Annotated in this window: 78 protein-coding genes and 1 pseudogene; 53 read left to right on the plus strand and 26 right to left on the minus strand. The window is 70.3% G+C overall.

The genetic code is table 11. From position 1 onward, the window contains the following. Window positions 1-116 precede the first annotated feature (116 nt). Complete coding sequence (locus ACFXC1_RS24745; protein WP_381245883.1) at window positions 117-1,133, minus strand: LacI family DNA-binding transcriptional regulator; 1,017 nt, start codon at window positions 1,131-1,133, stop codon at window positions 117-119. Between the two features lie 103 nt (window positions 1,134-1,236). Between ACFXC1_RS24745 and ACFXC1_RS24750 the strand changes: the two genes are divergently transcribed. The 11 genes from ACFXC1_RS24750 to ACFXC1_RS24800 all read left to right on the plus strand — a co-directional run bounded on the left by ACFXC1_RS24750 (window position 1,237) and on the right by ACFXC1_RS24800 (window position 12,621). Next, entirely contained in the window at window positions 1,237-2,490 is a 1,254-nt protein-coding gene (locus ACFXC1_RS24750) for an MFS transporter (protein WP_381245884.1), read from the plus strand. Between the two features lie 9 nt (window positions 2,491-2,499). Further along, the gene (gene pafA / locus ACFXC1_RS24755; protein WP_019066118.1) at window positions 2,500-3,861 is read left to right on the plus strand and encodes a Pup--protein ligase; all 1,362 of its coding nucleotides are present in this window, start codon (window positions 2,500-2,502) and stop codon (window positions 3,859-3,861) included. 142 nt (window positions 3,862-4,003) lie between these two features. Then, the gene (locus tag ACFXC1_RS24760; protein ID WP_381245886.1) at window positions 4,004-5,011 is read left to right on the plus strand and encodes an FKBP-type peptidyl-prolyl cis-trans isomerase; all 1,008 of its coding nucleotides are present in this window, start codon (window positions 4,004-4,006) and stop codon (window positions 5,009-5,011) included. 92 nt (window positions 5,012-5,103) lie between these two features. Next, complete coding sequence (locus tag ACFXC1_RS24765) at window positions 5,104-5,475, plus strand: FKBP-type peptidyl-prolyl cis-trans isomerase (protein WP_019066120.1); 372 nt, start codon at window positions 5,104-5,106, stop codon at window positions 5,473-5,475. Between the two features lie 130 nt (window positions 5,476-5,605). Continuing rightward, window positions 5,606-6,559 (plus strand): helix-turn-helix transcriptional regulator, encoded by a 954-nt coding sequence (locus tag ACFXC1_RS24770; protein WP_381245888.1) that lies wholly within the window; start codon window positions 5,606-5,608, stop codon window positions 6,557-6,559. 19 nt (window positions 6,560-6,578) lie between these two features. Further along, on the plus strand, window positions 6,579-7,604 hold the full coding sequence (locus ACFXC1_RS24775) for a helix-turn-helix transcriptional regulator (RefSeq protein ID WP_381245889.1): 1,026 nt from the start codon (window positions 6,579-6,581) through the stop codon (window positions 7,602-7,604). Continuing rightward, window positions 7,601-7,903 (plus strand): hypothetical protein, encoded by a 303-nt coding sequence (locus tag ACFXC1_RS24780; RefSeq protein WP_381245891.1) that lies wholly within the window; start codon window positions 7,601-7,603, stop codon window positions 7,901-7,903. The genes ACFXC1_RS24775 and ACFXC1_RS24780 overlap by 4 nt, the downstream gene beginning before the upstream one ends. Before the next feature lie 19 nt (window positions 7,904-7,922). Further along, on the plus strand, window positions 7,923-8,117 hold the full coding sequence (locus ACFXC1_RS24785) for a hypothetical protein (RefSeq protein WP_381245892.1): 195 nt from the start codon (window positions 7,923-7,925) through the stop codon (window positions 8,115-8,117). A gap of 260 nt (window positions 8,118-8,377) precedes the next feature. After that, window positions 8,378-8,659 carry a Sec-independent protein translocase subunit TatA gene (gene tatA / locus ACFXC1_RS24790; RefSeq protein ID WP_200680138.1) on the plus strand — a complete coding sequence of 94 codons (282 nt, stop codon included), beginning with the start codon at window positions 8,378-8,380 and terminating at the stop codon, window positions 8,657-8,659. Window positions 8,660-8,707: 48 nt separating this feature from the next. Then, on the plus strand, window positions 8,708-9,670 hold the full coding sequence (gene tatC / locus ACFXC1_RS24795; protein WP_381245894.1) for a twin-arginine translocase subunit TatC: 963 nt from the start codon (window positions 8,708-8,710) through the stop codon (window positions 9,668-9,670). 86 nt (window positions 9,671-9,756) lie between these two features. Then, the gene (locus tag ACFXC1_RS24800) at window positions 9,757-12,621 is read left to right on the plus strand and encodes a DEAD/DEAH box helicase (RefSeq protein ID WP_381245895.1); all 2,865 of its coding nucleotides are present in this window, start codon (window positions 9,757-9,759) and stop codon (window positions 12,619-12,621) included. Between the two features lie 64 nt (window positions 12,622-12,685). On the opposite strand, the gene atzF is transcribed toward ACFXC1_RS24800, so the two are convergent. The 4 genes from atzF to ACFXC1_RS24820 are packed head-to-tail and all read right to left on the minus strand — an operon-like array spanning window position 12,686 to window position 19,297. Beyond that, window positions 12,686-14,374: an allophanate hydrolase gene (gene atzF, locus ACFXC1_RS24805; protein WP_381246126.1), complete on the minus strand. Its 1,689-nt coding sequence runs from the start codon at window positions 14,372-14,374 to the stop codon at window positions 12,686-12,688. Continuing rightward, complete coding sequence (locus ACFXC1_RS24810; RefSeq protein WP_381245896.1) at window positions 14,371-17,880, minus strand: 5-oxoprolinase/urea amidolyase family protein; 3,510 nt, start codon at window positions 17,878-17,880, stop codon at window positions 14,371-14,373. The genes atzF and ACFXC1_RS24810 overlap by 4 nt, the downstream gene beginning before the upstream one ends. Continuing rightward, on the minus strand, window positions 17,877-18,476 hold the full coding sequence (locus ACFXC1_RS24815) for an urea amidolyase associated protein UAAP2 (RefSeq protein WP_381245898.1): 600 nt from the start codon (window positions 18,474-18,476) through the stop codon (window positions 17,877-17,879). The genes ACFXC1_RS24810 and ACFXC1_RS24815 overlap by 4 nt, the downstream gene beginning before the upstream one ends. After that, complete coding sequence (locus tag ACFXC1_RS24820) at window positions 18,473-19,297, minus strand: urea amidolyase associated protein UAAP1 (RefSeq protein WP_381245900.1); 825 nt, start codon at window positions 19,295-19,297, stop codon at window positions 18,473-18,475. The genes ACFXC1_RS24815 and ACFXC1_RS24820 overlap by 4 nt, the downstream gene beginning before the upstream one ends. 174 nt (window positions 19,298-19,471) lie before the next feature. Between ACFXC1_RS24820 and ACFXC1_RS24825 the strand changes: the two genes are divergently transcribed. From ACFXC1_RS24825 to ACFXC1_RS24850, 6 genes are all read left to right on the plus strand, one after another. After that, complete coding sequence (locus ACFXC1_RS24825) at window positions 19,472-20,098, plus strand: TetR/AcrR family transcriptional regulator (protein ID WP_381245901.1); 627 nt, start codon at window positions 19,472-19,474, stop codon at window positions 20,096-20,098. Window positions 20,099-20,436: 338 nt separating this feature from the next. Beyond that, a complete protein-coding gene (locus ACFXC1_RS24830; protein WP_381245903.1) occupies window positions 20,437-22,026 on the plus strand; it encodes a sensor histidine kinase in 1,590 nt (529 codons plus the stop codon). Further along, window positions 22,023-22,430 (plus strand): roadblock/LC7 domain-containing protein, encoded by a 408-nt coding sequence (locus ACFXC1_RS24835; RefSeq protein WP_019066134.1) that lies wholly within the window; start codon window positions 22,023-22,025, stop codon window positions 22,428-22,430. The genes ACFXC1_RS24830 and ACFXC1_RS24835 overlap by 4 nt, the downstream gene beginning before the upstream one ends. Further along, a complete protein-coding gene (locus ACFXC1_RS24840) occupies window positions 22,427-22,825 on the plus strand; it encodes a DUF742 domain-containing protein (RefSeq protein WP_359608371.1) in 399 nt (132 codons plus the stop codon). The genes ACFXC1_RS24835 and ACFXC1_RS24840 overlap by 4 nt, the downstream gene beginning before the upstream one ends. After that, window positions 22,806-23,429 (plus strand): GTP-binding protein, encoded by a 624-nt coding sequence (locus ACFXC1_RS24845; RefSeq protein WP_019066136.1) that lies wholly within the window; start codon window positions 22,806-22,808, stop codon window positions 23,427-23,429. The genes ACFXC1_RS24840 and ACFXC1_RS24845 overlap by 20 nt, the downstream gene beginning before the upstream one ends. Before the next feature lie 53 nt (window positions 23,430-23,482). After that, entirely contained in the window at window positions 23,483-24,961 is a 1,479-nt protein-coding gene (locus ACFXC1_RS24850) for a cytochrome P450 (protein ID WP_381245906.1), read from the plus strand. Window positions 24,962-24,987: 26 nt separating this feature from the next. On the opposite strand, the gene ACFXC1_RS24855 is transcribed toward ACFXC1_RS24850, so the two are convergent. The 3 genes from ACFXC1_RS24855 to ACFXC1_RS24865 form a co-directional block, all read right to left on the minus strand. Then, window positions 24,988-25,920, minus strand: coding sequence for an RluA family pseudouridine synthase (locus tag ACFXC1_RS24855; protein ID WP_381245908.1), 933 nt, complete (start codon window positions 25,918-25,920; stop codon window positions 24,988-24,990). Between the two features lie 76 nt (window positions 25,921-25,996). Continuing rightward, window positions 25,997-27,112, minus strand: a complete 1,116-nt coding sequence (locus tag ACFXC1_RS24860; RefSeq protein WP_381245909.1) for a terpene synthase family protein — start codon at window positions 27,110-27,112, stop codon at window positions 25,997-25,999. 375 nt (window positions 27,113-27,487) lie between these two features. Next, window positions 27,488-29,020: an amino acid permease gene (locus tag ACFXC1_RS24865; protein WP_381245911.1), complete on the minus strand. Its 1,533-nt coding sequence runs from the start codon at window positions 29,018-29,020 to the stop codon at window positions 27,488-27,490. 233 nt (window positions 29,021-29,253) lie between these two features. Here ACFXC1_RS24865 and ACFXC1_RS24870 point away from each other — a divergent pair, with 233 nt between their 5' ends. From ACFXC1_RS24870 to ACFXC1_RS24880, 3 genes are all read left to right on the plus strand, one after another. Then, the gene (locus ACFXC1_RS24870; RefSeq protein ID WP_381245912.1) at window positions 29,254-29,874 is read left to right on the plus strand and encodes a PadR family transcriptional regulator; all 621 of its coding nucleotides are present in this window, start codon (window positions 29,254-29,256) and stop codon (window positions 29,872-29,874) included. 182 nt (window positions 29,875-30,056) lie between these two features. Beyond that, window positions 30,057-31,079, plus strand: coding sequence for an ATP-binding cassette domain-containing protein (locus tag ACFXC1_RS24875; protein WP_381245914.1), 1,023 nt, complete (start codon window positions 30,057-30,059; stop codon window positions 31,077-31,079). Beyond that, window positions 31,076-31,852, plus strand: a complete 777-nt coding sequence (locus ACFXC1_RS24880; RefSeq protein ID WP_381245916.1) for an ABC transporter permease — start codon at window positions 31,076-31,078, stop codon at window positions 31,850-31,852. The genes ACFXC1_RS24875 and ACFXC1_RS24880 overlap by 4 nt, the downstream gene beginning before the upstream one ends. A gap of 66 nt (window positions 31,853-31,918) precedes the next feature. Here ACFXC1_RS24880 and ACFXC1_RS24885 read toward each other — a convergent pair whose 3' ends face one another. Both ACFXC1_RS24885 and ACFXC1_RS24890 read right to left on the minus strand, forming a co-directional pair. Then, window positions 31,919-32,773 (minus strand): siderophore-interacting protein, encoded by an 855-nt coding sequence (locus ACFXC1_RS24885; protein ID WP_381245918.1) that lies wholly within the window; start codon window positions 32,771-32,773, stop codon window positions 31,919-31,921. Window positions 32,774-32,862: 89 nt separating this feature from the next. Next, entirely contained in the window at window positions 32,863-33,792 is a 930-nt protein-coding gene (locus ACFXC1_RS24890) for a 5'-3' exonuclease (protein WP_381246128.1), read from the minus strand. 190 nt (window positions 33,793-33,982) lie between these two features. Here ACFXC1_RS24890 and ACFXC1_RS24895 point away from each other — a divergent pair, with 190 nt between their 5' ends. The 4 genes from ACFXC1_RS24895 (at window position 33,983) to ACFXC1_RS24910 (ending at window position 38,626) form a co-directional block, all read left to right on the plus strand. Next, window positions 33,983-35,038: a quaternary amine ABC transporter ATP-binding protein gene (locus tag ACFXC1_RS24895; RefSeq protein ID WP_381245920.1), complete on the plus strand. Its 1,056-nt coding sequence runs from the start codon at window positions 33,983-33,985 to the stop codon at window positions 35,036-35,038. Then, a complete protein-coding gene (locus tag ACFXC1_RS24900) occupies window positions 35,031-36,851 on the plus strand; it encodes an ABC transporter permease/substrate binding protein (protein ID WP_381245921.1) in 1,821 nt (606 codons plus the stop codon). The genes ACFXC1_RS24895 and ACFXC1_RS24900 overlap by 8 nt, the downstream gene beginning before the upstream one ends. A 492-nt stretch (window positions 36,852-37,343) precedes the next feature. Then, complete coding sequence (locus ACFXC1_RS24905; RefSeq protein ID WP_019066149.1) at window positions 37,344-37,907, plus strand: helix-turn-helix domain-containing protein; 564 nt, start codon at window positions 37,344-37,346, stop codon at window positions 37,905-37,907. Next, window positions 37,907-38,626 (plus strand): helical backbone metal receptor, encoded by a 720-nt coding sequence (locus tag ACFXC1_RS24910; RefSeq protein ID WP_381245923.1) that lies wholly within the window; start codon window positions 37,907-37,909, stop codon window positions 38,624-38,626. The genes ACFXC1_RS24905 and ACFXC1_RS24910 overlap by 1 nt, the downstream gene beginning before the upstream one ends. Here the strand turns inward: ACFXC1_RS24910 and ACFXC1_RS24915 are convergent. Continuing rightward, window positions 38,538-39,662 (minus strand): TDT family transporter, encoded by a 1,125-nt coding sequence (locus ACFXC1_RS24915; protein WP_381245925.1) that lies wholly within the window; start codon window positions 39,660-39,662, stop codon window positions 38,538-38,540. The two genes, ACFXC1_RS24910 and ACFXC1_RS24915, sit on opposite strands and share 89 nt — an antisense overlap. 70 nt (window positions 39,663-39,732) lie before the next feature. Here ACFXC1_RS24915 and ACFXC1_RS24920 point away from each other — a divergent pair, with 70 nt between their 5' ends. Continuing rightward, window positions 39,733-40,656, plus strand: coding sequence for a LysR family transcriptional regulator (locus ACFXC1_RS24920; protein WP_381245927.1), 924 nt, complete (start codon window positions 39,733-39,735; stop codon window positions 40,654-40,656). Window positions 40,657-40,815: 159 nt separating this feature from the next. Next, window positions 40,816-41,784 (plus strand): phosphotransferase, encoded by a 969-nt coding sequence (locus ACFXC1_RS24925; protein WP_381245929.1) that lies wholly within the window; start codon window positions 40,816-40,818, stop codon window positions 41,782-41,784. Here ACFXC1_RS24925 and ACFXC1_RS24930 read toward each other — a convergent pair. Together ACFXC1_RS24930 and ACFXC1_RS24935 are read right to left on the minus strand one after the other, a co-directional pair. Continuing rightward, window positions 41,756-42,469 carry a gamma-glutamyl-gamma-aminobutyrate hydrolase family protein gene (locus ACFXC1_RS24930; protein WP_381245930.1) on the minus strand — a complete coding sequence of 238 codons (714 nt, stop codon included), beginning with the start codon at window positions 42,467-42,469 and terminating at the stop codon, window positions 41,756-41,758. The two genes, ACFXC1_RS24925 and ACFXC1_RS24930, sit on opposite strands and share 29 nt — an antisense overlap. Window positions 42,470-42,533: 64 nt before the next feature. After that, window positions 42,534-43,268 carry a FadR/GntR family transcriptional regulator gene (locus ACFXC1_RS24935; protein ID WP_381245932.1) on the minus strand — a complete coding sequence of 245 codons (735 nt, stop codon included), beginning with the start codon at window positions 43,266-43,268 and terminating at the stop codon, window positions 42,534-42,536. Between the two features lie 96 nt (window positions 43,269-43,364). On the opposite strand from ACFXC1_RS24935, the gene ACFXC1_RS24940 reads away from it, so the two are divergent. Genes ACFXC1_RS24940 through ACFXC1_RS24950 form a run of 3 tightly spaced genes read left to right on the plus strand, consistent with a single transcriptional unit; the run spans window position 43,365 to window position 46,985 of the window. After that, the gene (locus ACFXC1_RS24940; protein WP_381245934.1) at window positions 43,365-44,735 is read left to right on the plus strand and encodes a glutamine synthetase family protein; all 1,371 of its coding nucleotides are present in this window, start codon (window positions 43,365-43,367) and stop codon (window positions 44,733-44,735) included. 46 nt (window positions 44,736-44,781) lie between these two features. Then, a complete protein-coding gene (locus tag ACFXC1_RS24945) occupies window positions 44,782-46,206 on the plus strand; it encodes an aldehyde dehydrogenase family protein (protein WP_381245936.1) in 1,425 nt (474 codons plus the stop codon). Beyond that, window positions 46,203-46,985 carry a 3-oxoacyl-ACP reductase gene (locus tag ACFXC1_RS24950; RefSeq protein ID WP_381245938.1) on the plus strand — a complete coding sequence of 261 codons (783 nt, stop codon included), beginning with the start codon at window positions 46,203-46,205 and terminating at the stop codon, window positions 46,983-46,985. Before ACFXC1_RS24945 ends, ACFXC1_RS24950 begins: the two co-directional genes overlap by 4 nt. A 54-nt stretch (window positions 46,986-47,039) precedes the next feature. On the opposite strand, the gene ACFXC1_RS24955 is transcribed toward ACFXC1_RS24950, so the two are convergent. Further along, a complete protein-coding gene (locus tag ACFXC1_RS24955) occupies window positions 47,040-48,242 on the minus strand; it encodes an amino acid deaminase/aldolase (RefSeq protein WP_381245939.1) in 1,203 nt (400 codons plus the stop codon). 2,529 nt (window positions 48,243-50,771) lie between these two features. Here ACFXC1_RS24955 and ACFXC1_RS24960 point away from each other — a divergent pair. Together ACFXC1_RS24960 and mycP are read left to right on the plus strand one after the other, a co-directional pair. Then, on the plus strand, window positions 50,772-51,644 hold the full coding sequence (locus tag ACFXC1_RS24960) for a hypothetical protein (RefSeq protein WP_381245941.1): 873 nt from the start codon (window positions 50,772-50,774) through the stop codon (window positions 51,642-51,644). Then, window positions 51,641-52,816, plus strand: coding sequence for a type VII secretion-associated serine protease mycosin (gene mycP / locus ACFXC1_RS24965; RefSeq protein WP_381245943.1), 1,176 nt, complete (start codon window positions 51,641-51,643; stop codon window positions 52,814-52,816). The genes ACFXC1_RS24960 and mycP overlap by 4 nt, the downstream gene beginning before the upstream one ends. A gap of 12 nt (window positions 52,817-52,828) precedes the next feature. Here the strand turns inward: mycP and ACFXC1_RS24970 are convergent, their stop codons facing one another. Next, entirely contained in the window at window positions 52,829-53,827 is a 999-nt protein-coding gene (locus ACFXC1_RS24970; protein ID WP_381245945.1) for a serine hydrolase, read from the minus strand. Window positions 53,828-53,977: 150 nt separating this feature from the next. On the opposite strand from ACFXC1_RS24970, the gene ACFXC1_RS24975 reads away from it, so the two are divergent. Beyond that, window positions 53,978-54,709 carry an SseB family protein gene (locus ACFXC1_RS24975; RefSeq protein ID WP_381245946.1) on the plus strand — a complete coding sequence of 244 codons (732 nt, stop codon included), beginning with the start codon at window positions 53,978-53,980 and terminating at the stop codon, window positions 54,707-54,709. Window position 54,710: 1 nt separating this feature from the next. Here ACFXC1_RS24975 and ACFXC1_RS24980 read toward each other — a convergent pair whose 3' ends face one another. Then, complete coding sequence (locus ACFXC1_RS24980) at window positions 54,711-55,082, minus strand: DUF1844 domain-containing protein (RefSeq protein WP_381245948.1); 372 nt, start codon at window positions 55,080-55,082, stop codon at window positions 54,711-54,713. A 339-nt stretch (window positions 55,083-55,421) separates the two neighbouring features. Between ACFXC1_RS24980 and infC the strand changes: the two are divergent. From infC to ACFXC1_RS25030, 10 genes and pseudogenes are all read left to right on the plus strand, one after another. Continuing rightward, window positions 55,422-56,133 (plus strand): annotated as a pseudogene (gene infC / locus ACFXC1_RS24985) (translation initiation factor IF-3). Between the two features lie 107 nt (window positions 56,134-56,240). Beyond that, the gene (gene rpmI, locus ACFXC1_RS24990) at window positions 56,241-56,435 is read left to right on the plus strand and encodes a 50S ribosomal protein L35 (RefSeq protein ID WP_019065473.1); all 195 of its coding nucleotides are present in this window, start codon (window positions 56,241-56,243) and stop codon (window positions 56,433-56,435) included. A 102-nt stretch (window positions 56,436-56,537) separates the two neighbouring features. After that, the gene (rplT, locus tag ACFXC1_RS24995) at window positions 56,538-56,921 is read left to right on the plus strand and encodes a 50S ribosomal protein L20 (RefSeq protein WP_019066261.1); all 384 of its coding nucleotides are present in this window, start codon (window positions 56,538-56,540) and stop codon (window positions 56,919-56,921) included. 160 nt (window positions 56,922-57,081) lie between these two features. Further along, window positions 57,082-57,930 (plus strand): TrmH family RNA methyltransferase, encoded by an 849-nt coding sequence (locus tag ACFXC1_RS25000; protein ID WP_381245950.1) that lies wholly within the window; start codon window positions 57,082-57,084, stop codon window positions 57,928-57,930. 56 nt (window positions 57,931-57,986) lie between these two features. Beyond that, on the plus strand, window positions 57,987-59,123 hold the full coding sequence (locus ACFXC1_RS25005) for a sensor histidine kinase (protein WP_381245952.1): 1,137 nt from the start codon (window positions 57,987-57,989) through the stop codon (window positions 59,121-59,123). A gap of 146 nt (window positions 59,124-59,269) precedes the next feature. Next, on the plus strand, window positions 59,270-60,397 hold the full coding sequence (gene pheS / locus ACFXC1_RS25010) for a phenylalanine--tRNA ligase subunit alpha (RefSeq protein ID WP_019066264.1): 1,128 nt from the start codon (window positions 59,270-59,272) through the stop codon (window positions 60,395-60,397). Beyond that, window positions 60,397-62,901, plus strand: coding sequence for a phenylalanine--tRNA ligase subunit beta (gene pheT, locus ACFXC1_RS25015; RefSeq protein WP_381245954.1), 2,505 nt, complete (start codon window positions 60,397-60,399; stop codon window positions 62,899-62,901). Before pheS ends, pheT begins: the two co-directional genes overlap by 1 nt. 192 nt (window positions 62,902-63,093) lie before the next feature. Then, complete coding sequence (locus ACFXC1_RS25020) at window positions 63,094-64,248, plus strand: PP2C family protein-serine/threonine phosphatase (protein ID WP_381245955.1); 1,155 nt, start codon at window positions 63,094-63,096, stop codon at window positions 64,246-64,248. A gap of 207 nt (window positions 64,249-64,455) precedes the next feature. Beyond that, window positions 64,456-65,796: a transcriptional regulator gene (locus ACFXC1_RS25025; RefSeq protein WP_200714455.1), complete on the plus strand. Its 1,341-nt coding sequence runs from the start codon at window positions 64,456-64,458 to the stop codon at window positions 65,794-65,796. 69 nt (window positions 65,797-65,865) lie between these two features. Next, entirely contained in the window at window positions 65,866-66,435 is a 570-nt protein-coding gene (locus tag ACFXC1_RS25030) for an NUDIX hydrolase (protein WP_026178159.1), read from the plus strand. Here ACFXC1_RS25030 and ACFXC1_RS25035 read toward each other — a convergent pair. Both ACFXC1_RS25035 and ACFXC1_RS25040 read right to left on the minus strand, forming a co-directional pair. After that, window positions 66,432-66,689, minus strand: coding sequence for a hypothetical protein (locus ACFXC1_RS25035; protein ID WP_381245957.1), 258 nt, complete (start codon window positions 66,687-66,689; stop codon window positions 66,432-66,434). The two genes, ACFXC1_RS25030 and ACFXC1_RS25035, sit on opposite strands and share 4 nt — an antisense overlap. A gap of 204 nt (window positions 66,690-66,893) precedes the next feature. Further along, entirely contained in the window at window positions 66,894-67,769 is an 876-nt protein-coding gene (locus ACFXC1_RS25040; protein ID WP_381245959.1) for a 3-hydroxybutyryl-CoA dehydrogenase, read from the minus strand. Between the two features lie 170 nt (window positions 67,770-67,939). Between ACFXC1_RS25040 and ACFXC1_RS25045 the strand changes: the two genes are divergently transcribed. Next, window positions 67,940-69,184: a glycoside hydrolase family 10-like protein gene (locus ACFXC1_RS25045; RefSeq protein ID WP_381245960.1), complete on the plus strand. Its 1,245-nt coding sequence runs from the start codon at window positions 67,940-67,942 to the stop codon at window positions 69,182-69,184. A 1-nt stretch (window position 69,185) separates the two neighbouring features. On the opposite strand, the gene ACFXC1_RS25050 is transcribed toward ACFXC1_RS25045, so the two are convergent. Both ACFXC1_RS25050 and ACFXC1_RS25055 read right to left on the minus strand, forming a co-directional pair. Then, the gene (locus tag ACFXC1_RS25050; protein WP_381246129.1) at window positions 69,186-69,380 is read right to left on the minus strand and encodes a DUF1918 domain-containing protein; all 195 of its coding nucleotides are present in this window, start codon (window positions 69,378-69,380) and stop codon (window positions 69,186-69,188) included. Between the two features lie 91 nt (window positions 69,381-69,471). Further along, window positions 69,472-70,416, minus strand: a complete 945-nt coding sequence (locus tag ACFXC1_RS25055) for a DMT family transporter (protein ID WP_381245962.1) — start codon at window positions 70,414-70,416, stop codon at window positions 69,472-69,474. Between ACFXC1_RS25055 and ACFXC1_RS25060 the strand changes: the two genes are divergently transcribed. The 3 genes from ACFXC1_RS25060 to ACFXC1_RS25070 all read left to right on the plus strand — a co-directional run bounded on the left by ACFXC1_RS25060 (window position 70,415) and on the right by ACFXC1_RS25070 (window position 73,105). Next, a complete protein-coding gene (locus ACFXC1_RS25060; RefSeq protein ID WP_381245964.1) occupies window positions 70,415-71,845 on the plus strand; it encodes an aminotransferase-like domain-containing protein in 1,431 nt (476 codons plus the stop codon). The genes ACFXC1_RS25055 and ACFXC1_RS25060 overlap by 2 nt on opposite strands. 125 nt (window positions 71,846-71,970) lie before the next feature. Continuing rightward, window positions 71,971-72,408 (plus strand): GNAT family N-acetyltransferase, encoded by a 438-nt coding sequence (locus ACFXC1_RS25065; RefSeq protein WP_381245966.1) that lies wholly within the window; start codon window positions 71,971-71,973, stop codon window positions 72,406-72,408. Window positions 72,409-72,511: 103 nt separating this feature from the next. Further along, window positions 72,512-73,105: a histidine phosphatase family protein gene (locus tag ACFXC1_RS25070; RefSeq protein ID WP_381245968.1), complete on the plus strand. Its 594-nt coding sequence runs from the start codon at window positions 72,512-72,514 to the stop codon at window positions 73,103-73,105. 19 nt (window positions 73,106-73,124) lie between these two features. Here the strand turns inward: ACFXC1_RS25070 and ACFXC1_RS25075 are convergent, their stop codons facing one another. Beyond that, on the minus strand, window positions 73,125-73,568 hold the full coding sequence (locus ACFXC1_RS25075) for a DUF6314 family protein (RefSeq protein ID WP_381245970.1): 444 nt from the start codon (window positions 73,566-73,568) through the stop codon (window positions 73,125-73,127). Between the two features lie 2 nt (window positions 73,569-73,570). Further along, the gene (locus ACFXC1_RS25080) at window positions 73,571-73,822 is read right to left on the minus strand and encodes a hypothetical protein (RefSeq protein ID WP_381245971.1); all 252 of its coding nucleotides are present in this window, start codon (window positions 73,820-73,822) and stop codon (window positions 73,571-73,573) included. 151 nt (window positions 73,823-73,973) lie between these two features. Here ACFXC1_RS25080 and ACFXC1_RS25085 point away from each other — a divergent pair, with 151 nt between their 5' ends. Further along, window positions 73,974-76,460: an alpha-L-arabinofuranosidase C-terminal domain-containing protein gene (locus ACFXC1_RS25085; RefSeq protein WP_381245973.1), complete on the plus strand. Its 2,487-nt coding sequence runs from the start codon at window positions 73,974-73,976 to the stop codon at window positions 76,458-76,460. Here ACFXC1_RS25085 and ACFXC1_RS25090 read toward each other — a convergent pair. From ACFXC1_RS25090 to ACFXC1_RS25105, 4 genes are read right to left on the minus strand one after another with little or no spacing between them, the layout of a single operon-like run. Beyond that, window positions 76,447-76,887: a carboxymuconolactone decarboxylase family protein gene (locus tag ACFXC1_RS25090; RefSeq protein ID WP_381245974.1), complete on the minus strand. Its 441-nt coding sequence runs from the start codon at window positions 76,885-76,887 to the stop codon at window positions 76,447-76,449. The two genes, ACFXC1_RS25085 and ACFXC1_RS25090, sit on opposite strands and share 14 nt — an antisense overlap. Then, entirely contained in the window at window positions 76,884-77,336 is a 453-nt protein-coding gene (locus tag ACFXC1_RS25095; RefSeq protein WP_381245976.1) for a MerR family transcriptional regulator, read from the minus strand. The genes ACFXC1_RS25090 and ACFXC1_RS25095 overlap by 4 nt, the downstream gene beginning before the upstream one ends. 50 nt (window positions 77,337-77,386) lie before the next feature. Beyond that, the gene (locus ACFXC1_RS25100; RefSeq protein ID WP_381245978.1) at window positions 77,387-77,920 is read right to left on the minus strand and encodes an aminotransferase class V-fold PLP-dependent enzyme; all 534 of its coding nucleotides are present in this window, start codon (window positions 77,918-77,920) and stop codon (window positions 77,387-77,389) included. Then, window positions 77,917-78,555 carry a TMEM175 family protein gene (locus ACFXC1_RS25105; protein ID WP_381245980.1) on the minus strand — a complete coding sequence of 213 codons (639 nt, stop codon included), beginning with the start codon at window positions 78,553-78,555 and terminating at the stop codon, window positions 77,917-77,919. The genes ACFXC1_RS25100 and ACFXC1_RS25105 overlap by 4 nt, the downstream gene beginning before the upstream one ends. Window positions 78,556-78,649: 94 nt before the next feature. On the opposite strand from ACFXC1_RS25105, the gene ACFXC1_RS25110 reads away from it, so the two are divergent. The 6 genes from ACFXC1_RS25110 to ACFXC1_RS25135 all read left to right on the plus strand — a co-directional run bounded on the left by ACFXC1_RS25110 (window position 78,650) and on the right by ACFXC1_RS25135 (window position 84,484). Further along, entirely contained in the window at window positions 78,650-79,516 is an 867-nt protein-coding gene (locus ACFXC1_RS25110) for a hypothetical protein (protein WP_381246130.1), read from the plus strand. A 116-nt stretch (window positions 79,517-79,632) separates the two neighbouring features. Further along, complete coding sequence (argC, locus tag ACFXC1_RS25115) at window positions 79,633-80,661, plus strand: N-acetyl-gamma-glutamyl-phosphate reductase (RefSeq protein ID WP_381245982.1); 1,029 nt, start codon at window positions 79,633-79,635, stop codon at window positions 80,659-80,661. Beyond that, on the plus strand, window positions 80,658-81,812 hold the full coding sequence (gene argJ, locus ACFXC1_RS25120; protein WP_381245984.1) for a bifunctional glutamate N-acetyltransferase/amino-acid acetyltransferase ArgJ: 1,155 nt from the start codon (window positions 80,658-80,660) through the stop codon (window positions 81,810-81,812). The genes argC and argJ overlap by 4 nt, the downstream gene beginning before the upstream one ends. Then, window positions 81,809-82,729: an acetylglutamate kinase gene (gene argB / locus ACFXC1_RS25125; RefSeq protein ID WP_381245986.1), complete on the plus strand. Its 921-nt coding sequence runs from the start codon at window positions 81,809-81,811 to the stop codon at window positions 82,727-82,729. The genes argJ and argB overlap by 4 nt, the downstream gene beginning before the upstream one ends. Continuing rightward, on the plus strand, window positions 82,726-83,925 hold the full coding sequence (locus ACFXC1_RS25130) for an acetylornithine transaminase (RefSeq protein WP_381245988.1): 1,200 nt from the start codon (window positions 82,726-82,728) through the stop codon (window positions 83,923-83,925). The genes argB and ACFXC1_RS25130 overlap by 4 nt, the downstream gene beginning before the upstream one ends. A gap of 19 nt (window positions 83,926-83,944) precedes the next feature. Continuing rightward, a complete protein-coding gene (locus tag ACFXC1_RS25135; RefSeq protein ID WP_381245990.1) occupies window positions 83,945-84,484 on the plus strand; it encodes an arginine repressor in 540 nt (179 codons plus the stop codon). Window positions 84,485-84,627 lie beyond the last annotated feature (143 nt).

Here is an 84,627-nt window from a genome sequence, read left to right on the forward strand (position 1 = left end):
CGCCCCCGCTCCCGCGGCGGGCGCCCGCTGATTAGCCCGCGTGCGTTCCCACACCTCCACCGCCGCCGGCCCCCCCCCCCCCCCCCGCCCGCCCCCCCCACGGGCGTAGCGGGGCGTCAGGGGCCGCCAGGGGGCGCCGTGGAACCGCGTACGACCAGTTCCACCGGGATGTCCCCCTCCTCCGGCACGCGGCCGTCCAGGACCGCCAGGAGGGCGCGCATGCCGTGTTCCCCGAAGAGTTCGGCGTCGAGACGGACCGTGGTGAGTTCCGGGTCGATGGCGGTGGCCAGGGCGAGGTCGTCCAGGCCGGTGATCGACACGTCCTCCGGGATGCGCAGGCCGAGGCGGCGGGCGGCCTTGTAGGCGCCGGCGGCGAGTTTGTCGTCGTCGCAGACCAGGGCGGTGGGCCGGGGTCCCGGTGCCGAGAGGGCGGCCCCGGCGGCGGTCAGGGCGCCCTCGATCGAGATGGGGGCGCGGGTCGTACGTACCGAGGTGCCTGCCACGGAGCCCACCCGTGCGGCCAGTTCACGCGCGCGTACCTCGAAGGTCCAGGACGGGATGTCCGCGGCGAGGTGCAGGAAGCGGCGGTGGCCCAGGGCCAGCAGGTGGTCGGCGACCTGGCGGACGCCGTCGGCGATGTCCAGGTTGACGGTCGCGGCGCCGAGGCTGCCCTCCGGGTCGCTGTCGAGCATCACCAGAGGCAGCTGGTCGCCGCGGATCGCGGTGAGGGCGTCGGCGGCCATGGAGGAGGCGATGACGCCGTCCAGGGCGGCCTGTGCGGAGGCGAAGGGGTCGCGGGCGGGGCCGATGCCCTCGGGGGAGGGGTAGAGGACCACGCCGAAGCCGTGTTCGGCGGCGACCCGGGCGGCGCCGGTGTAGACGCCGGCGAAGAACTCCGTGGTCAGCGCGGGGACGACCAGAAGGACGGTACGGGTACGTCCCAGCCTGAGATTGCGGGCCGCGAGGTTGGGGCGGTACCCCAGGTCGCGTGCGGCCTCCCGGACGCGTTCGGCGGTGGTCTCCGAGACGCGGCCCCGCCACTTGTCGCCGAGCACCAGCGAGACGGCGGCCTGCGACACCCCGGCTACCTGGGCGACGTCGCGGCTGGTGGGGCGGGTGCTGCCTGGTGCCACCGCGCCTGCTCCTTCGGCTGTGCTTCGTCTGGACTCGTGAACAGGGCACATGGTACGTATGACAGTGGAAGTTATACGTAAAACGTGAGGGTGGGGCAGAGCCGTGGGATATCTGGAGATCCTCAGGGCGAGACACGCCACTCGCCTGCTCATAGGCACGCTGGTCGGCCGGCTGCCGAACGCCACCGCCGCGATCGCGATCGTGCTGTTCATCCGCGCCGAGGGCGGCACCTACAGCCTCGCCGGGGCCCTGGCGGCCGTCTACGGCATCGCCAACGCCGTAGGGCAGCCCCTCCTCGGCCGGCTGGTGGACGTCCACGGACAGCCGCGGGTGCAGCTCCCCGCCGCGGTCCTCTCCGCCCTCGCGATGACCGTCTTCGCCTGCTGGGGCACCGATCCGCTCCCGCTCGCCTACGTCGCCGTGGCCGCCGCCGGCCTCTTCGCGCCGCCCCTGGAGGGCGGTCTGCGCGCCCTGTGGCCGAACGTGCTGCGCCGGGAGGAGCAGGTGCACACGGCGTACGCCATGGACGCCGTGGCGCAGGAAGTCATGTTCACCGTGGGCCCGTTGCTCGTGACGGTGTTCGTGTCGCTGTGGTCCGCCCCGGTGGCGCTGCTCGTGCTGAACGTCATCGGGGTGCTGGGCGCCCTCTCCGTAGTGGTGTCGCCGCCCTCGCGCGCGTGGCGGTCGGCTCCGCGTGCCGCGCACTGGCTGGGTGCCCTGCGCTCGCCGGGGCTGCTGGCGCTGCTGGGCGCCTTCCTGTTCGTCGGGATGGCGCTCGGGTCCATCACGGTCGCCTCAGTGCCGTACGCGGACGGGCACGGCGGTGACGTGGTGTACGGGTGGCTCATGGCGGCGATCGGTCTCGGCGCGCTGCTGGGCGGGACGGTCTACGGGGCGCGGCAGTGGACCGGGGTGCCCGAGCGCCGACTGCGGGTCCTGGTGGGGCTGCTGGCGGTGTGTTATCTGCCGCTGATGCTCATGCCGGGCGCGGTCGCCATGGTGCTGCTGACCGTGCTCGCCGGAGTGTTCCTCGCGCCCGCTCTCGCCTGTGCGTTCATCATCGTGGACCGGCATGCCCCGAAAGGGACGGTCACCGAGGCTTTCTCCTGGCTTGTGACGACGTTCACCGTGGGAGCGTCGGTCGGAACGGGCGTCGCGGGACCGGTCGTAGAGGCCGGTGGGCCGCTGTGGGGGTTCGCCGTGCCGGGGGCCGCCGGGGCGGTGTCGTTGCTGGTCCTGCTGGCCACCGGGCGGGTCCTCGCAGCTCCCGCCGGGGGAGCGGTCGTTGCGGCTTCATCGGAAAATGATCCAAACCGTGCGGTCGAACCCCGTTTCAGCACAGGGGATCGGGCGTAATGTTCACTCATGGACCGCCGCATTTTCGGGCTGGAGAACGAGTACGGCGTCACGTGTACGTTCAGGGGACAGCGGCGTCTGTCTCCCGACGAGGTGGCTCGGTACCTCTTCCGCCGTGTCGTGTCATGGGGCCGCAGCAGCAATGTCTTTCTGCGAAACGGCGCCCGGCTCTATCTCGACGTGGGCTCACATCCGGAATACGCGACCCCCGAATGTGACAACGTGACCGAACTGGTCACCCACGACAAAGCCGGCGAGCGCATTCTCGAAGGACTCCTGGTGGACGCCGAACGACGCCTGCACGAGGAAGGAATCGCGGGCGACGTCTACCTCTTCAAGAACAACACCGACTCGGCGGGCAACTCGTACGGCTGCCACGAGAACTATCTGGTGGCACGGCACGGCGAGTTCTCCCGGCTCGCGGACATCCTCATCCCGTTCCTGGTCACGCGTCAGCTGCTGTGCGGCGCGGGCAAGGTACTGCAGACCCCGCGCGGCGCCGTGTACTGCGTCAGCCAGCGCGCCGAACACATCTGGGAGGGTGTCTCCTCGGCGACGACGCGTTCCCGGCCCATCATCAACACCCGCGACGAACCGCACGCGGACGCCGAGCGCTACCGCCGTCTCCACGTCATCGTGGGCGACTCGAACATGTCCGAGACGACCATGCTGCTCAAGGTCGGCGCCACCGACCTGGTGCTGCGCATGATCGAGGCGGGCACGGTGATGCGTGACCTGACCCTGGAGAACCCGATCCGGGCGATCCGTGAGGTGAGCCACGACATCACGGGCCGGCGCAAGGTGCGTCTGGCCAGCGGCCGTGAGGCCTCCGCGCTGGAGGTGCAGCGCGAGTACTACGAGAAGGCCGTGGACTTCTGCGAGCGCCGCGGCATCCGCACCGGCACCGTCGAGCAGGTCCTCGAACTCTGGGGCCGGGTCCTGGACTCGATCGAGGCCGAGGACCTCGACCGGATCGGCACCGAGATCGACTGGGTCATGAAGTACCAGCTGATCGAGCGGTACCGGGCCAAGCACAACATGACCATGTCCCACCCGCGGGTCGCCCAGATCGACCTCGCCTACCACGACATCCACCGTCGCCGAGGGCTCTACTACCTCCTCGAGAGGAAGGGCCAAGCCGCCCGGATCTGCAACGACTTGAAGATCTTCGAGGGCAAGTCCGTTCCGCCGCAGACCACTCGGGCACGGCTGCGCGGCGACTTCATCCGCAGGGCCCAGGAACAGCGGCGGGACTTCACCGTCGACTGGGTGCATCTCAAGCTCAACGACCAGGCGCAGCGCACCGTGTTGTGCAAGGACCCGTTCCGTTCCGTGGACGACCGGGTGGAGAAACTGATCGCCGGAATGTAGGGCAAAAGCGTCCGGACACCGACGTCCGGATACATATTCGGTACGCCACACGGGCCCCGTACGTTTCACGTACGGGGCCCGTGCCACGCCGTAGAGTTGCGCGCACGCCATCAACAAGATCGACCGATACGAGGCCTTCACCGTGCGCCGACGCTCCCTTCTCATCGCTGTTCCCGCAGGACTCGTGACGCTCGCGGGGTGCGGTGACAGCGATTCCTCCTCAAGCAAGGCCAGCGCGTCGCCGTCGCCGTCCGCCTCGGCCTCGACCGCTCCGCCGCCGAAGGTGGTCGACGGTCCGGTGCCGGCGATCACCGCGGGCACGAAGTTCGACGAGAAGCCGACCGTCGCCAAGGGCACCGGTGATCCGTCGAAGAACCTCGCGGTCAAGACGGTCATCGCGGGCAGCGGCAAGGCCGTCGCGGAGGGCGACTTCGTCCAGGTCAACTACCTGGGCCAGATCTGGTCGACGGCCAAGGTCTTCGACAACTCCTACGACCGCAAGACCCCGTTGGTCATCCAGCTCGCCCAGGGCAGCATCATCGACGGCTGGCGCTACGGCCTGGCGGGCCGGAAGGTCGGCAGCCGCGTCGAGATGGCCATCCCGCCGACCTGGGGATACGGCACGACGGGCAACAGCCAGGCCGGCATCAAGGGCACCGACACGCTTGTCTTCGTGATCGACGTGCAGGACGCCTTCAACATCAAGAGCTCCGCCAAGGGCAAGGCCGTCGCCCAGTCCGACTCCGCGCTGCCCAAGGTCGGGACGAACACCGACGGCAAGGCCCCCTCGGTGACCGTCCCCAAGGTGGACCCGCCGAAGAAGCTGGTGTCGAACTACGTCCTGGAGGGCGACGGAGCCGTCGTCAAGGCGTCCCAGACGATCCTGTGCCAGTTCGAGGGCGTGGTCTGGTCCACCGGCAAGCAGTTCGAATCGACGTACTCCCAGGGCCGGTTGAGCCAGTTCGCGATCTCGCAGATGGAGTCCGTCGTCAAGGGCCTGGCCCAGGGCGTCACCGGCAAGAAGGTCGGCAGCCGCGTCCTGATCGTCGCGCCCCCGGACCTGGCCTACGGCGACACCCCGCCGACCGGCGGCACCATCAAGAAGGGCGAGACCCTGGTGTTCTCGGTCGACATCCTGGCGGCGATGTAGTCCCGCGGGTGAGTGCCTGGCCGACGCACGAGCGCGGCCGGGATGCGAGACTGTCCGAGTTGTCTTGTCGTACACAAGCAGGAGCTAGAGACGTGAGCATCGAGAAGCCCGAGATCGACTTCCCTGAGGGCGCACCCCCGGCCGACCTGGAGATCAAGGACCTCTGGGAGGGCGAGGGCGAGGTCGCCAAGGCGGGCCAGAACGTCACCGTCCACTACGTGGGCGTGGCCTTCAGCACCGGCGAGGAGTTCGACGCCAGCTGGAACCGCGGCACCCCGTTCAAGTTCCCGCTCGGTGGCGGCCGTGTCATCAAGGGCTGGGACCAGGGCGTGCAGGGCATGAAGGTCGGCGGCCGCCGCCAGCTGACCATCCCGGCGCACCTCGCCTACGGCAACCAGAGCCCGACCCCGGCGATCAAGCCGGGCGAGACCCTGATTTTCGTGGTCGACCTCGTCGCCGTCTGATCACCGGATCCGACCGGTCCCGATCACCTGGGGCCCATGCCTGCTCGGGCATGGGCCCTCGGCTTTTGCCGGGCCGTCGTGGGGCGGTACGGTCATCGTTCGTAAGTACAGAGGAAGGCGAAGGGCGTCGATGGCCATTGCCAAGGCCGAGCGGCTGATGAACCTCGCGCTGTGTCTGCTCGGGACGCGGCGGCCGCTCAGCAAGCGTGAGCTGCGCGAGTCCATCGAGGCCTACCTCGAAGCGGGCAGCGACGACTCCTTCAACCGGATGTTCGAGCGCGACAAGGACGATCTGCGCGAACTCGGGCTGGTCATCGAGACGGTGGAGAACCTGGACGGCGAGGTCGGCTATCTCGCCCGCCGCGACAGCAACCGCCTCCCGCCCATCACCCTCGACGCCGAGGAGGCCGCCGCGCTCGGTCTCGCCGCGAAGGTGTGGCAGCAGGCCCGGCTCGCCGGCGCGGCCAGCGGAGCACTGCAGAAACTGCGCGCCGCCGGAATGCCCGAGGACCTCGACCCGTACGAGCCGCACGGCGCCCTGGAGCCGCGCATTCCGGTGCACGAGGCGTCGTTCGAGCCGCTGATGCTGGCCTGCCGCGACCGCCGGCCGGTCGTGTTCGAGTACCGCAAGGCCACCGCCGCCCGCCCCGAGACCCGCAGCGTCGAGCCGTGGGCCCTGGAGTGCTGGCGCGGCCACTGGTACCTCGCCGGCTGGGACCGGGACCGGGGTGCCGAACGCGTCTTCCGGCTCTCCCGGATCACCGGCAAGGTGCGCTCCCGCAACGGGCGGTTCACCGCGGACGTCCCCGATGTCGTCACCGTGCGCGAGACCGTCGCGAGCTGGGCGGGGGAGACCGCCGACCGCTCCGCCCTGATCCGGCTGCGCACCGGCTCCGGATACCCCCTGCGGGCGAAAGCCACGGCGGTTCGGGAACTCGGGGACGGCTGGGACGAGTTGGAGATTCCGTACGGCCACGGACTGGACGCCTGGCTGGTCGAGTTCGGGCCGGACGTGGTCGTCCTGGAGCCCGCCGAGCTGCGGGCCGACGTGGTGGACCGGCTGCGTGCCGTGGCCAAGGGCTGAGGGGGAGCGGAAGAGAACTGTGGCAGGAAAACCGGTCAGGCCCGTCAACGCCATCGACCAGACCCGGCGGATGCTCTCCCTGGTGACCTATCTGAGGGAGCGCCCCGGAGCACGCGTCGAGGACGTCGCGCGCGCCTTCGGGATCACCGAGGACGAGCTCGTCTCCGACCTCGACATCCTGCCCATGTGCGGGACCAGTTTCCGCGGCGGCGACCTGCTCGACATCGACACCGACGGCGACCGCATCTGGTGGCACAACCCGGACGACGTCGCCGAGCCGCTCCGGCTCGCCGCCGACGAGGCGACCGCGCTGCTGGTCGCCGCCCGGGCCGTATCGACCCTGCCGGGCCTGCGGGAGAGCGACCGGCAGGCGCTGCTGCGCGCCAACGCCAAGCTGGAGGCGGCGGCCGGTGAGGCGGCCGGGGCCAGCGCCCGCCTTTCGGTGACCTTCGAGTCAGAGGGCGGTGTCTTCGCGGACGTCGACCGCGCGATCTCGGAGCGCCGCCGCCTGTGGATCCGCTACTACTCACCCGCCCGCGACGAGCTGTCCGAGCGCGAGATCGACCCCATCCGGCTGGTCAGCGTCGGGCACACCTACGTCGAGGCCTGGTGCCGGCGCTCCGAGGCGCGCCGCACCTTCCGCCTCGACCGGGTCGCCGAGATCAAGATCCTCGACGAGCCGTCCGCACCGCCCGAGATCGAACTGCGGGACCTGTCGGAGGCGCTGGTGCAGCCCGCCGCCGAGGACCCGGAGGTCGTCGTCGAGGTCGGCCCGGGCGGGCGCTGGGTCGCCGAGTACTACCCGCACGACAGTGCCGATGAGCTTCCCGACGGCGGGCTGCGTATTACCTTGCGCACCCCCGACCCGACGTCCCTGAGACGCCTGGCCCTGCGGCTCGGGCGCGACGGCCGGATCGTCTCCCCTGGCGACCTCGCCGACAGCGCCCGCCGCGCGGCCCGCGAGGCACTGGCGGCGTACGACGGACCGCAGAGCGTGGTTGACGGTGTGCATGGTGTTGGCGAGAGGCAGGAGCAGGGGCTGTGAGCGAGTCGACGATGTCGGGTGTCTCAGGTGTCCAGGAGATGACGGTGGCCGCCGCGTTCGCCGGGATGAAGAACGTGATGCCCGTCGTGTTCAGAGCGGGCTGCCCGGACTGCCGGGGCAACTTCGAACTGGCGGCGAGCGCCCTGCGCCTCGCCATCGGCGCCACCAGCCGCACCACGTTCTACTCCTTCACCTGCCCGGACTGCGGCGCCGCGGTCCGCAAGCCCGCGGGCGAGCGGATCGTCGAACTGCTCACCGGCGGCGGGGTCAAGACCCTGCGGCTGACCTCGGTCGGGTAGCAGGGTCTAGGCTCGCCCCATGTTCTGGGCGATGGTCGCGGTAGCTGTGGGTTTTCTGGGTCTCGCCGTGCTCGGCGTGCTCGCCGTCCGGGTCTTCCTGGAGGCGCAGCGGCTCGGACGCCAGGTCACGGAGGCCGCCCAGCGCATCAACAGGGCGGCCGAGGACCTGGAACGGGCGGCCGTGGCCACGGCCCGTTCCGTCGACGCACTGTGAGTCACGTATGCGTGGGGTGTGAGTTGCGCGCCTGATGCGCTTCGCGTCACTTTGCCCTGTCACGTTGTCGGTGGGGGCAGGTACGCTGCTGATCGCGGTCCGGATAACGAGGCCCGGAGCGCGGACCGGGAGTACGCACGGGGATTGCCTGACGTTTACCCCTGAGCGTTACGATCGCTGGCAGCACGAAGGTCGGACAGATGTCCGACCGATCGGACAGCACCCCCACCCCAGCCGCCTCGGTGAGAAGGTAAAGACTTATGTTCGGAAGGCTCGGAGCTCCCGAGATCATTCTCATCCTCGTCGTCATCGTGCTGCTCTTCGGCGCGAAGAAGCTTCCGGACATGGCCCGCTCCCTCGGCAAGTCCGCCCGCATCCTCAAGAGCGAGGCCAAGGCGATGAAGGAAGAGGGCAACAGCACCCCCGCCCCCGCCGGCCCGCCGAACACCGACGAGTCCGTGCAGCGCACCATCCAGGCCGCTCCCGGCGACGTGACCAGTGCGCGTCCCGTCACCGAGCCGTCGGACACGACCAAGCGCTGACGCAGGGCCGGGACCCCCTCGGCCTGCCGCACGAGATGAGGACGTGGGTTGCCCAAGTCTGCCCGCACGAAGGAGAAGGACCCCGAGGGGCGGATGCCCCTCGCGGACCATCTGCGTGAGCTGCGCAACCGGCTCGCGAAGGCGATGCTCGCCATCATCGTGGTGACCTGCGTGGCCGCCTTCTTCTACAACGACATCGTCAACATCATCACCAAGCCGGTGCTGCACTCGGTCGGCTGCTCCCAGAACTTCGAGCAGCTGTCGAGGGCGTCCAAGACGTCCCAGCCGTGCGCGCAGATCACGATCAACGGTCTGCTGACGCCGTTCACACTGGCGTTGAAGGTGTCCCTGATGGCCGGTGTCGTACTGGCCTCCCCGGTCTGGCTGTACCAGTTGTGGGGTTTTGTCGCCCCGGGCCTGCACAAGAACGAGAAGAAGTACGCGCTCTCCTTCGTCGGCACCGGCGTCCCGCTGTTCCTCGGTGGCGCCTACTTCGCCTACCGGGTGCTGCCCACCACGGCACAGGTCCTGATCGGCTTCACGCCCAAGGACGTCAACAACCTGCTCCCGCTCGACGACCTGCTCGACCTGGTCACGCGCATGGTGCTCGTCTTCGGCCTCTCCTTCGAGCTGCCACTGCTGCTGATCATGCTCAACCTCACGGGCGCGCTGACCGGCAAGCGGATGCTCAGCTGGTGGCGCGCCATGATCCTGGGCATCACGGTCTTCGCCGCCGTCGCCACCCCCAGCACCGACCCGCTGACCATGCTGGCGCTGGCCGGGCCGATCTGGGTGCTGTACTTCGGCGCGGTCGTCTTCTCCCTGCTCAACGACCGGCGCAAGCGGCGCCGCGACGAGGCGGGACCGGCCGACGACGAGGCCTCCGACCTGGATCTCACCCCCGAGGACATCGGCGACGTCGAAGCCGTCTCGGCCGGCCGTGCGGCCCTGCCCGAGCAGGCGAGCGGCGCCGGTTCGGACCGGGTCAACGGGTATGACGACGTGACCTGATCATCTTCCCGACCTCCGCCGAGACCGGCCGTTCCCGCAGCGCGGGCGGCCGGTCTCCGTGTGTGGAGGACCTATGGGAACGGATAATGATCGTCCTGTTGTCAGTGGCGCCCGGTACGCTCGAAAGCACGATGACAGAGGACCTCTCCCCGGCCGAGCGGTACGCGGCAGCCCGCCTGCGGGCAGCCGAGCAGGCCACCGCGCTCGCGGACTTCCGCGAGATGTACGACTTCGGTCTCGACCCCTTCCAGATCGAGGCCTGTAAGGCGCTCGAAGCGGGGAAGGGCGTCCTTGTCGCGGCGCCCACCGGCTCCGGCAAGACGATCGTCGGCGAGTTCGCCGTCCACCTCGCCCTCCAGCAGGGCAAGAAGTGCTTCTACACGACCCCCATCAAGGCACTGTCCAACCAGAAGTACGCCGACCTGTGCCGCCGTTACGGCGCCGACAAGGTCGGCCTGCTCACCGGCGACAACAGCGTCAACTCCGAGGCACCGGTGGTCGTCATGACCACCGAGGTCCTGCGGAACATGCTGTACGCCGGTTCCCAGACCCTCCTCGGCCTCGGCTATGTGGTCATGGACGAGGTGCACTACCTCTCCGACCGCTTCCGCGGCGCCGTCTGGGAAGAGGTGATCATCCACCTCCCCGAGTCGGTGACCCTGGTCTCGCTCTCGGCGACGGTGTCGAACGCGGAGGAGTTCGGCGACTGGCTCGACACAGTCCGCGGCGACACCCAGGTGATCGTCTCCGAACACCGGCCGGTCCCGCTCTTCCAACACGTGCTCGCCGGACGGCGGATGTACGACCTCTTCGAGGAGGGCGAGGGCCACAAGAAGGCCGTCAACCCCGACCTCACCCGCCTGGCCCGCATGGAGGCCCAGCGCCCGTCCTACCAGGACCGCAGACGCGGCCGGGCCATGCGCGAGGCCGACCGGGAGCGGGAGCGCAGATCGCGTTCGAGGGTGTGGACACCGGGCCGCCCCGAGGTCATCGAGCGGCTGGACGCCGAGGACCTGCTGCCCGCCATCACGTTCATCTTCAGCCGCGCCGCCTGCGAGGCCGCCGTACAGCAGTGTCTGTACGCCGGGCTGCGGCTCAACGACGACGAGGCGCGGGAGAAGGTGCGCGCCCTCGTCGAGGAGCGCACGGCGTCCATCCCGGACGAGGACCTGCATGTCCTCGGGTACTACGAGTGGCTGGAAGGCCTGGAGCGCGGCATCGCGGCCCACCACGCGGGCATGCTGCCGACGTTCAAGGAGGTCGTCGAGGAGCTGTTCCTGCGCGGCCTCGTGAAGGCCGTGTTCGCGACGGAGACCCTGGCGCTCGGCATCAACATGCCAGCGCGCTCCGTGGTGTTGGAGAAGCTCGTCAAGTGGAACGGCGAGCAGCACGCCGACATCACGCCCGGCGAGTACACGCAGTTGACCGGTCGGGCCGGCCGCCGCGGCATCGATGTCGAGGGCCACGCCGTCGTGCTGTGGCAGCGCGGGATCAGTCCCGAGCACCTCGCGGGACTGGCCGGCACCCGTACGTATCCGCTGCGCTCCAGCTTCAAGCCGTCGTACAACATGGCGGTCAACCTCGTCGAGCAGTTCGGGCGGCACCGCTCGCGCGAACTCCTCGAGACCTCCTTCGCGCAGTTCCAGGCGGACAAGTCGGTCGTCGGGATCTCACGGCAGGTGCAGCGCAACGAAGAGGGCCTGGAGGGCTACAAGGACTCCATGACCTGCCACTTGGGCGACTTCGACGACTACATGCGGCTGCGTCGCGAGCTCAAGGACCGCGAGACCGAGCTCGCCCGGCAGGGCGTGGCACAGCGGCGCGCCGAGGCCGCCGTCGCCCTGGAGAAGCTCAAGCCGGGAGACGTCATCCATGTCCCGACCGGCAAGTACGCGGGCCTGGCACTGGTGTTGGACCCGGGCCTGCCCGCCGGACGGTCCAACGGCCACCGCGGCTTCGAGCAGCACGACGGCCCGCGTCCGCTCGTCCTGACCGTCGAACGGCAGGTCAAGCGGCTCGCGTCGATGGACTTCCCGGTGCCTGTCGAGGCCCTGGACCGGATGCGGATCCCGAAGTCCTTCAACCCCCGTTCCCCGCAGTCCCGTCGGGACCTGGCCTCCGCACTGCGCACCAAGGCCGGGCACATCCCGCCGGAGCGCGCCCGCAAGCAGCGCTCGCAGGCTGCGGACGACCGCGAGATCGCGCAGTTGCGTACGGCGATCCGGGCGCATCCGTGTCATGGGTGCAACGACCGTGAGGACCACGCGCGTTGGGCCGAGCGCTATCACCGGCTGCAGCGGGACACCACGCAGTTGGAGCGGCGGATCGAGGGGCGGACCAACACCATCGCCCGCACCTTCGACCGGATCGTCGCGCTCCTCACCGAGCTGGACTATCTGCGCGGCGACGAGGTCACCGAGCACGGCAAGCGGCTGGCCCGCCTGTACGGCGAACTCGACCTGCTCGCCAGTGAGTGTCTGCGCGAGGGTGTGTGGGAGGGGCTCGCCCCTGCCGAACTCGCCGCGTGCGTCTCGGCGTTGGTGTTCGAGGCACGGGTCAGCGACGACGCTACGACGCCGAAGGTGCCGTCCGGTGCGGCCAAGGCCGCGCTGGGGGAGATGGTGCGGATCTGGGGGCGTCTTGACGCCCTGGAGGAAGACTTCCGGATCACTCAGACCGAGGGGGTCGGGCAGCGCGAGCCCGATCTCGGCTTCGCCTGGGCCGCGTTCATGTGGGCCAGTGGGAAGGGGCTGGACGAGGTCCTTCGGGAGGTGGAGATGCCGGCCGGGGACTTTGTCCGGTGGTGCAAGCAGGTGATCGATGTGCTCGGGCAGATCTCGGCGGCGGCGCCGGTTTCTGGCGGGGAGGCGACCTCTACTGTGGCGAAGAATGCGCGTAAGGCTGTTGATCTGTTGCTGCGGGGGGTTGTGGCGTACTCGTCGGTGGGGTGACGGGGGCGTTGGCGGGTGCGGGTGCGTGGGGGCTGGTCGCGCAGTTCCCCGCGCCCCTGAAACGCTATCGGTTCAGGTAAGTTCGCCAGGCGCCGTACTTGGTGATGTCCTCCGCGTCCGGCACTGCTGCCGGCTCGCAGAGGAAACCCGGGACCCTTGTGCCGTCTGCCAGTTCCACGCTTCCCAGCGCCATCGGGCGGGGGAGTGCGGCCAGCAGTTTGCCCAAGCCCTCTGCCGGTAGGCGCCACACCTCCGTCTCGATCTCCGCGCCGCCCTCGCCCACATGCACCAGGCCCGGCTTGGGCGGAGTTGTCGCGAGGGCATGCAGGCGGTACACCGGAGCCGTTGTCGTCGTGCGGTCCAAGCGGGCGCCCAGGGACAGGAGTTGGGGGTTCAGCGGCTGGCCCGTCAAGTGGGCTCCTACGACGGCCAGTTGGACCGTCGGCTCCAGGGCGCGCGCGATCTGTGCCAGGCGGTCGTCCGTGAACGCCGGGCCGATCAGCATGACGCCGAAGGGGAGCCGGCTCACCTCGCCCGCAGGGACGGCGACCGCTGCCAGGTCGAAGAGGTTCGTGGAGTTGGTGAAGCGGCCCAGGCGGGCGTTGGCCCCCAGGGGATCGGCCGCGACCTCGGTCAGGGTGGGGTGGCCCGGGGTGGTCGGGAGCAACAGGGCGTCGGCGTCGGCCAGTTCGGACAGGGCTCGGGTGCGGAGGGTCGCGAGGCGTTCCTCGTCCGCGTACAGCTGGTGGGCCGGGATGTCCCGGGCTCGGGTGATGATGCCGGTGACGGTGGGATCCAGGCCCTCGATGTCGTCGTCTGCTATTACTTTGTCGATAAAGCTCCCAACCGCCGTGTAGCGCTCGGCCACGAACGCTCCCTGGTAGAGCATCGCCGCCGCCTCCGTGAAGGGGGTGAGGTCGAGGGAGCGGATCTCGGCGCCCGCGCCCCTGAGCTGCTCCACCGCCGCCTCGTAGGCCTCTGCCCAGCCCTCGTCCAGCTCGCCGAGCTGTTCGCGTGCCGCCACCGCGATGCGCCACGGGCCCGGCGCGCGCTGGGGGAGGGGCGGGAGGTCGCGGTCCGGCGGGGAGGCCATGAAGGACAGGGCCTGTTCGGCCTCGGGGAGGGTGCGGGCGAAGACCGTCACGCAGTCGATCGAGGCGCAGGCCGGGACGACTCCCGCCGTCGGGACCAGGCCGCGGGTGGGCTTGAGGCCGACGATGCCGTTGAAGGCGGCGGGGACCCGGCCCGAGCCCGCCGTGTCGGTGCCGAGGGCGAAGTCGACGATGCCCAGGGCCACGGCGACCGCCGAACCGGCGCTGGAGCCGCCGCTGATCCGCGCCGGGTCGTGGGCGTTGCGGACCGCGCCGTACGGGGAGCGGGTGCCGACCAGGCCGGTGGCGAACTGGTCGAGGTTCGTGGTGCCGAGCACGATCGCGCCCGCCGCGCGGAGGCGAGCCACCACCGGGGCGTCCGTCTCCGGGTCGTAGGCGTACGCCGGGCAGCCGGCCGTCGTGGGCAGGCCCCGTACGTCTATGTTGCCCTTGGCCGCGAACAGGCGGCCCGCGAGGGGGAGTTGCTCGCCTGCTGCCACTCGCTCGTCGAGCGCCTGTGCCTCTTGCTCGACCTCCGGCCGCGGGCGCAGGTCGATCCAGATCTCGGGGCGGTCCACGGCCTCGATGCGGGCGTAGGCGGCGCGGACTCGGGACACTGTGGTCGAGGTGGTCGACATCTCTTGGTGCTCCTTGCTGTTCAGCTTGCGGGGGCGAGGACGAGGAGCGCCGTGCCCGCTTCGACCTGGTCGCCGGGCCTGGCCAGGATCGCGGTCACCACACCGGCCATCGGGGCGTGGACCCTGGATTCCATCTTCATCGCCTCAAGGGCCAGGAGGGGTTGGCCGACGGTCACCTCGTCGCCGGGCTCGACGTTCAACTGCCAGACGGACGCGGCGAATTCGGCCTCGACCAGGCGTCCGCCGACCGGGACCGTCACCTCGGCCTGCTGTGGTGCCGGGGCGGCTGCCGCCTCCGCGCGCGTGAACTCGCCCGCCGCCTCCCAGGCGTCGCGTTCCGCGCCGAACGCGGTCTGCTGCTTGGACCTGAACTCCGCGATGGATTCGGCGTGTTCGGTGAGGAACGCCTCGTACTCGGCCAGTGAGAACGTGCCCTCCTCGATGCGCGGGACGAAACGGCCGGAGATGATGTCGGCCCGGAGGTCGAGGAGTTCGTCCGCCTCCACCGGGTACCACTTGATGCGGTCGAAGAAGCGCAGCAGCCAGGGCGAGCCCGGTTCGAACGCGCCGCGCTGCTGCCAGCCCGACCACACCTGGGTCGTACGGCCCACGAACTGGTAGCCGCCGGGGCCCTCCATGCCGTAGATGCAGAGGTATGCGCCGCCGATGCCGACCGAGTTCTCCGCCGTCCAGGTGCGGGCCGGGTTGTACTTGGTGGTCACCAGGCGGTGGCGCGGGTCCAGAGGGGTGGCCACCGGGGCGCCCAAGTAGACATCTCCCAGACCGAGTACGAGGTATTCGGCGTCGAAGACCGTGCCGTAGACGTCCTCGACGGAGTCCAGGCCGTTGACGCGGCGGATGAACTCGATGTTCCAGGGGCACCAGGGGGCGTCGTCGCGGACGCCCGCCATGTAGCGGGCGATGGCCTCGCGGGTCGCCGGGTCGTCCCAGGAGAGGGGGAGGTGGACCGTGCGGGAGGGGACGATCAGCTGGTCGGTGGGCGGGAGGGCCGCCGCTATCTCCCTTACGGCGGTGAGGAGTTGGAACTGGGGCAGGCGGGTGGGGTCCGTCTGGATCTGGAGGGAGCGGATGCCCGGGGTGAGGTCCGTGACGCCCTCGAAGTCCGCTTCCGACACCGCCTCCATCAGGGCGTGGACGCGCATGCGCTGCGCCAAGTCCAGCTGCATGGGGCCGAATTCGACCAGGAGGTTGTCGTCGCCGCTGCGGCGGAAGGTGACGTCGCCGTCCCTGGCGAGGATTCCGCCGTCCACGATGGACGGTCGGGGCGAGCCGTCCACGTTCACCGGGCGGAAGCGGACCGTGTCGCCGGGCCTGAACTGGCCCAGTTTCCAACGTTCGTGGCTGATCACCGTCGCGGGGCAGACGAAGCCGCCGAGGGACGGGCCGTCGGGGCCCAGGAGTACCGGCATGTCGCCCGTGTAGTCGACCGCGCCGACCGAGTACGGGGTGTCGTGGATGTTGGACGGGTGCAGGCCCGCCTCGCCGCCGTCGGATCGGGCCCAGCGCGGCTTCGGGCCGACCAGGCGGACGCCCGTGCGGGCCGAGTTGAAGTGGACCTTCCAGTCGGCCGCGTAGAAGTCGTGGATGTCGTCCTCGGTGAAGAACTCCGGTGCGGCATGCGGGCCTTCGACCGCCGCCACGTCCCATACGGTGCCGAAGGCCGGGCGGTCGGCGGGCGGTACCGGTGTGCCCTCGGCGACCGTGCCGCCGTGCAGGACGTCACCGGTGCGCAGCGCCCGGCCGCCGTGGCCGCCGAACCGGCCCAGGGTGAAGGTGCTGGCGCTGCCGAGGAAGGGGGGTACGTCCAGGCCGCCGGCGAACAACACGTAGGTCCGCAGGCCGTGTTCGGCCGGTGCGCCGATCTCCAGGACCGCGCCCGCCGGGACTGTCACCGGCTCCCACTGCGGGACCGGAGCGCCGTCGACCGTCACCGGTGCCGGGGCGCCCGTCACGCACACCGTGGTGGCGTGGGTGAACCTCAACGTCGGTCCCTGGAGGGTGCATTCGAGGCCCGGGGTGCCGTCGTCGTTGCCGAGCGCGCGGTTGCCGAGGCGGAAGGAGAGGTCGTCCATCGGGCCGCACGGGGGGACGCCGACCTGCCAGTAGCCGGTGCGGCCCGGCCAGTCCTGGACCGTGGTGAGGGTGCCGCCGGCGACGATCTCGATGCGGGGCGTGGGATCGGTGACGGCGGCGAGGGTCGCCGTGGAGTGGGCGGCCGTACGGAAGTCCGGCTCGGCGAGCGCCGCCCGGACCAGGCCCAGGTTCGTCTCGATGCCGTCCACCCGGGTGCGTGCCAGCGCCTCGTCGAGCCGTCGCAGCGCGTGGGCGCGGTCGGAGCCGTAGGCGATGACCTTCGCGAGCATCGGGTCGTACGACGTCGTCACCTCGGTCCCGGTCTCCACCCAGCCGTCGACGCGGACGCCGTGCGGGAACTCGACACGGGTCAACAGGCCCGCGCTGGGCCGGTGTTCGCGGGACGGGTCCTCGGCGTAGACGCGAGCCTCGACGGCGTGGCCGCGCGGGCTGCCAGGGTCGCGTACGACGTCCCGCTCGCCGCGTGCCAGGCGCAGCATCCAGGCGACCAGGTCGACGCCGTAGATCTCCTCGGTGACCGGATGTTCCACCTGGAGGCGGGTGTTGACCTCCAGGAAGTAGGCCTCTTCGCGGCGGGCGTCGTAGACGAACTCGACGGTTCCGGCGGAGCGGTAGCCGACCGAGGCGCACAAGTCGCGGGCGGAGGTGGCCAGTTGGGTGCGGATGGCGTCGGGCAGACCCGGTGCGGGGGCCTCCTCCACCACCTTCTGGTTGCGGCGCTGGAGGGAGCAGTCGCGGTCGCCGAAGGTGACGACCTCGCCCTCGCCGTCGCCGAAGACCTGTACCTCGACATGGCGGGCGTGTTCGACGAGGCGTTCCAGGAAGACTCCGGCGGAGGAGAAGGAGGCGGCGGCGACGCGCTGCACCCGCTCCCACGCCTCGGTCAGTTCGTCGGCGGAGTGGCAGGCCGACATGCCGATGCCACCGCCTCCGCCGGTCGCCTTGAGCATGACGGGGTAGCCGATGACGGCCGCTTCGGCGAGAGCCTCTGTGACAGAGTCCAGGAGCCCTGTCCCCGGGGCCAGTTGAACCCCCGCGGACTCGGCTGCCGCCCGTGCGGTGTGCTTGGCGCCGAACAGTTCCAGCTGCGCGGGCGTCGGGCCCACGAACACGATTCCGGCGTCCTCGCAGCGCCGGGCGAAGGCCGCGTCCTCTGAGAGGAAGCCGTAGCCGGGGTGGATCGCGCCCGCGCCGGTGTCCTTGGCCGCCTTCAGGACCAGGTCGGCGTCGAGGTACGACTCCTTCGCGGGCGCCGGGCCGAGCCGTACCGCCTCGTCGGCGAGCCGTACGTGCGGTGCGGAGCGGTCGGCGTCGGAGTACACGGCGACCGTGCGCAGGCCGAGTTCGCGGGCGGTGCGGATGATGCGGACGGCGATCTCACCCCGGTTGGCGATCAGCAGCGTGTCGAAGCTCATCCGGAGACTCCGATGGTCATCTGCACGGCCGTCGGCTCGAAACCGTTGCAAGGGTTGTTGATCTGGGGGCAGTTGGAGACCAGGACGAGGACGTCGCGTTCGGCGCGCAGGGTCAGTTTCAGGCCCGGGGCGGAGAGGCCGTCGACGATGCCGAGGGTGCCGTCCTTCTCGACCGGCACGTTCATGTACCAGTTGATGTTGGACACCAAGTCCCTTTTCCCCAGGCCGTACTTGGCTCCCTCGGCGAGGAAGTTGTCCACGCACGCGTGCTGCGACCAGGTGTGGTGGCCGTAGCGCAGGGTGTTGGACTCCTTGGAGCAGGCACCGCCGACCGTGTCGTGCCGGCCGACCTCGTCCTCGGTGACGGTCATCAGCGGGGTGTGCTCGTTGGACATGAGCACGCTGCCGGCGGTCAGGAAGATGCCGCCCTGGGCGTGGATGGTGTCGGGGGCGCTGTAGCGGACCGACGTGTCGTGGGCGTCGTAGACGAGGAAGTCGACGGCCTGGTTGCCGTGCAGGTCGGTGATGGTGAGGGTCTCGCCGGTGCGGACGACGGCGGACCAGGCGGCGCGGGCGGGAACAACGGTCGTGGTCATGCGAGCCCCCTCGCGGCAAGGAATTCGGTGGTGTTGAGGAAGGCGCGGCGGCCCTCGGGCGTCGCCTCCCACAGCGGGTCGCCCGGCCCGGTGGCTTCGGCGCGCCAGGCGAGCACCTCCAGCGGGGTGCTGACGTAGTCGTCGCGCGGGTCGGCCGGGTGGGGCACGTTCGCGATCAGTACGGTCACGTCCTGCTCGGCGCGCAGGGTCACGCTGCCGCCGGGGCCGGTCGAGCCGGTGAAGTCGAGGGAGCCGTCGTCGCGGATCTCGACGCCCTGGAAGAAGGAGAGGGAGGGTGGCAGGTCGCGGGGTTCGAGGCCGTTCTTGGCGGCGGCGAGCTTGAACAGTTCGCGGCCGGCGGGGGAGTCGGACTGCGGGGTGCCGTCGCCGTAGCGCTCGGTGTTCCGGACGAGCGTGGACGTGCCGCAGAGCGCGTCGTGGCGTCCGGAGGTGTCGGCGACGAGGGAGGCGAGGACGCGGCCCTGGTCGGAGAGGAGGAGCTGGCCCTCGCCGAGGTAGGCGTTCCACTGGACCTTGACCGTGTCGGCGACGTTCAGCCGCTCCCAGGGGCGGTCGGCCGCGTAGAGGAGCAGGTGGGCGCAGGCGTCGCCGCGCAGGTCGGTCAGGCGGAGCTCGGTGCCGCGGGCCAGGACGCGGTGCGTGTAGTTGCCGCCCGCGACGGTCTCGGCCCACACCAGGTGGCCCGCCTCGCAGGGCGGGGCCGGCCAGTCGGCGGCGGGGACGACGGGCATCGCCTCGGCGCGTCTGCCCTCCTGGGCGCGGGCGTGGGCGCGGGCTCCGTAAGTGGTCGCTGTCGCCATCGCGGGGACCTCCGGCTGCGGGGACGTCTCGGTCGTACGACATTTCTGTCGCTCGACAGAAATTAGGAGGCGGCCGGGTCGGCGGGGTTGCCCGGGTATTGCCGGTCGGTTACCGAGCCCTCACCAAGATCACCGGGCGTTTGCGGAACGGTGCCGTGTGCGAGGATCGAAGCCATGGGAGCCATGGGTGGACGCCGGGTGGGCAGGCCGCGGGCCGATCAGCGGCCGGACAGTGGACTGTCCCCGCGTGCCGAACTCCTCGCCGCCGCGGCCGAGTTGTTCACCACCCGCGGCTACGCGGCCACAACGACCCGGGCCGTCGCCGAACTCGCGGGCATGCGGCAGGCGTCCATGTACCACTACGTCTCCGGCAAGGAGGAACTCCTCGCCGACCTCCTGGAGTCCACGGTCACGCCCTCGTTGACCTGCGCCAGGGAACTCCTCGCGGACGACACCACCCCGGCCGAGGACCGGCTCTGGGAGCTGTGCCGCACCGACGTCGAGCTGCTGTGCGGCGGCACGCACAACCTCGGCGGGCTCTATCTGCTGCCCGAGGTGCGCGCCGAACGCTTCGCCGGCTTCCACGCCGTACGCGCCGAACTCAAGGACGCCTACCGGCAGTTGCTCGCCGCGACCACCGCCGGCGGGGCGCTCGCCAAGAGCGAGCTGGAACTCCGCACGGATCTGCTGTTCGGGCTCATCGAGGGCGTCATCCTCGTGCACCGCTCCGACCCCGAGCGGCCAGTGTCCGCCTTCGCGGAGGCGACGGCGGACGCGGCGCTGCGTATCGCGGGGATCTGAGCCGGGGATCTGGCCGGAAGCGCGGTCGGGATCGGGCCGGATCCCGGCCGGATCGGGCCCGGAATCGGGGCTTCACTCCTTACGGTGAGTGATTTCCGTATGCCCGTTCACCGTCACGTGCCGTGTTCGAATGATGGCGCTGCGTGTAAATGGGCTGAGCGTACTCCTCTCCTGTGTCCCTTTTCAGGGGCTTGCTGAATATGACACAGCGATGATCCGGTCGGACTAAGCTCGCCCGCAGCGCACCGAGTTGGGCTGTATTCGTGCGTTTGTTCCCAAACATCCAAAAGATATAGAAGCTCCCCCGACCCCCAGCCGACCCGTCTCAGAGGGCATACATGGTGAGTGTTCAATCGCCTCCCGGTGACCGTGAACTTCCCTACGCGCGCGTGCTGTTGCTGCCGGCCATAGTCATGGCCGCGGCGACCGGAGCCGCCGTCGCCTTGGTGGCGGGGCCGGCCCGGCTCGCCGTCGGCTGTTGCGGAGCCGTCGCCACGCTTCTCGTGATCGCCACGGCGGCCGAAGCGGTACGCCGTGGACGCAGCCTCCGGGACCAACGCGCCCGGCACGACCGTCACACTGCGTATCTGGAACGGCGGATCGCCGACCAGAAACAGGAGATGGTCCGCCTCGGCACGGAGATCCTGCCCGCCGCGCTGCACCGGCTCAGCAGCGGAGAATCCCCCGGAGAGGTGATTCGCCAAGTTGTCGACACCGATCCGGACTGGCGGCAACTTCCCGAGCCGCAGCGCGACTTGCTGAGGACCGTGCTCGGCATCGTGGAACGCGAGGAGAACATGCGCGACTCCGCGCAGCGCTCCTTCGTCAGCATTGCCCGGCGCGTCCAGGCCATCGTCCACCAACAGGCCAAGGAACTCCGGGAGATGGAGGAGGACCACGGCCGCAACCCCGAGGTCTTCGACGACCTTCTGCGCATCGACCACGGCACCGCGCTGATCGGCCGCCTCGCCGACTCCATCTCCGTGCTCGGAGGCGGCCGCCCCGGACGCCAGTGGCCCGAGCCCGTGCCGCTGTACAGCGTGCTGCGCGGCGCGATGTCCCGCATCCTGGAGTACCGGCGCATCGAGCTCCACTCCATCGCCAAGGTCAACATCCGCGGCATCTCCGTCGAACCGGTCATCCACGCGGCCGCCGAAATCCTGGACAACGCCACCCGCTACTCGCCCCCGCAGACCAAGGTGCACGTCACTGCCGTAGAAGTGCAGACCGGTGTCGCCATCGAGATCGAGGACGGCGGTATCAGCCTCAGCGAGGAGTCCCGGGCCCGTGCCGAAGGCATGCTGGAGCGGGCCAAGGCCGGCACCGATCTCCAGGACCTCGGTGAGAGCCCTCGCCTGGGCCTCGCCGTCGTCGGCCGTCTCTGCGCCACGTACAACATGCAGATCTCGCTGCGTGCCTCGGCCTACGGCGGGGTCCGCGCCGTACTCGTCGTGCCGAGCGAGATGCTCACCGCCGGTACGGCCCCCGGACTCGCCCACGGCATCGGCGCCACCGCCCTGCCCAAGGTGGAGCTCGGAGCCGTGGAGGGCCCCAAGCGCACGATCAAGCGGCGTCGGCCCACGAACCCGCGCGTCGCGGGCTCGGTGTCCATGGAGGACGACGTCCCCGAGGTCACCGAGTGGACGACGGGTGGCCTGCCGCAGCGCCGCAGCCGGGTGAAGATCCCGCTCGCGCAGCGCTATGCCGAGGCCGCCGCTGCCGAGCGCGCCGAGGCCGCCGCACGGGAGGCCGGCTCCGGCTGGGGGGCGCCCCGGCCGGCGCCCGGGCCGGAAGAGAAAGAGCCCGAACCGGGCCTGTGGGTCGAGGCGTTCATGGAAGGCCTCAAGGGAGACCCGGACCCCGACGCATTCACCCAGAAGACCGAGCCGGCCCGTGCCGAGGCCGACGACGAGGGGGATCTCAAGTGATCCAGCAGCGAGCCAACTTCGACTGGATGCTCAAGGACCTCGCCGACGGCGTGCCTGGCATCCAGCAGATCGTGGTGCTCTCCGCCGACGGCCTGCGCATCGCCCGCTACGGCGGTGACCCCGACGCCGCCGACCGTGTCGCCGCGGCCTGCGCCGGACTGCAGAGCCTGGCGGGTGCCGTCGCCTCCGAGATCCCGGGCAGCGACGGACGCATGAAGATGGTCATCATCGAGATCAACGGCGGCTACTTCTACCTGATGGCCGCCGGTGCCAACGCCTACCTGGCGGTCCTCTCCGACGTCGTCGCCGAGCCCGGCCTGATGAGCAACCGAATGCGCGACCTCGTCGTCAGAATCGGCGCCCACCTCACCAGCCCGCCGAGGCGCAACGGGCAGACCGTATGACTCCTCCGCAACGCCGACGGCGACATCCGACGGAATTACCTCAGCCCGCCGGGAAACAGGCCGAAGGAAAGATCCCGGAACGGCTGTACGTGCTCACCGGCGCCGCCGAGGACGGCGACCGCGCCGAACTCGACCTGGTCACGCTGATCGTGGCTCGCACCGACGCGCCGCTGTCCGCCACTCCGGAGCAGGCAGCGCTGCTCCGGCTCTGTATCGCCCCCCTGTCCGTGGCCGAACTGTCGGCCTATCTCAACCTGCCGTACAGCGTGGTGACCGTCCTGCTCACCGAGCTGCTGGCGGCCGAACTGGTGCAGGCGCGCGCCCCGATCGTCCGCCAGGCGCTCCCCGACCGTTCCCTCCTCGAAGCGGTGATGCATGGACTTCAAAAGCTCTGACACCATCACGGGTCCCCGAACGGAGGACCATCTCCCGTCCACGGCCCAGGCCGCGGCGAAGATCGTGATCGTCGGCGGCTTCGGGGTCGGCAAGACGACCATGGTCGGCTCGGTCAGCGAGATCAGGCCGCTGACCACGGAGGAGACCATGACGCAGGCCGGCGTCGGAGTCGACGACAACTACGGCTCGGACACCAAGACGGCCACCACCGTTGCCATGGACTTCGGCCGCATCAGCATCACCGAGCAACTCGTGCTGTACCTCTTCGGCACCCCCGGCCAGGAACGCTTCTGGTTCCTGTGGAACGGCCTTTTCGAAGGGGCGCTCGGCGCGGTGGTGCTGATCGACACCCGGCGCCTGGAGGTGAGCTTCGACGTCATAGGACGGCTCGAGGAGCGCGGTGTGCCCTTCGTCATCGCCGTCAACTCCTTTCCGGACGCGCCCCGTTACCCGATCGAGGACCTGCGCTCGGCACTCGACCTGGCGCCGGAGATTCCCATCGTGGAGTGCGACGCCCGCCGCCGGGCCTCCAGCCGCGACACGCTCATGGCGCTGATGCGCTTCCTGTACTCCCTGGAGATGACGAAGACCTCGCCTGTGTGACGGTCCGTCAACTCTGCTGGCACCGAATCCACTTCACTTTCGGAGCGATCACCGTGACGCCTGAATCCCACTTTCCGACCGGTACGGACGACCCCATGCTCGGGCCGCCCCCCGGTTGCCCCGCACACGGCACGGGCCCCGGCGGGCTGCGTCGGCTCTACGGCCCCGAGGCCGAGGACCTGGGAGCCGTGTACGAGCAACTCCGCGCCGAACACGGGCCGGTGGCCCCGGCGCTGCTTCACGAAGACGTGCCGATCTGGATCGTTCTCGGTCACGGCGAGAACCTGCACATGGTGAGTACCCCCACGCAGTACTGCAAGGACAGCCGGTTGTGGACCCCCATGCTCGACGGGACGGTCAAGCCCGACCACCCGCTGATGCCCCACTTCGCCTGGCAGCCCATGTGCGCCCATGCCGAAGGCGACGAGCACCTGCGGCTGCGCGGCGCGGTCACCGGAGCCATGTCGACCATCGACCACCGGGGCATCCGCCGCCACATCAACCGTGCGACCCAGCACCTCGTCAACCAGTTCATTACGAAGGGCAGGGCCGATCTGGTGGCCCAGTTCTCCGAACATCTGCCGATGGCGGTGATGTGCGAGATCCTCGGCATGCCCGAGGAGTACGGCGACCGGTTGGTGCAGGCAGCCCGCGACATGCTCAAGGGCACCGAGACCGCGATCATCAGCAACCAGTACGTCATGGATGCCCTGATGCGGCTCACCGTCCGACGCCGGGCCGAACCCAGGGACGACTTCACCAGCCACCTCATCAACCACCCGGCGGGCCTCACCGACGAGGAGATCGGCCAGCACCTGCGACTCATTCTGATCGTCGCGTACGAGAGCACCGCCAACCTCCTCGCCAACGTGCTGCGTGTGGTGCTCACCGACCCGGGCTTCCGCGCCCAGCTGAACGGTGGCCAGATGACCGTGCCCGAGGCGGTCGAGCAGTCCCTGTGGGACGAGCCGCCGTTCAGCACGGTTTTTGCCTACATTGCCAAACAGGACACCGAATTGGGCGGTCAGCGCATCCGCAAGGGCGACGGACTCCTTCTCGGCATGGCACCAGGCAACGTCGACCCACGGGTTCGACCCGACCTCAAGGCCAATATGCAGGGCAACCGCTCCCATCTCGCGTTCAGCGGCGGACCCCACGGGTGTCCGGGCCAGGACATCGGCCGTGCCATCGCCGATGTCGGCGTCGACGCACTGCTGGCCCGCGTTCCGGACATCCAACTCGCCTGCGAGGAGCACGAGTTGCGCTGGCGGTCGTCCGTCGCGAACCGGCATCTGGTGGAACTGCCGGTGAAGTTCGAGCCGAAGCGCCCACAGGAGGTCATGGAGGGGCCCGTCGCCAGGACGGTGCCGTCGCCGCGACCGAAGAACTGGCCGGTGGGCGAGGAGCAGCCACAGCCCAAGAGTCAGAAAACCGCCGTCCCGGCCGTCGAGCCGCCGCGCCCGTCGGCGCCCAAATCGCCCCGCCGACCAGGCGTGTTCCAGCGTTTCCTGCTCTGGTGGCGCGGTGAGTGAGTCGACCGGGCACGGAACTACCCTGCCTACTCCTCATAGGAATGCCAGGACCGCAGTGTCCGCCGGCTGACGAAGCGGTGCTCGTGCCCCGTGACCGGATCGGTGAACTCCAGGACTCGCGCCAGCAGTTGGAGCGGGCGTGAGAAGTCACCGGTCGGCACGGGGCCGGTCGTCACCGGATAGAGGGGATCGCCGAGGATCGGCACTCCCAACGCGCTCATGTGCACCCTCAGTTGATGCGTCTGCCCGGTATGCGGCACCAGCCGGTACCGTGCGCGTCCGTCGCGGTGCTCCAGCAACTCGACCCGGCTGACGGCGTTGGGCTCGCCCTCGACCTCGAAGGCCGCGAGGATTCCGCGCTCCTTGACGATCCGGCTGCGCACGGTGCGGGGCAGGGCCAGCGCGGGGTCGTACGGTGCCACGGCCTCGTACTCCTTTGCCACCCGCCGGTCCCGGAACAGTGACTGGTACGCGCCGCGCTCCTCGGGGCGGACAGTGAACAGCACCAGTCCGGCCGTCAGCCGGTCCAGCCGGTGGGCGGCGCCCAGGGCCGGAATACCCAGCCGCAGCCGCAGCCGCGCCAGGGCTGTCTCGGTGACATGGCTGCCGCGTGGAGTGGTGGCCAGGAAGTGCGGTTTGTCGGCCACAACCAAGTGCTCGTCCTGGTAAAGGACTTCGATCTCGAACGGCACTTGTTCCTCGTCGGGCGGTTCCCGGTGGAACCACACGTACATTCCCGGCACGTACGCCATGTCCCGCGGCACCGGACGCCCCGTGACATCCACGATCCGGCCTTCGTCGAGCATGGTGTCGATCACCCCGGCGCCGGCCGAGAGCCGCGCCACGAGATGATCCCGAACGGTCGTCCACGTGTCCCCGGCCGGCAACCGGACCCGCACTGGATCCACCCCCTGGCGCTGTGGCAGGGGAGATGGCGGGGGCGTGGTGCGGCGTCTCATTACGATCAAGCATATGTGGGGCGCGGCGTGCCGATCTCGCTCATCCTCGCTCTTCTGCGGCTTCTTCCGAGTTGGTCTAAGCGGCCGCTGTAGCCGTGGTGTGGAGGTCTCCGCAGTGTGGGCAGACACCGACGGCGGCCAAGTCGTGAAGATCGGCTTCGATTCGGTCATGGACGGGACCGTGGGGCCCTGTCTTCGGGGTAGGGCGTCCCGCGCGATGGTTGTGCCGCCCGGTGAGAGTGTGCCATTCGAGATTTCCCCGCATCCAGTGCCGTAGTCCGGCGAGATAGCGGGCGAGTTCGGGCGAGGCACGGCGGGCGATCTCCGGTTCCAGGCGCAGATACGCGCGCATGAGGCGATCGTGGATTTCGCCTGTCGCGCGCATGCTCCGTTCAAGGGTCCAGCCGTGGCGTGCGGAGAGCACGGTGGGCAGGCTGTGGCTGCCGATGTCGGCGCTTTCCTTGGCGACTGAATACAGGTCGTTCACCAGCATGATCATCAATGAGGCGGCGAGCGACAGGGACCGAACACCAGGCTCTTCCCAGTCACGGACGGGCAGTTCATAGCCGCCGACCACATCGATCAGTACCAGGCAGGCCATGGCCCCGTTGTACTTGCGATGGGCCAGATACTCCGCTGGATCGGGAACGTGTCCGGCGATGCGCCAGGCGTTTTCCGCCGCCATCGCCAAGAACGTGGCAATCGTCTCGTGGCGCAGACGGCCCACATGGGCCGCCGTGCCCAAGCGTGTGATGTGCACTGCGGTCTCACGGAGCGCGCGCGCCACTGGGTCACTGCCGACAAAGCCCTCGATCGAGGGGCAGTCGGGCAGCCGGGAGCCGTTCTCCAGTGCGGTCAGCGACGCAGCGAGCCGTGAGGCGCTCATGGCGAGACGGACGCCTTCGACTCCCTCGTCGCAATAGTGATCGTCCGCGGCGAACAGGGCGGTTATGTTGCGGGCCGCGAGCATCAGGTGGTCATGATCGACCGCGTCGGGGTGCGTCAACGCCGCGAACGTGCCGAACCGGTATCCGTTCAGCTCACTCCGTTGCCCCGGGAAGAGATCAAGGCTCAGTGCCCAAGCGGTAATTTCCGCGTCCGCCTTGCTGGCCGCCCTCTCGTCGTAAGTGACCGGAAAAGGGCACAACACACTTGGAACTGACAACTCCCGTGTGAACGTGTCGCTATTCATGTAATTTATGATGCGATATGTTGGACTCTTTGTGGAACGGCTACTTCTGGCCACAAAACATCGGTTCCCGCGACTATCTCCTCGCGGCAGCACCAACTGTCCCTGCCGCATCGGATTTTGTGCTTGATTCGGGCAGTGGGCAGACCATGGACGAGGTCGCGATTTGGACGGTGCGGCGGGCCAGGTGGCGGTCTGTCGGCAAGATCATCTCGTTGGACAGGTCATCGTCCGCCACGGGGGAGACGCAGTAGGGATTGCATGGCTGAAACTGGACGGATGGATCCGGTCGGGGGGACCGATCAGCACCACGCCGGCCGGGCCGGCTCGGTGCTGATCGTCCACGATGTCTTCCCGCCTCGTGCCTGACTCGGCGGATCAAGTCCTTTCGACGGGGCGCACCCGTTGTGCGCCCGTCAACCGGTACAGGACCCCAACCCCCACCGTAACCACCAAGAACAACACCGTGAACCACTGGAAGTACCAGTGCCCACCCGCCGGGTCATACACCGCAGCCCGCGGCCACGCCAGGTTGACGGTCATGACCAGGCCGTAGAGAAGCGCCAGGGCGTTGACCGGCGCACCCCACCGGCCCAGGGAGAACAGGCGGGCGCCCGTCTCGTCCGTGCCGTCCGTCGTGAACTCGCCGCGCAGGCGGCGGATCAGGAGCGGGCCCGTCACCATCGCGTAGGCCAGGTACAGCATCACGATGCAGGTGGTGCCGATGGCGAGGAAGGCGTCGGGGGAGGCGAAGTTGAGGAGGAGCAGGGCTGCGGACAGGACGCCTACGACGATGGCCGGGGCGCTGGGCATGCCCGTGCGCGGGTTGACCTTGGACAGGCGGGCGGAGAAGGGGAGTTGGCCGTCGCGGGCCATGGAGAAGAGCATGCGGCAGGCCGCGGTCTGGATGGCGAGGGTCGCGACCGCGATTGCGACCACCACGTCGGCCAGCAGGGCCTTGCCGACGCCGTCGCCGAGGCGGCTCGTCAGGACGTAGCTGAGGCCGTCGACGCCGAGGTGGCCGTCGGTCAGGCTGGGCGCGGCGAGCAGGCCGCCGAGGATGATCAGGCCGCCGAGCAGGCCCGCGGCGGTGAGCGCGGTGAGGATCGTGCGGGGCGCGGTGCGGCGGGGGTTGTGGGTCTCCTCGCTCATCTCGCCCGCGCTGTCGAAGCCGATCATCACGTACGCCGCCGTGAACGAGCCGACCAGCAGCGCGCCGAGCAGACCGCCCTCCAGGCTGCCGGTCGTGTGGAAGGTGATGGTCGGGGTGCGCTTCGAGTGGGTCAGCAGCAGCACGACGATCAGGATCGCGCCGATGATCTCCGCCGTCACTCCGACCCGGTTGATCACCGACATCACGCGGTTGTCGAGGATGTTCACGACCGTCGTCAGGACCAGCAGGATCACGCCCAGGACCGCCGCGTTGGCCGCGCCGTCCGCTGAGGTGGGCGTGGGGTCGGTGCCCACCAGCTGGAAGCCTGACCAGATCGCCGGCAGCACCATCTGGAGCGCGAGCGCCGCCGCCGCTACGACGACGATCTGGCCGATCACCATGATCCAGCCGGCGAACCAGCCGAAGGTCGCGTTGGAGACGCGGGACGACCACTGGTAGATCGCGCCCGAGATCGGGTAGCGCCCGGCCAGTTCCGCGAAGCAGGCGGCGACCAGGAGTTGGCCGGCCAGCACGATCGGCCAGGCCCAGAAGAAGACCGGGCCGCCGAACGCGTACCCGAAGGCGAAGAACTGGAAGACCGTCGTCAGGACGGAGATGAAGGAGAACCCGGCCGCGAACGAGGCGTACCGGCCGAGGCTGCGATGCAGCTCCTGGCGGTAGCCGAACTCGGCGAGGGAGCCGTCGTCGGGGGAGTGGGGCGGATCGGGGCGTACGTCGGAGGGGGCGGTTGTGGCCACGGCGGCACCTGCCTTCGGCGCGAATTCCTGTCGGGTGACAGAAATTAGGGACGGCCTGTTTCGGACGCGTCACGCGACGGTGTCGAGGGCGGGCCCAAGTCCTCACGCTCTTGCCCTCGGCGCAAAATCGCGATACATCGTGTATTGACGTTGTGCGGCGACTCGCGATATGTTCGATCACGAATATTCGGATGCGAGGTGGGTTCGAGAGAGGGATGGGAGGTGGTGGCCCCGTGGCCGCGAAGCGTCGCAAGCTCAGCAACCCGCTGGCACTCGCCGTGCTGGTGACCCTCTGTCAGGGCCCCATGCATCCGTACGAGATCGCCCAGACCCTGCGCCGCCAGGGCAAGGACACCAGCACGAAGATCAACTACGGCTCGCTCTACACGGTCGTGCAGAACCTGGAGAAGCACGGCTTCGTCGAGGTCGCCGACATAGAGCGCAAGGGCAACCGCCCCGAGCGCACGGTCTACGGCCTGACCGGCGCCGGGCGCGATGAGATGACCGAGTGGCTGTCGGAGCTGCTGGCCCGCCCGGTCAAGGAGTTCCCCATCTTCGAGACGGCCCTCTCGCTGCTGGGCGCCCTGCACCCCGACGAGGCCGTGACGCTGCTGGAGGAGCGGGTGAAGAACCTGGAGGTGCAGGCGGCCGGCGAGCGCGGAGCGCTGGAGAAGCTCTACGAGTCGGTGCCCCGCCTCTTCCTCGTCGAGGTCGAGTACCAGCTGCACATGACCGAGGCGCAGACCGAGTGGGTCCGCGGCCTGCTGAAGGAGCTCAGAGAGGGCTCGATGCTCGGCGTCGAAGGCTGGCGCCACTTCCACGAAACGGGGGAACAGCCACCGGAGTTCACCTAGCGAAGACTGACCCCGACCGGGCTGTTGCAGCAGCCCTGCCGGGGTCACGAACCCCGAGACCGACCCGCCGTGCGGCAAGCCAGGCAATCGAGGTGCGGCACACCCAGGATAGCCCGGCGCTCTGCACGCGGATCAGTCGTGACCTTTCACGTCTCACATCCGCTCATTCATGGAGAGCTGTCATGGGCAGTACCCGTGCGCCCGCAGTAGCGGCACACCAACTCATCAAGACCTATCCCGGCGACGTCACCGCCCTCAACGGCATGGACGTCACCGTCGAACCAGGCACCGTCTTCGGCCTCCTCGGGCCGAACGGCGCCGGCAAGTCCACCACCGTCAAGATCCTCACCACCCTGGCCCGCCCCGACTCCGGCACGGCGACCGTGGCCGGACACGACGTGCTGCGCCACCCGGACCGGGTGCGCTGCGCGATCGGCGTGGTCGCCCAGAACTCGGGCGCCGACCCGACGGCGACCGGCCGCGAGAACCTCCAACTCCAGGGCAGGCTCTACGGCTTGAAGGGCGCCGCCCTCACAAGGCGGGTGGACGAACTCCTCGACCGCTTCACCCTCACCGACGCCGCCAAGCGCCCGGTGAAGGGCTACTCCGGCGGAATGCGCCGCCGCCTGGACGTGGCGCTCGGCCTGGTGCACCGGCCCGAGGTGCTCTTCCTCGACGAGCCCACCACCGGCCTCGACCCGGAGGCCCGCACGGCGATGTGGGACGAGATCGGCCGGCTCGCGGGGGAGGAGGGGTTGACCATCCTGCTCACCACCCACTACCTCGAAGAGGCCGACCGGCTCGCCGAGCGCATCGCGATCGTCGACCGCGGCCGGGTCGTCGTCGAGGGCACCCCCGACTCCCTCAAGGGTGAACTCCGGGGCGACGCCGTCCACTTGGAGCTGCGCGAAGCGGTCGGCGACGCCGGTCGTACGCTGCTCAAGAGCGCCCTCGTCGGGCTGCCCGGCGTGCACGAGGTGCTGGTCGACGGACGCCGGGTCAGTGCCCGCGCCGACGACGGAGCGGCCGCGATGCCCGTCCTGCTGGCGGCGTTCGAGCGGGTCGGCGTCGGAGTCGCCGCCGCGACCGTCGCCCGCCCCTCACTGGACGACGTCTATCTCCGCTACGCCGGCCGCCGTTACTCCGAGGCCGACGCGGACAGTACCGAGCAGCCGGCTGTCGCCCTCGCCGGAGGTGCGCGATGAGCACCGCCGTCTCCCAGACCTGGTACATGACGCAGCGTCAACTCAGGGTGTTCGCACGGCAGCCCGCCTTCGCGGTCATCACCCTCATCCAGCCGGTGATCTGGCTGTTCCTCTTCGGCAACCTCTTCAAGAAGGTCGTCGAACTCGGTGGCTTCGGCACCACCTCGTATCTGGACTACCTGGTCCCCGGTGTGGTCGTGATGAGCGCCCTCAGCTCCAACATGTGGGCGGGCATGGGCACGTTGGAGGAGATCCAGCGCGGCACCCTCAACCGCTTCCTGACCACTCCGGTCAGCCGGGCCGCGCTGATGAACGGCAATGTCGTCAACAACGGCCTGGTGACCGCTTTCCAGTCGATGGTCATCGTGCTGCTCGGACTGCTCGGCGGCGCCGACTACCCCGGCGGCGTCGGCGGCGTCGCGATCCTGATCGTCGCCTCGGTGCTGCTCGGCACGATATTCGGGGCGCTGTCCAACGCGCTCGGCATGCTGGTGCAGGAGCGGGAGTCCATCATCGGCATCAACACCTTCCTGCTGCTGCCGCTGACCTTCCTGTCCAGCGCCTTCATGGCACCCTCGCAGATGCCTTCGTGGATGCGGCACACAGCCGACTTCAACCCGCTCAACTGGGCGATGGTGGCGGGCCGTTCGGCGATGTCCGAGCACCCGGACTGGGGTGACGTGCTCAGCCGGGGCGGCGCGCTGCTGGGACTGGCGGTGGTGGCGGTGTGGCTGTCGATACGTACGTTCAGGTCGTACCAACGGTCGGTGTGAGCGACCGGCGCATGACGAAGGGGCGGTGCCTCGAAGCACCGCCCCGTTCGGAACCGTACCTGGGCGCTACGCGGCGGCCGTGGCCCCGGTGACACCCTCCTGCTCCGCCTCGATCTTCGCGTTCCACTCCCGCTTGGAGGCCTGCCACCCGTCCTCGTTGTGGCCGAGCCGCCAATAGCCGGAGATCGACAGGTCCTCGCGCGGGATCGCCGACTCGACCCGCAGCAGGGCCCGCAGGTCCTTCACGAAGGCCGCCTCGCCGTGGACGAACGCGTGTACGCGGCCCTCGGGGAACTCCAGGGCCCGTACGGCCTCGACGAGCGCCTCGCCGACAGGACGGTCCCCGCGGTGCAGCCAGACGACCTCGATGTCCGAGTCGATCTTCTGCTCCTCCTCGGGCCCGGAGATCTCCACGAAGGCGTGGGCAGTGGCGCCCTCGGGCAGCGACTCCAGCGCCCGGGCGATCGCGGGCAGCGCGCTCTCGTCCCCGGCGAGCAGATGCCAGTCGGCGTCGGTGTCGGGGGCGTAGGCGCCACCGGGGCCCATGAAGTGGACGGTCTCGCCCGGCTGGACGCGGGTGGCCCACGGGCCGGCGAGGCCCTCGTCGCCGTGGATCACGAAGTCCAGGGTGAGTTCGCGGTGTTCGGGGTTCCAGGCACGCACGGTGTAGGTCCGGGTCACCGGCCACTGCTCGCGCGGGAACTCGGCGCGGATGCGCTCCATGTCGAAGGGCTCGGGGTAGGTGGCGCCCCCGGCCGGGAAGAGCAGCTTCACATAGTGGTCGGTGCAGGTGTCCGCCGAGAACTCGGCCAGACCCTCGCCACCGAGCACCACACGCTGCATGTGGGGGGTCAGCCGTTCGGTGCGGACAACCTGCGCGGAGTGGGGCTTACGCGGCTTCCGTGCCGGACGTTCTGCCATGACGGCCTCCCGAATTCCCATGCTTAGGCTTACCTAAGCTAGCACTACATCCTCTGTGAAAGGCAACAAAGACAGGGCAAGAACAATGCTTACGCGCCCAGCGTGGTCAGCAGTCGCTGCAATGATCCGCCCAGCCCCCAGCGCTCCGCCAGTGCGCCCACCAGCTCCGGATCACGCGGGGCGCGCGGCAGGGCGAGGTCGACATCGGGCAGCGGTACGTCGTCCGCGACCCGTACGACCTTGGGCGCGACCGCCACATAGGGCCGTGCCTCGTCGAGGCGCTTGCGCTGCGAAGGGGTCAGCTTGGACTTCGGGTCGTCGATCGCCGCCATGATCCCGGGCACGTCACCGAACTCGGCGAGGAGCTTGGCCGCCGTCTTCTCGCCGATCCCGGGCACGCCCGGCAGACCGTCGCTGGGGTCGCCGCGCAGCAGCGCCAGATCCACGTAGCCGCGCCCGTCGACACCGTACTTCTCGCGCAGGAACGCCTCGTCGGTGAGCTGGAGGGAACCGACACCCTTGATCGGATACAGGACCCGGATGCCGCGCGCGTCGTCGACGAGCTGGTAGAGGTCGCGGTCGCCGGTGACGATGTCGACCGGGCCCTTGGAGCGCGCGGTGAACGTGCCGATCACGTCGTCCGCCTCGTAGGGCTCGACGCCCACGCGGGCGATGCCGACCGCGTCGAGGACGGCCTCGATGATTGGCACCTGCGGGGAGAGCGTGTCCGGGACTTCTTCCTCGTCCGGGCCGCTCTCGCGCACCTCGGCGACGCGGTGCGCCTTGTAGGTGGGGATCAGGTCGACCCGCCACTGAGGCCGCCAGTCCGCGTCCATGCACGCGACCAGCTGGTCGGGACGGTGGTCCTTGACCAGCCGGTCGATGAATTCGAGCAGCCCGCGCACGGCGTTCACCGGCGTCCCGTCCGGCGCCTTCACGGACTCCGGGACGCCGAAGTAGGCGCGGAAGTAGAGCGAGGCGGTGTCGAGGAGCATCAGTCGTCCGGTCACGTCACGCATCATGCCGCACGACGGCGCGAGGACCACCTCCCCGTCTCACCCGGAGGGACGAACACCGCTGGTGGGTGAGCTGGGCCACTCCTGTGTTTGCGCGCGGAAAGCGAGGGCAGGCGCGGCCTCGGAGCGGGCTCGGTTGCACATTCAACTGTCGGCGGCCCCGCCACGTCCTGACCCCGAACGAGAGGTACGCGTGTCAGCCAGGCTAGAAGCCGAGCATCTGTACAAGGTGTTCGGCAGACGACCCGACCAGGCAGTCGAACGGCTCCAGGCAGGAGCCGACCGGGAGGAACTGCGCGCCGACGGCACCACTCCAGCCGTGATCGACGCCTCCTTCTCCGTCGCACCGGGCCAGATCTTCGTCGTCATGGGCCTGTCCGGCTCCGGCAAGTCCACGCTCCTGCGCATGCTCAACGGACTCCTCGAGCCCAGCGCGGGCCGTGTCCTCTTCGACGGCCAGGACCTCACCGCGCTCACCGACCGCGAGCTGCGCGAGGTCCGCGCCCGCAAGATCAGCATGGTCTTCCAGCACTTCGCGCTCTTCCCGCACCGCAGCGTCCGCGAGAACGCCGCCTATGGACTGGCGGTGCAGGGCGTGCCCCGCGCCGAGCGCGAGGCCCGTGCCGGCGAGGCGCTCGCGCTGTGCGGCCTGGCCGGCTGGGAGGACTCCTGGCCCGACGAGCTGTCCGGCGGAATGCAGCAACGCGTGGGCCTGGCCCGGGCGTTGGCCACCGACGCCGACCTGCTCCTCATGGACGAGTCCTTCAGCGCGCTCGACCCGCTGATCCGCCGGGACATGCAGGATCAACTCCTGGAACTGCAGAAGTCGTTGAAGAAGACCATCGTCTTCATCACCCACGACCTCAACGAGGCCATGCGGCTCGGCGACCGCATCGCCGTCATGCGCGACGGCCGCATCGTCCAGACCGGCACCGCCGAGGACATCCTGCTGCGCCCCGCCAACGACTATGTCGCCTCCTTCATCCAGGACGTCGACCGTTCCCGGGTGCTGACCGCCTCGGCCGTCATGGACACCGTCGTCGACGGCCACGAGGCCGACTGCGACTGCGAGACCGCCACGCCGGACACCCCCTTCACCGACTTGTGCACCCTCAGCGCCCGCCTCACGCACCCGGTCGCGGTGCTCGACGCGGCCGACGCCGTCGTAGGAGTCGTACCGCAGGAACGCCTGGTCGCGTTCCTCGGTGGCGAGCCCACAGGGCGGGAGCAGGTGACCGCCTGTGCCTAGGCTTCCGCTCGGTGACTGGGTCGACTCGGGTGTCGACTGGCTGGTCGCCCACATGTCCTGGCTCTTCGACGCGATCAAGACGGTCGTCGAGGGGATGTACGACGGTGCCAACGCGGTGCTCACCGCGCCCGAACCCCTGCTTCTCGCGGGCATCCTGGCGGTGCTCGCCTGGTGGCTGCGCGGACTGGTCGCGGGTGTCCTGGCCTTCGCCGGGTTCCTGCTGATCGACTCGCTCGACCTGTGGGACCGGTCCATGTCGACGCTGGCGCTGGTTCTGGTGGCGACCGTCATCGCCCTGGTGATCTCGATCCCGCTGGGCATCTGGGCGGCCCGTTCCAAGACGGTCAGCGCGGTCGTACGGCCGGCCCTCGACCTGCTCCAGACGATGCCGTCGATGGTGCTGCTGATCCCGGCGATCCTCTTCTTCGGGCTCGGCACCTCCGCCGGCGTCATCGCCACCCTGATCTTCGCGCTCGCCCCCGGCGTCCGCATGACCGAGCTGGGCATACGGCAGGTCGACGCCGAACTCGTCGAGGCGGCCGAGGCGTTCGGCACCTCACCGCGCGACACCCTGCTGCGCGTCCAGCTGCCGCTCGCCCTCCCGACGATCATGGCGGGCGTCAACCAGGTCATCATGCTCGGCCTGTCGATGGTCGTCATCGCCGGCATGGTCGGCACCGGCGGCCTCGGCGGCGCGGTCAACGAGGCCATCGGCCAGCTCGACATCGGCTTCGGCTTCGAGGCGGGCGTCGGCATCGTCGTCCTCGCGATCTACCTGGACCGGATGACGGGCGCGCTCGGCACCCAGATCTCCCCGCTCGGCCGCAGGGCCGCCGCCAAGGCCCGTGCGGCGGAGAGCGCCAAGCCCTGGAACCACCGCCCGCGCCCGGCGTTCGCCGTGATCGGTGTGGTCGTCCTCGCCCTGGTGGCCGGCGGCCTGGGCGTTTTCGGCCCCTCCTCCGGCACGAAGGCGACCTCCGCCACCGACGTGGGCAAGGGCAGGAACATCACCATCGGCTACATCCCCTGGGACGAGGGAATCGCCTCCACCTTCCTCTGGAAGGAGCTCCTGGAGGAGCGCGGCTACAAGGTGACGACCACCCAGTACGCGGCCGGCCCCCTCTACACGGGCGTCGCCACCGGCCAGGTCGACTTCCAGACCGACGCCTGGCTGCCCACCACCCACGCCGAGTACTGGAAGAAGTACGGCAAGCAGCTCGACGACCTCGGCAGCTGGTACGGCTCCACATCGCTGGAGCTGACCGTCCCGTCGTATGTGAAGGACGTCAACACGCTCGCCGACCTCAAGACCCACGCCGCCGAGTTCGGCGGCAGGATCACCGGCATCGAACCGAGCGCCGGAATGATGGGCCTCCTCAAGACCAAGGTCCTCAAGGACTACGGCCTTCAGGGCTACGACGTCGTCGACGGCTCCACCCCGGCGATGCTGGCCGAGCTGAAGCGCGCGTACGCCAAGAAGCAGCCGATCGTCGTCACGCTCTGGTCGCCGCACTGGGCGTACAGCGAGTACGGGCTGAAGAAGCTCAGCGACCCGAAGGGCGCCTGGGGCAAGGGCGACGGCGTGCACACCGTGTCCCGCAAGGGCTTCGCCGCCGACAACCCCGACGTCGGGAAGTGGCTGAAGGACTTCCGTATGACCGAGGCGCAGCTCACCGGGCTTGAGGCGCAGATCCAGAAGTCCGGCAAGGGCCAGGAGCAGTCCGCCGTCCGCACCTGGCTGAAGCAGCACCCGGGCCTCGTCGACCGGTGGGCACCGGTGAAGCAGAACCAGAAGAGCCAGGCGGCCGGATGACCTGACAGTCCCGGCCGCCCCCCCCGGGGCGGGGGGGGGTGCGCGGCCCCGGCCCCCCCCGGGCCGCCGACCCCCCACCCCGGGGAGGAGGGGGCGCCCCGCCGCGGCGCCCCCCCCCCCCCGCCGGGGGGGGGGGGGCCGCGCCGGGCCCCCCGTGGGGGGCCGCCCCCCCCGCCTTTCGTGCTGTCCCGGTACGAAAAGGATCCGGCCAACCACACAGCGCTACGAAGCCGCTGGATCGGGCCCGGGAAGTGAGCGGGAACACAGGCGACAGCGCGCGCATTGAAGAGTAGAGAGGAACTCCCACGCTGATCGAGGGTCAGCGGGCCCTTGCGCACTGGCCAGAACCGTGAGGTCCGATCGCACGCTGTGTGACGTGGATGTGACAGGCGCATGAAACGGTTTGCCGAACATGCGTAGGGTGCAGAGAACTCATCAGAGGCAGTTTCAGAACCGGCTGCGGGCCGACGAGCGAAGGAGGGAGCCGGAGCCATGGGCGACCACAAAGAACAGCCCCTTCGGGTGGGTGCGGCCGTACGGCGGCGGCGCCGCGCGCTGGACCTGACGCTCGCCGTCGTGGCCGAGCGCAGCGGTCTGTCGGTGCCCTTCCTGAGCCAGGTCGAGAACGACCGGGCGCGCCCCAGCCGGAGTTCCCTGGAGAAGGTGGCCGACGCCCTGCGCACCACGGCCGTCGAACTCCTCGCCGCCGCCGACCCCGCGTGCAGCGTCGACGTCGTACGCGCCGAGGAACCCGAGTCGGCGGCGCCCCGGATGCGTTCGCTGGTACGGGGCCATCACCAGCTGCACGCCTCGGAGTTCACCGGCGACCATGACGCCGGACGCGAATTCCAGCACCGCAACGACGAGTTGATGTACGTCGCGGACGGCGCCGTCGAGATCGAGGCGGAGGGGCGCGCGTACCGCCTCGTGCGCGGCGACACGATGTACCTGACCGGCGGGGTGCGCCACCGCTGGCGCGCGACCGTGCCGGACACCCGGGTCGTGGTGGTCGCGGTGGCCGAGCACATCGAGGCGGTCCAGGACCGCCCGCGCTGATGCGCGTCGTCTCGCTCGTACCGTCCCTGACGGAGGCAATTGCCGTATCGCTGCCAGGAGTTCTGGTCGGCGCGACCGACTGGTGCAGCCATCCGTCCGGCCTGGACGTCACCCGCGTCGGCGGCACCAAGAACCCGAAGCTGGACCCCATCCTCGCCCTCGCGCCCGACCTGGTGGTAGCCAACGAGGAGGAGAACCGCGAGCCCGACCTGACGGCCTTGCGGGAGGCGGGTGTTGAGGTGCTGGTCACCGAAGTGCGTGACGTCCCGCAGGCGTTCCGCGAACTGGACCGGGTCCTCGACGCCTGCGGAGCGACCGAACGACCGCGCTGGCTGGACGAGGCCGAGCGGGCATGGGCCGAACTCCCGCCCCCAGAACGCCGGTTGACCGCCGTCGTCCCCGTCTGGCGGCGCCCCTGGATGGTGCTCGGCCGCGACACCTTCGCGGGCGATGTGCTGTCCCGCCTGGGCGTGGACCACGCGTACGCGACGCACGCCGAGCGCTACCCGCGCGCCACTCTGGATGAACTGCAGGCCGCAGAACCGGACTTGGTGGTCCTCCCCGACGAGCCGTACCGCTTCACGGCCGAGGACGGACCGGAGGCCTTCCCCGGCCTGCCCTGCGCGCTCGTCAGCGGCCGGCACCTGACGTGGTACGGGCCGTCACTGGCCGAGGCGCCACGGGTGCTGGGCGAGGCCCTGCGAGCAGCTCGCCGCTGACCAGCCCCCGGGCCGTGTGCGCGGCGGCGGTGACCCAGGCGGCCACGAGCACGCCGTAGAGGACGAACGCGAGTCCGTCGTAGACGGCGAGGCCGGTGTGCCGGGCCAGGGACTCGGCGCCGGTGACGCAGGTGCCGACCGGGAAGGTGAACGCCCACCAGGTCATCGCGAAGCCCATGCCCCGGCGCCGGGCGCGGACGACGTGCGCGGTGGCGAGGGCGAACCAGAGCAGCGCGAAGCCCATCACGGGGACGCCGTAGAGAACGGCGAGGAGACCGAAGGCCCGGGCGGAGGCGGCCGGTACGACACCGGGGGCGAAGTCCGCGAACTTGCCTACGGCGGTGGTGGATTGGCCCAGCGGGCCCAGCACCAGGAACAGCGTCGGGGTGAGTGCGAGGGCCAGCGGTCCGCCGGCGACGAGCCGTGCGAAGACCAGCGGGAGCATCAGGAGCGTGGCCAGCAGACTCAGCCCGAACATCGCGAAGCATGCGAGGAGGAGGGTCTCCCGGGGCTGCCCGGCCGGCAGATGCGGCACCAGGAGCGGTCCAAGGGCGGCGGACACCATGGGCGCGACGACGGGCAGCAGCCACACCGGGGTCGCCTCCGAGGGGTGCACGTGATGCCGTACGGCCATCAGATACGGGACGGCGACGGCGGCCACCAGCCCGACGACCGTACCGGCGCCGAACAGCACGGCGTCGAGGACGACCGCCGCCCGCAGTCCGATCCAGTCCTGTCCGACGACCAGGGCACCGCCGCCCACCGCCAGCAGGGCCATCGCGAGACAGCCGTAGAACGGAGCCGTCGCCGGGTCCTGGAGATCGGCGCGGGCCTGGTCGCGGTGGTGGGTCCAGTGCAGGGTGCGGGCGGCGAGCAGGGTCAGGAGCAGGGCGAGGGAGAGGGCCCAGACGGCGGCGCAGGCCGTGCGCAGTCCCGGGAGGTGGCCGGGGAGCCCGGCGCCGGCCGTGGCGACGATGGCGGTGCCCATGACGGACGCGTACCAGTTGGGTCCGAGGTGACGTACTGCGGTGACCATGTGTCCAGCGTCTCGCCCGCTGAGACGGGCGAGAAGGGAGTATGTGTCTATGGGGACATAAACTGGATTTATGAGCGGTGACGAGACGGACGGCGGGCGGGAAGGGTCGATAGCGCACCGGGTGCCGGATCTGGGCGCGCTGGAACTGCTGCTGGCGGTGGCCCGGCTCGGCAGCCTCGGAGGTGCGGCGCGGGAACTCGGCATCACCCAGCCGGCGGCGAGCAGCCGGATCCGCTCGATGGAACGGCAGCTCGGTGTCGCCCTGGTGGACCGCTCCCCGCGCGGCTCACGCCTGACCGACGCGGGGGCCCTGGTCACGGACTGGGCCCGGCGGGTCGTCGAGGCGGCCGCCGCGTTCGACGCGGGTGCCCAGGCGCTACGGCACCGGCGCGACTCCCGGCTCCGGGTCGCCGCGAGCATGACCATCGCGGAGTATCTGCTCCCCGGCTGGCTCCTGGCTCTGCACTCCCAACGCCCCGACACGGCGGTGTCGTTGCTGGCCGGCAACTCCACGACGGTCGCGGAACAGCTCCTGGCCGACGAGGCGGACCTGGGCTTCGTGGAGGGTCTGTCGGTCCCGCCCGGCCTGGACTCCACGGTGATAGCACACGACCACCTGATCGTCGTGACGGCCCCGACCCACCCCTGGGCCCGCCGCCGACGCCCCGTCCCCGCAACGGAGTTGGCGTCGACACCGCTGATCCTCCGGGAAAAGGGCTCGGGCACCCGCCAGGTCCTGGACGCGGCCCTGGGCGGCCTGGCCCGCCCTCTCATCGAGTTGTCCTCCACTACGGCGGTCAAGGCATCGGCCGTGAGCGGAGCGGGCCCGGCCGTCCTGAGCGAACTGGCGGTCGGCGAGGAACTGTCGACCCGACGCCTGGTCCGCATCCCGGTCGAGGGACTCACCCTGGCCCGAGACCTGAGAGCGGTCTGGCCAACGGGCCACCGACCGACGGGCCCGGCGCGGGAGCTGTTGTCCCTGACCCGGGGTTGATGTTTCTGCCTGGGGGGCTCCGCCCCCCAGACCCCCGACCTATGCCCACCCACCACCCGACTCGATGGGTCGAGAGGTGCACCGGCCCAATCCGTTGCAGGAGCCCCGAGAGCGAAAACCCTTGGCACGCGCCCGTACCCCTCCCTCACCATGACCGGCATGTCTCCTCATGCCGCTCCGCCCGCCGCAGGCGTCCGTACGCCCTGGGAAGACCTCCCCGCCCACGTCCACGACGCCGTCGCGCGGCTGCTCGGCTCGCCGGTGACGCAGGCCGTTACTCAGGTCGGCGGGTTCTCGCCGGGGACCGCCGCCCGGGTGCGGACCGCCGACGGTGCTCGGGCCTTCGTCAAGGCGGTCAGTGCCGAGGTCAACCCGCACAGCCCGGGGTTGCATCGTGCGGAGGCTCGTAACGCTGCGGCTCTGCCGGTCGCGGTTCCCGCTCCTCGTCTCCTCGGTATCCATGACGACGGCACCTGGGTCGTCCTGGTCTTCGAGGAAGTGGTGGGGCGGCAGCCCCATGTCCCTTGGCGGGCAGCCGAGTTGACGCGGGTCCTGGACGCCGTGGAGCGGCTCGGCCGTACCCTCACGCCGTCTCCCGTCGCCGCCCGGTCCGTCGCCGACAGTCTTGGCGACGACTTCGACGGGTGGCGGCGTCTGCTCGACGGGGAGGCGGGTGATGTCGGTGGACGGCTCGATCCCTGGACGGTCGGGCATCTTCCCGAACTTGCCCAACTCGCCGAGCCCTGGGCCGAGTCCGCGACCGGCGACACCCTCGCGCACGGCGATCTGCGGGCGGACAACATGCTGCTCACGGACGACGGCGGAGTCGTCTTCGTCGACTGGCCGCATGCCGTCCTTGCCGCCCCTTGGTTCGACCTGCTGGTCATGCTGCCGTGTGTGCGGGCCCAAGGCGGTCCGGATCCAGAGGAGTTGTTCAGTCGGCATCCCCTTGCCGAGGGCGCCGATCCGGCCGGTGTCACTGCCACCCTGGCGGGGCTCGCCGCGTTCTTTGTCGAGCACTCGCTGCTGCCTCCGCCGCCGGGCCTGCCCACCCTGCGCGCCTTCCAGCGGGCGCAGGGTGACGCGGCCCTCGGCTGGCTCAGGACGCGGTGGGGGTCGGTTCTGTAGCGACTGCGGCCGCTTTCACCAGCGCCCGCATCACCCGCAGGTCCGCGCCCATCTCCGGGTGCCACTGCACCCCCAACACCCAGTCGGCGGACGGGAGTTCGACGGCCTCCACCGTGCCGTCCTCGGCCCAGGCCGAGACCACGAGGCCCGCGCCCAGGCGGTCCACGGCCTGGTGGTGGAACGTCGGTACGGACGTCTCCTCCGGTACCGCCGCCGAGTAGAGCGTTCCCGGTACCGGCTTGACCGGGTGGCGGCCGAAGACTCCCGGGGTCTCCGCGTGGCCGTCGATGTGCTGGACGAGGGAGCCGCCCACGGCGACGTTCAGGAGCTGCATCCCCCGGCAGATGCCCAGCAGGGGCAGGCCGGCCGCCAACGCGGCCTCGATCAGGGCGAGTTCCCAGGCGTCCCGGGCGAGGGCGGGCGGGCCCGTGCGGGGGTCGCGCTCGGCGCCGTAGCGGACCGGCTCGACGTCGGGACCGCCCGCGATCACCAGGCCGTCGAGACGGGCCACGGTCGCCGCCGCGTGCTCGGGGGCGTCCGGCGGAAGCATCGCGGCGAGACCGCCCGCCTGTTGGACGAGGCGCGGGTAGCCGGCCGGCAGCAGCGCGGCCTCCAGCTCCCAGGCGCCCCAACGCGCCCCGGCCTCCAGATACGTACTGATGCCGATCAGCGGCCTGCCCGCCATGCTTTCCTCCGACCGCGAAGCGACGTGAATGGACTCGACGGGGACCATTAGACAACCCCATCCGTCACGCGAGGAAGCCCCGCAGCAGAGCCGCAGTCCCGGCGCAGTGCTCCCGCATCATCTCCCGCGCCCTGTCCGCGTCCCCGTCCAGCACCGCCTCCACCAGCGCGATGTGCTGCCGCTGGGAGTGCTCCAGGTTGCGGACCAGCAGCGGGATGCAGTCGAGGAGGTCGTTCACCGTGGCCCGCACCGCCGCGTACTGCGCGGTCAGGGTCGGCGAACCGCACAGTTCGGCCAGGGTGAGGTGGAGCAGGGTGTCCAGGCGGCGGTAGTCGGCGAGCGGGGCGTCGTGCGTGCGGGCGAGGGCGTCGCGCAGGCGGCCCGCCTGTTCGGCGTTCAGCCCGTGCGTCGCGCACAGGCCCGTCGCGCCGACCTCCAGCACCTCCCGGAAACGGAGTACGTCCTCGATGTCGACCACGCTGATCCGGCGCCGCAGTTCGTCCTCGCCGCCGGCGTCCGACTTCGGCAGCACGAACGTCCCGCCGTAGCGTCCGCGCCGCGACTCCACGAGCCCCTGGTCCTGCAGTACCTTCAGAACCTCGCGCAGTGTCACCCGGCTGATCCCCAGCCGCTCGGCCAGTTCCCGCTCGGCCGGCAACCGCTCGCCCCCCGGCACCAGACCCAGCCGTACGACCTGCAGAATCTGTTCCAGCGCCTCTTCGAAGCCGTTGCCCGCCCGCACCGGCCGCAGCACCGGGGTCAACCGGTCCTCGACGCCGTCCTCCGCATCCAGCGACATATGGCGGCACCCCCTTCCCAAGCAATGGTTCTCCGCAATACCTTATGGCTTCCGGCCCGGCCGGAAAAAGCGCGCAGAAGCCGAAGGAGCTTTCCCGTGGCAGACCGCACACCCCCGCTGAGCGTCGAGGAGCTGCACGCCCTCGTCGCCAGTGGCGAGATCGACACTGTCGTCCTGGCCTTCCCCGATATGCAAGGCCGGCTCCAGGGCAAGCGGTTCGCCGCCCGCTTCTTCCTCGACGACGTGCTCCGACACGGCACCGAGGGCTGCAACTACCTTCTCGCCGTCGACACCGAGATGAACACGGTCGACGGCTACGCGATGTCCTCCTGGGAGCGCGGTTACGGCGACTTCGCCATGCACCCGGACCTGTCCACCCTCCGCCGTGTGCCCTGGAACGCGGGCACCGCCATGCTCATCGCCGACCTCGCCTGGAACGACGGATCGCCGGTGGTCGCCGCACCCCGCCAGATCCTGCGCCGCCAGCTGGAGCGCCTCGCCGAGCACGGTTTCACCGCGCAGGTCGGTACGGAGCTGGAGTTCATCGTGTTCAAGGACACGTACGAGCAGGCCTGGGACGCGAATTACCGAGGGCTCACGCCGGCCAATCAGTACAACATCGACTACTCGGTCCTCGGGACCGGGCGGATCGAGCCGCTGCTCCGCCGTATCCGTAATGAAATGGCCGCCGCCGGGCTGACCGTCGAGTCCGCCAAGGGCGAGTGCAACCCCGGCCAGCACGAGATCGCCTTCCGCTACGACGACGCCCTCGTCACCTGCGACCAGCACGCCGTCTACAAGACCGGCGCCAAGGAGATCGCCTCGCAGGAAGGCGTCTCGCTCACCTTCATGGCGAAGTACAACGAGCGCGAGGGCAACTCCTGCCACATCCACCTCTCGCTCGGCGACGGGCACGGCGGCAACGCCATGGCGGGGGCCGAGGGCGACCCCGGTGGGATGTCGGAGGTCATGCGGTATTTCCTCGCGGGCCAACTCGCCGCGCTCCGCGACTTCTCGCTGCTCTACGCCCCGAACATCAACTCCTACAAGCGGTTCCAGCCGGGCTCGTTCGCGCCGACCGCCGTCGCCTGGGGCTACGACAACCGCACCTGCGCCCTCCGGGTCGTCGGCCACGGCCGCTCCATGCGCTTCGAGAACCGGCTGCCCGGCGGCGACGTCAATCCGCACCTCGCCGTGGCGGGGCTCGTCGCGGCCGGGCTCTACGGCATCGAGCAGAAGCTGGAGCTGCCGGAGGCCTGCGTCGGCAACGCCTACACCGGCGAGTACGCGCACGTCCCCACCAACCTCCGCGAGGCCGCCGACCTGTGGGAGAACAGCCCCATCGCCAAGGCCGCCTTCGGGGACGAGGTCGTCGCGCACTACCGCAACATGGCGCGCGTCGAACTCGAGGCCTTCGACGCCGCCGTCACCGACTGGGAGCTGCGCCGCTCCTTCGAACGCCTGTGAGGACCCCGACCCCTTTGCCTGCCGACGAACGCCTGTGAGGACCCCCTTGCCTGCCGAGCACCCGCTGCACGTACTGAACCCCGCCACCGAGGAGGTCATCGCCACCGTCCCGGCCGCCACCGCGGCCGACGTGGACGCCGCCGTCGTACGCGCCGCCCGGGCCCAGACGAAGTGGGCCGCGCTCCCGCCCGCCGACCGGGCGCGTCTGCTGCGCCGCTTCGCGACCGCGGTCGACGAACACCTCGAAGAACTCGCCCAGTTGGAAGTGCGCGAGGCGGGGCACACGGTCGGCAACGCCCGCTGGGAGGCCGGCAACGTCCGGGATCTCCTCGACTACGCGGCCGGGGGAGTGGAGCGGCTGACGGGTCGTCAAATCCCGGTCGCGGGCGGCCTGGACGTCACGATCCTCGAACCGCTGGGCGTGGTGGGTGTGATCGCGCCCTGGAACTTCCCGATGCCGATCGCCGCCTGGGGCACCGCCCCAGCGCTCGCGGCGGGCAACGCGGTCATCCTCAAACCGGCCGAGACGACCCCGCTCACCGCGCTCCGACTGGCCGAACTCGCCCTGGAGGCAGGCCTTCCCGAGGGGCTGTTCCAGGTGCTGCCGGGCCACGGCCCCGTCGCGGGCACCGCGCTCGTCGAGCACCCCGGCGTCGCGAAGATCGTGTTCACCGGGTCAACTGCCGTGGGCAAACAGGTGTTGGCGAAGGGCTCCGAACTCCTCAAGCGCGTCACCCTCGAACTCGGCGGCAAGAGCCCCAACATCGTCTTCGCCGACGCCGACATAGAGGCAGCCGCGGCGGCGGCCCCCATGTCCTTCCTCGACAACTCCGGCCAGGACTGCTGCGCCCGCACCCGCATCCTCGTCCAACGCAGCGTCTACGACCGCTTCCTGGACCTCCTGACCCCCGCGATCGAAGGGGTCACGGTCGGCGACCCGGCCGACGAGAAGACGGACATGGGCCCGCTGATCTCCAAGGTCCAGCTGGAGCGCGTCCGTTCGTACGTCACCGACGACCTGGCCGGCATCCGCGGCACAGCGCCCGAGGGCCCCGGCTTCTGGTTCCCGCCCACCGTCGTCACGGGCGTCGACCCGCACGCGCGCGTGGCCGTCGAGGAGGTCTTCGGCCCCGTCGCCGTGGTCCTCCCCTTCGAGGAAGAGGCGGAGGCGATCGCCCTCGCCAACGCCACCGACTACGGCCTCTCCGGCTCCATCTGGACCCGGGACGTCGGCCGCGCCCTGCGCGTCTCGAAGGCCGTCCGGGCCGGCAACCTGTCCGTCAACTCCCATTCCAGCGTCCGCTATTGGACCCCTTTCGGCGGCTTCAAGCAGTCGGGGATCGGCCGCGAACTCGGCCCGGACGCGCTCACCGCCTTCACCGAAACCAAGAACGTCTTCATCAGCGACGTCTCGACCACCAACGTCTCCACCACCAATGTCTCCACCAGCACGGAGGGCCCCGCACAGTGACCTCAGAGATTGTTTGCCGGCGACTCGTCGGCCGTACCGCCGTCATCACCGGAGCCGGCAGCGGCATCGGTCTCGCCACCGCGCGCCGGCTCGCCTCCGAGGGGGCCAACGTCGTCTGCGGCGACATCGACGAGACCCACGGCAAGGCGGCGGCCGACGAGGTCGGCGGGCTCTTCGTGAAGGTCGACGTCACCGACCCCGAGCAGGTCGAGGCGCTCTTCAAGGCCGCCTTCGACACCTACGGCAGCGTCGACATCGCCTTCAACAACGCGGGCATCTCGCCGCCCGACGACGACTCCATCCTCGACACCGGCCTGGAGGCCTGGAAGCGCGTCCAGGACGTCAACTTGACGTCTGTGTACCTGTGTTGCAAGGCCGCGATCCCGTACATGCGCCGTCAGGGCAGGGGCTCCATCATCAACACGGCGTCCTTCGTGGCGCGGATGGGCGCGGCGACCTCGCAGATCTCCTACACGGCCTCCAAGGGCGGTGTGCTGGCGATGTCCCGTGAACTGGGCGTGCAGTTCGCCCGCGAGGGCATCCGCGTCAACGCGCTGTGCCCGGGACCGGTCAACACCCCTTTGCTGCAAGAGCTGTTCGCCAAGGACCCGGAGCGGGCCGCGCGCCGCCTGGTCCACATCCCGGTCGGCCGCTTCGCCGAGGCGACCGAGATCGCCGCCGCCGTCGCGTTCCTGGCGAGCGACGACTCGTCGTTCGTCAACGCCGCCGACTTCCTGGTCGACGGCGGTATCTCGGGGGCGTACGTCACTCCGATGTAAGCCGTGAACCCCCGCCGGAGCGGGGGCAGTTGACCCGACGGGCCCCATCGGCCGTCACAGGAAGGTCATGCCCTCGCCCCGGTAGGTCGGGACGGTGGCCGTCACCTGGTCACCCTCGATCAGGTGCAACGAGTCGAACCGCTCGCACAGTTCACCGGCCTTGGCGTGCCGGAACCACACCTTGTCGCCGATGAGCAGATCGTCGGCGGGGGAGCCGAGCAGCGGCGTCTGCACCTCGCCGGGACCCTCCTGGGGGTCGTAGCGCAGTCCCTCCGGAAGGTACGGCACCGGGAGCCGGTCGGGGCCAGCGGCGCCGGAGGCGGGGTAGCCGCCGCCGAGGACGGTGACCACGCCGACGCCCGGACGCCGTACGACGGGCTGGGCGAAGAGCGCGGCCGGACGGGCGGTGAACGACGTGTAGTTGTCGAAGAGGCGCGGCACGTACAGCCCGGAGCCGGCCGCGATCTCGGTCACGGAGTCCTCGGCGGCGGTGTACTGGACACTGCCGGTGCCACCGCCGTTGACGAACTCCAGATCCGGTACGACGGCCCGCACCGCCCGCACCACCTCCGCGCGCCGCTCGGCGAGTTCACGCTTCGCGGTGGCCTGCATCAGCCGGATGGCGCGGGAGCGGAACGGCCGCCCCGCGACGGAGTCGCCGACGCCGGCGATGTGGCCCTCGTAGGCCATGATCCCGACGACCTTGAAGCCGGGGCGACGCGACACCGTCCTTGCGATGTCGGCGAGTTGGGCGGGGGAGCGGAGGGGGGAGCGGAGCGCGCCGATGCGCACCCGGCCGCCGAGCATCCGCAGCGCGGTGTCCAACTCCAGGCAGACGCGCACCACTTCGGTGCCGCCGGCGCGTGAGTCGTCGATGAGCTTGAGCTGGGCCGGGTCGTCGATCATCACGGTGACGGCGGCGGCGAGCTTGGGGTCGCCGGTCAGTTCGGCGAAGGAGGCGTGGTCGGCGGAGGGGTAGGCGAGGAGGACGTCGTCGAAGCCGGAACGGGCGAGCCACAGCGACTCGGCCAGCGTGAAGGACATCAGGCCCGCGAAGCCCTCCCTGGCCAGGACGCGTTCGAGGAGGGTTCGACAGCGGACGGACTTGCTGGCGACGCGGACCGGCTTGCCGCCGGCCCGGCGGACGAGGTCGTCCGCGTTGGCATCGAAGGCGTCCAGGTCGACGATCGCAACAGGGGCGTCGAGGTGGGCGGTGGCCCGGTCGTAACGGGCCCGGTCGGCGGCGCGCGCAGTCATGAAGGCAGCCTGCCAGACAGGATTACCGCAGGGTAGGGGGACGTTCCGGGCAGAAGCCCCGGGGCTGTGGACTGGTTCCCGTCCGAGCGGGGGCAACCCGTAGAGTGACGCGCACGCACGGAGGAAATGCCGCCGGTCGTTCGACCGCGCCCGGGATGGCGGTCCGCCGAGGCGGGTATGCGTGCCCGGGACGACTTTTGTTTTTTTGTGTGCGTGCCGGGTGAGGCGCGGTGGACGCCGGTGCGTATACGAACAAGGGCAGGAGAACACCGGCCCGCATACGAACAAACGGTGGCCCGGGTACGAGGAAACGGGGGGTGCATGAGCACGGAAGCGCGGCGCGCCCCCGTACCGCCACATCCCACCTCGCCGCAGGCCCCTTCGGGGAGTTCGACGCAGTCCGTGAACGACACAACAGGCGAAGACTTGGACGGACCGTACTCCGGCGCCGGGGGATCTTCCGGGGCCGCTTCGGGGGCGGGTTCGGGGCGGGGTCCGATTCCACCGGTTCCGTCGGTTCCGCCAGTTCCGCCAGTTCCGCCAGTTCCGCCGGTGTCGGGTACGCAGGATGCGCAGGAGCAGTCGGACGTGCAGGGCGGAGCGGGGGCCTCGGCCGAGAGCGGTAGCGGCAGGGTGACCTGGGGTGGCGACCAGCCCGGTACGGGGTGGTGGGAGGGCGGCAACGCGAGACGCGCGGCCCGGCGGAGCGGCGGGGCCGACGCGGGCGCCGACTTCCGGGGAAACGGTTCGGAGACGGACCGGGCTGTGGCTCCGGGCAACAAGGGCGAGGGGGGTTCGGTTTCTCCCGGCAACGACTTCGAGGCGCGCACGGTGCGTCCGGGCAACGGCACTGACGCACGCGGGGTGTCTGAGGGCAACGGCTTCAGGAGCGGTGGCTTCGAGAGCTTCGCGAATTTTGAGAACTTTGCGAGTGGCGGCTTCGCGGGCGACAGGGCGGGGGCCCGCAACGGGGCTGGGGCTGGGTCCGGGACGGGCTCCGAGACCGGAGATGGACACGGAGGCAGGGCCGGAGCTGGGGCCAGGGCCGGGTCTGAGGCTGGGACTGGGCCTGGGACTGGTTCCGAAGCTGGAACTGGGTCCGGGTCCAGGGCCGGGGCTGGAACTAGGGGCGGTTCAGGCTCTGTTGGCGCGTCGGCAGCCGGCTCCTCCGACACCCGGCCGCGCTTCCCCGGTCTTCGGCCCTTCGCGCCCTTCGCCGCCGAGACGGTGAGCCCGCCCCCGCCGCCGGCCTCGGCACGCTTCCCGGACACCCCGCCGCCATCCGCGACCGACCCGCGCCGCGCGAACCCCGAACGACCCGGTACCGTCCCGCCCCGGCCACCCCACCGGCCCACGACGGCGACGGGCGCCGGCGAAGCACCCCGGCCAAGCAGGCCGGAAACGAGCACACCCCTCCACCCGACCCCGCCGACGGCCCCCGACACCCCGCCGCGCCCGGCTGTCCCCCCGCGCCCTGCGGGTGAGGCTCCGCGCGAGGCCCCTGAGCGACTGCGCCAGGAGCCGTCCCGGCCGGCGACGCCTCCCAGCTCTACCGTCCCCCCGCGCCCTGGGGGCGAGGCTCCGCGCGAGGCCCCTGAGCGACTGCGCCAGGAGCCGTCCCGGCCGACGGCGCCTCCCGGTTCCGCTGTGCCGCCCCGCCCTGGGGGCGAGGCTCCGCGTGAGTCGTCCGACCGGTTGTGGCAGGAGCCGGCCCGCCCAGGGGCTCCTGTCAGTTCTCCTGTTCCGCCCCGCCCTGCGGGCGAGGCTCTACGTCAGTCGTCCGACCGACCACGCCAGGACCCGTCCCGCCCCTCGACGCCCCCCAGTTCCCCTGTCCCGCCCCGCCCCGCGGCGTCTCCCGGCCCCGCCGGCTCGTCGCGCCCCGCGACCGAGGCCTCACCGCAGCCCGGGGACCGGCAACGTGACACCCCCGCCCGCCCGGCGACGCCCCCGTCGCGTCCGGCTGCCACTCCCGAGGAACCGTCGGATGGCACCTCTCGGCTGAGGCCACCGTCCTCCGGCGCCCCTTGGCGGGGTGAATCGTTCACGGATCCCACTGACGGTGCGCCCCCGCGCGGTGTGTGGTCGCCTTCCGGTGCCGGTGCGCCGTATCCATCCTCCGGTACCGGCACTGCCGGGCCCCGGCCCGCCGGCCCCGCAGCGCCCACCGCCGAAGGCACTGGCACTGGCACCGGCACCTGGTCACCGGCCCCTCCCAGCAAGCCAGTTCCGTCGGCCGACGACTCGTCCAGCACCCGCTCCTGGTCAACTGCTGCTCCCAGCAACCCGGTTCGGCCCGCCGACGACACCCCCGGCACCGCCCCTTGGGTATCTGCCGCTCCCAATAGCCCAGTTCAGCCCGTCCCGGCCCCTGCCTCCGACGACACCGGTACCAGCGCCTGGTCACCCGCCGCCCCCGGTACCCCCGTCCGCCCCGCCTCCGAGATGCCGCGGCCCGGAGGCAACCCCGGTCCCGATCCCGCCTTTTCCTGGAGCGCGCCGGTAACCCCGAGCGGTGGGCGGCCCGTTGTGTCGTTCGGGGAGCCCGAGGGGTACGACGAGCGGGTGCGGCCGCGGCCGTTGGGGGCGCGGATACGGTCCCGTACCGCCGCTGTCGCCGCCTGTGTCGTGCTCGGTCTCGGGCTCATCGGCGGTGCGGTGACCGGGAGTTGGCTCACCGGGGACGACGGGGACGACGGCGGTGCGAGCACCTTCGCCGCCGCCGGGCAGCTGTGGCACAGCGTGCCCGTGGACCAGTTGTTTCCGCCCACCGTCCAAGGACAAGGCGCGGGTCCCGGCGGCGCCGACCGCACCTGGACCCGGATCGCCGTGGCGCCGGACACCGGCTGTACGGGCGCCTTCGACCCGCTGTTGAGCAAGGTGCTCGCCCCGGTCGGCTGCCAGCGGCTCCTGCGCGCGACCTACACCGACGCCACCCAGAGCTATGTCACGACGGTCGGACTCCTCTTCACCAAGGCCGACACCGCCGCGATGACCTCGCTGTCCACCCGGTTCAAGAACGAGAAGCTCGGCGACAGGACCGACCTCCTGCCCCGCCCGTACGCCGCGAAGGGCACCGACGCCGCAGCCTTCGGCGACAAACAACGGGCTGCCTGGACGGTCTCCGTCCTCACCGACGCGCCGGTCGTCGTCTACGCCGTCTCCGGCTGGGCGGACGGCCGTACCGTCGACGCGCCCGAACCCGCCGACGAAGCCGTAACGTCCGGCTCTACCACGGCCCCCTCGCAGTCGGGTCTCGGCAATGAGGCGCAGGGGCTCGCGGACCGGGTCGAGCGGAGCCTGCGCAAGACCGTCGACTCACCTTCCGGGGCCTCGGCCTCGGAGACGTCCAAGACGTCGGGGACCGCGGAGAGTTCGAAGGCCTCGGAGGGGAACTCATGAGTGTCACGTCCCGCCGCGCCGGGCTGGTGAGCGTCCTCCTGGCCGCCTCCCTCGCCCTGGTCCCGTCCACCGTCGCGCACGCCGACGGCATACGCGCCCAGGAATGGGCCCTGGAGGCCATGCACACCCAGGAGGTCTGGGGGACCACCAAGGGCAGGGGCATCACCGTCGCCGTCCTCGACACCGGCGTCGAGGCCGACCACCCCGACCTCGTCGGCAACGTCCTCACCGGCAAGGACATGGTCGGCTTCGGTGCGAAGCCGGGCGACCGGGCCTGGGCCCGCCACGGCACCGCCATGGCCGGCATCATCGCCGGGCACGGACATGGCCCGGGTGACGAGGACGGCGTCGAGGGTGTCGCCCCGGAGGCGAAGATCCTGCCCGTCCGGGTGATCCTCGAAGACGGCGACTCCGCGCGCAGCAAGGCCCGCACCACCCGTGGCAACGCCCTTGCGGACGGCATCCGTTGGGCCGCCGACCACGGCGCCGACGTCATCAACCTCTCCCTCGGCGACGACTCCGCCTCCGCCCACCCCGAGCCCGCAGAGGACGAGGCCGTGCAGTACGCCCTGAAGAAGGGCGTCGCCGTCGTCGCCTCCGCCGGCAACGGCGGCGAGAAGGGCGACCACGTCTCCTACCCGGCCGCCTACCCGGGCGTGATCGCCGCGACCGCCGTGGACCGCTACGGCACCCGCGCCTCCTTCTCCACCCGCCGCTGGTACGCCACGGTCAGCGCACCCGGCGTGAACGTCGTCATCGCCGACCCGGACCACAAGTACTACGAGGGCTGGGGGACCAGCGCCGCGTCCGCCTTCGTGTCGGGCGCGGTGGCCCTCGTCAAGGCGGCCCACCCGGGGCTGACGCCGGCCCAGATCAAGAAGCTCCTCGAGGACACCGCCCGCAACCCCCCGGTCGGCGGCCGTGACGACTCGCGCGGCTTCGGCTTCATCGACCCTGCCGCCGCGATCAAGGCCGCCGCCGCCCTCAAGCCGACGAGCCTGCACGCCGCCGCCTACGGCAAGAAGTACTTCGGCGCGGGCCCGGACCCCGTCAAGACCGACAGCCGTACGTCCGACTGGGCGGGCCCCCTCGCGGGCAGTGTCGGCGGAGTCCTGCTCGTCGCGGCGGTCGTCCTCTGGCGCGGCCGACGCAGACGGCCCGAGGGCTTCTAGAGCCGGCGGGAGTCAGCCGCTGGCGGACGCGGAAGCCGACGTAGAAGAGTCGCTCGCCGCGAACGCCGCGACCCCCGCCTTCGCCGCCGCCTCGATCAGAGTGATGCCCTTGTTCTGTGTCGTGCTGCCCTTGGACAGCACGGCGATCAGGTACTCGTGCCCGTCCGGGGCCGTCACCCGCCCGATGCTGTTGACGTCCCACAGCCCGGTCGTGCTCCGCGCGAGCCAGCCGTTCTTCAGCCGCCACTTGGAGCCGTCGGCAGCCGCCGACACCCCCCACTGCTGATCGGCCTCTATCTCCCCCATCAGCCCCTGGATGTACGACTTCGAGGCCGGGCTCAGCTTGGAGTCGTCCCCGAACACCTGCTGGAGCAGGGTGAGTTGGTCGGCGGCCGTGGTCTGGGTCAGCCCCCAGAGCGGCCCGTCGCCTCCCTCGGTGCCGGTCAGCCCGAACTTCTTGTTGGCCGCGTCGAGCCCGTCCGCCGTGCCGATGATGTTCCACAGCGCCGTGGCGGAGTCGTTGTCGCTGTTCTCGATCATCGTGGTGGCGTACGACTTCTCGGTCGCCGTCAGCTGCCGGCCCGCGTCCTGCGCCTGGAGCAGCAGCGCGGCCAGGATGTCGACCTTGACGATGCTCGCCGTGTCGTAGGCGGCGCTGCCGTACGTGGCGCTCTTACCGGAGTCCACGTCGAGCACGGCGACCGACACCTTCTGGTCGCCGGCCGGGGTCACCGCCTTCATGGCGTCGGCCAGCAGCGCGTCGTAGTCCACCGCCGGCTGTGTCACCGGTTCCACCGTCGCCTCCCCGCTGCCCGATGCAGACGCCGATGCCGAGGCGGACGGCGTCGGCGACGACGATACGGGGCCGGAGTGAGCCTGCGCCTTCACATACACGGTTCCGGCCGCCGTACCGCCCACGATCGCCACGGTGGCGAGGGCGGTGTAGAGGAGCGGACGGCGCCGGGAGGGACGCGCGCGGTGGTTTCGGCGGGCGGCTCTGGAAGACTCCATGCCCGCGATCGTGGGGGCGGCGACTGTGCGAACCGTGAGACCGAAGTTAGATGTCTGTCAACGCTTTCTGAGAAACGTGTGAAACCTGTGTCTCCTGCGTTTCAGGACCCGCACAAGCCCAGCAGCATCCCCCCGATAGGGTCGGTCACCGTGGCGAACAAGAACATTCCCGACTCCGGCTACTCCGACGACGACGGCTCGGCCGATCCCGCGCTGAGCGCGGCGCTCGCCGCCTGGGCCGAGGACCGTACCGCCGTGGATCCCGTCCTTGCGGCCCTCAAGGGCGCCCGGCTGCTCGTGCCCGTGGTGGCCGTGCTCGGGGAGGTCGAGACGGACGAGAACGGGCTGCGCCGCGAGAAGACCAGTGACATGGCCGTCCCCACCCTGAAGGCCGGCGGTCGCACCGCGCTGCCCGCCTTCACCTCCAGTGACTCGCTGGCCCGCTGGGACCCTGCGGCGCGACCCGTGGCCGTACCGCTGCACCAGGCGCTGCAGGCCGCCGTGCACGAGAAGGCGGACACGATCGTGCTGGATCTGGCCGGGCCGGTGTCCTTCGAGCTGTCGGGGCCCGCGCTGCTGGCCCTCGCCGAGGGGCGTACCAGCGTGGACCCGCTCACCGATCCGGCGGTCGCGGCGGCGGTCCGCTCCGCGCTCACCAACATGCGCGGGGTACTCCGTGCCTACCTCGGCCCCGGCCGGGGGGACGGCACCCTCGCCCTGGTCTTCGAACCCGCCGTACCGCACGCCGCCGGCATCCATGGGGTGGCACGTTGGCTCGCGGCCGAGGAGACGCTGAGGGCCCGCCTGGTGCACGGCCTCGACCTGGCAGTCCTGCCGGCCGGGGCGACGCCTCCGGGCGAGCCCTTTTACGTACGAGGATGATCTAGCCGTAGACCGGGCCCGTGTACTTCTCGCCCGGGCCCTGGCCCGGCTCGTCGCGGACGAGGGACGCCTCGCGGAACGCCAGCTGGAGCGACTTCAGGCCGTCGCGCAGCGGGGCCGCGTGGAAGGAGCTGATCTCGGTCGTGCTCGCGTCGAGGAGTCCGGCGAGGGCGGTGACCAGCTTGCGGGCCTCGTCCAGGTCCTTGTACTTGTCGCCCTCGTCGGTCAGACCGAGCTTCACCGCGGCGGCGCTCATCAGGTTGACGGCGACCGTCACGATCACCTCGACCGCCGGGACCTCCGCGATGTCGCGGGTCAGGGCGTCGAAGTCGGGGGAGTCGGGATTCAGGGACTCGGGGGGCGTGTCACTCATGCCCCACACGATAGGGCCCGGTGTACGGCGGTTCGCACCACCCCCGGGTTGCTGCTAACCTTGTGTGATGACCGGCCAGGCACTCGCGTGCCCGGCCAACAAGTGGAGGCTCCGATCTCCCACCTGACTGTCCTCACGGACGGCGGGTCACCCCCGGTCAGGCGGTTGCCATCGTTCCGTACGGACGATGGAGTCGCCCGAAAGCGCGCCCCGCGATCATCGCGGCGGTGCTCCGGCAGTGTTTTGGAGCCCCGTCTTGTGATCGTCCGGGGCATTTTTTGTGCTTCGGCGCGGTTAGGTCTGTCTATCGAGACAAACGCGGCCGTCCGCCAGATGGCCGTGTGGTGCTAACCGAGGAGGATCCATCAGCGCCGAACCCCGCATCAACGACCGGATTCGCGTTCCCGAGGTGCGACTGGTCGGTCCCAGTGGCGAGCAGGTCGGCATCGTGCCGCTTGCTAAGGCCCTGGAGCTTGCGCAGGAATACGACCTGGACCTGGTCGAGGTCGCGGCGAACGCCCGTCCGCCCGTGTGCAAGCTCATGGACTACGGGAAGTTCAAGTACGAGTCGGCCATGAAGGCCCGTGAGGCGCGCAAGAACCAGGCGCACACGGTCATCAAGGAAATGAAGCTCCGGCCGAAGATCGACCCGCACGACTATGACACCAAGAAGGGTCACGTCGTCCGGTTCCTGAAGCAGGGCGACAAGGTCAAGATCACGATCATGTTCCGCGGTCGCGAGCAGTCCAGGCCCGAGCTGGGCTACCGACTGCTGCAGCGTCTCGCTTCGGACGTCGAGGACCTCGGGTTCGTCGAGTCGAACCCGAAGCAGGACGGCCGAAACATGATCATGGTGCTCGGCCCGCACAAGAAGAAGACCGAGGCGATGGCCGAGGCCCGCGAGGCCCAGGCCGCCCGCAAGGCGGAAGCGAAGGCCAACCCGGGCAAGTCGCAGAACGCCGCGGAGTCCGATGTCGAGGACGAGGACAGCGTGGGCGAGGACATCGCCGACGAGGTCGAGGCCCCGGCCGAGGCTTCCGCCGACGCCTGATCCCCGGACGTCAGTCCAGGGATGTAACCGATACAAGAGCGACGCTCCACCGTGCCCGGTTTCACGACCGGGCATCGGAGCGCCACCGACGAGGAGATAACGGCGCTATGCCGAAGAACAAGTCGCACAGCGGTGCCAGTAAGCGCTTCAAGATCACCGGCTCCGGCAAGGTGCTCCGCGAGCGCGCCGGCAAGCGCCACCTGCTCGAGCACAAGTCGTCCCGTGTGACGCGTCGCCTCACCGGCAACGCCGAGATGGCCCCGGGCGACGCCAAGAAGATCAAGAAGCTTCTCGGCAAGTGACGTACGCGGCGCACCTGTTGAGCGCCGTACGTCTGGACCGGGACCCCATCGATTCCGGGCCGTGTGAGTCCAACCACGGCCCCGCTACAAGGAGTTAAACAAGTGGCACGCGTCAAGCGGGCAGTCAACGCCCACAAGAAGCGCCGGGCGATCCTCGAAGCCGCCTCCGGCTACCGCGGTCAGCGTTCGCGCCTGTACCGCAAGGCCAAGGAGCAGGTCACCCACTCGCTGGTCTACAACTACAACGACCGCAAGAAGCGCAAGGGCGACTTCCGTCGGCTGTGGATCCAGCGCATCAACGCGGCTGCCCGCGCCAACGGCATCACGTACAACCGCTTCATCCAGGGTCTGAACGCGGCCAACATCGAGGTCGACCGCAAGATCCTCGCGGAGCTGGCTGTCAACGACGCCGGTGCGTTCGCCGCGCTGGTCGAGGTTGCGCAGAAGGCGCTGCCGAGCGACGTCAACGCGCCGAAGGCCGCGTGACGCTGCGCTGGCGTTGAGCCGACGTGATTGAAGGGCCCGCAGGTTGAATCCTGCGGGTCCTTTGTTGCTGGTCGCGCCCACGCGGCGGGGCCGCGAATCGATACAGCCCCGCGACCCCAGGGGAATCCCCGCGTCCTGAGATTTGAAGGTGAAGCAGAGCATGTCCCCGAACGGTCCCGAGCTCATTTCTCCCCGTTCCCCCCGCGTCGTCGCCGCCCGGCGGCTCGCTCGGCGGAACTTTCGGAGTAAGGAGCGGCTGTTTCTTGCCGAGGGGCCGCAAGCCGTGCGGGAGGCAGCCGGATACAAGGACACGCTCGTCGAGCTGTTCGCCACCGTCGAAGCCGCCGAGCGGTACGCGGACATCATCAGCGAGGCCCGTGATGTCGGAGCCCGGGTGCATCTCGCCGATGAGCAGGTGATCGCCGATATCTCCACCACCGTCACGCCGCAGGGGTTGGTCGGAGTGTGCCGGTTCCTCGACACCCCCTTCGAGGAGATCCTCAAGGGCCGGCCCAAGCTTGTCGCCGTCCTCGCCAACGTGCGCGATCCCGGGAACGCTGGCACCGTACTGCGCTGCGCCGATGCCGCCGGTGCCGAGGCCGTCGTACTGACCGACGCGTCCGTCGATCTCTACAACCCCAAGGCCGTACGGGCCTCCGTGGGATCCCTGTTCCATCTGCCCGTCGCCGTCGGAGTGCCCGTCGAGCAGGCCGTGGCCGGGCTCAAGGAGATCGGGGTGCGGATCCTCGCCGCCGACGGGGCCGGGACCGACGACCTCGACGACGAGCTGGACCAGGGGACCATGGGCGGGCCCACCGCCTGGGTGTTCGGGAACGAAGCCTGGGGGCTTCCGGAGGAGACCCGCGCACTCGCGGACGCCGTCGTGCGGGTTCCGATCCACGGGAAGGCCGAGAGCCTGAACCTGGCCACCGCTGCCGCCGTATGTCTGTATGCGTCTGCCCGTGCACAGCGCGGCTCCGGAGGGTGCCGTTCCGTCACCGACAGCTAGTAGGGTGACCAGCTCGGGGGCCACCTGCGCCGTATGAGAAGAGGTGGGGTACGGGGATGACTGTCGGCACGAGCAGCGCGCCGGGAGCACGGGGCGTGCCCCGGCCCTCCGCGGCCCGGCACGACGACCTCACCGGACTCGGCATCGACCCCGACGAACTGCCCGACGGCCTGGTCGTCGCCGACGAGCACGGCCAGGTCATCTGCTTCAACGCCGCCGCCGAGCGCATCACCGCCGTCCGCGCCGCCGACGCCCTCGGACAGCGGCTGGAGAAGGCACTCCCCTTAGAGGACCTGGAGGGCCGCCGCTGGTGGCAACTGACCGATCCCTATGGGGGGTTGGCCATCCGGGTGCGACAGCCGGAGCGGAATCTGCTGCTGCCTGGCGGGCACGAGGTTCTTGTCACCGCGCGCTATGTCCGTGCGGAACCGCTCGGTCCGGTCCGTCGCGTTGTCGTCTCGCTGCGGGACACCGAGGCGCGGCGCCGTACCGAGCGCAGTCACGCCGAGCTGATCGCCACCGTCGCCCACGAGCTGCGTTCGCCACTCACCTCCGTCAAGGGCTTCACCGCGACCCTGCTCGCCAAGTGGGAACGCTTCACCGACGACCAGAAGCGGCTGATGCTGGAGACCGTCGACGCCGACGCCGACCGCGTCACCCGGCTCATCGCCGAGCTGCTCGACATCTCCCGCATCGACTCCGGGCGGCTCGAACTGCGCCGCCAGCCCGTGGACATAGGCGCGGCCGTCGGCCGTCACATCCAGGCGTACGTCGCCGCAGGTCAGCCCGCCGACCGCTTCATGCTCCGCGTCGAACAGCCGCTGCCCGACCTGTGGGCCGACCCCGACAAGGTCGACCAGGTGCTGAGCAACCTGCTGGAAAATGCGGTGCGCCACGGCGAGGGAACCGTCACTATCGACGTCACGGCCTCGGCGTCCCCCCGTGAGGGGGAGGAAACCGGCACATCGGTGACGGTGAGCGACGAGGGTCCAGGTATCCCGGAGGAGTCCATGAACCGCGTCTTCACCCGCTTCTGGCGGGGCAGCAAGCGCGGCGGCACCGGACTCGGGCTGTACATCGTCAAGGGCATCGTGGAAGCCCACGGCGGCACCATCACGGTCGGCCGGGCCCCTGGCGGCGGCGCCGAGTTCCGATTTATGTTGCCCGTGGGCACCCCGGCGTATCTGCAATAGCGCCGAGCGAGCACCCACGGGCGCGTTCGCACACTTCACCCCCGTTAGACTCGGCCTCTGGCACCTTTGCGTCTCCATGACAGGGACGATGCGTCTCCGAGCCGTAGACGGGGACCCCAGCCAGCCAACCGGAAGCACGGGAAGAGATGTCGGCACCGAATAAGTCGTACGACCCTGTAGAGGTCGAGGCCTTGAAACCGGAAGAGATCGAGCGCATGCGGGACGAGGCGCTCGCCGCCTTCGCCGCCGCCGGTGATCTCGACGCGCTCCAGGAGGCCAAGGTCGCCCACACCGGCGGCACCTCCCCGCTCGCCCTCGCCAACCGCGAGATCGGCGCGCTGCCCCCGCAGGCCAAGGCAGCGGCCGGAAAGCTCGTCGGGCAGGCCCGGGGCGCCGTCAACAAGGCCCTCGCCGCCCGCCAGGCCGAGCTGGAGGCCGACCGCGACGCCCGCGTCCTGGTCGAGGAGGCGGTGGACGTCACGCTGCCGTACGACCGCGTCCCGGCCGGCGCCCGGCACCCGCTGACCACGTTCATGGAGCGGGTCGCGGACGTCTTCGTGTCCATGGGGTACGAGATCGCCGAGGGCCCCGAGGTCGAGGCGGAGTGGTTCAACTTCGACGCCCTGAACTTCACCCCGGACCACCCGGCCCGGCAGATGCAGGACACCTTCTTCGTCCAGGGCCCCAAGGGGACCGAGGGCGACGAGTCCGGTGTCGTACTGCGGACGCACACCTCGCCCGTGCAGGCCCGCGCCATGCTGGACCGCGAGCCGCCGGTCTACATCGTGTGCCCCGGCCGCGTGTACCGCACGGACGAGCTGGACGCCACGCACACCCCGGTCTTCCACCAGATCGAGCTCCTCGCCATCGACGAGGGCCTGACCATGGCCGACCTCAAGGGCACCCTGGACCACATGGTCCAGTCGCTCTTCGGCGCGGAGATGAAGACCCGGTTGCGGCCGAACTACTTCCCCTTCACCGAGCCGTCCGCCGAGATGGACATGCTCTGCTACGTCTGCAAGGGCGAGTCCGTCGGCAACCCCGACCGCCCCTGCCGAACCTGCTCCTCCGAGGGCTGGATCGAGCTGGGCGGCTGCGGCATGGTCAACCCCCGCGTCCTCGTGGCCTGCGGGGTGGACCCGGAGAAGTACAGCGGATTCGCCTTCGGGTTCGGCATCGAGCGGATGCTGATGTTCCGCCACAACGTCGAAGACATGCGAGACATGGTCGAGGGTGACGTCCGGTTCACCCGGCCGTTCGGGATGGAGATCTGATGCGGGTCCCGCTTTCTTGGCTGCGGGAGTACGTCGACCTGCCGGCGACGGAGACCGGCCGCGACGTCCAGGCCAAGCTCATTTCCGTCGGCCTCGAGGTAGAGACCGTCGAGCAGCTCGGTGACGGCCTCAAGGGCCCGCTCGTCGTCGGCAAGGTCCTCACCATCGAGGAGCTGGAGGGCTTCAAGAAGCCCATCCGCTTCTGCACGGTGGACGTCGGCCAGGCCAACGGCACCGGTGAGCCCCAGGAGATCGTCTGCGGCGCCCGCAACTTCGCCGTCGGCGACAAGGTCGTCGTGGTCCTCCCGGGGGCCGTGCTGCCGGGCGACTTCGCGATCGCCGCCCGCAAGACGTACGGCAAGACCTCGCACGGCATGATCTGCTCCGGCGACGAACTGGGCATGGGCGACGACGGCTCCCACGGCATCATCGTCCTGCCGCCCGAGCACGAGGTCGGCACCGACGCGATCGAGCTGCTCCAGCTCGTCGACGAGGTCCTCGACATCGCCGTCACGCCCGACCGCGGCTACGCCCTGTCGATCCGCGGCGTCGCCCGCGAGACCGCCACCGCCTACGGCCTCCCGCTGAGCGACCCGGCCCTCCTCGACGTACCGGGTCCGAACGCCTTCGGCTACCCGGTGCAGGTCTCCGACCCGATGGGCTGCGACCGCTTCACCGCCCGCACGGTGACCGGCCTCGACCCCGAGGCCCGCTCCCCGCTCTGGCTGACCCGCCGCCTCCAGAAGGCGGGCATGCGCCCGATCTCGCTCGCCGTCGACATCACCAACTACGTGATGCTGGAGCTGGGCCAGCCCCTGCACGCCTACGACCGCACCCGCGTCCAGGGTCCGATCGGCGTGCGCCGGGCCACCCAGGGCGAGAAGCTCACCACCCTCGACGGCGTCACGCGCACGCTGGACGCCGAGGACCTGGTGATCACCGACGACCGCGGCCCCATCGGCCTCGCGGGTGTCATGGGCGGCGCCAACACCGAGATCGACGACACCGAGGGCACCACCACCGAGGTCGTCGTCGAAGCCGCCCACTTCGACGCGCTCTCGATCTCTCGTACGGCCCGCCGCCACAAGCTGGCCTCCGAGGCGTCCAAGCGCTTCGAGCGCGGCGTCGACCCGCAGGCCGCCTCGGCCGCCGCCCAGCGCACGGTCGACCTCCTGGTCCTCCTCGCGGGCGGCACCGCGGACGCCGGCGTCACCGAGGTCATCGCGCCCTCGGCCCCGCACACCATCACCATTCCGGCCAACCACCCGGACAAGGTGGCGGGCGTCGAGTACGGCCGCGAGACCGTCGTACGGCGTCTCCAGGAGGTCGGCTGCGACGTGTACGGGCAGGACGAGCTGATCGTCACCGTCCCGTCCTGGCGCCCCGACCTGACGGACCCGAACGACCTGGCCGAAGAGGTCATCCGCCTGGAGGGCTACGAGAACCTGCCCTCCACGCTCCCCAAGCCCCCCGCGGGCCGGGGCCTCACCGACCGCCAGCGCCTGCACCGCCGGGTCGGCCGCGCACTGGCCGGTGCCGGTTACGTGGAGGCGCCGAACTACCCCTTCGTCGGCGAGCACGTCTTCGACCAGTTCGGCCTGGCCGCCGACGACCCGAACCGCAAGGTCGTCAAGCTGGTCAACCCGCTCTCGGACGAGGAGCCCGCACTCCGCACGACGCTGCTGCCGGGCCTGCTCGGTGCGCTGCGCCGCAACGACGGCCGGGGTTCTCATGACTTGGCGCTGTTCGAGACCGGGCTGGTCTTCCACCCGCGCGAAGAGCTCAAGATCGCCGTACGACTCCCCGTCGACCGGCGTCCGACCGACGAGGAGATCGCCTCCCTCACCGAGGCGCTCCCGCTCCAGCCCCGGCACGCGGCCGTCGTCCTCACGGGCGCCCGCGAGCAGGCCGGCTGGTGGGGCAAGGGCCGACCGTCCGACTGGGCCGACGCGGTCGAGTCGGCGCGGGTGCTCGCGCGTGAGGCCGGCACCGAACTCCTCGTACGCAAGGGCCAGTACGGTCCCTGGCACCCCGGCCGCTGCGCCGAACTCGCGGTCGTCGTCGAGGGTGTTGAGCAAGTCATCGGGTACGCCGGGGAGTTGCACCCGGGTGTGCTGAAGACGCTCGGTCTGCCCGCGCGCACCAGCGCGATGGAACTGGACCTGGACGTCCTGGAGTTGGCGTCGTCGGGTGTCCCCAAGGGCCCGAAGATCTCCACGTTCCCGGTCGCCACGCAGGATGTCGCGCTGGTCGTCGACGCCCCGGTCCCGCACGCGTCCGTCGAGGCGGCGCTGCGCGAGGGCGCCGGTGAACTGCTGGAGTCCATCCGGCTGTTCGACGTCTACGACAACGCCGCGCAGCTGGGCGAGGGCAAGAAGTCCCTCGCCTACGCGCTGCGGTTCCGCGCGGCCGACCGGACGCTGACCGTCGATGAGGCGTCGGCGGCGAGGGACGCGGCGGTGGCGTTGGCGGCGGAACGCACGGGAGCCGTACTGAGGGGCTGATCGCTGGAGGGGCCGATTCCGTATCGGGACGGCCCCTACCTGCATAAATGCACCTGTCTCATGTCACCTCACTCATTCGAGTGAGAAGTTCGGGCGATCTGGCCCGATCGGGGCATGCGGTCGACAGAATCGGACCGGCCTTTCGGGGTCGGTCCGATTGCGCTGTCGGGGCCTATTTGGGGGGCCACAGGCATGATCCGCATCAAGGCTGGGGTACCCCGCAGGCCGCGCCCGAGGCCGCGCGCCCGCCGTCCACTGCGCCGGGCGCTCGCTCTGGGGCTGCCGACGATGTGGGGTGCCATAGCGATCACCTACAAACTCACCTGCCCGCTCGCCCAGCAGACCGGCCTGGGCGCCCGCATCGTCACCAGCGCGGTGTTCTTCGCGGTCGGCACCGGTCTCATCGTCCAGGTCCGCCGCTCCCTGCTGCGCGAACTCCGCGAGATCCGGCGGATCGCGGGCGCCGCCCAGAACGCGCTGCTCCGCCCGCTCCCACCCCGACTCGACGGCCTGAACATCGCCGCCGCGCAACTCTCCGCCGAGCGCGGCGCCGTGGTGGGCGGTGATCTCTACGAGGTGGTCGCCACCGAGCACGGAGTCCGGGTCGTGATGGGTGACGTACGCGGCCACGGCATCGCCGCGATCGGCACGGTCGCCGCGGTCCTCGGCAGCTTCCGCGAGGCCGCCCACGACGAACCCGACCTGGAGGGCGTCCTACGCCGCCTCGACCGCGCCCTCGCCCGCCACCTCCGCGAACGCGCCCGCGCGGAACACCCGTCGACGGGGGCCCTTGACCCCGACAGTCCGGTGGCCGAGGAGTTCGTCACGGTACTGCTGCTGGAGATCGGCACGGACGGCGAACTCCGCGCTCTCAACTGCGGGCATCCGTGGCCGTATCGGTTGAGCCGGGGAGGAGTGCGGCCCATGGCCCGCACAGACCCGCTCCCGCCTCTCGGGCCGTTCCCCTTGCCGACGGAACTGCCCTTCGTCCGCTGCGGCCAACTACGCCCGGGCGAGTCCCTGTTCCTCTACACGGACGGGGCGGAGGACGCGCGTGACGGGCGGGGCGGTTTCTTCCCGCTGGCCGATGTACTGGCGGAGGTGACGGCCCAACACCCGCCCCCCGTACCGCAGTCGGTCCTCGGCGCGGTCTTCACGGCGTTACTGCGTCACACGGGCGGCACACCCACGGACGACGTCGCCCTACTCGTCCTCCGCAATGACCGCAAGGCCAACTGTGCCAACCTAGGGGCGCGGGGCAGTGACATTAGCGGCTCCGCCGCGCGGGCGCGACCAGCCACAACGCACCCGCACCCGACGAACCACCCACAACACAACGGCGTCTAGTCGCACCGGTTCTCGCCGCAAAGCCAGGCCGCCGCACTTACGAGGGGGAGCCGGCGGCCCGGCCGGCCTCTTGCGAGGCAATCCAGTCAACCGGTTGGGAACTCTCCGCAACAGCGCGCACACACCCCGGATTCACGCACTCCGTTCACACCCCGTGTGAACCCACCCGCACTACTCTGTCCGCACCGAGTCACCGGGGGGCCATCCATGCAGCCCAACACACTTCTCGACGCCATCCTGGACGAGGCGGGCATCTCGCACGCGGGACTCGCCGCACATGTGAACCAGGCCGGCCGGGCCCGAGGCCTCGCACTCCGGTACGAACACACCGCCGTGGCAAGGTGGTTGAAGGGCCAGCGCCCACGGGGCCAGGTCCCCGACCTGATCTGCGAGGTGCTCGCGACCCGCCTGCACCGGCCCGTCACGCTCGACGACATCGGCCTCGGCGTACCCGGCGAACCCTCCACCCCGCACGGCACCTCCCTCTCCGGCTTCGTCGAGCGGGCCACCGCCCTGTGGCGCTCCGACGAACAGCAGCGCCCGCACATCCTCGGGGCGCCCGCGGTCACCGGAACGCCCGCGGTGATGCCGGTGTGGGAGTGGGAGAACCCACCGGACGACGTGGACGTGTCGCGCGGCGGCCGGCACCGGGTGAGCATGGCGGACATCGAGATGCTGCGCGCGGCCCGCGCCCACTACGAGCAGATGTACCGCAAGGCCGGCGGCGTCGCGACCCGCACCCGCATCGTCGGCTTCCTCAACTCCGAGACCGCCCCGCTGCTGCGCGGCAGCTACACCGACGCCACCGGCCGCCAACTGCACCGCGCGACTGGCGGGTTGGTGGCGATCGCGGGCATCTGCGCGTACGACTCCGACGCGCACGGACTCGCCCAGCGCTACTTCCACCAGGCGCTGCGGCTCGCAAAGGCGAGCAACGACAGGGGACTTGGCGCGTACGTCATCGCGCTGCTCGTCAACCAGTCGCTGTTCATGCGGGAGTTCCGCCAGGCCGTCGCCTTCGCGGAGGCCGCGCTGCGGGCAGCAGGGCGGCAGATCACCCCGGCGCTCGCCTCCGACCTGTACGCGATGCAGGCGAAGGCGTACGCACACCTCGGCGACGGCACGAGCGCCCTCTCCTGCATCCGCCGTGCCGAGCAGGCCGCCGAACGCATCCGACGCGGATACGAACCCGACGAGACCGGCTATGTCCAGCCGGGACTGGTCAACGTCCAGGTGGCGGAGGCGCTGCTCAGCCTCGGCGATCTGACGGCGGCGGGGGAGCACGCCATGGCGGCCGTGGACACTCCGGCGCACGACCGGGGCCGGGTGCACCGGCTCGCCATGCTCAGCCAGATCGAACTGCGCCAGGGGAACGCCGACAAAGCGGTGGCCACGGCGGTGCAGATGGCCGAGCAGGCCAGGGGGATGGAGTCCCAGCGGCTGCGCGACAGACTCCGCGCGGTGCGCGAGTACCTGGTGCGCAGCGACTGCGCGGGTACGGCCGAGGCGGCCGAACTCATCGACGGGGCACTGCGCGTACCGCTCTAAAGGCGCCGTAGACCACAACACAGTCCCTGCTGCGATATTGCCACTTACTCGACGGAAGGTGGCAGAACCGTGCAGTGGACGAAACAGAACGAACAAACTGTGTACTCAAACCGCTGGTTCAGCGTCAATCTCGCGGATGTCGAACTACCCGACGGCCAGCACCTCGACCACTTCCTCATACGGCTGAGGCCGGTGGCGGTGGCGACGGTCGTGAACGAGGCGAACGAGGTTCTCCTCCTGTGGCGGCACCGCTTCATCACCGACAGCTGGGGGTGGGAGCTCGCGGCGGGCGTCGTCGAGGACGGCGAGGACATCGCGCGGGCCGCCGCCAGGGAACTGGAGGAAGAGACCGGCTGGCGGCCGGGGCCCCTGCACCACCTGATGAGCGTGGAACCGTCCAACGGGCTCACGGACGCCCGGCACCACATCTACTGGGCCGACGAGGGCGAGTACACCGGACACCCCGTGGACGACTTCGAATCGGACCGCCGGGAATGGGTACCGCTCAAACTCGTACCCGACATGGTCGCCCGCGGGGAGGTCCCGGCCGCCAACATGGCGGCCGCGTTACTGCTGTTGCACCATTTGAGGCTGGGCCAGGACGCCCCTCGAAGTCCCGCCCGACGTCCAGGCGTCTAGCGCCCCAGGGCCTGCCAGATCGTCACGACGAGCGCGCCCACGGCAGTCAGTGCCGCGATCGCCGGCAGTGGCCAGCGGGCGTGCTCCAGGGCGACGATTCGCGCGCTCAGATCATCCACTTCCTTGTCGGTCTCCTCGGTGCGATGGCTGAGCAGGGCCAGCCCTCCCTCGACCCGCGCGTAGGCGACGTCGAGGCGGCGGCGTAACTCTGCGAGTTCTCCATGGACCACGGGATGCTCGGGGTCGGCGGTCACGTGTCCGCTCCTTTCCGTAGTCGGAACATCCCTTGCATGCGCATGAAGAGTCAACTCGCCTGGTGGACACCGGGGGAGAGTGTGCGAGCGGCATATGCGGGCCCGACGCGCACACGGTGTGTGAATGCCGCGGGCCCGGCGCTCCGAAGAGCGCCGGGCCCGTAACGGCCGTGATGTCACGGTGAGTTGCCGCGCGGTGCGCGCTCAGCCGTAGGTGTAGAACCCCGAGCCGGACTTCCGGCCGAGGCGTCCCGCGTCGACCATGCGCTGGAGCAGCGGGGGAGCGGCGTAGAGCGGCTCCTTGTACTCCTCGTACATCGAGTACGCGACCGAGGCGACCGTGTCCAGGCCGATCAGGTCGGACAGCTTCAGCGGGCCCATCGGGTGGGCGCAGCCCAGCTCCATGCCGTTGTCGATGTCCTCGCGGCTGGCGATGCCCGACTCGAACATCCGGATCGCGGACAGGAGATAGGGGATCAGCAGCGCGTTGACCACGAAACCGGAGCGGTCCTGGGCGCGGATCGCGTGCTTGCCGAGCACCTTCTCGGTGAACAGCTGGGCGCGGCTGAGCGTGCCCTCGGAGGTGGTCAACGCCGGGATCAGTTCGACGAGTTGCTGCACCGGGGCCGGGTTGAAGAAGTGGATGCCGATGACCTGGTCGGGGCGCGAGGTGGTGACCGCGAGCCGTACCAGCGGGATCGAGGAGGTGTTGGAGGCGAGGATCGCGTCGGGGCGGGTCACGACCTGGTCGAGCACCTGGAAGATCTCGGTCTTCACCTGCTCGTTCTCGACGACGGCCTCGATGACGAGGTCGCGGTCGGCGAACTCGCCGAGGTCGGTGGTGAAGCTGAGCCGCGCCTGCGTCTCGGCCAGTTCCTCGGCGGAGATCTTGCCGCGTTCGGCGGCCTTGGTCAGCGAGTTGAACAGCCGGGTCCGGCCGATCTCCAGGGCCTCGCCGGTGGTCTCGGCGACCTTCACGTCCAGGCCGGCGCGGGCGCACACCTCGGCGATACCGGCGCCCATCTGGCCGCAGCCGACCACTCCGACGCGCGAGATGTCTCCCGACGGGATGTCCGTCACATCGTCCCCTTCGCTGCTGATGCGGGCTCTGGTAGAACCCCGTTGTCCGGAGTCTGCTCCGATCGTGCACGTTACCCGCAAGTATCGATGATCGATCGCCGGGGTCGGGCATCCTGGGGCGCGGAGGAGATCCGTGACCGCACGGATCCACAGCGTATGGGGGTGTACGAATGGGGCGATTGTCACGCCGGACGTTCGCGATGGCGGCGCTGTCGACCCTGGCGACCACGGGCAGCGCGGCGGCGGACACCGGGCGCGCGCCGGCAGCGGCCGGGCGTCCGCGCGCGGTCACCGAGATGCGGGGCGTGTGGCTGGCGACGGTGGCCAACCGCGACTGGCCCTCCCGCCCGGGCCTGACCGCCGCGCAGCAGCGCACCGAACTGATCGCCCACCTCGACACCGCGGTCCGCGACCGCCTCAACACGGTGATCTTCCAAGTCCGGCCCACCGCCGACGCGTTGTGGCCCTCGCCCTACGAACCCTGGTCCCAGTACCTGACCGGCACCCAGGGCGTCGCCCCCGGCTGGGACCCGCTGAAGACCGCCGTAGAAGAGGCGCATGTGCGGGGGCTGCAACTGCATGCCTGGTTCAACCCGTACCGCATCGCCAACAACACCGACCTGACGAAGCTCGTCGCCTCGCACCCCGCGCGCAAGCACCCCGACTGGGTCGTGACGTACGGCGGGAAGCTCTACTACAACCCCGGGCTGCCGCAGGTCCGGCTCTTCGTCGAGAACGCGATCCTCGACGCGGTGCGCAAGTACCCCGTGGACGCGGTCCACTTCGACGACTACTTCTACCCGTACCCGGTCGCCGGCCAGACCTTCGACGACGACGCGGCCTACGACAAGTACGGCGGCGCCTTCACCGACCGGGCCGCCTGGCGCCGCGACAACATCGACAAGCTGATCCGCGAGACCGCCGCCCGCATCAAGCAGACCCGTCCGGGCACGCGCTTCGGCATCAGCCCCTTCGGAGTGTGGCGCAACGCCGCGACCGACCCGCGCGGCTCCGACACCACGGCCGGGGTGCAGACGTACGACGATCTCTGCGCGGACACCCGGAAATGGGTGCGGGAGGGCTGGATCGACTACATCGTGCCGCAGCTGTACTGGAACATCGGCTTCGCCCCCGCCGACTACGCGAAGTTGCTGCCCTGGTGGGCGGCGGTCGCGCACGGCTCGAAGACGCGGCTGTACGCGGGTGAGGCGCTCTACAAGGCGGGCGACCCGGCGCAGCCCGCTGCCTGGCAGGACCCGGCCGAACTCTCCCGCCATCTCACCCTCGCCGACCGCTACCCGGAAGTCGGCGGGCATGTCTTCTTCGCGGCCCGGGACGTCGCGGTGGACCGCATCGAGGCCATGGCGCGGGTGGTCGCCGACCACTACGGGCAGCCGGCGAAACCCCCGCGCTGATCTACCGTTCCGTGTCCTGGTGCCTGACCTCGCAGTCGGGGCCGGGTGACATCACGGCCTCGTGCCCGTCGGGGAAGCGGACGCGGTAGGGCGGATTGCCCTCCCTGCCCATCACCTCGACGACCTCCGAGACCTGATCGTGCAGGCCGACCACCCTGCCGTGCTGAACGAGCCTGTCGCCAACGGTCGCACGCATCTGCACCGCCTCCTCACCGAGTCCGGGAGCAGCGTCCATCCCTTCGAGTCTACGGCGGCCCGCCCGGCCGGGACCGGATCGCGCACGTCCATCAACTCCGGGCGCGCTGGGTGACGGCGATGCACACCAGCACGGCCGCCGCCGTCAGCGGAGCGGCCACCGGCAGGTGCTCACCCAGCAGGAACACCGACCACACCAGCGTGAGCAGCGGCTGCGCCAACTGCAACTGGCTGGCCTTCGGGACCCCGATCGCCGCCATGCCCCGGTACCAGACGACCAGCCCGAGGAACTGCGAACCGGCGGCGACCCACAGCACGCCAGCCACACTGTGCGCGGTGAGCTGCGGGGTGTCGTACGACAGCGCGACCGCGGCGGCGGGCACGCTCAGCGGGAGGCAGAGGACCAGCGCCCAGGCGATGACCTGCCAGCCGGGCATCACCCGGGCCAGCCGGCCGCCCTCCGTGTAGCCGGCCGCGCAGACCAGCAGGGCCGCGAGGAGATAGAGGTCGGCGCTGGTCAGCGCGCCGCCGCTCTGCTGGATCGTGAAGGCGAGCACCGCTCCGGCGCCCGCGAGCGCGGCCGTCCAGAAGGTGCGCGAGGGGCGGACGCCGGTGCGCAGCGCGGACAGGGCCGCTGTCGTCAGCGGCAGCAGGCCTACGACGACCGCCGCGTGCGCGGTGGTCGACGTCTCCAGCGCGAGCGTGGTCAGCATCGGGAACCCGACCACCACTCCGGCCGCGACGACGGCCAGCCCGGCCCAGTGCCGGCGGGCGGGCACGGGCACGCGCAGCGCCAGCAGACAGCCGCCCGCCATCAGCGCGGCCAGGACGCAGCGCACGGCCACCAACGACCAGGGGCCGAAGCCTTCCAGCCCCCACGCGGTGGCGGGAAAGGTGAGGGAGAAGGCGATCACACCGAGGGCGGCGAGGACCGTACCGGCGGGCACCTTCGCCGCCTTGGCCGTCCCGGTGGTGATGGTCGGGGCGGTGCTGACCGCTATCGGGCTCGGTGCAGTAGCGCTATCGTGTGCTCTCATGCAAGAGCGTAGCAGTGTCGGTGAACTGGCGAATCAGTTGCGGCGTGAACTCGACCGCTACTCTCCCGGTGGAAAGCTGCCGTCGAGCCGGGCGCTCGTCGAGCGGTTCCGGGTGAGCCCGGTGACCGTCTCGCGCGCCCTCGCGCAGCTGACCGCCGAGGGGCTGGTGGTCACCCGCCCCGGCGCCGGGGCATTCCGGGCCACGCCGCGCGCCGCGACCACCGCCACCGGAGACACCTCCTGGCAGGAGGTCGCCCTCAGCGCGGACGGTGCCGCCGACGTCGTACCGCGCACGGTGGACGCGTCCGCGGTCCTGGCCACGCTGGCCGTCCCGCCGCCGGGCGTGATCGAGTTCAACGGCGGCTATCTGCACCCGTCCCTGCAGCCCGAGCGGGCGATGGCCGCGGCCCTGTCCCGGGCCGGGCGGCGTCCCGGCGCCTGGAGCCGGCCGCCGATGGAAGGGCTGCCCGAACTGCGCGAGTGGTTCGCGCGCGGCATCGGCGGATCTGTCACCGCCGCCGACGTCCTCGTCAGCGCGGGCGGCCAGACCGCGCTGACCACCGCACTGCGCGCCCTGGCACCCCCCGGCGCACCCGTCCTCGTCGAATCACCCACCTATCCGGGCATGTTGGCGATCGCGCGGGCGGCCGGTCTGCGCCCGGTCCCCGTGCCGGTCGACGCGGACGGCGTACGTCCCGCCCTGCTCGCCGACGCCTTCCACGCGACCGGCGCCCGGGTCCTCGTCTGCCAGCCCCTCTTCCAGAACCCGACCGGCGCCGTCCTGGCCCCCGCCCGCCGCCCGGAGGTCCTGCGCATCGCCCGCGACGCGGGCGCGTTCGTCATCGAGGACGACTTCGTACGACGACTGGTGCACGAGGACGCGGGACCGCTGCCGCCCCCGCTGGCCGCCGACGACCCCGACGGAGTCGTCGTCCACGTCGGCTCCCTCACCAAGGCCACCTCACCCAGCTTCCGGGTCAGCGCGCTCGCCGCGCACGGACCGGTACTGGAACGCCTGCGCGCCATCCAGGTCGTCGACACCTTCTTCGTCCCCCGCCCGCTCCAGGAAGCGGCCCTCGAACTCGTCGGCTCACCGGCCTGGCCACGCCATCTCCGCGCCATCTCCGCCGAGTTGAAGATCCGCCGCGACACCATGACGGCGGCCCTGCGCCTGGAACTCCCCGACTTCTCCCTCCCTCACATCCCCTCCGGCGGCTACCACCTCTGGCTCCGCCTCCCCGCCGGCACGGACGAACAGCCCCTCACGACCGCGGCCCTCCGCACGGGCGTCGCCCTCACCCCCGGCCGCCCCTACTTCAGCGCCGAACCCCCGGCCGCCCACATCAGGTTGAGCTTCGCGGCGGTCGCGGGGACGGGGGAGATCGTGGAGGGGGTACGGCGACTACGGGCGGCCTACGGCACCGGGTGAGCGCCCCGCAAGGGGCGCGGGGCGGTGACATTCTGCGGCTCCGCCGCGTGGGCGCGCCCGGCCCCCACCGGCCCGCAGTGGAAAACCACTCGACTCCCGCGATCCTGACCTGCAAGTCTCCGGCCATGAACGACATCCCGAGCCTCCCCGACGGCTACGAGTTCTCCGCCGACACCGCCCGCATCGACCTCGACCGCGTCCACCACTGGCTGTCCACCGACGCCTACTGGGCAAAGGGCCGCCCCCGCGAGCAGCACGAACGCGCGGTGGCTTCCTCACTGAACTTCGGGGTGTACGACACGGCTTCGGGCGAACAGGTGGCGTACGCGCGAGTGGTGACCGACGGGGCGCTGTTCGCGTGGCTGTGCGATGTGTACGTGGACCCGTCGGCGCGCGGCAAGGGCATCGGTACGGCGTTCGTCGCCGCCGTACGCGAGGAGCTGCGGCCGCTCGGAGTGCGCCGGATCCTGCTCGCCACGCACGACGCCCACGGGGTGTACGAGAAGGTCGGATTCAAGCCACTGGAGCGGCCCGACCAGTGGATGGCCCTTTATTTCGAGTGACTTGTCCGGCTGGTCCTGACTTCGAAGTAAGGTTTCGCCCACCCTGGGTAACTCTCATCCGGCCCCCCTTGACCTGCGTACTTCGGCGGATCACGATCGCCGCATGCAACTTCGGGTCACGTTCGTCGCCGCCGCGCGCAGCTCCCCGCTGCTCGCGGAGCGCTTCGAGGACGACCGGCCGCTGGACCAGGCGGGCTGGGACGAGGTGCAGCGCGCCGCGCCGATACTGCTGCCGCTGGCGGCGGCGGAGCTGCGCTACTGCTCGCCGACCCCGCGCAGCCGCACCACCGGCGACGGCCTCGGCTACACCCCGCTGGTGCAACTCGCTCTGCGGGACTGCGACATGGGCCGCTGGCGCGGACTGACGCTCGGCGAGGCGATGGCCCGCGAACCGGCACTGGTGGATGCCTGGCTCGCCGACCCGCGCTCCACCCCGCACGGCGGCGAGTCGCTGCTCTCCTTCATCGCCCGGGTGGGCGGCTGGCTGGACACCCGGCCCATCGAGGACGGCGACCGGATAGTCGCCGTCGCCGAACCCTCCGTCATCCGGGCCGCGTTGGTCTACGCCCTCAAGGCCCCGCCCTCGACCTACTGGAACCTCGACGTACGCCCCCTGTCGACGACCACGGTCACCGGCAGCGCGGGCCGCTGGAACCTGCGCTTCGACGGAGCGGCGGTTCAGTCGAGGCGGGTCTAGCCGGGGGAGCGGGGCGAGTTCAACCCACGCGCACGTAGTCCGTACCGAGCACCAGGTCCTTCGCGGGACCGCCCACCCGCCACACGGTCCGCCATCGGTCCGCGTCCAGGACCGTGAACTCGCCCCGGTACAGGTCCGCGGCGCAGGGATGGTCGGCGACATACCGTCCCGACGTCAGATCCAGTTCGTGGAACGGCCGCCCGTCACCGAAGCGCACATCGGCCGTACCGGGCGCCGCGCCCGGCAGGAACCGCAGCGTCCGCTCGGCGGGACGGGCCACGCCACGCCAGGTGAAGGTCCCCGACTCGGCGTGCAGCAGGCCCCCTTCGGCCAGCGTGCCGAACACGGTCGTACCCGAGAACTCGCCCTCGTCCCCGCTCACCAGATCCCGCACCGACCGCCGTACTCGCCAACTCCCGGACAGATAAGCCAAAGTGTCCGGTACCGGCCAGAACTCGCCCACTGTCACCCCTTCTTGCGCCACCGGCGCCACCCGTCCGGCGAGTCGGTGGGCACCTTCCGCTCCGCCTGGGCCCGGATCTCGTAGTGCGACGCGTGACTCGTGGTCCGGAAGGCCTCCTCGTACGCGGCCGGCGCGCCGCTCATGCCGCCCCCGGCGGTGCCGCGGCGGCGGATCCGCCGGGCGAGCAGGGTGAAGAACCCCAGCGCGACGGCGAGAAAGCCGAGCAGGACGAGGTACGGAAACAACACGGACATGCCCTCGACCCTACGTCCCCGCCCGCGCCGGCCCCATTGACGTGCTCACGACCCTTGCCTATCTTGCCGTTCGAAGTGCTGACCGCCGTCCGATATCTCGAACTGGACATTCGAGCATCGCGCACGATCCGATACGAGCCGCGGAGTATCCATGTCACGCACCAGCCGCACCCGCCTGAGACTTGCCCTCGGGGCAAGCGCTTTCCTGCTGGCGGCGGCCGTCGTCCCCGCCCCTGCCCGCGCCGCCGACGTCACCGACTACGCGATCACCGTCGACCCGGCGGCCAAGGGCGCCGCGATCGACAAGACGATGTACGGCGTCTTCTTCGAGGACATCAACCGCGCGGCCGACGGCGGCCTGTACGCCGAACTCGTCCAGAACCGGTCCTTCGAGTACTCCACCGACGACAACAAGTCGTACACCCCGCTGACCGGTTGGACGGTCACCGGTACGGCCCAGGTGGAGAACGACGCCGGCCGCCTCAACGAGACCAACCGCAACTACCTTTCCCTGGCGGCCGGTTCCTCCGTCACCGACGCCGGCTACAACACCGGCATCGCGGTCGAGGACGGCAAGAAGTACGACTTCTCGGTGTGGGCCCGCGCCGAGGGCGGCACCACGCTCACCGTGAGCCTCCAGGACGCGGGCGGCACCCTGGCGACCGCCCATCAGGTCGCCGTGCGGAAGAACGGCTGGGCCAAGTACAAGGCCACGTTCACCACGACCCGCACCAGCACCACGGGCCGCCTCACCGTCGCCTCCTCCGCCGCGACCGCCCTCGACATGGTCTCCCTCTTCCCCCGTGACACCTACCGGCACGAGCCGAACGGCCTGCGCAAGGACCTCGCCGAGAAGATCGCCGCCCTGCACCCGGGCTTCGTGCGCTTCCCCGGCGGCTGCCTGGTCAACACCGGTTCCATGGACGACTACAGCGCGGCCTCCGGCTACCAGCGCAAGCGGTCGTATCAATGGAAGGACACCGTCGGCCCGGTCGAGCAGCGCGCCACCAACTCCAACTTCTGGGGCTACAACCAGAGCTACGGCCTCGGCTACTACGAGTACTTCCGCCTCGCCGAGGACATCGGCGCGATGCCGCTGCCCGTCGTACCGGCCCTGGTGACCGGCTGCGGCCAGAACAAGGCCGTCGACGACCCCGCGCTGCTGAAGCGGCACATTCAAGACACCCTGGATCTCATCGAGTTCGCCAACGGCCCGGTCACCTCGAAGTGGGGCAAGCTGCGCGCCGAGATGGGCCACCCCAAGCCCTTCCGCCTCACCCACATCGAGGTCGGCAACGAGGAGAACCTGCCCGCCGAGTTCTTCGCCCGTTTCACCCAGTTCCGCGCCGCGATCCAGGCCGCGTACCCGTACATGACCGTGATCTCCAACGCGGGCCCGGACGACAGCGGTTCGACCTTCGACACGGCCTGGCAGCTCAACAAGGACGCCAAGGTCGACATGGTCGACGAGCACTACTACAACAGCCCGCAGTGGTTCCTGCAGAACAACAACCGCTACGACTCCTACGACCGCACCGGCCCGAAGGTCTTCCTCGGCGAATACGCCTCCGGCGGCAACGCGTTCAAGAACGGCCTCGCCGAAGCGGCCTACATGACCGGCCTGGAACGCAACGCGGACGTGGTCAAACTCGCGTCCTACGCACCGCTGTTCGCCAACGAGGACTACGTCCAGTGGCGCCCGGACCTGGTGTGGTTCAACAACCACGCGTCCTGGGGCTCAGCCAACTACGAGGTCCAGAAGCTGTTCATGAACAACGTCGGCAGCCGGGTGGTGCCGTCAACCGCCACCGGCACGCCGTCACTTGTCGCCCCGATCTCCGGCGCGGTCGGCCTGTCGACCTGGGCGACGAGCGCGGCGTACGACGATGTGAGGGTGACGGCGGCGGACGGTTCGGCGCTGCTCTCCGACGACTTCTCCGGTGATGCCTCCCAGTGGACCCATACGGGAGGCGGGAGTTGGAGTCTCCAGGACGGGCAGTACGTCCAGACCGACACCGCCGCCGAGAACACCATGGTCTCGGCGGGCGACCCGGCCTGGCACGACTACGACCTCCATGTGAAGGCCACCAAGAAGGCAGGGAAGGAAGGCTTCCTGGTCGCGTTCGGAGTCAAGGACACCGGCAACTACTACTGGTGGAACCTGGGCGGCTGGAACAACACCCAGACCGCCGTCGAACAGGCCGTGGACGGCGGCAAGTCGACGCTGATCGCCAAGCCGGGGACCATCGACACGGACCGCGCCTATGACGTCGACATCAAGGTGAGGGGCCGTCAGGTCACCCTGTACCTCGACGGGCAGGAGTGGGGAAGCTTCACCGACGACAAGCCGGCCGAGCCGTTCCGTCAGGTGGTGACCAAGGACGCCAAGACCGGTGACCTGATCGTCAAGGTGGTCAACGCCCAGTCCTCGGCGGGCCGTACGGCCATCGACCTGGGTGGTGCCAAGGTCGCGTCCAGGGCGAAGGTGACCACGCTCGCCGCCGCGCCCGACGCGGTGAACAGCGAGACTGCCACGGCGGTCGCGCCGGTCCTGTCCAACTTCAACGGCGTTGCCGACAAGTTCAGTTACACCTTCCCGGAGAACTCGATCACCTTCCTGCGGATCAAGCAGAAGTAGCTGCGGCCTCCGAGGCGGGCTGCTGTCCCAGCGGCAGCAGCCCGCGCTCGGCGAATACCTTCTTCGCGGCGAAGGTCGCGTTCAGGGCCCTCGGCATACCGCAGTACACCGCCGAGTGCGTCAGTGCCTCGACGACCTCCTCCGGTGTGAGGCCCACGTTCAGCGCCGCGTTCACATGCACGTCGAGCTGGGCCTCGCAGCCGCCGAGCGCGGTGAGCATGCCCAGCGTCACCAACTGGCGGTCGCGCGGGGCGAGTCCGGGACGATCGTAGACCTCGCCGAAGGCCCAGGCGACGACCTGGTGGCCCAGTTCGGGGTTGATGTCGGCGAGCGAGTCGACGACCCGCTGCCCGGCCTCGCCGTCGACCCGCTTCAGGACCTCAAGGCCGTGGGTGAACCGCTCTTCTCGGGTGGTGCTCGCGCTCATGTCGTTCCGTCCGTTCCCGGCTGCTCGTGCTCGTCTTTGTGTTCGTCGAGGAGCAGCTGTTCGTAGTGGTCGATCTTGTGGTCCAGCACGGCCGCGTTGCGGCGCAACACCCTTATCCGGTCGGCGAGTTCGGCACGGTGCTCGCGGAGCATCGCCAGCCGGTCGGCGACCGTGACGTTCCCCGCCGCCCGCAGCGCGGCGAACCGCTGCATGTCGGCGATCGACATGCCCGTCTCGCGCAGTCGGAGCAGGAACTCCAGCCAGGCCAAGTCCGCTGCCTGGTACCGCCGTTGGTTGCCCGTGCTCCGGCCGACCCGCTCGATCAGGCCGGCCTTCTCGTAGTAGCGCAGGGTGTCGTGCGAGAGTCCGGTGCGCTCGGCGACCTGGGCGATGGTCAGGGTGGGTTCCCGCTCCCCGGGGACTGGGTTCTCGGGCTGTCCGCTGCTCATGAACACAACCGTAGAACCTGGAGCGCGCTCCAGGTCAAGCCCTGCCGGGATCAACTGCCGAAGTGGGCCTGAGCTGCGCGGACACCCCCGACCAGGGCGTCGACCTCGGACAGGGTGTTGTAGACGTAGAAGCTCGCCCGGGTCGTCGCCGGGATGCCGTACCGGCGCGCGATCGGGCGGGCGCAGTGGTGACCGACGCGGACGGCCACGCCCCGCTCGTCCAGGATCTGGCCGACGTCGTGCGGGTGGACGCCGTCGACGGCGAAGGAGACGGCCGAGCCCCGGTCGCTGAGGTCACGGGGGCCGACGATCCGTACGCCGGGCACCTCCTGGAGCAGCCCCAGCGCGCGGGCGGTGAGCCGGTCCTCGTGGGCCGCGACCTCGCCCGTGCCCAGCTCCTCCAGATACTCCACGGCCGCGGCCGGCCCCACCGTCTGGGAGGTCATCGGGACGCCCGCCTCGAAGCGCTGCGGCGGCGGCAGGAAGGTCGTGCGGTCCATTTCCACGACCTCGATCATCGAACCGCCGGTGAGGAACGGCGGTGGTCCGGCGAGGAGTTCACGCCGGGACCGAGGGCGCCTCACGGCCGCGGGAGGCGCCGCCAGTAGTGGCCGATGAGGTAGTGGGTGGGCACGATTGTGACCCAGAAACACATGGCCGCCGTCGTGTTGATGTAGGCCAGCGGGATGGACAGGGCGAAGACCAGCGCGCTGGTGCCGAGTTGGACGGTGAAGCGGCGGCGGGCCACGGCGGCCGGGGACTTGGGCGAGGGGTGCACCTGACGTTGCGTGAGCAGCAGCAGGGCCACGTGCACCCCGTGGATCGCGGTCATGGTCCCCGCGTAGAGGGCGACGGCTTCGGGATGGGAGGCGTACTCCGCCAGCAGCCCGGTGGGGAAGGGCAGCAGGGCGACCAGGCCGAGACCCAGCAGTATCAAGCGCGTGACCAGGGGCGTCTCGGTGGGCAGCACGGTGAGGACGCGCCGGTGGTCCCGCCAGAACCCGGAGAGCAGGGAGAAACTCAGCGCGAAGGCCCCGATGCCGGGCAGGGCCTCGCCGAGCGCCTTGTGGAATCCGGCGTCGTCCAGATGTGCGGGGACGCTCACGTCGATCACGAGCAGTGTCATCGCGATGGCGTAGATGCCGTCGGACAGGGCGATCAGACGGGTCGGGCTCGGTTCGTTCTCGTGCGGGCGCGTCTCTGCCACTGGCTCCGTCATGCAGGTGAGAGTAGGGCGTCGTGCCCTTGCCCGGGGGCGTGGATCCGCCGAGGGGTGGTGCGGATCCACGCGATCCCCGTACGGTCGGTTCGTGATGATCAAGTTTGACGAGTCGCGCAGGCTCGGTGTTCCGGCCCCCGAGGCGCGGCTGCGCTTCGAGGCGGAGCGGCGGGAGGACGGGGGCGGGCCGGGGCGCAGGCTGCTCGTGGTCGACGGGGAGCCCGCCTTCGAGCTCAGTTTCTGGTGCGGGACCTGCCCGTTGCTGTTCCGCCGGCTGAAGACCGCGAAGCAGACGCTGTCGTTGGAAGCCGTGCGGGAGCGACTCACCGGGACGTCGGCCGATTCGGGCGACGGCGGTGTGATCGAAGACGGTGTGATCGAAGACGGTGTGATCGGCGCGTTCGGCGCGTTGCTTCCGGAGGGCGCGTACCTTCCGATGCTGCTGCGCGTCGAGCCCCGACTTGTCGTCCCGGGCCAGGAGGGCGACTACTTCAGCGGCGAGCAGGTGGCCTCGTGGGGGATCGACCAGTTCTGGGGCCTGCCGGAGTACCCGCACACGCCCTATTACCGCACCTTCGAGACCGCGGTCGACGCGTCCGCGCACCTCTATGAGTTCGTCGTGCCCATGGTTCCCCCGACCTGGAACACGCCGGAACGGGTCGAGGAGTACGCCGAGCTGATGGGCCGGGGCACGGTCCCGACGGCCGTCGCGGTCTCGACGCTGGACGTGTGCGAGCCCGCCGGCGCCTTCGGGGAGGACCAGTCCCGGCACTGGGGTCTGACCCACTTCCTTCTCGACGGCCACCACAAACTGGAGGCCGCGGCCACCGCCGGCCACCCGGTGCGACTCCTCTCGCTGCTGGCCTTGGGGGAGGGCCTGGCCACTGCGGAGGACTGCGCCCGGCTGCCCGAGGTGCGTGGCCGACCTCGCTCGGCCCGGACGCCCGGCGCCGGCGCTTGATCCGAGCGCCGAGGACGGGGCGCCGAGTCCCGGCCGACCCGTCTGCATACCCACCCTCTCAGATTGCATAAACGTGCATCGTTACGTATAGTCATGCCATCGATGAGGAGGGTTCCATGGCGGTACGTGCGGCAGTGGCCGGAGCGAGTGGATACGCGGGTGGCGAACTCCTGCGGCTGCTCCTGGCCCACCCCGGGGTCGAGATCGGCGCCTTGACCGGCAACTCCAACGCCGGTCAGAAACTCGGCGCGCTCCAACCGCATCTGCTGCCGCTGGCCGACCGGGTGCTGGAGGAAACCACCCCCGAAGTCCTCGCCGGACACGAGGTGGTTTTCCTCGCCCTGCCGCACGGCCAGTCCGCCGCCGTCGCCGAGCAGCTCGGCCCGGACGTCCTCGTCGTCGACATGGGTGCCGACTTCCGGCTGAAGGACGCGGCCGACTGGGAGAAGTTCTACGGCTCCGCGCACGCCGGCACCTGGCCCTACGGCCTTCCCGAACTGCCGGGCGCCCGCGCCGCGTTGGAGGGGTCCAAGCGCATCGCGGTGCCCGGTTGCTATCCCACCGCCGCCTCACTCGCGCTCTTCCCGGCGTACGCCGCCGGGCTCGCCGAGAACGAGGCCGTGATCGTCGCCGCCTCCGGGACCTCGGGTGCCGGCAAGGCGCCCAAGGCCCACCTCCTGGGCTCTGAGGTCATGGGGTCCATGTCGCCGTACGGCGTCGGCGGCGGGCACCGGCACACCCCCGAGATCATCCAGAACCTCGGCGCGGCGGCCGGTGAGCCCGTCACCGTCTCCTTCACGCCGACCCTCGCGCCGATGCCCCGCGGCATTCTCGCCACGTGCAGCGCCAAGGCCAAACCCGGTGTCACCGGGGAGTCCGTGCGCGCCGCCTACGAGAAGGCCTTCGCCGACGAGCCCTTCGTGTACCTGCTCCCCGCGGGGCAGTGGCCGGCGACGGCGTCCGTCTACGGTTCCAACGCCGTTCAGGTGCAGGTCGCGTACGACGAGGCGGCGGGACGGATCATCGCGATCAGCGCCATCGACAACCTGACCAAGGGCACCGCGGGCGGTGCCGTCCAGAGCATGAACCTCGCCCTCGGACTCGACGAGACCACCGGGCTTTCTACGATCGGAGTCGCGCCGTGAGTGTGACGGCAGCACAGGGATTCACGGCCGCGGGCATCGCCGCCGGAATCAAGGAGAACGGCAACCCGGACCTGGCCCTCGTGGTCAACAACGGGCCCCGCCTCGCCGCCGCGGGCGTCTTCACCTCCAACCGCGTCAAAGCCGCGCCGGTGCTGTGGTCCGAGCAGGTGCTCAAGGGCGGCCAGGTCTCCGCCGTGATCCTCAACTCCGGTGGCGCCAACGCCTGTACGGGGCCGAAGGGCTTCCAGGACACGCACGCCACCGCCGAGAAGGTCGCGGACGTGCTGGGCCTCAACGCGGCCGAGGTCGCCGTCGCCTCCACCGGGCTCATCGGGCTGCTGCTGCCGATGGAAAAGCTGCTCCCGGGAGTCGAGACCGCCGCCGGTCAACTCTCCGAGCACGGCGGCGAGAAGGCCGCCATCGCCATCAAGACCACGGACAGCGTGCACAAGACCGCCGTCGTGAGCACCAAGGCCGGCTGGACCGTCGGTGGCATGGCCAAGGGCGCCGGCATGCTCGCCCCCGGTCTCGCCACCATGCTCGTCGTCCTCACCACCGACGCCGATGTCGAAACCGGCGTACTGGACAAGGCACTTCGGGCCGCCACCCGCACCACCTTCGACCGCGTCGACTCCGACGGGTGCATGTCCACCAACGACACCGTGCTGCTGCTCGCCTCCGGCGCCTCCCAAGTCACCCCGGGGTACGAGGAGTTCGCGGAGGCCGTCCGCGCCGTCTGTGACGACCTGGGCCAGCAGTTGATCCGGGACGCGGAGGGTGCCAGCAAGGACATCAAGATCGAGATCGTCAACGCCGCCAGCGAGGACGACGCCGTCGAGGTGGGCCGTTCCATCGCCCGCAACAACCTCCTCAAGTGCGCGATCCACGGCGAAGACCCCAACTGGGGACGGGTGTTGTCCGCGATCGGCACGACGAAGGCCGCCTTCGAGCCGGACCAGCTCAACGTCGCCATCAACGGAGTGTGGGTCTGCAAGAACGGCGGTGTCGGCGAGGACCGCGACAAGGTCGACATGCGCTACCGCGAGGTGCACATCGTCGCCGACCTCGCCGCGGGCAGTGAGACGGCCACCATCTGGACCAACGACCTCACCGCCGACTACGTCCACGAGAACAGCGCGTACTCGTCATGAGCACTACTCGCAAGCACACCGCGCTGCCCAAGGCGCAGATCCTCATCGAGGCGCTGCCCTGGCTGACCCGGCACAACGGCAAGACCGTCGTCATCAAGTTCGGCGGCAACGCCATGATCGACGAGGACCTGAAGGCCGCGTTCGCCCAGGACGTCGTGTTCCTGCACCACGCGGGCCTCAAGCCCGTCGTCGTGCACGGCGGCGGCCCCCAGATCAGCGCCGCTCTCGACAGGCACGGCATCGTCAGCGAGTTCAAGGCCGGCCTGCGCGTCACCACCGAGGACGCCATGGACGTCGTACGGATGGTGCTCGCCGGGCAGGTCCAGCGCGAACTGGTCGGGCTGCTCAACCAACACGGGCCGCTGGCCATCGGGCTGACCGGCGAGGACGCGCACACCATCACCGCCACCAAGCATCTGCCGGAGATCGACGGGGAGTTGGTCGACATCGGGCGGGTGGGTGAGATCACCGCGATCGACACCGGCGCGATCGAGGCACTGCTCGCGGACGGCCGTATCCCGGTCGTCTCGTCGATCGCGAGGAGCGAGGACGACGGACATGTCTACAACGTCAATGCTGATACGGCGGCTGCGGCACTCGCTGCTGCTCTGGGGGCCGAAACCCTCATGGTCCTCACGGACGTCGAGGGTCTCTACGAGGACTGGCCCAACAGCGACGAGGTGATCAGCCGCCTCACCGCCTCCCAACTGGAGAAACTGCTCCCGGAGTTGAGCTCCGGGATGGTGCCGAAGATGGAGGGCTGTCTGCACGCCGTCCGCAACGGCGTGACCACCGCCCGGGTCATCGACGGCCGGGTCCAGCACTCGATCCTGCTGGAGATCTTCACCGACGAGGGCATCGGCACGATGGTCGTGCCCGACCAGAAGTCAGACGAGAGTCAGGGGGACGCCGTATGACCGCGAACGAGGAGCTGACCCAGCGGTGGCAGGGGTCGCTCATGAACAACTACGGCACCCCCAAGCTTCCCCTCGTCCGCGGCGCGGGCGCCAGGCTCTGGGACGCCGAGGGCAACGAGTACACCGACTTCGTCGGAGGTATCGCGGTCAACGCGCTCGGCCACGCCCACCCGGCGATCGTCGAAGCCGTCAGCCGGCAGATCGCCCAACTCGGCCATGTCTCCAACCTGTTCATCGCCGAACCGCCCGTCGCCCTCGCCGAACGGCTCCTTGAGCGCTTCGGCCGGGACGGCAAGGTCTTCTTCTGCAACTCGGGCGCCGAGGCCAACGAAGGTGCCTTCAAGATCGGCCGGTTGACGGGCCGTCAGCACATGGTCGCCACTCAAGGCGCCTTCCATGGGCGGACGATGGGCTCCCTCGCCCTCACCGGCCAGCCCGGCAAGCAGGAGCCGTTCCTGCCGCTGCCGGGCGATGTCACTCACGTGCCCTACGGCGACGCGCAGGCCCTCGCCGCCGCCGTCACCGACGAGACCGCGCTCGTCATCATCGAGCCCATCCAGGGCGAGAACGGTGTGGTCGTACCGCCCGCCGGGTATCTGAAGGCGGCCCGCGCGATCACCGCCGCCCACGGTGCGCTGCTGGTCCTGGACGAGGTGCAGACCGGGGTCGGCCGGACCGGCCACTGGTTCGAGTACCAGGCCCACGAAGGGGTCCTGCCCGATGTCGTGACCCTCGCGAAGGGGCTCGGCGGTGGACTCCCGCTCGGCGCCACCGTCGCCTTCGGACGCGCGGCCGACCTGCTCCAACCCGGCCAGCACGGCACGACGTTCGGTGGCAACCCGGTCGCCTGCGCCGCCGGTCTCGCCGTACTCGACACGATCGAGGCCGAGGGCCTGCTCGACAACGTGAAGCGGCAGAGCGAGAAGCTGCGGGACGGAATCGAGGGCGCCGACGGCAGTTCTCGGCACCCGTTGATCGATTATGTCCGGGGTGCGGGCCTCCTCCTCGGTATCGTGCTCACCGAGCCGCTCGCGCCCCAGGTGCAACAGGCGGCTCAGGACGCCGGTTTCCTGGTCAACGCGCCCGCTCCCGATGTCGTACGGCTGATGCCTCCGCTGAACCTCGGCGACGACGAAGTGGACGCGTTCCTCCGGGCGCTGCCCGGTGTCCTGGACGTGGCCAAGGGGGACGGATGATCCGGAGAATGAGTCGACGATGAGTCAGGCGCAGGAGCACGAGCAGCCCGTGGGGCCGGCCGTGCCGCAGACCCGCACCGCCCGCCACCGCCGGATCGTGGACATCCTCAACCGGCAACCGGTGCGCTCCCAGAGCCAGTTGGCGAAGCTGCTGTCCGACGACGGGCTGAGCGTCACCCAGGCGACGCTCTCCCGGGACCTGGACGAGCTGAACGCGGTGAAGATCCGCAACAACGACGGCGACCTCATCTACGCGGTACCGAGCGAGGGCGGCTTCCGCACCCCGCGCGTGCCGCTGGGGGAGTCGGCGAAGGAGGAGCGGATGCGGCGGCTCTCCTCCGAGCTGCTGATCTCCGCGGAGGCCTCCGCCAACCTCGTGGTCCTGCGCACCCCGCCGGGCGCCGCCCAGTTCCTCGCCTCGGCGATCGACCAGGCGGAACTCCAGGACATCCTCGGCACCATCGCCGGCGACGACACGCTCCTGCTGATCAGCCGCGACCCGCTCGGCGGACAGGCCCTCGCGGACCATCTGCTGCGGCTGGCGCAGAACGACCACTGACCTACCCGTACGACCGACGGACTACGGGTCGGGGGGGGGGGGGGGGGGGGGGGGGGGGGGCCCCGCCCCCCCGGGGGGGGGGGCCCCGGGGGGGGGGGCCCCCCCCCCCCGGCCCGGCGCGGCGCGCGCCCCGCGGCGGGGCG

Source organism: Streptomyces hokutonensis, assembly GCF_042751305.1.
In the GTDB taxonomy this organism is placed as follows: domain Bacteria; phylum Actinomycetota; class Actinomycetes; order Streptomycetales; family Streptomycetaceae; genus Streptomyces; species Streptomyces hokutonensis_A.

Bases quoted from the DNA above. Each gene is read 5' to 3' on its own strand.
- pafA (WP_019066118.1), top strand. From the start codon at position 2,500: ATGGACCGCCGCATTTTCGGGCTGGAGAACGAGTACGGCGTCACGTGT.
- ACFXC1_RS24770 (WP_381245888.1), top strand. From the start codon at position 5,606: ATGGCCATTGCCAAGGCCGAGCGGCTGATGAACCTCGCGCTGTGTCTG.
- ACFXC1_RS24785 (WP_381245892.1), top strand. From the start codon at position 7,923: ATGTTCTGGGCGATGGTCGCGGTAGCTGTGGGTTTTCTGGGTCTCGCC.
- tatA (WP_200680138.1), top strand. From the start codon at position 8,378: ATGTTCGGAAGGCTCGGAGCTCCCGAGATCATTCTCATCCTCGTCGTC.
- ACFXC1_RS24800 (WP_381245895.1), top strand. From the start codon at position 9,757: ATGATCGTCCTGTTGTCAGTGGCGCCCGGTACGCTCGAAAGCACGATG.
- ACFXC1_RS24810 (WP_381245896.1), bottom strand. From the start codon at position 17,880: ATGAGCTTCGACACGCTGCTGATCGCCAACCGGGGTGAGATCGCCGTC.
- ACFXC1_RS24815 (WP_381245898.1), bottom strand. From the start codon at position 18,476: ATGACCACGACCGTTGTTCCCGCCCGCGCCGCCTGGTCCGCCGTCGTC.
- ACFXC1_RS24820 (WP_381245900.1), bottom strand. From the start codon at position 19,297: ATGGCGACAGCGACCACTTACGGAGCCCGCGCCCACGCCCGCGCCCAG.
- ACFXC1_RS24825 (WP_381245901.1), top strand. From the start codon at position 19,472: ATGGGAGCCATGGGTGGACGCCGGGTGGGCAGGCCGCGGGCCGATCAG.
- ACFXC1_RS24830 (WP_381245903.1), top strand. From the start codon at position 20,437: ATGGTGAGTGTTCAATCGCCTCCCGGTGACCGTGAACTTCCCTACGCG.
- ACFXC1_RS24840 (WP_359608371.1), top strand. From the start codon at position 22,427: ATGACTCCTCCGCAACGCCGACGGCGACATCCGACGGAATTACCTCAG.
- ACFXC1_RS24845 (WP_019066136.1), top strand. From the start codon at position 22,806: ATGGACTTCAAAAGCTCTGACACCATCACGGGTCCCCGAACGGAGGAC.
- ACFXC1_RS24855 (WP_381245908.1), bottom strand. From the start codon at position 25,920: ATGAGACGCCGCACCACGCCCCCGCCATCTCCCCTGCCACAGCGCCAG.
- ACFXC1_RS24860 (WP_381245909.1), bottom strand. From the start codon at position 27,112: ATGAATAGCGACACGTTCACACGGGAGTTGTCAGTTCCAAGTGTGTTG.
- ACFXC1_RS24875 (WP_381245914.1), top strand. From the start codon at position 30,057: ATGGGCAGTACCCGTGCGCCCGCAGTAGCGGCACACCAACTCATCAAG.
- ACFXC1_RS24880 (WP_381245916.1), top strand. From the start codon at position 31,076: ATGAGCACCGCCGTCTCCCAGACCTGGTACATGACGCAGCGTCAACTC.
- ACFXC1_RS24885 (WP_381245918.1), bottom strand. From the start codon at position 32,773: ATGGCAGAACGTCCGGCACGGAAGCCGCGTAAGCCCCACTCCGCGCAG.
- ACFXC1_RS24890 (WP_381246128.1), bottom strand. From the start codon at position 33,792: ATGCGTGACGTGACCGGACGACTGATGCTCCTCGACACCGCCTCGCTC.
- ACFXC1_RS24905 (WP_019066149.1), top strand. From the start codon at position 37,344: ATGGGCGACCACAAAGAACAGCCCCTTCGGGTGGGTGCGGCCGTACGG.
- ACFXC1_RS24910 (WP_381245923.1), top strand. From the start codon at position 37,907: ATGCGCGTCGTCTCGCTCGTACCGTCCCTGACGGAGGCAATTGCCGTA.
- ACFXC1_RS24915 (WP_381245925.1), bottom strand. From the start codon at position 39,662: ATGGTCACCGCAGTACGTCACCTCGGACCCAACTGGTACGCGTCCGTC.
- ACFXC1_RS24920 (WP_381245927.1), top strand. From the start codon at position 39,733: ATGAGCGGTGACGAGACGGACGGCGGGCGGGAAGGGTCGATAGCGCAC.
- ACFXC1_RS24925 (WP_381245929.1), top strand. From the start codon at position 40,816: ATGTCTCCTCATGCCGCTCCGCCCGCCGCAGGCGTCCGTACGCCCTGG.
- ACFXC1_RS24930 (WP_381245930.1), bottom strand. From the start codon at position 42,469: ATGGCGGGCAGGCCGCTGATCGGCATCAGTACGTATCTGGAGGCCGGG.
- ACFXC1_RS24935 (WP_381245932.1), bottom strand. From the start codon at position 43,268: ATGTCGCTGGATGCGGAGGACGGCGTCGAGGACCGGTTGACCCCGGTG.
- ACFXC1_RS24955 (WP_381245939.1), bottom strand. From the start codon at position 48,242: ATGACTGCGCGCGCCGCCGACCGGGCCCGTTACGACCGGGCCACCGCC.
- mycP (WP_381245943.1), top strand. From the start codon at position 51,641: ATGAGTGTCACGTCCCGCCGCGCCGGGCTGGTGAGCGTCCTCCTGGCC.
- ACFXC1_RS24970 (WP_381245945.1), bottom strand. From the start codon at position 53,827: ATGGAGTCTTCCAGAGCCGCCCGCCGAAACCACCGCGCGCGTCCCTCC.
- ACFXC1_RS24980 (WP_381245948.1), bottom strand. From the start codon at position 55,082: ATGAGTGACACGCCCCCCGAGTCCCTGAATCCCGACTCCCCCGACTTC.
- rpmI (WP_019065473.1), top strand. From the start codon at position 56,241: ATGCCGAAGAACAAGTCGCACAGCGGTGCCAGTAAGCGCTTCAAGATC.
- ACFXC1_RS25000 (WP_381245950.1), top strand. From the start codon at position 57,082: ATGTCCCCGAACGGTCCCGAGCTCATTTCTCCCCGTTCCCCCCGCGTC.
- ACFXC1_RS25005 (WP_381245952.1), top strand. From the start codon at position 57,987: ATGACTGTCGGCACGAGCAGCGCGCCGGGAGCACGGGGCGTGCCCCGG.
- pheS (WP_019066264.1), top strand. From the start codon at position 59,270: ATGTCGGCACCGAATAAGTCGTACGACCCTGTAGAGGTCGAGGCCTTG.
- pheT (WP_381245954.1), top strand. From the start codon at position 60,397: ATGCGGGTCCCGCTTTCTTGGCTGCGGGAGTACGTCGACCTGCCGGCG.
- ACFXC1_RS25020 (WP_381245955.1), top strand. From the start codon at position 63,094: ATGATCCGCATCAAGGCTGGGGTACCCCGCAGGCCGCGCCCGAGGCCG.
- ACFXC1_RS25025 (WP_200714455.1), top strand. From the start codon at position 64,456: ATGCAGCCCAACACACTTCTCGACGCCATCCTGGACGAGGCGGGCATC.
- ACFXC1_RS25045 (WP_381245960.1), top strand. From the start codon at position 67,940: ATGGGGCGATTGTCACGCCGGACGTTCGCGATGGCGGCGCTGTCGACC.
- ACFXC1_RS25050 (WP_381246129.1), bottom strand. From the start codon at position 69,380: ATGCGTGCGACCGTTGGCGACAGGCTCGTTCAGCACGGCAGGGTGGTC.
- ACFXC1_RS25060 (WP_381245964.1), top strand. From the start codon at position 70,415: ATGCAAGAGCGTAGCAGTGTCGGTGAACTGGCGAATCAGTTGCGGCGT.
- ACFXC1_RS25055 (WP_381245962.1), bottom strand. From the start codon at position 70,416: ATGAGAGCACACGATAGCGCTACTGCACCGAGCCCGATAGCGGTCAGC.
- ACFXC1_RS25065 (WP_381245966.1), top strand. From the start codon at position 71,971: ATGAACGACATCCCGAGCCTCCCCGACGGCTACGAGTTCTCCGCCGAC.
- ACFXC1_RS25070 (WP_381245968.1), top strand. From the start codon at position 72,512: ATGCAACTTCGGGTCACGTTCGTCGCCGCCGCGCGCAGCTCCCCGCTG.
- ACFXC1_RS25080 (WP_381245971.1), bottom strand. From the start codon at position 73,822: ATGTCCGTGTTGTTTCCGTACCTCGTCCTGCTCGGCTTTCTCGCCGTC.
- ACFXC1_RS25085 (WP_381245973.1), top strand. From the start codon at position 73,974: ATGTCACGCACCAGCCGCACCCGCCTGAGACTTGCCCTCGGGGCAAGC.
- ACFXC1_RS25090 (WP_381245974.1), bottom strand. From the start codon at position 76,887: ATGAGCGCGAGCACCACCCGAGAAGAGCGGTTCACCCACGGCCTTGAG.
- ACFXC1_RS25095 (WP_381245976.1), bottom strand. From the start codon at position 77,336: ATGAGCAGCGGACAGCCCGAGAACCCAGTCCCCGGGGAGCGGGAACCC.
- ACFXC1_RS25105 (WP_381245980.1), bottom strand. From the start codon at position 78,555: ATGACGGAGCCAGTGGCAGAGACGCGCCCGCACGAGAACGAACCGAGC.
- ACFXC1_RS25110 (WP_381246130.1), top strand. From the start codon at position 78,650: ATGATCAAGTTTGACGAGTCGCGCAGGCTCGGTGTTCCGGCCCCCGAG.
- argC (WP_381245982.1), top strand. From the start codon at position 79,633: ATGGCGGTACGTGCGGCAGTGGCCGGAGCGAGTGGATACGCGGGTGGC.
- argB (WP_381245986.1), top strand. From the start codon at position 81,809: ATGAGCACTACTCGCAAGCACACCGCGCTGCCCAAGGCGCAGATCCTC.
- ACFXC1_RS25130 (WP_381245988.1), top strand. From the start codon at position 82,726: ATGACCGCGAACGAGGAGCTGACCCAGCGGTGGCAGGGGTCGCTCATG.
- ACFXC1_RS25135 (WP_381245990.1), top strand. From the start codon at position 83,945: ATGAGTCAGGCGCAGGAGCACGAGCAGCCCGTGGGGCCGGCCGTGCCG.